This window comes from uncultured Methanobrevibacter sp. (assembly GCF_934746965.1).
In the GTDB taxonomy this organism is placed as follows: Archaea; Methanobacteriota; Methanobacteria; order Methanobacteriales; family Methanobacteriaceae; genus Methanocatella.
Window position 1 is genome coordinate 115,057 of the sequence record NZ_CAKVFS010000003.1, and the last position, 115,343, is coordinate 230,399.

100 protein-coding genes and 3 pseudogenes (2 of these 103 only partly in view) are annotated in these 115,343 nt (G+C 25.0%); 46 read left to right on the forward strand and 57 right to left on the reverse strand.

From position 1 onward, the window contains the following. The 12 genes from Q0984_RS03295 to Q0984_RS03350 all read left to right on the forward strand — a co-directional run. Positions 1-2,870, forward strand: partial view of an ATP-dependent DNA helicase gene (locus Q0984_RS03295; RefSeq protein ID WP_299523521.1) — the 3' portion only. The gene continues 115 nt to the left of window position 1, outside the view; only the last 2,870 of its 2,985 coding nucleotides appear in the window; its start codon lies beyond the left edge, outside the window; it ends in the stop codon at positions 2,868-2,870. 193 nt (positions 2,871-3,063) lie between these two features. After that, positions 3,064-3,858, forward strand: coding sequence for a 2-amino-3,7-dideoxy-D-threo-hept-6-ulosonate synthase (locus Q0984_RS03300; protein WP_299523524.1), 795 nt, complete (start codon positions 3,064-3,066; stop codon positions 3,856-3,858). Positions 3,859-3,867: 9 nt separating this feature from the next. After that, positions 3,868-4,998, forward strand: a complete 1,131-nt coding sequence (locus Q0984_RS03305; RefSeq protein WP_299523527.1) for a 3-dehydroquinate synthase II — start codon at positions 3,868-3,870, stop codon at positions 4,996-4,998. A gap of 10 nt (positions 4,999-5,008) precedes the next feature. Continuing rightward, positions 5,009-5,566, forward strand: coding sequence for an RNA 2',3'-cyclic phosphodiesterase (gene thpR / locus Q0984_RS03310; protein WP_299523530.1), 558 nt, complete (start codon positions 5,009-5,011; stop codon positions 5,564-5,566). A gap of 4 nt (positions 5,567-5,570) precedes the next feature. Beyond that, the gene (cca, locus tag Q0984_RS03315) at positions 5,571-6,941 is read left to right on the forward strand and encodes a CCA tRNA nucleotidyltransferase (RefSeq protein WP_299523533.1); all 1,371 of its coding nucleotides are present in this window, start codon (positions 5,571-5,573) and stop codon (positions 6,939-6,941) included. A 505-nt stretch (positions 6,942-7,446) separates the two neighbouring features. Then, positions 7,447-8,346, forward strand: coding sequence for a hypothetical protein (locus Q0984_RS03320; RefSeq protein ID WP_299523536.1), 900 nt, complete (start codon positions 7,447-7,449; stop codon positions 8,344-8,346). Continuing rightward, positions 8,336-8,809, forward strand: a complete 474-nt coding sequence (locus Q0984_RS03325) for an Ig-like domain-containing protein (protein ID WP_299523539.1) — start codon at positions 8,336-8,338, stop codon at positions 8,807-8,809. Before Q0984_RS03320 ends, Q0984_RS03325 begins: the two co-directional genes overlap by 11 nt. 212 nt (positions 8,810-9,021) lie before the next feature. After that, positions 9,022-16,650 carry a hypothetical protein gene (locus Q0984_RS03330; protein ID WP_299523813.1) on the forward strand — a complete coding sequence of 2,543 codons (7,629 nt, stop codon included), beginning with the start codon at positions 9,022-9,024 and terminating at the stop codon, positions 16,648-16,650. 219 nt (positions 16,651-16,869) lie between these two features. Beyond that, positions 16,870-19,614: an Ig-like domain-containing protein gene (locus Q0984_RS03335; RefSeq protein ID WP_299523542.1), complete on the forward strand. Its 2,745-nt coding sequence runs from the start codon at positions 16,870-16,872 to the stop codon at positions 19,612-19,614. 73 nt (positions 19,615-19,687) lie between these two features. Further along, positions 19,688-20,236 (forward strand): DUF2284 domain-containing protein, encoded by a 549-nt coding sequence (locus tag Q0984_RS03340; RefSeq protein WP_299523545.1) that lies wholly within the window; start codon positions 19,688-19,690, stop codon positions 20,234-20,236. Between the two features lie 12 nt (positions 20,237-20,248). After that, on the forward strand, positions 20,249-20,929 hold the full coding sequence (npdG, locus tag Q0984_RS03345) for an NADPH-dependent F420 reductase (protein ID WP_299523548.1): 681 nt from the start codon (positions 20,249-20,251) through the stop codon (positions 20,927-20,929). 106 nt (positions 20,930-21,035) lie between these two features. Beyond that, positions 21,036-21,281: a TIGR04076 family protein gene (locus Q0984_RS03350; protein WP_299523551.1), complete on the forward strand. Its 246-nt coding sequence runs from the start codon at positions 21,036-21,038 to the stop codon at positions 21,279-21,281. Here Q0984_RS03350 and Q0984_RS03355 read toward each other — a convergent pair. Continuing rightward, positions 21,265-21,891: a CatA-like O-acetyltransferase gene (locus Q0984_RS03355; protein WP_299523554.1), complete on the reverse strand. Its 627-nt coding sequence runs from the start codon at positions 21,889-21,891 to the stop codon at positions 21,265-21,267. The two genes, Q0984_RS03350 and Q0984_RS03355, sit on opposite strands and share 17 nt — an antisense overlap. A gap of 122 nt (positions 21,892-22,013) precedes the next feature. Here Q0984_RS03355 and Q0984_RS03360 point away from each other — a divergent pair, with 122 nt between their 5' ends. From Q0984_RS03360 to Q0984_RS03375, 4 genes are all read left to right on the forward strand, one after another. Next, entirely contained in the window at positions 22,014-23,348 is a 1,335-nt protein-coding gene (locus tag Q0984_RS03360) for an FAD-dependent oxidoreductase (RefSeq protein ID WP_299523557.1), read from the forward strand. 72 nt (positions 23,349-23,420) lie between these two features. Continuing rightward, positions 23,421-24,293 carry an Mrp/NBP35 family ATP-binding protein gene (locus tag Q0984_RS03365; protein ID WP_299523560.1) on the forward strand — a complete coding sequence of 291 codons (873 nt, stop codon included), beginning with the start codon at positions 23,421-23,423 and terminating at the stop codon, positions 24,291-24,293. Positions 24,294-24,348: 55 nt separating this feature from the next. Next, positions 24,349-24,924 carry a sugar O-acetyltransferase gene (locus tag Q0984_RS03370; RefSeq protein ID WP_299523563.1) on the forward strand — a complete coding sequence of 192 codons (576 nt, stop codon included), beginning with the start codon at positions 24,349-24,351 and terminating at the stop codon, positions 24,922-24,924. After that, entirely contained in the window at positions 24,905-26,062 is a 1,158-nt protein-coding gene (locus tag Q0984_RS03375) for a MalY/PatB family protein (RefSeq protein WP_299523566.1), read from the forward strand. The genes Q0984_RS03370 and Q0984_RS03375 overlap by 20 nt, the downstream gene beginning before the upstream one ends. Positions 26,063-26,337: 275 nt before the next feature. Here the strand turns inward: Q0984_RS03375 and Q0984_RS03380 are convergent, their stop codons facing one another. The 3 genes from Q0984_RS03380 to Q0984_RS03390 all read right to left on the reverse strand — a co-directional run bounded on the left by Q0984_RS03380 (position 26,338) and on the right by Q0984_RS03390 (position 27,355). Further along, entirely contained in the window at positions 26,338-26,433 is a 96-nt protein-coding gene (locus Q0984_RS03380) for a zinc ribbon domain-containing protein (RefSeq protein ID WP_299523570.1), read from the reverse strand. Positions 26,434-26,560: 127 nt separating this feature from the next. Next, on the reverse strand, positions 26,561-27,118 hold the full coding sequence (locus tag Q0984_RS08865) for a peptide-methionine (R)-S-oxide reductase (RefSeq protein WP_365906981.1): 558 nt from the start codon (positions 27,116-27,118) through the stop codon (positions 26,561-26,563). 9 nt (positions 27,119-27,127) lie between these two features. After that, positions 27,128-27,355 (reverse strand): peptide-methionine (S)-S-oxide reductase, encoded by a 228-nt coding sequence (locus tag Q0984_RS03390; protein WP_299523572.1) that lies wholly within the window; start codon positions 27,353-27,355, stop codon positions 27,128-27,130. Between the two features lie 85 nt (positions 27,356-27,440). Here Q0984_RS03390 and Q0984_RS03395 point away from each other — a divergent pair, with 85 nt between their 5' ends. Further along, a complete protein-coding gene (locus tag Q0984_RS03395) occupies positions 27,441-27,620 on the forward strand; it encodes a hypothetical protein (protein ID WP_299523575.1) in 180 nt (59 codons plus the stop codon). Between the two features lie 9 nt (positions 27,621-27,629). Further along, a complete protein-coding gene (locus tag Q0984_RS03400) occupies positions 27,630-27,905 on the forward strand; it encodes a hypothetical protein (RefSeq protein WP_299523578.1) in 276 nt (91 codons plus the stop codon). On the opposite strand, the gene Q0984_RS03405 is transcribed toward Q0984_RS03400, so the two are convergent. The 3 genes from Q0984_RS03405 to Q0984_RS03415 are packed head-to-tail and all read right to left on the reverse strand — an operon-like array spanning position 27,900 to position 29,051. After that, the gene (locus Q0984_RS03405; RefSeq protein ID WP_299523581.1) at positions 27,900-28,172 is read right to left on the reverse strand and encodes a hypothetical protein; all 273 of its coding nucleotides are present in this window, start codon (positions 28,170-28,172) and stop codon (positions 27,900-27,902) included. The genes Q0984_RS03400 and Q0984_RS03405 overlap by 6 nt on opposite strands. A gap of 1 nt (position 28,173) precedes the next feature. Then, positions 28,174-28,617, reverse strand: a complete 444-nt coding sequence (locus Q0984_RS03410) for a hypothetical protein (protein WP_299523584.1) — start codon at positions 28,615-28,617, stop codon at positions 28,174-28,176. Positions 28,618-28,622: 5 nt separating this feature from the next. After that, on the reverse strand, positions 28,623-29,051 hold the full coding sequence (locus Q0984_RS03415) for a hypothetical protein (protein ID WP_299523586.1): 429 nt from the start codon (positions 29,049-29,051) through the stop codon (positions 28,623-28,625). A 61-nt stretch (positions 29,052-29,112) separates the two neighbouring features. Here Q0984_RS03415 and Q0984_RS03420 point away from each other — a divergent pair, with 61 nt between their 5' ends. Further along, positions 29,113-29,817: a hypothetical protein gene (locus Q0984_RS03420; protein WP_299523589.1), complete on the forward strand. Its 705-nt coding sequence runs from the start codon at positions 29,113-29,115 to the stop codon at positions 29,815-29,817. Positions 29,818-30,029: 212 nt separating this feature from the next. Continuing rightward, a complete protein-coding gene (locus Q0984_RS03425) occupies positions 30,030-30,629 on the forward strand; it encodes a hypothetical protein (protein ID WP_299523592.1) in 600 nt (199 codons plus the stop codon). Between the two features lie 31 nt (positions 30,630-30,660). Here Q0984_RS03425 and Q0984_RS03430 read toward each other — a convergent pair whose 3' ends face one another. Further along, positions 30,661-31,611 carry a ketopantoate reductase family protein gene (locus Q0984_RS03430; RefSeq protein ID WP_299523595.1) on the reverse strand — a complete coding sequence of 317 codons (951 nt, stop codon included), beginning with the start codon at positions 31,609-31,611 and terminating at the stop codon, positions 30,661-30,663. A 175-nt stretch (positions 31,612-31,786) separates the two neighbouring features. Here Q0984_RS03430 and Q0984_RS03435 point away from each other — a divergent pair, with 175 nt between their 5' ends. Both Q0984_RS03435 and Q0984_RS03440 read left to right on the forward strand, forming a co-directional pair. Beyond that, positions 31,787-32,569, forward strand: a complete 783-nt coding sequence (locus Q0984_RS03435) for an Ig-like domain-containing protein (protein ID WP_299523597.1) — start codon at positions 31,787-31,789, stop codon at positions 32,567-32,569. A gap of 90 nt (positions 32,570-32,659) precedes the next feature. Continuing rightward, positions 32,660-33,214 carry a manganese efflux pump MntP family protein gene (locus Q0984_RS03440; RefSeq protein ID WP_299523600.1) on the forward strand — a complete coding sequence of 185 codons (555 nt, stop codon included), beginning with the start codon at positions 32,660-32,662 and terminating at the stop codon, positions 33,212-33,214. A 103-nt stretch (positions 33,215-33,317) separates the two neighbouring features. Here the strand turns inward: Q0984_RS03440 and Q0984_RS03445 are convergent, their stop codons facing one another. Beyond that, a complete protein-coding gene (locus Q0984_RS03445) occupies positions 33,318-33,821 on the reverse strand; it encodes a class I SAM-dependent methyltransferase (RefSeq protein ID WP_299523818.1) in 504 nt (167 codons plus the stop codon). 112 nt (positions 33,822-33,933) lie between these two features. Continuing rightward, positions 33,934-34,392, reverse strand: coding sequence for a hypothetical protein (locus Q0984_RS03450; RefSeq protein ID WP_299523603.1), 459 nt, complete (start codon positions 34,390-34,392; stop codon positions 33,934-33,936). Positions 34,393-34,517: 125 nt separating this feature from the next. Here Q0984_RS03450 and Q0984_RS03455 point away from each other — a divergent pair, with 125 nt between their 5' ends. The 9 genes and pseudogenes from Q0984_RS03455 to Q0984_RS03495 all read left to right on the forward strand — a co-directional run bounded on the left by Q0984_RS03455 (position 34,518) and on the right by Q0984_RS03495 (position 42,599). Continuing rightward, complete coding sequence (locus Q0984_RS03455) at positions 34,518-35,099, forward strand: helix-turn-helix domain-containing protein (RefSeq protein ID WP_299523606.1); 582 nt, start codon at positions 34,518-34,520, stop codon at positions 35,097-35,099. A gap of 28 nt (positions 35,100-35,127) precedes the next feature. Further along, positions 35,128-36,774 carry an AMP-binding protein gene (locus tag Q0984_RS03460; protein ID WP_299523608.1) on the forward strand — a complete coding sequence of 549 codons (1,647 nt, stop codon included), beginning with the start codon at positions 35,128-35,130 and terminating at the stop codon, positions 36,772-36,774. A gap of 35 nt (positions 36,775-36,809) precedes the next feature. Beyond that, the gene (cas2, locus tag Q0984_RS03465) at positions 36,810-37,094 is read left to right on the forward strand and encodes a CRISPR-associated endonuclease Cas2 (protein WP_299523610.1); all 285 of its coding nucleotides are present in this window, start codon (positions 36,810-36,812) and stop codon (positions 37,092-37,094) included. Beyond that, positions 37,091-38,095, forward strand: a complete 1,005-nt coding sequence (gene cas1, locus Q0984_RS03470; protein ID WP_299523612.1) for a CRISPR-associated endonuclease Cas1 — start codon at positions 37,091-37,093, stop codon at positions 38,093-38,095. Before cas2 ends, cas1 begins: the two co-directional genes overlap by 4 nt. 512 nt (positions 38,096-38,607) lie before the next feature. Next, positions 38,608-38,817, forward strand: a pseudogene (locus Q0984_RS03475) (signal recognition particle protein Srp19); the annotation flags it as partial. A gap of 80 nt (positions 38,818-38,897) precedes the next feature. Next, positions 38,898-39,482 (forward strand): hypothetical protein, encoded by a 585-nt coding sequence (locus Q0984_RS03480; protein ID WP_299523615.1) that lies wholly within the window; start codon positions 38,898-38,900, stop codon positions 39,480-39,482. Between the two features lie 71 nt (positions 39,483-39,553). After that, on the forward strand, positions 39,554-39,853 hold the full coding sequence (locus Q0984_RS03485; RefSeq protein WP_299523618.1) for a hypothetical protein: 300 nt from the start codon (positions 39,554-39,556) through the stop codon (positions 39,851-39,853). Positions 39,854-40,065: 212 nt separating this feature from the next. Then, on the forward strand, positions 40,066-42,024 hold the full coding sequence (locus tag Q0984_RS03490; RefSeq protein WP_299523621.1) for an Ig-like domain-containing protein: 1,959 nt from the start codon (positions 40,066-40,068) through the stop codon (positions 42,022-42,024). A 239-nt stretch (positions 42,025-42,263) separates the two neighbouring features. Further along, positions 42,264-42,599: an EF-hand domain-containing protein gene (locus tag Q0984_RS03495; RefSeq protein ID WP_299523624.1), complete on the forward strand. Its 336-nt coding sequence runs from the start codon at positions 42,264-42,266 to the stop codon at positions 42,597-42,599. A 96-nt stretch (positions 42,600-42,695) separates the two neighbouring features. Here the strand turns inward: Q0984_RS03495 and Q0984_RS03500 are convergent, their stop codons facing one another. Then, positions 42,696-42,968, reverse strand: coding sequence for a hypothetical protein (locus tag Q0984_RS03500; RefSeq protein WP_299523627.1), 273 nt, complete (start codon positions 42,966-42,968; stop codon positions 42,696-42,698). A gap of 955 nt (positions 42,969-43,923) precedes the next feature. Continuing rightward, positions 43,924-45,003: a tyrosine-type recombinase/integrase gene (locus tag Q0984_RS03505; RefSeq protein ID WP_299523630.1), complete on the reverse strand. Its 1,080-nt coding sequence runs from the start codon at positions 45,001-45,003 to the stop codon at positions 43,924-43,926. 552 nt (positions 45,004-45,555) lie between these two features. On the opposite strand from Q0984_RS03505, the gene Q0984_RS03510 reads away from it, so the two are divergent. From Q0984_RS03510 to Q0984_RS03525, 4 genes are all read left to right on the forward strand, one after another. Further along, positions 45,556-46,089 (forward strand): exodeoxyribonuclease VII large subunit, encoded by a 534-nt coding sequence (locus Q0984_RS03510; RefSeq protein WP_299523821.1) that lies wholly within the window; start codon positions 45,556-45,558, stop codon positions 46,087-46,089. 366 nt (positions 46,090-46,455) lie between these two features. Continuing rightward, positions 46,456-46,623, forward strand: coding sequence for an exodeoxyribonuclease VII small subunit (xseB, locus tag Q0984_RS03515; protein ID WP_299523633.1), 168 nt, complete (start codon positions 46,456-46,458; stop codon positions 46,621-46,623). Positions 46,624-46,816: 193 nt separating this feature from the next. After that, positions 46,817-48,028: an ATP-binding protein gene (locus Q0984_RS03520; protein WP_299523636.1), complete on the forward strand. Its 1,212-nt coding sequence runs from the start codon at positions 46,817-46,819 to the stop codon at positions 48,026-48,028. Between the two features lie 124 nt (positions 48,029-48,152). Then, the gene (locus Q0984_RS03525; protein ID WP_299523639.1) at positions 48,153-48,452 is read left to right on the forward strand and encodes a hypothetical protein; all 300 of its coding nucleotides are present in this window, start codon (positions 48,153-48,155) and stop codon (positions 48,450-48,452) included. A gap of 108 nt (positions 48,453-48,560) precedes the next feature. On the opposite strand, the pseudogene Q0984_RS03530 reads toward Q0984_RS03525, so the two are convergent. From Q0984_RS03530 to Q0984_RS03560, 7 genes and pseudogenes are all read right to left on the reverse strand, one after another. Then, positions 48,561-48,694, reverse strand: a pseudogene (locus Q0984_RS03530) (transcription initiation factor IIB). Positions 48,695-48,714: 20 nt separating this feature from the next. Further along, positions 48,715-49,638 (reverse strand): ARPP-1 family domain-containing protein, encoded by a 924-nt coding sequence (locus Q0984_RS03535; protein WP_299523642.1) that lies wholly within the window; start codon positions 49,636-49,638, stop codon positions 48,715-48,717. Between the two features lie 9 nt (positions 49,639-49,647). Further along, a complete protein-coding gene (locus tag Q0984_RS03540; RefSeq protein ID WP_299523645.1) occupies positions 49,648-49,998 on the reverse strand; it encodes an HIRAN domain-containing protein in 351 nt (116 codons plus the stop codon). A 1-nt stretch (position 49,999) separates the two neighbouring features. Next, positions 50,000-51,412 carry a nicotinate phosphoribosyltransferase gene (locus tag Q0984_RS03545; protein ID WP_299523648.1) on the reverse strand — a complete coding sequence of 471 codons (1,413 nt, stop codon included), beginning with the start codon at positions 51,410-51,412 and terminating at the stop codon, positions 50,000-50,002. Between the two features lie 408 nt (positions 51,413-51,820). Beyond that, complete coding sequence (locus Q0984_RS03550; RefSeq protein WP_299523651.1) at positions 51,821-52,474, reverse strand: tetratricopeptide repeat protein; 654 nt, start codon at positions 52,472-52,474, stop codon at positions 51,821-51,823. 70 nt (positions 52,475-52,544) lie between these two features. Further along, positions 52,545-53,792 (reverse strand): lipopolysaccharide assembly protein LapB, encoded by a 1,248-nt coding sequence (locus Q0984_RS03555; RefSeq protein WP_299523654.1) that lies wholly within the window; start codon positions 53,790-53,792, stop codon positions 52,545-52,547. A 13-nt stretch (positions 53,793-53,805) separates the two neighbouring features. Further along, positions 53,806-54,336, reverse strand: coding sequence for a tetratricopeptide repeat protein (locus tag Q0984_RS03560; RefSeq protein WP_299523657.1), 531 nt, complete (start codon positions 54,334-54,336; stop codon positions 53,806-53,808). A gap of 227 nt (positions 54,337-54,563) precedes the next feature. Here Q0984_RS03560 and Q0984_RS03565 point away from each other — a divergent pair, with 227 nt between their 5' ends. Further along, positions 54,564-55,439, forward strand: coding sequence for a hypothetical protein (locus tag Q0984_RS03565; RefSeq protein ID WP_299523660.1), 876 nt, complete (start codon positions 54,564-54,566; stop codon positions 55,437-55,439). A 25-nt stretch (positions 55,440-55,464) separates the two neighbouring features. Beyond that, positions 55,465-56,403 (forward strand): zinc ribbon domain-containing protein, encoded by a 939-nt coding sequence (locus tag Q0984_RS03570; RefSeq protein WP_299523663.1) that lies wholly within the window; start codon positions 55,465-55,467, stop codon positions 56,401-56,403. On the opposite strand, the gene Q0984_RS03575 is transcribed toward Q0984_RS03570, so the two are convergent. Next, complete coding sequence (locus Q0984_RS03575) at positions 56,397-56,786, reverse strand: hypothetical protein (protein ID WP_299523666.1); 390 nt, start codon at positions 56,784-56,786, stop codon at positions 56,397-56,399. The two genes, Q0984_RS03570 and Q0984_RS03575, sit on opposite strands and share 7 nt — an antisense overlap. Next, positions 56,773-57,723, reverse strand: a complete 951-nt coding sequence (locus tag Q0984_RS03580) for an SAP domain-containing protein (RefSeq protein WP_299523669.1) — start codon at positions 57,721-57,723, stop codon at positions 56,773-56,775. The genes Q0984_RS03575 and Q0984_RS03580 overlap by 14 nt, the downstream gene beginning before the upstream one ends. A gap of 610 nt (positions 57,724-58,333) precedes the next feature. Here Q0984_RS03580 and Q0984_RS03585 point away from each other — a divergent pair. Further along, on the forward strand, positions 58,334-58,615 hold the full coding sequence (locus Q0984_RS03585; protein ID WP_299523672.1) for a winged helix-turn-helix domain-containing protein: 282 nt from the start codon (positions 58,334-58,336) through the stop codon (positions 58,613-58,615). A 179-nt stretch (positions 58,616-58,794) separates the two neighbouring features. On the opposite strand, the gene Q0984_RS03590 is transcribed toward Q0984_RS03585, so the two are convergent. The 6 genes from Q0984_RS03590 to Q0984_RS03615 all read right to left on the reverse strand — a co-directional run bounded on the left by Q0984_RS03590 (position 58,795) and on the right by Q0984_RS03615 (position 60,906). Continuing rightward, the gene (locus Q0984_RS03590; RefSeq protein ID WP_299523675.1) at positions 58,795-58,986 is read right to left on the reverse strand and encodes a hypothetical protein; all 192 of its coding nucleotides are present in this window, start codon (positions 58,984-58,986) and stop codon (positions 58,795-58,797) included. Between the two features lie 46 nt (positions 58,987-59,032). Further along, complete coding sequence (locus Q0984_RS03595) at positions 59,033-59,278, reverse strand: hypothetical protein (protein WP_299523678.1); 246 nt, start codon at positions 59,276-59,278, stop codon at positions 59,033-59,035. Between the two features lie 20 nt (positions 59,279-59,298). Then, complete coding sequence (locus tag Q0984_RS03600) at positions 59,299-59,394, reverse strand: zinc-ribbon domain-containing protein (protein WP_299523680.1); 96 nt, start codon at positions 59,392-59,394, stop codon at positions 59,299-59,301. Positions 59,395-59,469: 75 nt separating this feature from the next. Further along, positions 59,470-59,613 carry a hypothetical protein gene (locus tag Q0984_RS03605; protein WP_299523683.1) on the reverse strand — a complete coding sequence of 48 codons (144 nt, stop codon included), beginning with the start codon at positions 59,611-59,613 and terminating at the stop codon, positions 59,470-59,472. Positions 59,614-59,797: 184 nt separating this feature from the next. Next, on the reverse strand, positions 59,798-60,175 hold the full coding sequence (locus Q0984_RS03610; protein ID WP_299523686.1) for a zinc-ribbon domain-containing protein: 378 nt from the start codon (positions 60,173-60,175) through the stop codon (positions 59,798-59,800). 2 nt (positions 60,176-60,177) lie between these two features. After that, entirely contained in the window at positions 60,178-60,906 is a 729-nt protein-coding gene (locus Q0984_RS03615; protein ID WP_299523689.1) for a zinc ribbon domain-containing protein, read from the reverse strand. Between the two features lie 132 nt (positions 60,907-61,038). Here Q0984_RS03615 and Q0984_RS03620 point away from each other — a divergent pair, with 132 nt between their 5' ends. Next, on the forward strand, positions 61,039-62,844 hold the full coding sequence (locus tag Q0984_RS03620; RefSeq protein WP_299523694.1) for a UvrD-helicase domain-containing protein: 1,806 nt from the start codon (positions 61,039-61,041) through the stop codon (positions 62,842-62,844). Here the strand turns inward: Q0984_RS03620 and Q0984_RS03625 are convergent. The 3 genes from Q0984_RS03625 to Q0984_RS03635 form a co-directional block, all read right to left on the reverse strand. Continuing rightward, positions 62,821-63,135 (reverse strand): DUF2085 domain-containing protein, encoded by a 315-nt coding sequence (locus tag Q0984_RS03625; protein ID WP_299523697.1) that lies wholly within the window; start codon positions 63,133-63,135, stop codon positions 62,821-62,823. The genes Q0984_RS03620 and Q0984_RS03625 overlap by 24 nt on opposite strands. Before the next feature lie 14 nt (positions 63,136-63,149). Next, positions 63,150-63,473, reverse strand: a complete 324-nt coding sequence (locus tag Q0984_RS03630) for a zinc ribbon domain-containing protein (RefSeq protein WP_299523700.1) — start codon at positions 63,471-63,473, stop codon at positions 63,150-63,152. A 68-nt stretch (positions 63,474-63,541) separates the two neighbouring features. Beyond that, positions 63,542-63,955, reverse strand: a complete 414-nt coding sequence (locus Q0984_RS03635) for a hypothetical protein (RefSeq protein ID WP_299523703.1) — start codon at positions 63,953-63,955, stop codon at positions 63,542-63,544. A gap of 465 nt (positions 63,956-64,420) precedes the next feature. On the opposite strand from Q0984_RS03635, the gene Q0984_RS03640 reads away from it, so the two are divergent. Continuing rightward, positions 64,421-65,311, forward strand: a complete 891-nt coding sequence (locus tag Q0984_RS03640; protein WP_299523706.1) for a hypothetical protein — start codon at positions 64,421-64,423, stop codon at positions 65,309-65,311. Between the two features lie 34 nt (positions 65,312-65,345). On the opposite strand, the gene Q0984_RS03645 is transcribed toward Q0984_RS03640, so the two are convergent. From Q0984_RS03645 to Q0984_RS03690, 10 genes are all read right to left on the reverse strand, one after another. Continuing rightward, the gene (locus Q0984_RS03645; protein ID WP_299523709.1) at positions 65,346-67,907 is read right to left on the reverse strand and encodes a DNA repair ATPase; all 2,562 of its coding nucleotides are present in this window, start codon (positions 67,905-67,907) and stop codon (positions 65,346-65,348) included. A gap of 284 nt (positions 67,908-68,191) precedes the next feature. Next, positions 68,192-68,596, reverse strand: coding sequence for a hypothetical protein (locus Q0984_RS03650; protein ID WP_299523712.1), 405 nt, complete (start codon positions 68,594-68,596; stop codon positions 68,192-68,194). Between the two features lie 142 nt (positions 68,597-68,738). Continuing rightward, on the reverse strand, positions 68,739-69,995 hold the full coding sequence (locus tag Q0984_RS03655; protein WP_299523715.1) for a TIGR02710 family CRISPR-associated CARF protein: 1,257 nt from the start codon (positions 69,993-69,995) through the stop codon (positions 68,739-68,741). A gap of 280 nt (positions 69,996-70,275) precedes the next feature. Further along, positions 70,276-73,239 (reverse strand): type III restriction-modification system endonuclease, encoded by a 2,964-nt coding sequence (locus Q0984_RS03660; protein ID WP_299523718.1) that lies wholly within the window; start codon positions 73,237-73,239, stop codon positions 70,276-70,278. Positions 73,240-73,256: 17 nt separating this feature from the next. Beyond that, positions 73,257-74,573, reverse strand: a complete 1,317-nt coding sequence (locus tag Q0984_RS03665; protein ID WP_299523721.1) for a site-specific DNA-methyltransferase — start codon at positions 74,571-74,573, stop codon at positions 73,257-73,259. A gap of 17 nt (positions 74,574-74,590) precedes the next feature. Then, positions 74,591-75,073, reverse strand: coding sequence for a DNA methyltransferase (locus tag Q0984_RS03670; RefSeq protein WP_299523724.1), 483 nt, complete (start codon positions 75,071-75,073; stop codon positions 74,591-74,593). A 9-nt stretch (positions 75,074-75,082) separates the two neighbouring features. After that, entirely contained in the window at positions 75,083-76,975 is a 1,893-nt protein-coding gene (locus tag Q0984_RS03675; RefSeq protein ID WP_299523727.1) for a site-specific DNA-methyltransferase, read from the reverse strand. A 10-nt stretch (positions 76,976-76,985) separates the two neighbouring features. Then, on the reverse strand, positions 76,986-80,222 hold the full coding sequence (locus tag Q0984_RS03680; protein ID WP_299523730.1) for a hypothetical protein: 3,237 nt from the start codon (positions 80,220-80,222) through the stop codon (positions 76,986-76,988). Between the two features lie 42 nt (positions 80,223-80,264). Then, on the reverse strand, positions 80,265-81,008 hold the full coding sequence (locus Q0984_RS03685; RefSeq protein ID WP_299523733.1) for a DUF4391 domain-containing protein: 744 nt from the start codon (positions 81,006-81,008) through the stop codon (positions 80,265-80,267). Positions 81,009-81,013: 5 nt separating this feature from the next. Beyond that, on the reverse strand, positions 81,014-84,238 hold the full coding sequence (locus Q0984_RS03690) for a helicase-related protein (RefSeq protein WP_299523736.1): 3,225 nt from the start codon (positions 84,236-84,238) through the stop codon (positions 81,014-81,016). A gap of 351 nt (positions 84,239-84,589) precedes the next feature. Between Q0984_RS03690 and Q0984_RS03695 the strand changes: the two genes are divergently transcribed. Together Q0984_RS03695 and Q0984_RS03700 are read left to right on the forward strand one after the other, a co-directional pair. Then, positions 84,590-84,820, forward strand: a complete 231-nt coding sequence (locus Q0984_RS03695) for a hypothetical protein (RefSeq protein ID WP_299523739.1) — start codon at positions 84,590-84,592, stop codon at positions 84,818-84,820. Positions 84,821-85,318: 498 nt separating this feature from the next. Next, positions 85,319-87,136 carry a DUF262 domain-containing protein gene (locus Q0984_RS03700; RefSeq protein ID WP_299523742.1) on the forward strand — a complete coding sequence of 606 codons (1,818 nt, stop codon included), beginning with the start codon at positions 85,319-85,321 and terminating at the stop codon, positions 87,134-87,136. A 240-nt stretch (positions 87,137-87,376) separates the two neighbouring features. Here the strand turns inward: Q0984_RS03700 and Q0984_RS03705 are convergent, their stop codons facing one another. Together Q0984_RS03705 and Q0984_RS03710 are read right to left on the reverse strand one after the other, a co-directional pair. Beyond that, complete coding sequence (locus Q0984_RS03705) at positions 87,377-90,526, reverse strand: Ig-like domain repeat protein (protein WP_299523744.1); 3,150 nt, start codon at positions 90,524-90,526, stop codon at positions 87,377-87,379. Between the two features lie 90 nt (positions 90,527-90,616). Continuing rightward, positions 90,617-90,895, reverse strand: a complete 279-nt coding sequence (locus Q0984_RS03710; RefSeq protein ID WP_299523747.1) for a winged helix-turn-helix domain-containing protein — start codon at positions 90,893-90,895, stop codon at positions 90,617-90,619. A gap of 588 nt (positions 90,896-91,483) precedes the next feature. Here Q0984_RS03710 and Q0984_RS03715 point away from each other — a divergent pair. Then, positions 91,484-92,884, forward strand: a complete 1,401-nt coding sequence (locus Q0984_RS03715) for an NCS2 family permease (RefSeq protein ID WP_299523750.1) — start codon at positions 91,484-91,486, stop codon at positions 92,882-92,884. A gap of 428 nt (positions 92,885-93,312) precedes the next feature. On the opposite strand, the gene Q0984_RS03720 is transcribed toward Q0984_RS03715, so the two are convergent. The 4 genes from Q0984_RS03720 to Q0984_RS03735 all read right to left on the reverse strand — a co-directional run bounded on the left by Q0984_RS03720 (position 93,313) and on the right by Q0984_RS03735 (position 102,667). Beyond that, positions 93,313-94,269 (reverse strand): DUF11 domain-containing protein, encoded by a 957-nt coding sequence (locus tag Q0984_RS03720; protein WP_299523753.1) that lies wholly within the window; start codon positions 94,267-94,269, stop codon positions 93,313-93,315. Positions 94,270-94,290: 21 nt separating this feature from the next. Next, a complete protein-coding gene (locus tag Q0984_RS03725) occupies positions 94,291-96,531 on the reverse strand; it encodes a right-handed parallel beta-helix repeat-containing protein (protein WP_299523757.1) in 2,241 nt (746 codons plus the stop codon). A gap of 547 nt (positions 96,532-97,078) precedes the next feature. Further along, positions 97,079-97,825 (reverse strand): hypothetical protein, encoded by a 747-nt coding sequence (locus Q0984_RS03730; RefSeq protein WP_299523760.1) that lies wholly within the window; start codon positions 97,823-97,825, stop codon positions 97,079-97,081. 456 nt (positions 97,826-98,281) lie between these two features. Beyond that, entirely contained in the window at positions 98,282-102,667 is a 4,386-nt protein-coding gene (locus tag Q0984_RS03735; RefSeq protein ID WP_299523763.1) for an Ig-like domain repeat protein, read from the reverse strand. Positions 102,668-102,995: 328 nt separating this feature from the next. Here Q0984_RS03735 and Q0984_RS03740 point away from each other — a divergent pair, with 328 nt between their 5' ends. Beyond that, positions 102,996-103,694 carry a thymidylate synthase gene (locus Q0984_RS03740; protein ID WP_299523766.1) on the forward strand — a complete coding sequence of 233 codons (699 nt, stop codon included), beginning with the start codon at positions 102,996-102,998 and terminating at the stop codon, positions 103,692-103,694. A gap of 72 nt (positions 103,695-103,766) precedes the next feature. Here Q0984_RS03740 and rbr read toward each other — a convergent pair whose 3' ends face one another. Continuing rightward, positions 103,767-104,312, reverse strand: a complete 546-nt coding sequence (gene rbr, locus Q0984_RS03745; protein ID WP_299523769.1) for a rubrerythrin — start codon at positions 104,310-104,312, stop codon at positions 103,767-103,769. Between the two features lie 127 nt (positions 104,313-104,439). On the opposite strand from rbr, the gene Q0984_RS03750 reads away from it, so the two are divergent. Beyond that, positions 104,440-105,186, forward strand: a complete 747-nt coding sequence (locus Q0984_RS03750; RefSeq protein WP_299523771.1) for a zinc-ribbon domain-containing protein — start codon at positions 104,440-104,442, stop codon at positions 105,184-105,186. Between the two features lie 282 nt (positions 105,187-105,468). Here the strand turns inward: Q0984_RS03750 and Q0984_RS03755 are convergent, their stop codons facing one another. Beyond that, positions 105,469-106,830, reverse strand: a complete 1,362-nt coding sequence (locus Q0984_RS03755; protein WP_299523774.1) for an MATE family efflux transporter — start codon at positions 106,828-106,830, stop codon at positions 105,469-105,471. Positions 106,831-107,454: 624 nt separating this feature from the next. Between Q0984_RS03755 and Q0984_RS03760 the strand changes: the two genes are divergently transcribed. Then, positions 107,455-108,264 (forward strand): DUF4013 domain-containing protein, encoded by an 810-nt coding sequence (locus Q0984_RS03760; protein WP_299523777.1) that lies wholly within the window; start codon positions 107,455-107,457, stop codon positions 108,262-108,264. 26 nt (positions 108,265-108,290) lie between these two features. On the opposite strand, the gene Q0984_RS03765 is transcribed toward Q0984_RS03760, so the two are convergent. The 9 genes and pseudogenes from Q0984_RS03765 to Q0984_RS03805 all read right to left on the reverse strand — a co-directional run. Continuing rightward, complete coding sequence (locus Q0984_RS03765) at positions 108,291-109,043, reverse strand: hypothetical protein (protein ID WP_299523780.1); 753 nt, start codon at positions 109,041-109,043, stop codon at positions 108,291-108,293. Between the two features lie 58 nt (positions 109,044-109,101). Then, the gene (locus Q0984_RS03770; protein WP_299523783.1) at positions 109,102-109,458 is read right to left on the reverse strand and encodes a cyclophilin-like fold protein; all 357 of its coding nucleotides are present in this window, start codon (positions 109,456-109,458) and stop codon (positions 109,102-109,104) included. A gap of 79 nt (positions 109,459-109,537) precedes the next feature. Beyond that, positions 109,538-110,077: a flavodoxin family protein gene (locus Q0984_RS03775; RefSeq protein ID WP_299523786.1), complete on the reverse strand. Its 540-nt coding sequence runs from the start codon at positions 110,075-110,077 to the stop codon at positions 109,538-109,540. A 32-nt stretch (positions 110,078-110,109) separates the two neighbouring features. Next, positions 110,110-110,418 carry a hypothetical protein gene (locus tag Q0984_RS03780; RefSeq protein ID WP_299523789.1) on the reverse strand — a complete coding sequence of 103 codons (309 nt, stop codon included), beginning with the start codon at positions 110,416-110,418 and terminating at the stop codon, positions 110,110-110,112. 607 nt (positions 110,419-111,025) lie between these two features. Then, positions 111,026-111,115: pseudogene (locus Q0984_RS08870) on the reverse strand (zinc ribbon domain-containing protein); the annotation flags it as partial. A 342-nt stretch (positions 111,116-111,457) separates the two neighbouring features. Continuing rightward, entirely contained in the window at positions 111,458-112,228 is a 771-nt protein-coding gene (locus Q0984_RS03790) for a DUF4013 domain-containing protein (protein ID WP_299523795.1), read from the reverse strand. Between the two features lie 187 nt (positions 112,229-112,415). Beyond that, positions 112,416-113,387 (reverse strand): methenyltetrahydromethanopterin cyclohydrolase, encoded by a 972-nt coding sequence (gene mch / locus Q0984_RS03795; RefSeq protein ID WP_299523798.1) that lies wholly within the window; start codon positions 113,385-113,387, stop codon positions 112,416-112,418. Between the two features lie 46 nt (positions 113,388-113,433). Then, positions 113,434-113,937 (reverse strand): nitroreductase family protein, encoded by a 504-nt coding sequence (locus Q0984_RS03800; RefSeq protein ID WP_299523823.1) that lies wholly within the window; start codon positions 113,935-113,937, stop codon positions 113,434-113,436. Further along, positions 113,937-115,343: the 3' portion of a ClC family H(+)/Cl(-) exchange transporter gene (locus Q0984_RS03805; RefSeq protein ID WP_299523801.1), read on the reverse strand. The gene runs 156 nt beyond the window's last position; only the last 1,407 of its 1,563 coding nucleotides appear in the window; the start codon falls outside the window, past its right edge; it ends in the stop codon at positions 113,937-113,939. The genes Q0984_RS03800 and Q0984_RS03805 overlap by 1 nt, the downstream gene beginning before the upstream one ends.

Below are 115,343 nucleotides of genomic sequence, written 5' to 3' on the forward strand. Positions count from 1 at the left end.
TGATTAATGAGTTAAAAATTAATCCAGATAGTCTGCTTGTTATTACATTTACAAAAAAAGCAGCAAATGAACTTAAAGAAAGATTATCCAAAGATATTTCAAAAAATATAATTAATCAAATGCATATTTCTACTATTCATTCTTTTTGTTTTGATTTTCTTAAAAATAGAGGAACTGTAACTAACTTATTTGATGATGATTCTGGTGAAAAAAAGAGACTATTTATTCAAAAATATAAATATGAGCTAGGCTTTAAAAATGAATTTTATCTGGCTGATTATCAGATACCCTCAGTTATAGATAAATTTGATGAATATACTACTTTTCAAGTTGATATTAAATTGTTAATCAAATATATTGCTGAAACAAGACCAATTAACCGGGAATATATTGATTTTGTTAATTCTTTTAAGTTTTTTCCACTAAGAAAAGTAAAAGATAATGAAGAATTTAAAAAATCTTGGTATAATGCTAGATATTTGCAAACAGCAAGAGCATATCCTAAATACTTAAACTTACTTGACAAGTACAATGCTGTTGATTATAGTACAGTTCAAATAAAAGCTCTTGAAAGTTTAAGAGAAAATCCAATAACACAATTTAAAAATATTTTAATAGATGAATTTCAAGACACAGATTCCATTCAAGCAGAATTATTTAAAGTTTTACTTCAAAATACAGATTCTTTCACTGCTGTAGGTGATGTTGATCAAAGTATTTATTCTTTTAGAGGTTCTTTTAAGGATTATTTTGAAGAATTTTATAATATTTATGATGCTAAGTTAATTAGTTTAAATTATAATTACAGGTCAACAAATAACATTATTCAAGCTAGTGAAGCATTTATTAAACCTCAAAGAAAGCAATATTCTAAAAAACATCTTTTAGGGGTTAGAAATGAAGATAATAATTCCTATATTTTAGAAAGTAGTAGTTATGAAGAAGAAGCAATTAAAATATTTAATTTAATTAAAGATTTAAAGGAAACTGGAAAAATTAAACAATATGATGATGTAGCTATTTTGTATCGTTCTATTAGTTCAAATAAAAATATTCCTATTTTAATTGAAGAATTTAAAAGAAATAACATTCCTTATTCTATTTCTGGAACTGATGATTTAATAGAAAGTGATGAAGTTAAATCTGTGTTAACTTTATTTTATTATATTACTCGTAAAATTGATCATTCATATGGGATGTCTAGATTAGAAAGAGAATGGATGAATTTTAGAGCTTTTTGTGGCTATGATTTCAAGCCTAAGTTTTTGAATTTATCTAATGATACTAAAGAATATTTGGCTGAATTACAAGACAATTATGAAGAAACTATTTTAGAAAAAGAAAAAGAAATTTATGAAAAATTCACAGGTAAAAAAAGTAGAATTAAGAAATTAAACGGTGTTTTTAATAGAGATGAAGATATATTAATTGAAATTTTTAAAAATATCAATAAACCTGTTGTTGATTTAAATTTAATTAAAAATAAACGGGATAAAGAATTTTTCGATAAATTAGAAAATTTAAGAGAAAATATTTTCAAGGAAGATGATGAGAATAAATTAACAATTTTAGAGGTCTATTATGAATTATTAGATTTATGTGGTTATTTGGATGAATCAATTATTGATGATGATTGTCATGATTTTGAACTTGAAAATTTAGCTAAAATTTCAAGAATTATATTTAATTATGAATCAATAATATCTAATAGTGATGTTAGGGGATTATTTTTCTTTTTAACTAATATTATTGAAAATTACGGTGCTTATAATAATAAAACGGATGGAGTTCAATTTATGACTGTTCATAAGTCTAAAGGTTTAGAATTTCCAGTAACAATTGTTTCATCATTAAATAAAGATAAATTTCCATTATCTCCAAAAGATTCTGAACGTAAAAAAGATAATATTAATATGAAGGATACATTTTATACTCCTAATAAATTTCTTGAATATAAAGATTACACAGAACATAATGAAATAAAATTAAGTTTGGCTGAAGAAAATAGGGTTATTTATGTTGCTATGACTCGTGCTCAAGATGTTTTGGTGTTGTCTGTTGTTGATGAAATGCCAGAGGATATTAAAAGAATATCTTCTTATTTTGATAATTATTTGGATTTAAATAGTGTTTCTATAAGTAGTATAGGTTCTAAAGTAGAAAAAAATAAACTTAAACTAAGTTATTCTAGTTTTGCGGATTATAATAATTGTCCGTTTAGGTATAATCTATTAAATAAATTACAGTTTAAACTTTCACAAAAATATGTTACAAAAAGTGGTTCAATTATTCATGAAGCATTAGATAATATAAATCAGGAAATTAAACATAATGGTAAAATATCTGAGGAAAATATCTGTAAAATAGCTAGTAAAGTTTACTATTTACATGGTGGTAGAGATGAAGAATTTGATGAATATATTGATTCAATAGTAGATTATTATAATGAATTTGGATTTAAAATAACTGTTGTTGATTCGGAAGTTCCATTTTCAATTGATAAAGAGGATTACTGTTTTGATGGAGTTATTGATTTAATTTATAAAACTAAAAATGGGAAATATGGTATTTTGGATTATAAAAATACTTATTTTAATGAATATAATAAGAAAAAATACACTCAACAATTATTAACTTATGCTTTAGCTTTAAAAAATGATTCTAAATATGAAAATATTGATATTGTTGAATCAAAAATATATGCAATTAAATCAAGAAGTCTTATTAATTTAGATATAAATGAAGTTAACTTAAATAAACAAAAAGAAGAGATTGAAAATACAGTTAATTTAATTAATAATCATAAATTTAATAAATGTAAAAGCAGTTATTGTAATATTTGCGAATTTTTAAAATATTGTAGTAAATAATCTAATTAATATTTATTGGGAATAAATATATTATGTGTATAAAAATGTGTATTTTATAAAATGAATGAATATTCGTTAAATTAGATGATAATTGTGATTTTAATAAAAATTCTTGATGATTTTTTAATTTCTTTAATATTTATATACTTTATTGAAGAAAATATTACTCATAAGTAAAAATGAGGTATTGAATATGATGATTGGTAAAAAGATTCGTTTAGAAAGAATCATTAACAGACATACCGGTAGAACTGTAATAGCTCCAATGGACCATGGAGTTTCTGATGGTCCAATGAAAGGTATTATAGATATAGACAAAACTGTTGAAAGCATTTCTCAAGGTGGAGCAGATGCAATACTTATGCATAAAGGTATTGTAGAACAAGGTCACAGGGGATATGGTAAGGATATTGGTCTTATTGTTCATTTATCTGCAAGTACTTCATTAGCACCAAATCCAAATAACAAAGTAATAGTTACTTCTGTTGAAAAAGCTATTCAATTAGGTGCAGATGCAGTATCTGTTCATGTTAACTTAGGTAGTGAAACAGAAAGTGATATGTTACAAGAATTAGGTGAAATTTCTGAAACTTGTAGTTACTGGGGAATCCCTCTTTTAGCTATGATGTACCCAAGAGGTCAAAAAGTAGAAAATGAACATGATGTAGAATTAGTTAAACATGCTGCACGTGTAGGTTCTGAACTTGGTGTTGACATTGTTAAAACTAATTATACTGGAGATCCTGATTCATTTAAAGAAGTAGTTGAAGGAGCATTAGTACCTGTTGTAATTGCTGGTGGACCAAAAGTAGATACTGATGAAGAATTATTACAGATGGTTAAAGATTCCATTGAAGTTGGTGGAGCAGGAGTTGCATTTGGACGTAACCTTTTCCAAGCTGAAAACCCAGGTAAAATAACTAAAGCTATTTCAGAAGTAGTACATAATGATTTAGAAGTAAATGAAGCTTTAAAATTCTTAAAATAAGGTGATTTTGTGGAAAATAAATTCGCTTGGATAATGACTCCTAATAAACCATGGGATGATAAAAAAGAAATGATTACAACTGCATTGGAATCAGGTATTGATTATGTTTTTGATTTGGATGACTGTGATAAAATCCAAAAATTAGGTAATGTAAATATAATCTCTAATAGTGATGATGCAGATATTTATCTTGTTGGAATTAATGGTGAAGGTGATGGATCTTTAATCCTTAGTGAAGATTTGAATCAATCACAAGATTTAAAAGAAGCAAAAAAAGCTAAAAGTGAAGGTAAAACTGTTTGTGCTTATGTAAAAATCACTGATAAAAATCATGAACAATTGGCCGTTAATTTAGGTCCAATTGTAGATTATATTATATTAGTTAGTACTGATTGGACAGTAATTCCTTTAGAAAATATTATTGCTGATTTACAAAAAGTAGATGTAGAAATAATAGCTGCTGTAGCTGATGAAGACGGTGCTAAATTAGCTATTGAAACTTTAGAACATGGTACTGATGGAGTAATATTTGAAGCTAATGATTTTAATCAAATTAAAAAAATAGCACAATTAGTTGATGAAGCTTCTAAAATAAAATATGAATTGAAAGTAGCTACTGTTACTAATGTTAAACCATTAGGTTCTGGAGATAGGGTATGTATTGATACTACAGATATGATGAAACCTGGTGAAGGTATGTTAATTGGATCTTATTCCAAATCATTATTTTTAGTACATAGTGAATCTCTTGAAAGTGAGTATGTTGCATCAAGACCATTTAGGGTGAATGCTGGTCCTGTACAAGCATATGTAATGGTTCCAGGTAATAAAACAAGATATTTATCAGAACTTGTTGCTGGAGATGAAGTTTTAATTGTTAATAATGAAGGTGAAACAAGAACTGCATATGTTGGAAGGAGTAAAATTGAAAGAAGACCTTTATTATTAATTGAAGCTGAATATGAAGGTAAAACAATAAGAACTCTTCTTCAAAATGCAGAAACAATTAGAATAGTGGATGCTAAAAACAACCCATTATCAGTAGCAGATATTAAAATAGGGGATAAAGTTAAAGTATATGTTGAATCAAATGCTAGACATTTTGGGATAGCTATTGATGAAACAATTATTGAACAATGAGGTTTTTTTAATGTCTCAAATTAGGTCATTTTTAGCTATTGATTTAGATGATGATTTTAAACCTAAAATAAATAAAATCATGAAAGAATTTAAGAAAATAGATGCAAATATTAAATATGTTGATTTAAATAATTTGCATTTTACCTTAAAATTTTTTGGAGATATTGATACAGAAGGTATTGATTTGATTTCTAAAAAAATTGAGGAGGTAATTAAAGATTTTGAACCTTTTGATATTAAAATAAATGGTTGTGGAGCGTTTCCAAATAATAATCATATAAAAGTTATTTGGCTAGGTGTTGAAAGTAATAAACTTTTAGCCCAGTTACATGATAAATTAGATGAAGAATTTGCAGCTATTGGTTTTGATAAAGATAAAAAATTCTCAACACATCTTACTATTGGTCGTATGAAATCAGCAAAGAATAAAAATCAAGTTAAAGATGTTATTGAAAAATTTGAAAATATTGAAATTGGAACTATGAATGTTTCAAATATTGCTTTAAAGAAAAGTACTTTAAAACCTTCTGGTCCAATTTATGAAAACTTAAAAACTTACAATTTGTGATTTAATGGATTATAAACAAATTTTAAATGAAATTAAACCTTCTAAAGAGGAAAGTCATGAAATTCTTAAGATTTCAAAAGAATTAATTAATTATTTAAATGAAATCTGCAGGAATGAAAATATTGATGCTGAGGCATCACTTGTAGGTTCTGTAGCTAAAAAAACCTATTTAAGTGGAAAATCAGATATTGATATTTTTATTTCATTTCCTTTAGATGTTGATGTTTCAACTCTTAAAAAAACAGGTTTATATTTGGGATATAAATGTAGTGATAAATTTTGTGGAAAACCTAGTGAACATTATGCATCTCATCCATATGTAACTAGTGAAATTTGTGGTTTTGAAGTAGATTTTGTTCCATGTTATAAAATTGAAAATGGGAGTCAATTAAAATCTGCAGTTGATAGAACAATTTTACATACAAAATATATTAAATCTCATTTAGGTGTAAATCAAAATGAAGAAGTTCTTCTTTTAAAAAGATTCATGGACATGACTGGAACATATGGATCTGAATTTAAAGTTGGTGGATTTGCAGGATATCTATGTGAATTACTTATTTTAAAATATGGTACTTTTGAAAATACATTAAAAGAAGCTTCAAATTGGAAATATGGTCAAACTATTGATTTAGAAGGTTATAATACTGCAAAATTATTCAATGATCCATTAATTGTAATTGATCCAACTGATATGAATCGTAATGTTGGTGCAGCTTTAAGATTGGATAAAATGGCTGAATTTATTCAATCTGCAAGAAATTATTTAAATAGTAATAATAAAAAAGAATATTTTTATCCAGCATCTAATAAATTCACTAAAAAAGAAATTTTAGAAGAATTTAAAAAAAGAGGCACAGATTTAATAGCTATTAAATTTAATATTCCAGATATTCCATTAGATACTCTTCATCCTCAACTTAGAAAGACCACTATGTCTCTTGTTGAAAAATTAAATGATGAAGATTTTTCTGTTTACCAATCTGATTATTGGAGTGATGAAGAAAATATAGCTATTTTACTTTTTGAAATGAGTGTTTCTAAATTAAATAATACAAAAATTCATCATGGTCCTAAGGTTTTTGTTAAAAAAGGAACTCAAAATTTCATTGAAAAACATGGGATTGAAAATTGTTATGTTTTAAATGATTTTATCGTTTCTAAAATTTCTAGAGAATTTATTACACCTTATGATTTTATTTCTTATGTTTTAACTTCAGAAAATATATCTTTAATAAAAGTAGGTAAAAATCTTTTAAATAACATGATTACTAGTTATGATTTGCTTTCATTAGATGATTTGGACTTGGATAATGAAAATTTCATAACTTTTCTAGATGATTTTTTGAATCCGAATAAATATCTATATAGATAATTTATTTTTGTTTATTTTTTTCTTATTTATCTGTTTATTTTAACCGTTTTATTCTATTTTTATAACACTAGTTAAAAGAAATAGTTATATATTTTACACGACATAAATGTTAATCGTTATGAATTTAATTCATTTCAACATAATCTTTATTTGATTTTAGATTATTTGTATAAAAAATGGGAGATGAAAAATGTCAATAGGTTAAATAAACATTTTTTGTTAGTCTTAACATTATTTTTAGTGTTTATTTTAATCCCTTCATCATTTGCATTGGATTTAAATGATATTCAAGTATTTTCAAGTAGTAATTTAAATGATGCTGTAATTACAGATAATGGTAATGTAGACAACAATATACATGTTTCAACTGATGGGATGATGATAAAGGTGACGGATCTGAATTTAATCCATATGCATCTATCTCTAAGGCTGTTGATAAATTTAATTCATTGTTAAATTCACAATAAACGGTGTAACATATGAAAGAACTACTAATGCAACTGGTATGGCTGCTTTAAATATAACTTTAATTGATGGATTATATGATATCTCTTCTGTATTTGAAGGAAATAGATACTATTTACCATCTAAAACAATAAATAATACAATTTTAGTCAAACCAGTAGATACTTTATTGACTTTAACAGCACAAAACATTTTTGTTGGTGGTGAAGAAGTTATTATTGCAAAAATTAATGCAACTGAAGGTGTTGTATTATTTACAATAAATGGTGCTACTCAATATGTGGATGTCATTGATGGTATGGCTATTTTAAGATTAAATAATTTAGCTGAAGGTACTTATACTGTTACAGCTAAATATGACAAATTCAAGGGATATTTAGAATCAGAGAATACTACTTCATTTTCCGTATTTAAAGTAGATAAATATACTTTTGATGTTAGTGCAAATGATATTAATGTAGGGGAAAATGCTGTTATTGATGTTGTTTTACCTGAAGATGCTACTAGTGATGTTGTAGCTATTGTTAATGGTGTTAATTATACTGGAAAAGCAAATAATGGTGGTGCAAAAATCATAATATCCGATTTATCAAAAGGTAATTATGAAGTTAATGTTATTTACATGGGAGATGACAAATATACTTCAACTAATATGACTACCACTTTAAATATTGATAGAACATCTGTTAATTTAACTGTAGTTGATTTGGTAAAATATTTCCATGGTTCTGATAGATTAGTAGCAATTTTATTAGATGGAAACGGAAATCCAATAGCTAATATGGATGTAACATTTGTTGTTAATGGTGTGAAATATAGATTAAATATTAATTTATTACCAGGTACTTATATTATTACTAATTATGATCTTGTAACTGGTGAGGAAAACTCTAATAATGTTACTGTCAAATCATTATTTGTAAATGATCATGATTTATAAAAATGATTCTCAATACTCTTTTACTGTTTATGGTAAAGATGGTAAACTTGCAGCTAATCAGGAAGTAACATTTAATATTAATGGTGTTTTCTATAAACGTATTAGTGATGATAATGGAATAGTTACATTAAAAATTAACTTAAACCCAGGATCATATATTATCACAGCTGAATACGAAGGTTGCAGAGTATCAAACAATATTACAGTTAAATCAACATTATTGACTCAAGATTTAACTATGAATCATAAAGATGGATCAACATTTAATGCGACAGCTTTAGATGAACAAGGAAATCCTCTTGCTGGCCAAACAATAACTTTCAATGTAAATGGAGTATTCTATAATAAAGTAACTGATGAAAATGGTATTGCTAGTTTAAACATAAATTTAAACAAAGGTGAATATATCATTACTTCCATATGGAATGATTACCAAGTGGGAAACAAAATTACTATAGTTTAGAGGTTTAATAACCTCTTATTTATTTTATTTTAAGTTAAATTTTCTTTTTTTTTAATTCTTATTTTTTGTTTTAATTAATTGGAAAGTATTATTAATAATTAAATTATAATTAATAAATATTAAAGTATTTTTTATTTTTATATAATTAATTGAAAAAAGTGATGACTTTGAATAAATTGAAATGGACTTTGATAATCGTCTTATTAATATTAATGATTTTTAGTATTAATATAGTAAGTGCAATGGATTATGGGGAGGTAAATAATGTATCTACTACAGTTATGGATTCTTCTCAAGAAATCACTGCTTTTAATGATAATTTTGTTTTAGATGATTCTAATTCAAACACTATTTATGTTTCAAAAGAGGGTAGTGATTCAAATGATGGTTTAACAAAAGATAAATCATTAGCTAGTTTAACTCATGCATTAAATATAGTTCCAAATAATGGAAGTATTATACTGCTTGATGGATCATATTCTTATTCTTCTATTTCTATTCTCTCTTCAAAAATTGTTACAATTGAAGGGGGAGGCAATGTTAATTTAACAGGTGGGAATTCATATAATTCATTTATTACAAATGATGGTATATTAACACTTAAAAATATTAATGTTGTAAATTGTAAAGGGGAATATACTGATGCTGCTATTGTTAATAAAAACGTATTATATGTATTAAATTCTACTTTTAATAATAATAAACTTGTATTTTATAATCTTGGTGACTTAATTATTAATAATTCTAATTTTTTAAATAGTTTAAATACTGTTGTATATGCTGATGAAAATACAAAAACAACAACAGTAATTAATTCAAGGTTTATTAATGGTAAATCTGCTGGAAGTATTTTATCATTTAGTGATTCTAAATATTCTACATTAATTGAAAATTGTACTTTTGAAAATATTTATTCTACTACTAATGCTGGGGGAATCATTGGCGTAAGCAATAGTGGTGCAGATTTTAGAATTAACAATTGTCGTTTTATTAATAATACTTTAGATGCTAAAGGTATGTTTACACAAACATCTGATAAATATGGTGTAGTTATTCGTGTGGGTCTTACAACTGATGTTTTATTTGAAATTACCAAATCTGTATTTGTAAATAATAAAGGTATTAATGGAGCAATAGGTGTTATTCAACAAGTTAATTCTTATATTAATGTAACTCATTCTATTTTTTTAAATAACACAGATTATAATGGAAATACTATTGTTAATGGTGCTTCAAGAGGAACTAGTATTTATGATTATAATTGGTGGGGTATTGATAATCCAGATTTTGGTGTTTTAGTTAATGATGCAAAAAATAAAATAAATAATTGGGTTATATTAAATATGAATTATGTTCCTTCAACTAATATTGTTGCTGGAAGTAATATTAAAGTAATTTCTGGTTTAACTAAATATAAGGATGTTAATGGAAATATTGGTAGTTTAATTGAAAAGCTTCCAGATTATGGAAATATTACTTTTGAATTCCAAGATGGATTTAAAAAAATTGTAGCTATTGAAAATGGATTGGCTAAACTTGATTATGTTGTTAAATCTGGGGAAAATATTGTTTATTCTATATTAGATAATCAAAAAGCCAATATTACAATTGTAGCTAAAGAACTGGATATTATATATGTTTCTGAAAATGGAGATGATTCTAATGAAGGTTCTGAACTTAGTCCTGTTAAAACAATTGCTGTCGCGATTAAATTAACAACTACTGGTAAAATAATTATTCTTCCAGGTAAGTATATGGAAAATAATTTAAATATAGATAAAAACTTGAATATAACTGGTCGTGGAAATGTTATTATTGATGGTAAGACTTCTGGGACAATATTTACTTTTAACTCAGGGATAATGGTTTATTTAAATAATTTAAATATTAATAATGCATTTAAAAATGGTTATGGTGGAGTTATTTATAATAATGGAGCTAATTTATATTTAAATTCCATTAATTTCTATGGAAATTCTGCAACAAATGGGGGAGCAGCTATTTATAATACAAATAAAGGTTCTATTACAATTTTTAATTCTAAATTTTATAATAATACTAATACTGTAAGTTCTGGGTGGAATAAAGGAGGGTCAGCTATTTATAATACTGATTCTTCAAAAGTCATAATTGAAAATTCTGAATTTTATTTGAATAATGCAGCAGGTGATGGAACTATACAATCATATGGTGGAGATTTGACAATTAAAAGTTCTAAATTTTTCAATAATACTGCAAAATGTGGATCTGTGATTTACACTGAAAATTCAAAGGTTCTTGTTGATAATTGTGAATTTTATGATAATATTGCAAATAATGCCGTAATCTATGCAAGAACTTCTACTTTAAATATTACTAATTCCATAATTCGTGAAAATTATGCGAAAAATTGTCCTGCAGTAATTCAAAATTTAGGGAGTAATATAATAATTGACAATAATACAATTGTTAATAATAAAGGTACTCGTGCAATTATAATTAATCAGGACTTAAGTAGCTCTAGTGCTGTTTTAAATATAATTAATTCAAGAATCTATAATAATACAGTTTTAGTGGATTCAACTGTTTATGGAATTATTTATAATGATAAGTCTTCTTCAAATAATAATATTACATTAAACATTAATAATTGTGCTATTTTTAATAATAACGTTCCAAATAATATGATTATTCAACATGGAGATTTAACTAGTAATATTTATGTAAATGCAAATTTTAATTGGTGGGGTTCTAATAAAGATCCATTAAGTCTTGTTTGCAGTGGGGTTATTTTAGATAGTTGGATTATTCTCCAAGTAAATTATGAAGATAAAGGAATTCCAGTTCTTTATGATGTTATAGATATTGAAGCTAATTTAAATCATTATATAACTCGTAATGGTAAAAATGGTACAATTGCAAATAATCATGCATTTGATGGTTTAACTGTTAATTTTAGCACAGTTACAGGTTATTTAACTAAAAATAATCCAATAATTAATAATGGAGTAGCTACTTCAAAATACAGTGTTTTAACATCTTCCAATAATATTATATTTATTAAATTTGATAATGAAACAATTACATTAAATTTAAATTCAAATTATTACAATGGAACAACTTATGTTTCTGTAGATGGTAAAGATACAAATGATGGATCTATAAATTCTCCAGTAGCTTCTCTTGAAAAAGCAATAGCTATTAATAAAAACGGTAATATCATAATTATTAAAGGAACTTATATAGTTATGGATGTAAAAATTGATGGAACATATAATATTACTGGTAATGGTGATGTAACTTTAAGTGGTGGAGATGTTAGTCGTGTTTTATACATTCTTGGAGGAAAAGTAATTATTAAAAATATTAATTTTTCAAATGGTAGAACATTAAGTGAAAGTGGAGCTTTAATTGGAAATGCTGGTGATTTAACATTAATCAATACTACATTTACTAATTCAAAATCTAATAAGAATGGTGGGGCAATTTATAGTGTTGGTAATTTAACAATAATTAATTCAACAATAGCTAATAATAAAGCAACAATTGGTGGAGCGATTTTTATTGATAAATTCAATGATGACTATGTAAATATTAAGTTCCAGAATGTTATATTTGAAAATAATGTGGCTACTGGAGAAAATAAACATGGTGGTGGAGCTATTTATGCTCAAGCTATTGGTGGAACTGTATTAATTGATAATTGTTCATTTATTTCTAATTCAGTTTCTGGAAATTTTGCAGGAGGAGCTATTTATTCTCTTCAACTTGTTAATAGAATGAAAATTATTAATTCAAAATTTATTAATAATTCTGCTAATTCTCCTGAAAATTATGGTGGAGGAGCAATTTGTTTTATTGGTGGAAATTTAGAAACAATAGGTAAATTAGATATAATTAACTCACTATTTGAAGATAATATAGATTCTATTGCTGGTGGAATTTATATTAGGGCTTCAACTTTAGATATTTCTAATTCAATTTTAATTAACAATTCTAAATTTTCTATTTATAAAGGAATTACTAGTTATGCAACTACTAAAATAACTGCTGATAATAATTGGTGGGGAACTAATGAAGGAGCAGTCAATTTTGTTTCTGGTGTAGATGTAACTAAATGGATAATAATGACTTTTATTAATAACACTCCAATTATTCAAGGAAATACTGTTATATTAACTGTAGCATTGGATACTTTAAATGATGGATCTAAATTAAATAATCCATTACTATTTTCACGTCCTGTATCAATTATAACTCCAACTAAAACATATAATAATCAATATACTATAGAATATCTTGTAGTTGATAAGATAACCATTATTTCAGCTATTATTGATAATCAGATTATTTATTTATCATCTGATAAATTAAATACTACATTGGAAATTTCAGATGTTATTGTTAATTTAGGTAGGGATATTGATTTAATAGCTAATGTAAAAGATATCAATAAAGTTAATGTAAATATTGGGTTTGTTGAATTTTATGTTAATGGTAAATTAGTTGGCACTAGTGAAGTTAAAAACGGTTTAGCTACTTTAACATTATCTAATAATTATTCTAAAGGGAATTATACGATACTTGCAAAATATGTAGATGTTAATAATGTTTATTATCAAAGTATGAATAAATCTGTTCTTAAGGTTATATCAACTAGTTTAATAGTAACAAATTCAACATTTTTCGACTTCTTTGATGTAAATGGTTTACTTAAAGAAGAAATCACTGCTAATGAATTGATATTTTCAGGTTCATTTATTAATCTTGGATTAAATACTATTACAATTGATCGTTCTATGACTATTAAAGGTGTTAATTCAGCTACTTTAAATAATATTTATTTAGAATTATTAGGAAATAATATATCTGTAGATAATTTCACAATAAATATAAATAAACAGGATTATGGAATTTATGTTGTTAATTGTGGAAATATAATAATTAAAAATTCATTAATTAATTTTAATGATTCAGGTATTTCTGATACTATAGCTATTTATTGTGATAAAGTAAATGAATTACAATTGATTAACAATAGTATTAATTATTTAGGTCAAAGTAAGGGTAAAACTATAAATCATCCAGTTCATATTTCTAATTGTGATAATGCAATAATTGATAATAATATTATCAATGCTAAAATGCCTTCTCTTGCAATTGATTATGATAGGGTAACATATGAAGCTATAACTTACAGTGTTGCATTATTTGTAGATAAATCTGATAATATTAAAATATTAAATAATAAAATCACAAATTCATATAATGCATTTAGTGGAATGTATGATACTATAGAAGGAATTATAATAAAAGCATCTAAAAATCCTGTTATTAAATTTAACGTGATTGATGTAACTGGACATAATTATACTTATGCTTTAAAATTTGTAAGTGTAATGGACAGTGAATTTAATGTTTATGGATGTTTGAATATTGATTGTGCAAATAATATTATTACTTCTAAATGTGATTCTTATTATGCGAATGCTATTGAGTTAGATGGTCCTATATCTGGAAGAGTATATAATAACTCAATAGTTGTTGAAGCTTTAAGTGTTGTTTACGGAATATATTCTCAAGCAATAAATGGTGCAGTTAATTTAGATTATATAAACAATACTATAATAGCTAATTCTCATACTGTATATGGTATGGAGCTTATGGGAACTGATGAGTTTGTTAGTGGAAATAATATAACTGCTAAAGGTAATATAACTATGGGTATTATTTCATCTTCTAAAAATCTTGAAGTGACAAATAACATAATTAATTCTTTAGGAAGTGGAATTGGAACTATTACTGGTGGAGATATTCTTGGAGGAGAAAATACAGGTATTTTAATAACTGCTGATAAAAATTCTGCAAAATATTCTAAATTAAATGCTTATAAAAATAAAATAATTACTACTGGTGATTATACTATAATGATTGATAAACGTAATATTATGGTTAATATTGTTGAAGATAATTATTTGGTATCTTCTAAACTTTTAGGTGATAAATCTGTTTATACTACTTCAAAATTAAATAAAATATTTAATAATACTCCTAGTGAGTATATGACTGTAATTACAGTTAAAAATAATGAATTAATCATTGGTGATAATTATACAATTACATTAACTGACTTTAATGGAACTGGATTAGATGGTATGGAAGTAATAATTAAATGTGGTGGATATGTTTGGAAAAAAATCACTGATAAATTTGGTAAAATTAACATTCCAGCATCTAAGTTAGGTATTGGAAATCATCTTGTTGAGGTGATTTTTGAAGGTAATGGTTATTATGCAGCATCAAAAATATCAAACAATGTAACAATTAATAAAATACCTGTTGATATTGATTTAATCTGTGATGATGTATTTGTTGGATCTGATTTGATTATTAGTGCAGAAATTACTGGTGGTGCAAATGGTGATATAATATTTGTTATTAATAATAAAGAATATATAGTTCCAATTATTAATAATAAAGCCAAATTATCTTTAAATAATTTAGTTACTGGTAAATATGAGGTTATAGCTAAATATGAAGGTAATGAATTATATGAATCTACGACAGTTAGTGCTACATTTAATATAAATAAATATTCTTCAGATATTAAAACAAATATTACTGTTGAAGATAATACAGTAATAATTGAGGTTATTTTACCAAAAGATGCTACTGGTAATGTAACTGCTGTTATTGGGGATAAACATTATAGTATTGATATAAAAGATGGTGTTGGTAAGTTGCTTATTTCTAATTTAGCTGGAGGAAATTATACTGTAACAATTTATTATTCTGGAGATAATAAATATAATTCCTTTAAATTGGATCAAGATATAATAATAATTCCTTTAGAATTTAAGTTAGATGTTAATGAACTTATTAAATTTTATGGTAATAGTGATAAACTCACTGCTATTTTATTAGACAGTCAAGGAAATCCAATCATCAATGTATCTATTGTATTTACTGTTAACAATATTAAATATACAAGACTTACAAATGGTGACGGTATTGCCTCAATGAATATTAATTTAAATCCGGGTGTTTATAAGGTATCAGCTAGTTATAATAACACAATTGTAAATTCTACTGTAACAGTTAAATCTGTTGTTGTTGGTGATGATATTGTTAAAATGTTTAGAAACGGTACTCAGTATTATGCTTTATTCCTGGATTCAAATGGTAATCCATTAATAAACACTGCTGTTAAATTTAATATTAATGGTGTGTTCTACTATAGAAATACTACTAATGAGGGTGTTGCTAGGTTAAATATTAATTTAAGACCTGGGGAGTATATTATTACTAATTATAATCTTGTGACTGGTGAGGAAAACTCTAATAAAGTGGTTGTAAAACCATTAATTGCTGAAAATTATGATTTAGTAAAATATTTCCAAAATGAATCACAATTCAGCGTAAAAATCATTGGAAAAGACGGTAAAATAGTAACAGGTGAAGAAGTAAACTTCAACATCAACGGAGTATTCTACAAACGTGTAACTGACGAAAACGGAATAGCTACATTAAAAATCAACCTAAGACCAGGAAACTACATAATAACCTCAGAATACGAAGGATACGCAATAGCTAACAACATAACAGTCCTACCAACACTAAAAACAACAGACCTCTCTATGAATTACAAAGACGGATCAACATTCAATGCAATTGCATTGGATAAACAAGGAAACCCACTAGCTAACCAAAAAATAACATTCAACGTCAACGGAGTATTCTACAACAAAATAACTGATGAAAACGGTGTAGCTAAACTAAACATAAACTTAAACAAAGGCCAATACATCATAACATCAATATGGGATGATTACATGGTAGGAAACAAAATTACAATTGCTTAAGAGATTTTTTTTTAAATTCTTTTTTACTTTTTTCTTTTTAATTTTATCAAATCTTGTTTTTCATGTAATTTAATAACGATATAATCATTTATTCTATTCAAAAAGATTATATTCTATTTTTTGTAAATATATATTACATACATTCATAATATGATACTATTTTAGAATAATGTTAAATTATGGATGTGGATAATATATTTATAAATGGAGAGATTAACTATGAATAAAAAGATATTTGTTTTGCTTCTTGTTGCAATAGTTGCTCTTTCACTTTCAGCAGTTTCTGCTAATGAAAACACGACAGATGATGTTGTTGTATCTTCTGAAAGCATAAATACTGTAGCAACATATAATGATGTTGTTAGTGATTCAGCAATAAATAATGCTTCTATAACTGTATCTGCTGAAAATATTAGTTATGGTGAAAATGCAATTGTTGAAGCTAATATAATTCCAAATACTACTGCAGGTAATATTAGTTTTATCTTAGATGGTAAAATTAATCAGTCTGGAATTATTATTAATGGTAGTGCAAGTACAATCTTTGAAAATTTAGAAATAGGCAAACATAATGTAACTGCAATTTATAATGGAATTAGTTCTACTACTTCATTTAATGTAGTTGGAAATACAGTTACAAATGATACATTTTTTGATTATTTTGATGAAGAAGGTTGTTTAAGAGATTATATTACATTTTCTGATTTGATTTTTGAAGGTAATTTTACAAATCTTAATATAGATGGTGTAAAAATTACTAGAAAAATTAATTTAATTGGTAAAAATGCTAGTTTAATTAATACTCCTATTTTCATTACTGGGGATGATGTTTCAGTAGATAATTTTACTTTTATTGTAAATGATGGTTCTGTAGAAGCACCTATTGTAATGGAAAATTGTGAGAATATTAACATAAGTAATAATATTATTTTATTTAATAAAAATTCTGATGGTAATTCATTTGCAATTTTAGGTGGTCATTTAGTTAATTTAACTATTAATAATAATACTATTAACTTTACTAGTGAAAATACTAAAGATTTGACTTATGCTATTTGCATATTTGCGTCTAATAATGTAAATATTTTAAATAATAATATGTTAATTAGTATTCCATCTGTTCCTGTAAGTTATGATCCAATTACTTATGATGCTACTGTAAAATCTACAGGTATGTTCATTGAAGAATCTAATAATTTGAATATAAATTCAAATAATATTATTGTAAACTATAATAATTTTAATGGAACTTATGATACTATTTATGCTTTAAATATTGCTTCTGGAAATAATGTATCTATAAAAAATAATAATATAACTACTAAAGGTCATAGTTATACTTATGGAATTAATATTGGTTCTAAAAATATAACAATCGATTCTAATGGTATTTATACTATTTCTGATAATAATTATGCTGCAGGTATTCAAATAAATGGTGGTTCTACTGGCATTATTAAAAATAATGAAATTTTAGTAGATTCTCCTAATTTTGCATATGGTATTTACTCAAGTAGTTTCCCTAAAACTAATAATATTACTTATGATGGTAACGATGTTGTAGGTAATTCTAGTTATATCTATGGTATCTATTTAAGTGGATATAATGAAACTTTATTAAATAACAATGTATCTCTTGTAGGTAACTTTACTGTAGGTATTGCATCTAGTGCAAATTTATTAACATTAATTAAAAATGAAATAATTACTAATGGTAATAATATTGGTAATGCAAGTAAATGTGGAGATTCTATTATTGCTGAAACTGTTGGTATTAAAATAGCTTCTGGTAATGTAACTATAACTAATTGTACTGTTAAAACCAATGGTGATTATGCAATTAATACTACTGGTGCTGGAGTAATAACATATAATTATTTAATTGCTAATGTTGGTTTAGGTGATGATGCTGTTAAATTTAGCAATAAGGACACTATTGTAGAAAATAATGGTCCTAAATTTATCTTAACTGTTCCAGAACTTGTTAAAATGTATGGCACTGATGGTAAACTTCAAGCTATTTTAACTGATGCTAAAAACAATCCTATTGTTAATGCTACCATTACATTTATTGTTAATGGTGTAACTTATACTAGAAATACTAATGAAAGTGGTATAGCATCTATGAATATTAATTTATATCCTGGATTCTTTGAAGTATCAGCTAATTACAATAAAACTACTGTAAATTCAAGTATTAATATTACTTCATCTATATTTGGTAATAATATTGTTAAAATTTATCAAAATGGAACTCAATTCTTTGCAACATTCTATGGTAAAGATGGTAAAACATTAGCTAATGGTACTAATGTAACATTTAATATTAATGGTGTGATATATACACGTCAAACTAATGAAAATGGTACTGCAAGATTAGCTATTAACTTAAGACATGGAGAATACATTTTAACTGCAACCAATCTTGAAAATAATGAACAAAAAGGATTTAATATTACTGTTTTGTCAAATGTTGAAACTAATGATTTAGTAAAATACTTTAAAAACGAATCTCAATTTATTGTTAAAGTATTTAATAAAGATGGAACTTTAGCTAATGGTACTAATGTAACATTTAATATTAATGGTGTATTTTATGTTAGAGAAGTCACTAATGGTACAGCTAAATTAAATATTAACTTAAACCCAGGTAAATATATAATTACTACTATTTATGAAGGATATGCAGTTGGAAATAATGTTACTGTAAATTCAACTTTAATTACTAAAGATTTATCTATGAATTATAAAGATGGATCTACATTTAATGCTACTGTTTTAGATGGACAAGGTAATCCATTAGCTAATCAAACTGTAACATTTAATGTAAATGGAGTAGTTTATAATAAAACCTCTGATGAAAATGGTATTGCTAAATTAAATATTAATTTAATTGCTGGTAAGTATATCATTACTTCAACATGGAATGGTTATCAAGTTGGAAGAACTTTAACTATTGCTTAAGAGATTTAATTAATCTCTTAACTTTTTTCTTTTTTTGGAAACTTTTATTTATTGTTTTATTTAAAATAATAATATGGTTAACATAACTAAACTCACTGCAGATGTTGATGTATCTGATTATTGTAACAAATATGTTGACGTTGATAAATTTTTAGAAATCTGTAAAGAGTGCGATCAATACGGTAACAACTGGAGTTGTCCACCTTTTGATTTTAATCCTAAAGAAATATGGAATTCATTTAACAAACTTAAAATAATTGCTTTTAAATTTGATTTTTCTTTGGAAGAGTTAAATAGAACATACACTCCTAATGAGTTGAATTTTATCATAAAAAAACTTGAGAGGATGAAAGTTAAATTAATGAATGAAATTTATGCATTGGAAGATGATGATTCTTTAGGATTATTTATAGGAAGCTGTAATTTATGTATGAGATGCACTCGAACAATTGGTATGAGATGTAAAATGCCATTTAAATTAAGATATTCTATTGAATCACTAGGTGGGAATGTTGACGAAACAATCAAAGATATTTTTGGTTATGAAATCATCTATGCAAAAGATGGAAAATTACCAGAATACATGATTTTTGTTGGAGGATTACTCTACGACAAAAAATAAGGAGAATAAAAAATGAAAATAGGTATTATTGGTGGAACCGGTGCACAAGGTCTTGGAATCGCAAAACGTTTAGCTATTGCAGGTGAAGATGTAATTGTAGGATCACGTAAAGAAGAAAAAGCTTTAAAAATAGTTGAAGAAACAAATGAAGAAATCAAAGAATATAATCCTAAAAAATTAACAGGTATGGCTAATGAGGATGCAGCAGCTAATGCAGATGTATTAATTTTAACAGTGCCTTTAGAAGCTCAAAGTGCAACTTTAAAAACAATTAAAGAAAATGCAAAAGGAAAAATACTTTTAGATGCAACTGTACCTTTAGAAACAGCTATTGGCGGACCTGTCAGCAATGTTTTACACATAAATCCAGGTTCTGCTGCTGAACGTGCAGCAAAAATATTAAAAGATGTTAATGTTAAAGTTATTGCAGCATTTAATAATATTAGTAATTCCCATTTAGCAAACCTTTCAGAGCCAATTGATTGTGATTGTTTAATTTGTGGTGATGATGAGGAAGCTAAACAAGTTGCTACTGAAATAATTGAAAAAATTCCTGATTTAAAAGCTATTGATATTGGACCATTAAATAAAGCTCATTTAATTGAATCTATTACTCCATTATTAATTGGTATGAATATTAAATATAAATCACATTATGGTGGATTTAGAATAACCGGTATTGATTTTGATTAAATCTTTACCTTTTTTTGATTCTCATGAAAAAAGTTAAAATAACTGTTTTAAAAACAACATTTCAGGAAGATTTAGCTAATAAATATGGTGTTGATGGTTTAGGTTGTTGTCCAATGTTAAAAGAGGGGGAAGTTTATTAGGTGATTGGGCAAAACCTGAAGGTTTTTGTGATGAAGCATGGAAAGCCATATATCAGTATGTATTTGCTTTAGCTCATAGTGCAAATGACTTATTTTATTATAAAGATTGGATTAAGAAACCAGGTGTAGCTATTGTAAGTTGTAATGATGGTTTAAGACCCGTAATTTTTAAATTAGAAGCTACAAATATTGAATCTAAGGCAATTGATTAAAATTTTCCTGAACTTTTTTATAGAATTCCCCTAATTCTAGACCATTAACAAATATATGACTTACTGTAATAGCAATTGTCATTTCATAGTTTTCATTCACTTTTCCCCAGGTGATTAATGGTTGAATTTGTGTAGGTGATGCTGTACAGGTTGTTATGGAATCAAAATCTACCCAGGGGATACATGATAAGTTGACTATGTTTTCAATATCTCTTTTTTCCATTTCAATCATAAATGCTTCTTTTTTGTTATTTAATGTGTCTTGAATTAATTGTTTCACATAATCATGCCATGATAAAGTGTCTTTAAATTGTTCTGGAGGTTTAACTCTCATTTCTTTGTAGTTATCTTCTTGTTTATTCATAATTGGAGATACTCCATCTAAATAATCATATTCAATAACTTTATTATCAATTATTCTTCTTTTAAGTTGAGGTATTGAATTTACAGCTTTTAATAAGCAACCTAATGATAAAATAAAAAAAGAATAATCATTTTCTTTTGAATATTTCCACATTTTTTCAACATTTATTCTTGATGACATGGAATATCTTGATGATTGAAAATTTATAAAAGGATTTTCTTTTAAATTAAATTTAATTTCTTTCATTTATTTTCACCTTTCAAATTAAATTTTTTTCAATAGTTACTTTTTTATACTTATATTTTAATAAATATTAGTGTTAAAATTCACAAATATTTGTTAATTTGTTTAAAAAAGGTTTTGTTAGAATGAAAGTAGTTATTGTTGGTGGTGGAGCAGGTGGTATGTCCACAGCTTCCAATATTAGACGATTAGATAAAAATGCTGAAATTATTGTTATAACTCGTGATAAAAATGTAGCATATTCTCCATGTGCTATTCCTTATGTATTATCTGGAAAAATTGCTTCTTTTGATGATATTATTATGAAAACACCTCAAGATTATAAAGAAGATAATATTGATGTTTTAGTAAACTCTGAGGTAACTAACATAGATAGTAATAAAAAATCTGTCACTTATGAAAATGATGATGGTGAAAAAACTATTTCTTATGATAAATTAGTTTTAGCTACTGGTGGAAATCCTTTTGTACCACCAATGGAAGGAGTTGACTTAGATGGTGTTTTCCAAATAAGAAACATTGATGATGGTAGAAAAGTTCAAAAATGGGCTAAAAACTCTAAAAGTGCTGTTGTAACTGGTGCTGGATTGATTGGTATTGAAATTGTTTATGCTTTAAAAGAATTAGGTTTAAATGTAACATTAAGTGAAATGATGCCACAAATTGTTCCAAGATCTCTTGATAGTGATATGGCAGATATTTTAACTAACTACTTAAAAATGGAAAATATCCATGTTATGTTAGGTGAACCTATTACTAAATTAGAAGGGGAAAATGGAAAAGTTAAAAAGGCATATTTCGGTGATGGAAGTTGTATTGATGCAGACATGGTTATTTTAGCTACAGGTGTAAGACCTGAATTAAAACTAGCTAAAATGGCTGATTGTGACATTGGAAGATGGGCTATTTTAGTTAATGAAAAAATGGAAACTTCAGTTGAAGATGTTTATGCAGTTGGGGACTGTGTTGAATCTCAAGATTTAATTCTTCAAGCTAATACAATTAGTCATTTAGGAACTACTGCTGTTCGTGAATCTAAAACATTAGCTAGAACAATAACTGGTAAAAAAGCTAATTTCAATCCTGTGTTAAATGCTATGGTGTCTAAGGTTGGTAAATTAGAATTTGGTGCTGTTGGTTTAACTTCCAGTTTTGCTCAACAAAACAATATTAAACCAATTGTTGAAAAAGTAGAAGCTCTTACAAGAGCTCGTTATTATCCAAATGCTAAACCTATGGATATTAAGATTATTTGTGACTGTAAAGGTAGAATTATTGGTTGTCAAATAATCGCTGAAGAAAGAGTTGCTGAAAGAATTGATACAATGACATTAGCTATTACTCAAGGTTTAAGTTGTTTTGAATTAAGTAATGTTGAATTTGCTTATGCACCTCCAGTATCTATGGTTACTGACCCATTAGTTCTTGCTGTAGAAGAAGTTAGTAAGAAATTTAATTAAAATTATTGTAAACTTTTAAATACTTTTAGTTATTATAATAATATTATATATAAAATTTAGAGAGTGATATTTATGCCAGAACATGGACATCATGGTCATGGAGGACAGATGACTCCTGAACAACAAAAACAAATGATTGAACAACAACTTAATCTTTCAAAGAATTTAGGGCAAATTAAATATAAAATTGCTGTTATGAGTGGTAAAGGAGGAGTAGGAAAATCAACAGTAGCTGCAAATATTGCAGAAGCTTTCCAAAAAGAAGGATTTACCACTGGGATATTAGATGCAGATATTCATGGTCCAAATATACCAAAAATGTTAGGTGTAGAAGATCAAGACATCATGATTAATGAAGAACGTCATATGATGCCTGTTGAAGCACCAAGTGGTCTTAAAGTAATGTCAATGGCTTTTATGTTAGATAGTATTGACACTCCAATTATTTGGAGAGGACCACAAAAAACAGGCAGTATTAAACAGTTAATATCTGATGTAGCATGGGGACCTCTTGATGTTCTTATTATTGATAACCCACCGGGCACTGGAGATGAACCATTAACTGTTTTACAAACAATTACAGATATTGATGCAGTAGTCATGGTAACTACTCCAAATGTAGTATCTCAGGAAGATGTTTTAAAATGTGTAAAAATGGTTGAAATGTTAAATGTGGAAAATATTGGTTTAGTTGAAAATATGGCTTACTATGAATGTCCACATTGTAGTGAAAAACTCCATATCTTTGGTAAAGGTGATGGAAAAGATTTCGCAGATGAAATGGAAATTAGTTATCTTGGAGATTTACCATTAACTGAAAAAGTATCAAATTCACCAAATAAAGGTGGAGTAATGGTTACTATTGAACCTAAATCTGAAGTAGCTAAAAGATTTACTGAAATAGTTAATGATATTCAAAAAGATTTCTTTAAAAAAGAAGATTAAATATCTTTTTTTTACATTTACTTTTTTTTAAAAAAAATTAATTAAGGTTTTTTAATTGCAAAGTGAACTTGAAAAATTAAAAGCAGGATTGGATTATTGTTATGATGATCCTGAAGTAGAAGCACTAAAAAATAATGCAATAATAAACTGTAGAAAATATAATTCAATTGATGATTTAGATAAACAAAAACAGTATAAATTTTTAAAATTCATGTTAGGCTCTGTTGGAGAAGATGTTTGTATTGAAAAGAGATTTAACTGTGATAATGGAAAAAATATTTATATTGGATCTCATTTTTTAGCTAATTATAATTTAACAATTCTTGATGTTGTTGATGTTAAAATTGGAAATTATGTTTTAATAGGACCAAATACATTAATAACTACTGTAGGTCACCCTATATCTCCTAAAGGTAGGAGAAATAAAATTGGAACAACTGCTCCAATTACTATTGGGGATGATGTATGGATTGGAGGTAATGTAACAATTTTACCTGGAGTAACAATAGGTAATAATGTTGTTATTGGTGCTGGAGCTGTAGTCAGTAAAGATATTCCAGATAATTCATTAGCTGTAGGTGTTCCAGCAAGAGTTATAAAAGAAATTAAAAATGATTTATATGGCATATGATTTTAATAAGGTAATTAATCGTGAAAATACTAATTCCTTAAAATGGGATTTGTTTAATACTAAAATCCCAATGTGGGTAGCAGATATGGATTTTAAAGTTGCTCCAGAAATATCTGATGAAATTATAAAAAAAGCTAACAGTAATTTATATGGTTATACTATAATTCCAAATGACTGGTATGATGCATATATCAATTGGTGGAAATATTATGGATTAAATATAGATAAAAATAATTTAAAATTTGCTAATGGTGTAATGCCAGCAATAGCTACTATTATTCGTAAATTAACTAAAGAAAATGATAAAATATTAATCCAAACACCAGTGTACCATGTATTTTTTCATGTGATTGAGGATAATAATAGGGAAGTTGTAGAAAATCATTTAATCTATAAATATGGAAATTATGAAATTGATTTTAAAGATTTGGAAGAAAAATTAGCTGATGAAAATGTAACTTTAATGATGTTATGTAATCCACACAATCCTATTGGTAAAATCTGGTCCAAAAATGATTTGGAAAAAATAGCTAATTTATGTGCCAAATATGGTGTACATATAATTTCTGATGAAATTCATTGTGATTTAACTGATCCAGATAAAAAATATGTTCCTTTTAGCAGTGTAAGTAAACATGATTCAATTACAACTTTATCTCCTACTAAATCATTTAATATTGCTGGTTTAAATACTGCTGCAGTTTATGTTACTAGTGAAAAATTAAAAGAAGATGTTTTCAATGCTTTAGATGTTGAATGGGTTAGCAGAGCTAATACTTTTGCTATTGTTGGAGCAATTGCTGCATATACTAAAGGTAGATTGTGGCTTAATGAGTTGAGACAATATATTTATGATAATAAAAGATATGTAGCTAACTTTTTAAAAAAAGAAATTCCTGAAATTAAATTAGTTGATTGTGAAGCTACATATTTATTGTGGTTAGATTGTTCTAAGTTAAATATATCCTCAAAAAATTTTGTTGAGTTTTTAAATGAAAAAACAGGAGTATTATTATCTCCAGGTATTGATTTTAGTAATAGTTGTGATGAATTTTTAAGATTAAATATTGCTTGTCCAAAAAAATTATTAATAGAAGGTTTAAAATCTATTAAACAAGGAGTAACTATTTATAAATAAATTTTAATAGTTCTATTATTTTATACAACTTTATTTAATATTGGTATTTTTTTAATGAAAAATACAATCATTACCGAGAGAAGATATAAACAAAATGTTCCTAAAATTCTATAAATAAAACTAGTTTCTGGAAATGGGAATATTTCATTGAAAATTGTATATTTGATTTGTATATGGATTAAATAAACTCCCATAGTACAACTAGCTAATGTTGTCACTATTTATTTCTACAAATTCATATCTATAATTGTCATGTAAAGTAATGAATAGTAAAATTAGGGAATGAATAATCCACAGTGGGGACAAATCATATCATCTTTATCTATGTGATGACCACAAAAAGGGCAATGTTTGTGTTTTTTATTGGACATTTTTAAACCTCCGTGAATTATTTTTGTTTTTTAATTTAGATTTAATTATTAAAAATATTTTTCATTGGTTTTAAATAAGAATTACTATTTTAAAAACAATGAAACTATTCATGAGAGTAAGTTAAATTTATTTATGGATAAATTTTAATGCTGCTGAATTTATTTCATAATAATTTCTTCTTTTATATCCTAAATGGATTCCACTTTTTGATGCTCTGATTTCTAATCTAACCATTCCATATGAAAAATCTCTTAGGCTATCAATTGCATTTTCATGAATGGGTTTACTAAAACAAGCAAATCCAGAATTAGTTTTTATTTTATCTTTTGATGAAAATAATTCTTCATTATTTGTAATATCTAAATATATGCCTTCTTCATCAAAATCAACATATTTTCCGGTAAATGCATCTTCATTCATAGCTAGTGATGTTACCTGATATGATTCTAAACTTAAGTTTTTGGTGGGATTTAAAGTTATATCAATTTTTGGGTGGATTTCAGGATGTTTATCTAAATATTTTTGATATTTTTCTTCAGCAAGGTAAAAACCTCTTAAAATATTTGCTTCAATAGGTAGTTTGGGTTTTGTTTGTTTTAAAAATTTTAAAACTGTTTTAGCATCTTTATTTTCATGCCAATAAATTCCTAATTTATGTTGTGGTTTAGTGGGTTTTTTGATTATTTTTAGAAATTATTTAAGTATTTCTTCTAATTCTGTTTCATATGTATTGTAATTTACTTTTACACATTCTACATGTTTTGTTTTATTAGTAGCTACTTTTTCATATGTTGGATCATGTGTTATTCCATTTGCATAACCTACCTCCGTTTGTATAATTCCTTTTAATCTGGAAATATATGCTTCCACTTCCCAAAAAGGTCCACCTGCTAAGTAGATTGTTTTAATGTTGTATTTCATAATCTTTGTTTTAATATGATAAGATTTATAAATTATTCTAAATAAAAATGTAATATAATTAATGATAATATTTTGGAGGAGAAATATGTTTTATAGTACAATAATGAAAATTGATTCAATTGATAGATTAAGGGATATTAGAGATGCATTATTAGTTGAGCAAGGTATTAATCCTACTCGTCAAGGTGAACAAGCTATTAAAGTAGTTGTTGATAGAATTGATGAAATTCAAGCTACTTTAGATAAATCTGCTTCAAGAAAATAGAGTGATTTTGTGTTAAGATTTGTAACAACTAGAAGACGTTTATTAAGAAAAGGTGTGTATAAGTATAATCGTGTTAGGACTAGACAGCAACAGTATGTAAGAGAAAATAAAAATTTAGTTAAATCACACCAGAATCCTAAAAAAGAAATTTCCGCTACTAAAAGACGTAAGTTAAGACCAAAAAGAGAAGCAGAAAAAGGGTTTAAAATGTCTTATAAATATAAGTATTATAGTAATTTTTATATTGTTGATGATGAAGAAATTGAAGAAGAAGATGATTTATAATTTTTCTAATTCTTCTTTATTTATAATCTTTTTTTCATCGTGAATATTCACAATGATCCCTGAGAATTCATCATCTTTTTTAGCAAGGTCTTTGAATAATTGACTGGAAACTTTAATTGGTTCATAACCAATTACATTTAAATATTTGCAACCTTCATGATACATAGTCATGTCACTAAAAACAGCTATTTTAAAATTTTTTATAGTTCCAATAGCTATGAAATCTCTTTCATCACCTTGACCTAAAACAGGACAAATGTACTCCATATTAAAAACCACCATTTCTATCCATCATGAAATTTTGTGAGTGTGGATTAATAACTAATCCCTGAAAGTTTTCATCATTACTAGCTAATTTTTCAATATCCTCAATAGATAAAATTTTACAACTTAACTTATCTAAAAACAATGTGGATATTTTAGATTTACCTTCTTTGTATTCTGTAATATCTGTAAATATTGGAATTATATAATTTTTAGAACCCTGAGTAATATTAAATTTTACAAATTTTTCCGCCTCATCAATTAAAGTTAAATAAACTTCCTGAGGATATGTTTCTTTAATATTAATTTTAATAGAATTAAGCTCTACTGAATTCTCATTTTTAAGTTCTTTAGCTATTGTAGCATATAAATTAATAAATTCTTTCAGTTGACTTTTAGATGATTTTGTTCCATCTTTTTTATAAGTTTCTAAGTCTTCAATTTTCATAAGACTCAACAGCAGTCTTCGTGATCTTCAACAACATTTTGACTAAATACTACAAAATCATATTTAGGTGGATTAATAGCTATTCCAAGGAATGCATCATCATCTAAGTATGTTTCTAATATTTCTGTAGATGATACGATTTCTGTTTCAAATGTAGCTTTTTCATCTTCTGTTTTGAATATTTCAATAGCTTCTTTTACTTCTTCATCATCCGTATATAATGGTATGAAATATTCATCATCATCACCTATAATTAATGAAACAATTTCTTTTTCATCTCCATCGTTATGAGTTACAAGATAAAAGTTGTTATCAAATATTACATGGTCGATTTCATGTCCTAGTTGATGTAACTCTTCATGATTTTCCTGTGTGTCTTCAATATTCATGTATTTTTCAATTAATTCCTTAAGGTTATTTTCTTTTATTTCCATTTAAATCACCTATAGTTTATAAATAGGTTTAATTCATATATATAGAAGTAAGGTTTTAATAATGTCAATTAATTTAAAAGAAAAATTAGCTAAATTAATTTTTGAATATGATGAATTAAAATTCCATATCTGTCCAGAAATTGAAGAAATATATTTGCTTAGTTTTGGTTTTATTGAATGTGAAGCTTATAATTTAGATATTGAATTAGAAATGATTAAAAAATATATTGAATTATTTAAAAAGGGTGTAGATACTTCAAATATTGATTCATGTATTGACTGTGAGTTTAAAAATTCAATTGACATGTTAAAAAAATATATGGATGAATTAGACTTAGCTATTGAACAAAAAGAAAATCAGACTAAATTGTCTGATGATGAGTTAAACAGTTTAAATAGTCTTTATCAGGATTTAATTTATAAATTACATCCTTCTTTTAATCCTATTCAAAGTACTTATGAAGCAGATTTGTTTGAAGAGATTGTTGAAGCTTTTGAAACTTATGATTTAACTACTATGAGATCTTTAGCTATTTTACTTCCTGAAGACAAAAGTATTTTTGAAGATGATGATTTTTTTATAAATGAGATTAATAAGATTAATCAGAAAATTTATAATATTAAAAACTCTTATCCATATAACAAAAAGGAAATACTTGATGATGAAACATTGTTTAATGATTATAAGATGCAATTGTTAGATGTTGTAGCTAATAATTATTTGTTGATTGAAGAGTATACTAAAAAATTAGAAAATTTAATTTAAATATATTATGAGTATTCATCCTCCTAAACACCACTAAAGGAGTAATAGCGAATACTCATATTTTAACCATCACCATTGTTCGTATTCGTAAAAAATAAGTTATAGTATACGAACACTATTATATTTAGTCTTAAAGTATATAAAGTTTTATAATTAATTTTCTAAAAAATGTTAATAAAATGTTATATGTGAGTTAATACAAATATATTTATATGATTTCAAAGAAGATTTTAATATCTTTACTTTTTATTAGTTTAATAATTTCAATTAATTGTGTAAATGCAGTAGATAACTCTGATTGGAAAACAGTAAAAGTAAATAACGTTGATTTTAAAGTACCTCCAAAATATCAAGGAGGTGAACTTAGTAATAGTGATAATTGTTATATGATTACTAATATTTTTACATTTGGTATTAGATGTGTTGATGATTATCTTGATTCTTCATATGGGGATGATTATAATTTTAAGGCTAAAAATTCAACTATTGGAACACATGATGTGTCATATATTACTGAATATGTGAATGTTATAAAACATAATGTGTCTTATGTATATTTTTCTTCAGGAGATTCAATTTATTGTATATCATGGAATGGTCAAATGAATGAAGAAATTGAAGAAATGATAATTAACACTCCAGATTCTTCTTATGATGCAGATACATTTTATGGAATATTAGATGAAGCAAGACATAAATATGATGATGATCAAGCTGCTGAAAAACAATCTATTGAGTATGAAGATATACTTAGAGCAAATAATAAGCATCATCATTATTATTATTCCTATCCTTATTGGTATAGAATGTAAGTTTATTAGAAAAAATAACTAATAAACTTTTTTAAAATTCTGATTCAATTGATTTGATTAAGTTATAAATAGTTTTATTTGTACTTACATCCACATCATATTTTTTAGCTAATTTAATAACTGTCCCATTTAAGGTGTCAATTTCTGTTTTAATCTTTTTTTGAATATCCTGATAAGTAGAAGAATAATGATTGTAGGTATCAGGAACTAATTTTGAGTAGAATAATTTTTTATATTCCTCAGGTGAATCCCATAATGTTGAGTATTCACTTTTTTTAATAACTTCAAATATTTCTTCTATAATATTATTCATGATATTTTTAGAATATTCATTTTCAGTTAATTTACCATATGTACAATTAAGGATTACTCCAAGAGGATTTAATGCACAATTATAAAGCATTTTAGCCCATAAATATTTGTCTATTTCATGGCTTATTTCACAGTTAATTCCAGAAGCACTAATCATTTGAGCTATTTCGGTTAGAGGTTCTGGATCTACATTTTGAAGTGATCCTAAAAGAATAGGTTCAGTGTATACAGTTATTTCACTAATATGTCTTTGAGGCCTTGAAAATCCTGTAATTACTCTTGCACAATATACTTCTTTTTTTGAAAAATATCTTAAAAATGGTTCATCATTACCAAATCCATTTTGGAATATTATTATTTTACAGTTATTTTTTAGAATATTTTTATGATTAGCTAATTTTTTACTTATGTCATTATTAGCTACTGTTTTACTGCATATAAAAACATAATCAAAACTTTCACTTGGAATATCATCATAATTTGTATATACCTGATATTCATCAGGAGTAAATGAGTAATGTTTGAATAATCCTGTTCTTTTAAGTCCATTTTCTTTAATTGCAGTAGCCGTTTTTCCTGTTGCATAAAAAGACACTTGTGCTTTTTGGGAAAGCATAGATGCACCTAAACCTAACCCTACTGCACCTGATCCATCAATTAAAATATTCATATTTTTAATTCCTTTTGTTATTAATATTATTTTGTTTTTATTTTTATAAATTAATTTCTCAAGAAAACAAAATAAAATGTTTATAATTGTTTTTAATTTTTTTTAAGTAAATTTTTAATATCATAATAAACATATCATTTTTTAGTACTATTTGATTATAGTGGAGGTTAAAAAAATGGATAAACTAAAATATTCTATTTTTCTATTCATTCTACTTTTATTAATTACTCCTGTAATTTCTGCTGTAAATAATGATGTTGAAGTGGATAATACAAAAGCTGAATCTATGATTATTATTAATGTGGATAATATCACTACTGGAGATATAATTGTTCAGGTTAATGAGGATGCTACTGGTGTTATTAATGTAAATGTTGATGGGAAAGTGTTTTCTGCTCCTATTGATAAAGGTGTGGCTACTTTTAATGTGGATAATTTAGATGAAGGTTCTTATGATGTTTTAGCTACCTATGATGGTGATGAAAACTATTTATCATCTACAAATACTTCTACTTTTGAAGTAAGAAAAAATCCTGAAGTGGAAAAATATGCTACACATATTTCTGTTTCTGCTAAAGATATAAAAGAAGGAGAAAATGCTATCGTTAATGTTATGTTACCTTCTGATGCTACAGGAACTGTAACTGTAAGTGTTCATGATAAAAGTTATACTAACCAATTAATTGACGGTAAAACTAGTGTAAGTATTCCAGGATTAACAAAAGGATCATATTTGGTTAATGTTAATTATAGTGGAGATAATAAATATCTTCCTAATTCAACACACGTATATCTGGATGTAGATAAAAAAGCTGCAGATTTACCTGTAATTAACAATGCTCCTAAAGATAATAATGCTGATAGTGTAGGTATTAATGCTACAACAGGTCTTCCAATACTTATATTGGCAATAGCTTTAGTTATAATTGTTTCTATTGTCATTCTAAAAAGAAAATAATTATTTTCTTATTTTTTCTATTTTTAATAATCTATATTAACTATTAAAAACAATATTGTATACTAGAGAGTATAACTTACGAAGAATAATATGGATACGGCATTAATTTCAATTATTATAATAGCTATTGCATTGGCAATGGATGCATTTAGTGTTTCACTTACAAAGGGATTCACTCAAAAAAATTTAACAAATTCACAAATTCTATATTATGGATTATTTTTTGGTATTTTTCAATTTATCATGCCAGTATTAGGATATTTATGTGGAACTACAATAAGTTCATTTGTATCAACAGTAGCTCCCTGGATTGCATTTTTCTTACTTTTAGCTATTGGATTAAACATGATTCGTGAAAGTTTAAGTGATGATGATGAAGATATTTTAGATACTTTTAGCTTTAAAGAATTAACTTTACTTGCTATTGCAACAAGTATTGATGCATTTGCAGTTGGAATTACCTTTGCATTGTTAAATACTGCATTATTACTTCCATGTACTATTATAGGTATTGTAGCATTTATATTTACTATTATTGGTATTTTCATTGGAAAAAAACTTGGAAATTATTTTGGGGACAAGTTCGAAATTGTTGGTGGAATTGTCCTTATTTTAATTGGTATTAAAATTTTACTTGGATATTAAATATCCAATATCCTTTTTTATATTATTAAATTAATTACACCTTTAATTATTTTAATAAAAAGTTTATTGTATACAATTAAATGACTGGGGTATTTTAATTTAGTTATTTCATGTTTTTAATAATAGCTACACATAACGGTTGACCTACCATAAAAACTTTATAATTAATAATTTTCAAATCATGTTTTTCTAAAAACGATAAATAATCATTTTTAGACCATTCCTGACTCTTAAATACAAACAACTTTAAACTTTTAAGCATTAAACGCTGAAATAAATTTCCTTTAATATAAGTTGGAAGTATTAAAATTCCATTATTTTTTACAACACGTTTAAGCTCATTAATAGCTATTTCAGGATTATCTAATAAATGTAAAACATTAGCTGCTAAACACACATCAAAATAATCATCTTCATAATCTATTTTATTTAAATCTCCTGTAAAATAATTGATATTTTCTAAATTTTCAGATTTATCTTTAGCTTTTTTAATCATTTCAGCAGAATAATCAAATGCAGTAATTTTATTCACATGTGGTGAAAGTAAAGTTGTGAAAGCTCCAGTTCCACAAGCAGCTTCAAGTAATTCATCACTTTTTTTTAATATATTTTAGAATAAAATCAATTAATTCTTTGTTATTAATTTTATTTCCAATTATTTTATCATAAACTATAGCATATCTATTCCAAAAAGATTCATTATTCATAATATCTCAAACTTAATAATATAATCCTGTTTTACATATAGGACATTTCTTTCTTTTTCCAATAAATGTTTCTCCACAGTTACTGCATCTATACATATTTTTGTCACAATCAAGTTGTGATCCACAGTTTTCACAATAAGGTTTAGGACCTGTAAACACGTGATTACAATGGATACAGTAATATTTTGTTTTATTAGTTAATTTATTTTGAATACTTCTTTTGATTCCATAATAATAAACAATTACAAGTACTAATGCAAATAATGTAAGTATTAAACTTCCAATACCGGCAATTAATGCCATAATTAAACTTATAATAATTAAAGTTACAATCCATTTTCCAGCTTTATAACTATAATTTTCAATTTTTGCTTTATATATTAAATTATTTGACGTTTGATTTGACAATCTTCGTTGACTTTCTTTTTTCCCATAATATGTTAATAAAATATCTTCTTTTGAAGGAGGCATGTTATCACCACTTGTTATATATTATTTTTTAATAACTTTTACTATTTAATATGTATTATTTAAAATAAATTTATTAATAATAACAAATAAAATTATTAGTATATTAAAATGGTTATGGTGGGAAAATGCCTAATAAAAACAAGATTGGAGAAAAAATTAAAACATTAATGAATGTTAGAAATGTGTCACTTGAAGATTTAGCTAATGACAGTGATGTTAATATAGAATTGATTGAAAAAATATTAAATGGTGAAATTATACCATCACTTACTCCTTTAACAAAAATAGCAAGAGTCCTTGGTGTTAGAATAGGCACTTTTATTGATGATGATGAACAAACAGGACCATTAGTAGTTAGAAAAGGAAAAAGTGACAAGGTAGTTTATTTCTCAGGTGATGAAAACAAAACTGATGACAGTAATTTGGAATTCTACTCATTGGCTGCTGGAAAAAGTGACAGAAATATGGAACCTTTCATCATAGATTTAAAAGAAGATAAAGAAAAAATCCATGAACTTAGTTCCCATGAAGGTGAAGAATTTATTTACGTTCTTGAAGGTTCTATTGAAGTTATTTACGGTAAAAATAATTATGTTTTAGAAACAGGTGACAGTATATACTATGACTCAATTGTATCACACCATTTACATAGTTATAATGATGAAACAGCAAAAATATTAGCTGTAATTTACACTCCATATGATTAATTTTTATTATTTTTAGAGGGTTTTTTAGATGTTATTTACTGAAGAAACATTAGCTGACTTTTTCGAAAAACAAGTAGAGAAACTTCCTGATCATGAATTTTTAGTTTATCCAGATAGAAACTTAAGATTTACTTATTCTGAATTCAATGAAAGAGCAAATAATTTAGCAAAAGGATTAATGGCTATAGGAGTTGGAAAAGGTGATCATGTTGGAATATGGGCAAAAAATGTTCCTGAATGGTTAACATTCATGTTTGCAACAGCAAAAATTGGTGCAGTTTTAGTAACTGTTAATACTGCTTACAAAAGCCATGAATTAGAATATATCCTTCAACAATCAGACATGAAAGCATTAGCATTAACTGACAGATTTAGAGATAATGACTATATAGATATAATCTATGAACTTGTACCTGAACTTAAAACTTGCCAAAGAGGAAAATTAACTTCTGAAAAATTCCCGTTTTTAAAATATGTTATTCATGTAGGTCAAGATAAACATCGTGGAATGTATAATACTAATGAATTATTATTATTAGGTCAAAATCAAGATGATGAAATTCTTAAAGAAATCAAAAAAGAATTTGATAATAATGATGTAGTAAATATGCAATATACTAGTGGTACAGAAGGTTTCCCAAAAGGAGTAATGCTTACCAGTAGAAATATCTTAAATGACGGATATTATATTGGAGAAAACATGAACTTCTCCAAAGAAGACAGATTATGTATCCAGGTACCATTATTCCATTGTTTCGGTTCAGTTTTAGGAGTTATGGCAGTAATTACTCATGGTTCAACAATTGTTATGTTAGAAGAATTTGATCCACTTTTAGCTCTTTCAGCTATTCAAAAAGAAAAATGTACTGCAATACATGGTGTTCCAACAATGTTCATTGCAAAATTAACACATCCAATGTTTGACATGTTTGATATGTCATCACTTAGAACAGGAATCATGGCAGGTTCAACATGCCCTATAGAAACTATGAAAGAAGTAATAGACAAAATGAACATGACTGAAATCACAAGTGTATATGGGCTGACAGAAGCATCACCGGGAATGACACAGACAAATGCAAAAGACACTTTTGAGAAGAAAGTAAATACGGTAGGAACTCCTTTCCCAAATGTGGAAGTTAAACTTATAGATCCAGACACAGGTGAAGATATAACCGAAGTAGGTAAAAAAGGAGAAATAGTCTGTAGAGGATTTAATGTAATGAAAGGATACTATAAAAATCCTGAAAAAACAAGAGAAGTAATAGAAGAAGATGGATTTTTACACTCTGGAGACTTAGCTACAATAGATGAAGATGGATATTACTCAATTGTTGGAAGAATTAAAGACATGATAATACGTGGAGGAGAAAACATATACCCACGTGAAATAGAAGAATTCATATATACAATAGATGGAGTCCAAGATGTTCAAGTAGCAGGAATACCTGATAAAAAATATGGAGAAATCGTAGGAGCATTCATAATAAAAGAAAAAGGCTCAGATTTAACTGAAGAAGATGTAAGGGACTATGCAATCAGTAAAATAGCTAGATACAAAGTTCCAAAACATGTATTCTTTGTTGATGAATTCCCATTAACAACCAGTGGAAAAATCCAAAAATATAAATTAGGAGACATAGGTTTAGAATTACTTAAAAAACGTGAAAATTAAATTAAATTTTCATTCCACTTTTTTTTTTTTAAAATGTGATAAAATTGAAAACACTAGTTTTATTTAATTTAAAATTCAAAAAAGATATTTTAAAACTTAAAAGAATCTTAAACTATAACGCATTTAAACAAATAAATGAAAAAACATATATTGGAAATTTAGATAATACTGAAATACTTATTTTAAAAGAAAAAATATCTAAAATAACTGATGAAAACGGATTTATAATAATAATCCCAATATGTGGGGCATGTTATAATAAAATCACATATTTTGGAAAAGAAATAAAACTAGAAGAAGAAAAATATAAGATATTATGAAATTAATAATTGACGGTTACAATAAAACACTAAGAAAAAAAGACAATCAAATAGTAGTTATGGAAAAAGACTATGAAATATACAGAATTTCTGCAAATAAAGTATCAGATATAACTATAATGGCTAAAGGCCATATAACATTCGATGCATTAAATTTAATAGCAAAAAACAATATTAAATTAATCAGTATCAACTACTTTGGTCAAATTAACTATACCTTAGAATCCCCAAATCAAAACAATGTTATTTTAAAAAAATTACAATACCAAGCTAGTGAAAACCATAAAGGACTCCTAATTTCAAAAGAATTCATAACATCTAAAATGAAAAACCAGAAATCAACAATTAAAACACTAAATAAGAATAAAAAAATTAAAGAAGTTAAAATAATTGAAAATAAAATTAAACAAAACATAAAAGATTTCAAAAACTTCAAAATAATCCCTACTGATGATGTATTCACCTCTAAAAATAAAATAATGGGATTTGAAGGAATAACCTCTGTTAATTATTGGGAAGCAGTAAGTTTACTACTACCTGATGAAATTAATTTCAAAAACAGAAACCAAAAACCAGAAAATGATATTGTAAATTCCATGCTAAATTATGGATATGCAATACTTGCTTCCGAAATTGCAAAAAATATTGTAACCTCAGGACTTGATCCATACTGTGGATTACTACATGCAGATTTAAAAAGAAGACAAAGCTTAATTTTTGATTTAATAGAAGAATTTAGACAACAAATAGTCGATAAAACTGTGTTTAAATTAATAAACACTAACCAAATTAACGAAACAGACATAGATAAAAGAAACAATTCATTAAAACTAGAATCTAGAAAATTATTAGCTAGTGAAATAATGGCAAAAATTCATAGTGATTTAACTTTTGAAAATGAAAAAGTAACATATGCAAAAATCATTGAAAACCAAACAAAAAAATTAGTAAATTCATTACTTAATAATAATGTTTATACAGGATTTTATTTAAACTGGTAACTGATTTTAGGAAACCCCCCTTATTTTAGTAATACTTTTATACCTTCCTAATAATACTTTTCAAAGAAGAATCCAGATGTGTTTAAATAGTATAAAAAAGAAAATAAAAATAGAGTTTGTTTCTTATAGAAAGATACGAATAAAATTTAACATCATCAAAAACATAACGATTAAAAGGATAATAATTGCACTGTTTTACAATGTTTGTAGGGTTACGGAATAATCTCTCTGAAGCACTCATCGTATCTCCTCCTTATTCCGTACCTGGGGCTGTCTCTGAGATGGCTCAGGAACACGATAAACTTCATCACATCTAAACAATCCACATAACCACCCCCATAACCTTTTAATCATCATTTATTCCACCTACTACAAACAACACCCGTATCACCTTGATATTTTCCATCATAAGGACACTCACAAGGGCTTGATAGTGTTTCAAAGACTATTTGACATAAACAGTCACCATAATTTAGTTTGTTTCTTATAGAAAGATACGAATAAAATTTAACTTATGTAGATATTTACAAAAAAAAGGTTTCAATCCTGCTGTTGTATGTACTGATACATGGAGACCTGCAGCTTATGAACAATTAAGACAACTAACTGAAGAAATGCAGGTTCCACTTTATGGGGATCCAGATAATAAAGATGCGCTTGATTTAGCTCAAAAAGGTTTGAAAGAGTTTAAAAATAGGAAAGTTATAATTTTTGATACTGCTGTTTGTTTCTTATAGAAAGATACGAATAAAATTTAACTGAAGAAGTAATAACTCGTGCAGATAATCTAAAATATAAAACTTTGATTAAAAAATGTTTAAATAATGAATTATCTAATCCATCAGATGAATTTGTTAAAGTTATTGGAAAACAAGTTTATGATGGTGTTTTAACTCAATCTGTGAAAGAAAGATTTTCCACAATCATCTCTAAGGTATCTACAGAAATCATTAATGAAAAAGTTGAAAAAAGATTATCTGATGCAGTTTCTAATAATGATGAATATCATTTAGATGATCAAGTAGAAGAAACTGAAGTTAAAAATAATGATGGGGTAGTGACAACTGAAGAAGAATTAGAAGGGTATTATATTGTTAAATCTATTGCTAGTGAACTTATTGATGGAGATAGAGTTACAATGAGAGATAGAAAAAGTTATTGTAATATCTTGTTAGACAATCATCAATTTTACACTATTCTTAGATTACATTTTAACAATACTGATAATTTAAGAATTGAATTATTTGATAATGTGGATATTGGGCATAATGGAATGAAAATTGGTGAGAAAATAAGTGTGGAAAAAGTTTCGGAGTTATATAATTATAAACAAAGAATATTAAGTACAATTAAGGAGTATGTTGAAGTTAAAGATAAAAAAGTATAATTATGTATTGTTGAGGTTTATGTTTGTTTCTTATAGAAAGATATGAATAAAATTTAACTTATTTTGCAAGTGTGGAAGTAGATGGAAAAGTATACTACTTTGATGATGCAACATGTGATAAAATGTGTGAATATGATTCTAACTTTGCAACTGGATTCATGAGCCAATTTGGTGGAGAAAGTAATAGTGCAGATATTAAAAATGCTATTGGATTAAAAGTTGGATCAATCAGTTCTGAAGAAACAACTGATCCTTTTTATCAAAGTGTTGGAAAATCATTTAGTTTTGATTTTGAAAAAGGAGAAGTAGGGTTAAATAGTGATGCTAATATAATAACCGCAGTTTATGATGATAATGGGGATAAATTATAAAAATTTATTTCTATTATTTTTACTTTTTTTTATTTGAAATTTAATTTTACTCTCAAAAATAGTATTATTTTAAATTAGATTTAATTAATTTTCAAATCATTATTTAATTCTAAAATTAGATAAATATTTTATAGAATAAACATTAGATATACTAATAAGAGCTTTTTTTATTAGCTCTACTTTTAGTTAAATAAAATGGAGGTGAAAGAGACATGAATTTTAAATATGCAAGTTATACAGTATTAATATTTTTAATTACATTATTATGTTTATCAACTGTATCTGCTGTTGAGGACACTAATGTGACTGATAATTATCAATTACCTATAAATGATACTAATCCTGTAACTGGAGAAACTTCTGGAAGATATTTGATAAATATTAGTGAAGAAGTTGAGTACAGTGATAATGTGATTATAACCGTTAATATTAATGATACTAGATTTCCTGATTATCCTGTAGATTATCCTAATGATTATTTAGACTTTGTTTTGACAGATTCTCAAGGAAATGAGTGGTATAATAGGATCAAAGATATTACAAATGGTACTGGTATTGTACCAATATACAATAATCCTAATTTAACTGTTGGTACTTACGGAGTTTATTGTTACTACTTTGATGGTTATGACTGGATTGGAGAGCTTACTACAAATATTACTATCTTGAAAGGAAATCCTGTATTGAATATTGATGTAAATGATATTTGGTATGGTGAAATAGCTAATATAAAAGTTAATATTAATCAATTTAATGCAACTGGTAACATAACAATTACAATTAATGGTAAAAATTATACGTCAAATATTATAAATAGAACATCATCTTTTTCTATTTCTGATTTAGATGCTGGAAAATATACTATTGATGCAATATACAATGGTAATGAAAAGTATAATGTTGCTAAAGCTAATACTACATTTAATGTAAATAAATTTGATTCTAGTGTAATTGTTAGTGCTGGTGATATTTTTGTTGGTGATGATGCGATTATTATTGTTAATGTATCTGATGGTGCAACAGGTATTGTAGCTATTACTGTAAATAGTAAGCAGTATAATGTAACTCTTGATGATGGAACTGGAATTTTAAAACTTAATAATTTAACTTCAGGTGAATATAATGTATCTGCTAACTATTTAGGGGATAATAAATATTTACCTAGTGAAAACACAACTACATTTAATGTAAGTAAGTTGGATTCTAGTATGGTTGTTAGTGTTGATGATATTTTTGTTGGTGATGATGCTGTTATTGTTGCTGATTTTGGTGTTGATATTAGTGGTAATGTTACTTTTGTAGTTGATGGTGTTAGTTATGTTGCTGTTATTGAGGATGGTGTTGCTAAAATTAGTATTCCTGGTTTAAGCAGTGGCAGTTATGTTGTTTCTGTTATTTTCCAAGGAAATGAAAAATACAACTCATGTAATGGTACAAGTGTTTTCAATGTAGCTAAACTTAATTCTAGTGTGATTGTTAGTGCTGATGATATTTTCGTTGATGAAAATGCAACTATCATTATCAAAGTATCTGATGGTGCAACAGGTATTGTAGCTATTACTGTAAATAGTAAGCAGTATAATGTAACTCTTGATGATGGAACTGGAATTTTAAAACTTAGTAATTTAACTTCAGGTGAATATAATGTATCTGCTAACTATGTAGGAGATGATAAATATTTACCTAGTAAAAACACAACTACATTTAAAGTAAATAAATTAAATACTCCAATTTCAGTTGTCATTGATAATAAAACTGATGTTGTTATTATTAAAGTTATAGTCCCTAATGATGCAACAGGTAACATAACAATTACTGTTGATGGTAAAAACTATACTTCAGAGATTATAAATGGAACTGCAAATATCAAAATTAGTGGATTAAATGAAGGAAACTATAATATCACAATATATTATGATGGTGATGATAAATATCTAGCTAATTCTACTAATTCATCATTTGTTATCCAATTTAATCATGATGATAATAAAACTGATGTTGATGACAATACATCTATCGATTTAAATAATGATAATGTAATTGATTCTGAAGAAAATAGTATCGCAACGGATAATAATAAATCAACTAATTTAAATTTAAATACTGGTAATCCATTATTAATTTTATTAATGGCTTTAATCATGTTAATTCCATTAAGAAAACGTAAATAATAATGGAATTATCTTTTTTTCTTTTTTTTTACTTTTATTATTTTTCAAGAAATTTATTATATTTCAGATGAAAAATTAAAAATCAATTTTTAGAAAAAATACTTTTGAAATAGTTTCAGTTAATTTTTTTCAGTTAAATAGTATTATATCTTGATAATAAATAGTTATAAATATATAATATTAAGTATATATGAAAATATATGAAAAAATATATGAGTTTGTTCTTTATTTTATTATTTTTGATATCTATTTCATTAGTGTGTGCTGGTGAATTATCGAATTATGAAACTTCAGTATCAAATAGTAATGATGATTTGATGTTTATTTTATTAGTGTGTGTCAATGAATTATCTAATCGTAAAATTCCAGTATCTTTGCAGACTTTTAATGATTTAGATACTGATCATGATGGAAAACTTGATATGCATGAATTTGATGAATATGGTTGGTTTTTCATGACAGATTCAATGTGGAATGGTTACCCTGTAGAAACAGCAATTGAATGTGAATGGGATAATCTTGAATCTGACGGTGATGGATTTATATCTTATAATGAGTTTAAAGAAATGTTTTAATTAGAATATATTGAAATATTTAATATTTGATTAGAGTGTATAATGAATGAATATAATTATTCACTCTTTTATAAACTCATATCTTTTTATTTTTTTTTAATGATTTAGTTGCCAGGGTCGTCTTCTTCTGTGATCTTCTTTTTTAATATGTTGTTGATAGTTATCTGTTTTAAAATATTGATATTCAAAATTTTGTGTTGTTTGTTGGTTGTTGTTTGTATAATCCATATTAGATAAATTGTAATTAGCCGAACAAATACTGTTTTGAGTGTCGATAGATGTATTGTTATCTTCAGGAATTGCATATCCTGTTGAGATTAAGCATATGTTTATTAATGAGATTATTAAAGTTTCCATAATTTTTTTCATAATTTTTCACCATTACCTGTATTTTTTAATTAAAATACTTTATTGCTTGCTAATATGGATATTATAATATATAAATATATTTGTTTTAATTTTAAAACTATTAACGACCTTTGTTTAATATTTTAGGCTTTTTATGATGAGATATTGTTTGGTTGTTCATCCCCAGTTTATCATTTTGAGCAGTTTAAATTAATTTCGTTAAATATTTTTTAATTGGTAATTTATTTTAAATATTAATATAATATTTAATATTAGATATTAATTTTATTAATTTTCATAATTTTTATTAAATTTAATATACCTATTTAAATTATTGATTGAATGTATCTATTTAATGAAAGTATTAATTAAAATTATCTATTTTGAATATATACATATATATGAATTTGTTAATTTAGTGCATTTTTTAGTTAAAATTTCAGTTAAAAATTATTAAAATATGATTTGAGTAGAATATGTAATATGTATTATTTATATATTTTACAGAAAATAGTTATTATATAAAAATAAGCATTATATTAATAATATATATTAATTATATAATAAGTATAATATATAATTATATATTTATATATATTTAATTATCTTACTAATTTTACAGAATATAGATATATACGGAAGTATTCGGCATACTAATGCCGACTAAAGTAATATTTAAAATTTAATAAATTTTATGGAAAACTTATGGATAAGGGGATATTTTCTTATTTAAATGGTTATTAGAAGTTATTTTTACTATTATGTAAATATTAACTAAAATAGATATTTTTAATAGATGATTTAGCGTTATTTATCAATAAAACTCTGTATAATTTATTTTTATCTTAATATTTATAAAAATTAAAAATTTTAATGAAAATAAAATTTAACAAATCTATCTAAATATATGTGCATGATATAGGTCAAGCTGTTTAAATTAGATGATTTTATTAAAAAAGTTTAAAAGAAAGCTAAATTACATAGCTTTCATATTATTTAGCTTTAATTTTTGTTTAATATGTTCACGATCAACATGAATATATTTATCTGTAGTTTGGCTATTACTGTGTCCTGCTATGCTTTGAACTTCAGCTACTGTTAGGATTTCAGCATAATAGCTTAATGCAGTGTGTCTAAGAATATGAACACTAACATTTTTACTATAATTAACAGGACAATCTATGTTTTCATTAACTATTCGTTCATCACTTAACTTAGCATACTTTTTTATGACTTCTTGGACTGCACGTTTACCAATACGTTTTCCTTTCTGATTTATGAAAAGTTCTTCGCGAGTTTTTTCAATTTCAGCTTTCTTTCGCTGAATAACAGGCCTATAAATATTATGAGTATTTTTTCTAAGTTTTGTTATACGTTCACGAATCATATCATTAAGACTAGCTAATGTATCATAAGTTATAAATGTAGTACGATCTTTTGATTGTCCTTTTGTCGTTTCTGCACGTAAATGAACTTCTATATAGCTATTCCTATCTTTTGGTAAAATATAAAAACCATTTTCATCTAATGGAACTTGAACATCAGTTTTATTAAGACCAACTAATTCTTTTAACCTAACTCCTGAATCAAGAAACATAGCACAAATTGCATAATCTCTTAAATTACCGTTTAATTCGATTGTTTCTAGTAAAAAATTGCTTTGTTGTTTATTTAAGCTTATTTTTTCAATTCTTTTTTTAGCAGTTTCAGGATCTTCGACTTTAACTTCGATAATATCCTTCATTTTAATGGGATCATGTTGTATTTCTTCTTGTATTTCTTCAGAGTTGATGAATTCTAAAATATTCATCATGTATGTTTTTACTGTTGTTCTTTTGTTTCCTCTACTTCTAAGGCAATGTCTTCTATAGTGTCTTAGTTGTTTTTTAACATTTTCACTGTCTAATTCTTCAATTCCTTCATTTTCAAGGTAATTTATGAATTGATTTATATTAAATGTTTGTTTTTTGATTGTTTCGGATGTTAGGTTTTTTATTTCTTGTTTTTCTTCAAGATATTCATCTAAATAGCTTGAAAGTTCTTTTGTAGCAATCATAATCTTTTTTCACCTAGTTTATGATTTTCTAATCCCAATTTTTGCTACATTTTATTCTTTGTTTTTTTAATATATAAAACATTCGTATCTTTCTTTTAGTTACGTATATTATTACATAAAATATACGTTCTCTTTATATATAAAATTAGGTGAAAAATCTGTTTCTTGAGAATATGTCAAAAAGTCACCAGCACATATAGGTTAGCTAATACAAAAAGACCATTTTCTTTAAAAATTAGATTTGTAATAAAAATTTAATATTAATTGGTGTATTAATTGAGTGAAAATTACAGTTATTTTATTACTTCAATAAATATTGCAAATAATATTATTAAAAAAAGATGACCTATAAAAATAGTTATCTGAGATACTACAGTACAAGGAGCTGATTTTACCAGAAGCATCACTAGAAATATATTATTAGTTAATAAAGCAGATGTTAATATGATAATTGTAGGTCGTGGAGGAAAGAGTACTCAGAATTTATAGAATTTTAACAAAGAAGAAGTTGTACGCTCAATAGCTAATTCTGAAAAATCAGTTATAATAGCTATTGGTCACTCAATAGATATAACACTTTCAGATTTGGCATCTGGTAAAGTTGCAGCAACACCAACAAAAGCGGCTGAATTAGTAGTTCCAAATAAAATTGAAATTAATGAAAAGCTAAAAAATATTGAAACAAGATTAAATGACCTGATAAATTCAAAATTAGATAATCTAACACATAGAATCAACATTTCCAAAAACAATAAAACATTTAAAGATCTTATATCTAAGTATAAAAATCATCATACAAATTTGTTTTTATTAAAAACAACTGTTGATAAATCTTTAAATCAGCTGATTCAGTCTAATAAACTGCAATTTGACGGATTTAATAATTCTTATGTTCTTAATAATCCTGAATATATCTTGGATAAAAAAGTCGGTAAAATTAATTTATTTAAAAATGAATTATACAATAACATTACCAGTTATATATGGGCATGTGAAAATAAAGTTAATTTATGCTCTGAAAACCTGAAATCTTTAAATTTATCTGAATCTTTTGAATTAAAAAACAATTTTTTTAGATTTAATTGAAAATAATTTAAATAATTCAATTAACAATAAATTAAATTTCTATACTCATAATTTTGAAATAATTAAAAATAAATATGTTTTCTATCCATGTCATATATTAGATGATAAATCTGACAGGATAACTGAATAAATATAAGTTTAGATGCAGAAATTACCAAGACATTAAACAGCAACGAGAATGAATTAAAGATTCTTGAAGAAAAATTAAAGATTTTAAATCCCGAAGAATTATTGGAAAAATGATATGTTGTAAAAGGTCCAGAGGAAATAAGAAAATCAAAGGCTAAAAATGTACTTATAATCATATTTTTTAGCTGTTGTTATAGTACTGTTAATTTTACTTAGTTTGAAATAAAAGGTGATAACATGACTAAAAGTTTTGAAGAAAAGTTAGAAGAATTGGAAAAATTAGTTAAACAATTAGAATCAGACAATGTTCCGTTAAAAAAAGCTGTTGAGTTGTATACTTGGGCAAATATATTACTTAAAGAGTGTACTGAATTAGTTTTAATCATTTTCTGTTTATTTTTATAAAATTACTGCCTTTTTGATGCTTAAGATAATTTCATTTTTAAATTATATATTGATGATTTTTTTAATTATTTGTATTTTTAAATTATATAATGAATAAAAATCATGATTTTATTAATTTTGTTCATTATACAATTTAAAATTAGAAAAATTTATTATCAATTAAAAATATAAATAATATCACGAGATGATTTTTATGATAAAAAGAGAATTATATTTGTCAAAAATACGTAAATTCATTGATAAAGAAGAAATTAAAGCTATAACTGGAGTTAGAAGATGTGGTAAAACTTGTTTACTTAAACAAATTATTGATGAACTTGAAAAACGTGGGGTAAATAATGAAAACATTCTATACGTATCATTAGAATCATCTAAATACGACAACATTAAAGATTATGTGGATTTAAATGAATATATATTTAAACAAACTGAAAATCTCAAAGGAAAAATATATTTACTTTTTGATGAAATCCAATTAGTTTCCAATTGGGAAAAAAGTATTAATGCATATAGAATTGATTTAAATTGTGATATTTACATTACAGGTTCAAATTCCAAATTATTATCTGGAGAATTAGCTACTTTAATTTCTGGCAGATATATCAAAATAGACTTATATCCATTTTCATTTAATGAAATATTGGAATATTACAAAGTATCTACTGGAAATTTAACAAAAGATAATGAAAAATCAATATTTAATAAATATCTTAAATATGGAGGACTTCCAAGAGTTCTTGATTTTGATGATGATGAAAAAATAGATTATTTAACAGATATCTATAGTACTATTGTTCTTAAAGATATAATTTATAGAAATAATATGCGAAATATTGGTTTTTTAGAAAGGCTAATAAAATTTTTAATAACAAACACAGGTCAGATATTTTCTGTTAACTCTATTAAAAAGTATTTGAAACATGAAAATATAAATGTCTCAACAAATACAATCAGTACATACTTAAAACATATTACTGAAGCTTATATTTTATTAAAAGCACAAAGAGAAGAAATAAAAACAAAAAAACTTCTTAGTGTTAATGAAAAATATTATTGTATTGATCCAGGATTTTATCAATTACAGGCTGGAGTTAATAAGTCAAGAGGACAAATATTGGAAAATGTAGTATTTTTAGAGTTAATCAGAAGAAAATATAGGGTTAGTGTTGGAAATATTGGAAAACAAGAAATTGATTTTATATGTAGAAAACATGATAAAACTATTTATATTCAAGTATCAGAGTCAATTTTAGATGAAAATACACGTGAAAGAGAATTTAATCCTTTAGAGAAAATATCTGACAATTATCCTAAATATGTATTAACATTAGATGACTGGGACTACTCTAAAAATGGAATAACTCATTTAAATGTAATTGATTTTTTAAAAAATGAAAATATATGAAAATTGAATCTTTTGTATTTCTAATGTATTAAAAATAAACTTGAATCTCAGGTGCTTGTTGAAAATGGAACGAGTGTTTATTATAATCAAAATACAGGAACTTATACAATATTTATAGGTAATAATGAATCATGATAATATTTTAATTACAACACATGATAAAGATTTATTACTAACTATTGTAAATAGTGTTATCTATTCCAATGCTAATAAAACTAATAATACTCCCAATAGTGATTTAAGCACCTCACATACTGTTAATATAAAAAAAGACACTTCTTCAAATGATACCTCCATTGATGATGATTACTATGATTACAGTTCAGGAAGTTTTAGTTCTTCTGGATCTGATTCAGGTTCTTTTGATTATGGTTCATCATATGAAAGCTCTTCAGAACATGTAGAATTTACTAATATCGATTAGCAACAATTTAGAAATAAGTTTTTAAGGCAATAGAATTTATCTCTCACCTTTTTCCCATTACATATTTTTTTAAGGACCATATTGTATGAATTTATCATCTATAACTAATCAGCATCTTCTGCAGACTAATTCACACCTGTAATTATCCATTACAAAATCAACTGATCCTCAATTTGGGCAGTGCCTTTCCTCTTAGTACTGTTTGTTTTATAGTTTAATCCATTACATTCATAATTAGTCATTTTTATTCCTCCCAATTAAATTAACATACTGTCTGTTTAGTATCTTGTATATTTTTTACAAATCTGTTATTTACTGCTGGTTTTTCAATTTTTTTAAAGAAGCTGGCGTGTACCATATTATTTTTATAAACTAATATATTTCCATTACCATAGCTATTGGAAATTTTATAATATTTTCCTAAACCTACAGCTTCTTGTTTAATAAATGAATTAGGATTTATGCTGGCTAATATATTTTCAAGCTCTTTGTTGGAAATATTTATTTTTTCTTTGTTGGAATTATCAATAATGTAACTTCTAAGTAACATTTCATTATACTTTTCATATAATGAATGATTATTAAATATTTCAATTCCTACTTTGTTTTCTACAATGTATATTGCTCCAATCTGATTATTTTCCATTGTGAAGTGTTTTAAATAGCTGTCAATATTGTATTTGTTTTTTTTATAGCTGTCTCTAAGTGCATTTGTTTTTGAGCAGGTGTTTTTATCCTTTTCCAAATCATCAATAGAACTCCATACAACATCTTGACGAAGTTTATTTTTATTGTATACTTTTTTTCTTCGGGTATTTGAGTTAGCTATGTAATTTGAATAATAAAACTCTGATTTATACGTGATTCTTCCTTTTTCAGAACAGTTTACAGGTATTTTCATTTCACTTTTAGAAGGTATTATCATTGTTTGTGAAATAATTCTGTTCTGGATAGATCCTGCAATTTCTTCACCATCAAGTAAAATTAATGGAGATATGGAGTTATTTTTTAATTTTACTTGTTCTATATCTGATTTACTATATTCTTCAATCTTTACAAGCCCCATTTTCAGTCCTTCTTTTAAATCTAAAACATCAAATGGAGTATTGGTATCACTCAAAATAGGAACTACTGTCATGTTTTCGTAATCTTGCCTTTCAGCCAAACTCAAATGCTTTAAATTCATTTTAATCACTTATATAAAGTTCAAATCATTTTCAGGGTCTTTTTTTAATTCATCTATTTCATCAGGAGTTAATATTTTAGCTATTGTTATTTCATTGTTGTAGAATTTAATTTGTGCATAATCTTCATCTAATATCTTATCATAAATTCTACCAGCACTCATTGTTCCTCTAATTACAGTATTTGTACTGTTTGATACATATGCTACTTGTCCAGCATGTCTCATTTCAACTTTAATAGCTTCATAATCATAGTTATTGTCTTTTTCTTTTATTAATTTAATGATTCCATCTTTTTTAAAAGGTTTTATTCCAAAATAATGTTTCATACCTATTAAAGTAATATACATATCATCTTTCACTTTATCTCTTCCTTGTGTAAGTTAGTGTCCTGTTTTTAATATCTTGGAAATTTTCTTGTCTGATTAATTCACCATTTTTAAATACAGTCTTTAAGTAATCTTTATTTTCATTAGCTATTGTAACTGTTTTAAAATGATTACTTTCTTTTATTAATTTAAATCTTCCAGTTTTTGATTTTTTACTACTATCTAAGGGGTTTTTAAAGATATCATACCAGGTTCCATTTCTTAGTTGGGCTGAACATTTAAATGCATTTCTTTGAGTGTCTCTAGTTATTGATGAATGTAATCCTCCACCCATTCCAAAGATAATATTCTGTGCTGCCCATCCATTTGATTTCATTCCGAATAATATATCTCTTATTTTATGATAGTTTAAACCATCTCCCCATAGTAACCCAATGTTTTTTGCAAAAATTTTATAACCATTAGAAGTTTCAGTAGTTCCAAAACCTTCCCCAAGTATATTTAAACAATCAAGAGTTGTTGAAACTGGTTCTCCACTATCTGGTCTAAATACTACTTTATTCCCTTTGGTTTTTTCTAGAAATTCATTAACTTTATCATTTAATTCATTTCCTTTTTTGCTGGCTTGTTTTAAGAATTCTCTGTAGTTGTAACTATCAATTACTATAGATAATACTCCATCTTTCGCATTTTCAATAACATTAATAGTCTGTTTTATTTCACCTTTTTCACCTAAAGAGGTCATTACACTGTGTTCTGTTGCTTGTACAGAAAAACCATAAATATTATTATCATTGTAGTAATTTTCAGGTATTGTTAATGCTGGAATTGTATCAGTTCCTTTAAAACTTAGAAGATGCGCACTTCCACACAGTTTTGCAGATTCTGTTGAAGTAGCTCCCCTATATCCAAAATCATGCAACATAAAGTCTAAGTTTTCTTTACTTGATTCAGTTACCTGTAAATAGAAATTACAAAGTTTTCTTACTTCTGCTGACAATGTGGCTACTGTTGATGGATACCATACCTGTAATAATAATGATTCTAAGTAATTTGGTAACCAATAACATTGTTTGTCTGTGTTTTCAACAGTCATTAAAACATTTCCCACTTCTATTGGTGTTCCTTCATTTACTGCTTTTATTTCTATTGGTAATTTTCCATCAAGTTCATTAGCTATATACATCCAGTCATCATAGTTGAATATATCTTTACCAATATGTGCTTCAATTAGATTATTTGCTTGATTTACTTTCTCTTGAGTTACAACTTCCCCTTTTAAATACTTTTTTATTATGTATTGGAGGCCGTAAAAGATAGTTTTGTTAAACTCTGATCCTACTCTACTCTCCAAATATGAATATATTTTTTCAGTATTTTTTGGGTAAAATGAGTGGTGTGTAACTTTGTAACTATCTGTTAGTAAACAAATATTGTTTTCAATCATTTTTAGTACCTCTTTATAATATGATGTATATATGTTGTGATTTTATACTATATAAATATGTCTAATTTGTATTTAAAAAAAGTAATTGTGATAATTTTATGATATATGATTGTAATTTTTAAATATGTAATATTGATAGAAGTAGTGTTTATTATTTATATTTTTATATCATAAAGAAATTAGCATGTATCAAATTATTTTTATAAATCAATGATGTTTCAAATCAGTTATCTGTTTTAATGGAATGATTGACCCAAACTAACAGTATTCATTTTAATAAAATATTTTTTATTTATATTATATTGCTATTTGTAAATATTTCATAGGGTATTTAATTTATATACTTTAAAAAAGCATTGATTAAAAAGTATTTTATTGATTATATTAAAATATAAAAAAATAAAATAGCTATCTTTGAGCTATTTTATATTTAATTAATTGTTTTAATCCATTTGCATCAGAATTTTCAGGTTGTAATTTTAATAAATTATTACAACACTTTAAGGCTTCTTCATATTTACTTAATATTAATAAAGATGCGGTTTTAAAAAATAATGCATCAAAATTATTTGTTACATTTAATATTTTATCATAACACTCAATAGCTTCATTATAAATATTTAGTTTATATAATGTAGTAGCTTTTGCATATATGACTATTATGTCATCTGGATCTAATTCTAAGAGTTTATCACATGTTGTTAATGCTTCATTATATTGGGTGAGTTCAAATTGGGCTGAGAATTTAATAGCTAATACGCTAAAATTGTTTTTGTTTTGTTTTAACAATTCATCACATTTTTTCAGTGTTTTTTTATATTTTCCATGTTCATATAACTCTACAAGTTTAAGATAATTATCTAATGCTTCTTCATATTTGGTTATTAATTCATGGTTTCCAATTAAATTTAGATGATATATACAGATTGTTTTTCCAAGTGTGGCTAAATTGTTGGTAGGATTTATATTTAATACACATTCAAAACAATCAAGTGCTTTATAATAATCTTTTATATTTAATAATTTGTTTGCTTCAATTAATGTGGATATTATTAAATTCATACAACACACCTTTATCTAATTATTAAATAAAGTAATATTAAACCTTATTGTTGTATTCTAATGCAATATTTTAATTTTTAGTCAATATTTCACCCCCATTACAATTAATTGCTCTCAATAAAACTTTTGGAACTTCATCAATATCTCCTAACAAATAAACAACATCGATCATCATAGCTGCTGCTTCTTGATTATTTTTATCAATATCTAAAATATCATAACAAAGATTTAAACATTCTCTATAATCTTTTGAATAATATAGATTAATTGCTTTTTTAAGTGAACCTTCAACTTTATCTTCAGCTATTTCTAAATCAAAAATCAAATCTTGAACTTCTTTTGCTTCAATTACTCTATTTAATTCTATTAATGCAAAAAACTTGTTTTCCCATAATTGAATATTTGTATTATCAATTTTTAATCCTATATCTACGTTTTTTAATACTTCTTCATATTGTTTTAACTTAAGTAAACAATCTGTTTTTGAGATATATGTAACAATATTATGATCATCTCCTTTTAAAGAGCTATTTAATACATTTAAAGCTTCTTCAAATTTTTCAAGTTTCATATACATTTTAGCTTTAGCATTTTTTGTGATACTATCTGCATCATCATTAATTTTATCTAAATACTCAATACAACCATTAATATCATCTAAATTGTATAAAAAAGTAGCTATTGAAATAAGAACAATATTATCATTGGGATTTCTTTTTAAATCATCAAAACACAATTTTAATTCTTTTTCATATGCTTCTTTTGGAATTACTTCATCAATTTCATCTTTTGGAATATAAACTGCAAATTTATTATATGGTTTTATTTTTAAGATTAAATCTTCAACTTCTTTGGCTTCTTTTTTGCGATTAAGTTCAATTAATCCTAATTTTTTTGTATTTAAAATATCTATATTATTACCAAAAATTTCCAAATAGGTATTTGCTGCTTTGATTACTTCTTCAAATCTTTTTAAATAATATAAACAGTCAATTTTTAAATCTAAAACACTTTTATTATAATAATCAACATCCAATATTTCATTAAATATTTTTAAAGCCTCATTATAATAAGATAAATCCATATAAACTATGGCTTTCATTTCTTTTAATCTGATATTATTATCATTTGGAGCTTTTTTTAATAATTTCAATGACTTTTCTTTTTCATCAGTGAAATATAATAAAGATGCAGTGATAATCCTTAATCTATCGTCTTCTGGAGACTCTTTTAAAAGATTACACCAAATGGGTATTTCTTCTTTTAATTCATTTATATCCATATTCTCCCATTTTATTTGATTTAATTCATGTTTCATAATAGTAAACCTCTTATTTTACACTTATAACATCATCAATTCCTAATTTCAAAATTTTTTCTTTAATTTTTAAAGCTTCTTTTGTACGATTAAGTTCTACTAAAGAACAGAATTTATTTATTAAAATAGATTGATGATTTTTATCAAATTTCAAAGCGACATCTGCAGTATCTATAACTTCATTAAAACATTTTAATTGAAAAAGACACTCAGTTTTATAATATAATGCACTAATATTTGATTTGTCTAGTTTCAAGACTTCGTTTAATAAATCAAGTGCTTGTTTATAATCATTTAATCCCATTAAAATTATTGCTTTTAGTTCTATAACTGATGTATTTTTAATACTTTTAATTTTATTTAAACAATTTAAAGATTCATTAAACTTCCCTAATTTATATAATAAAACAGATTTTCCAACAATTATTGCTTCATCGTTAGGATGTTTTTTTAAATCTTCATCAAATTTCATAATGGCACATTCAATGTCATTTTTATTTTCTAAATTTTTTCCATTTATTCTAATATTCACATATGAGTCCATATCTAGAACACCTCTATTCTAATCTTAGTAATAAGAAATATAAAAGCTTATTGTAATTTTTAAAGACAATTTAACACTTAAAAAACAATTTAACATGATATAAACAATATTTAATTTAAAATAATTATAAGTATCCAAATTATTGATTTAAAGCTTTAAAATTGTTATTTTTTACAACATCCTATTTTAAATATAATTAAAACATAAAACACAAAATAGGTGATGATATGTCCTCGAAAGAAGAAGATAAATTATTTAAGTATGCGACAAAAGAAGATGGATTTGCTCTTATAAATTTAATTAACAAACAAAATTTAAACATAAAAGAAAATAATTTTAAATCTGAAAATTTAACATTTAACCCAACTGAATTAATAGAACTGGACCCTAAAATCTACAAATCTGATATGATAATGGAATTAGATAATATAATTATAATAACTGAATTTCAATCAACAATTGTAAAAGAATTTGATGAAAAAAGATATAGATTATATACAGCTATTGTTGACTATGCAAAGAAAAATAAAAAACCTATATTGTTAATAGTATTTAGCACAGCTGAAAAAACAAAAATTAAAAAATACAATTTAAATAAAGACTGTGTGTTCACAATTCCGATAATATCTTTAAAAGACTTTAATGGTGATGAAATTATAAATAATATTGAATATAAAATAAGAAATAATATAAAAATAACCAGACAGGAATTAATACATCTATCTTTAACACCATTTATGAGTTCAAAAAATCCTCTTGAAAAACAAATAGAAAAAACTGTGCAAACACTAGATAAAATAAAAAATTCAACTACCAGTACTAAAAACTTTGCTTTTGGTATTGAATTTTTAATTGTGGATAAATTTATAAAAGAAACATCAAAAAGAAAAAGATTAAGAAATATATTAAGTGATAACATGAGATTAATGGAAGAATATGGTCAAGAAAGATATGAAGAAGGATTAGAAAAAGGTTATAATGAAGGCGCTAAAAATGAAAAACGTAAAATAGCAAAAACATTACTAACAAAACACATGCCTCTAGAAGAAATAGCTACTTTAACAAAACTAAGTATAAATGAATTAAATCAACTAAAAAAATAAAATTATTAATTAATTGTGATTAAAAATGACTGAAATATATTGCTCAAAATGTGGACAAAAAAATGCATTTACTGAAAACTACTGTGTTAAATGTGGAAAAATACTTAGAAAACCTAATGATTATAAAATAGGTGCTAAAATAACCTCATTTGAAGACATGTTTACACAAAAACGCAAAGAGCAATTAGAAGAAATACCATTAACCGATGACATATATGAACTTATTTTAACTAACATATATGAAATAGGTAAAAAATCTATTAAAAAAGATGGAACAACTGCACTAGAAAAAGTAACTGATGTTGTTGAAGCATATGCAAAATGGTCCTACAAATCCAAAGGTGGTGAACTTGGATTTTACACAGCAAATAATATAAAACTTGATGACAGATTAAATGAATCCTCACAAATAGCTACATTAATTCATGAACTATCACACCACTTACTTGCTGAAATCTTTGAACAAATACTTATGTATTACTGGAAAGTTAAAAAAACATATGAATTGGAAGTATTCGTCCAATATGTCCTTGGATCTGGAACTATACGTTTAATGAATGAATACTGTGCACATACAGTTGAAGGAAGATTCATACCACATGGTTACCAAAATTACGGATCATTTAATTCAATACTCGAAGATAAAAAAGATGAATTTGACCATGATATAGTTTTTGTATCTTTAGTTTTAGGAAACACAATAGCTGAAGATTTAATTCATTTACTAGAACATTTTATTGATGAAAAATTAAGACAAGAAATAAAACAACAATATAATAAAGATCAATTACCACCTAGCTACTCTCAAATAGGAATGGAAACTACAGACATGTTAGATAGTAAAAGTAGAAATACATTAATAATGGATACATGTATAGCTACATTTGATAAAGCAATGGAAAGTCCGGACTTTAAAAACATGTTAAATGAATTTTTAGAAACTTTTAAAGCATATAATCAGTGAATATTATTTAAATCTTCACCATTAAATGCTAAAATTAATTTTTTAAACATACTATTCTTTGAAACAGCAAAAGAAGGTATTTTAACATCATTTAATGCTTCATTAAATATTTCTTGAAGTTCATCTAATTCTAATTTTAAACTAGCTATTAATTCATTTCTACTTTTATTAAAATCAGGATTAAAACTAGTATTAAAATAATCATTATATCCATCGGAAATCCAATTATTAATTTCTAAAATAAAATATTGTAAATGCAGTTTAAGTAATTTTAAATCACTAATATTTCCAACAGATGCATTAATAAGATGACCTATAACAGTTTTATATTGATGCCATTGTTTATTTTCAATATATTCATTAATAAGGCTAATAATATCCATATAAAACATCATAAATTGAATCTGTTATTTTAGCTTTCTTAAATAATGATTCATATTTTTTAAGAAGGAAAAATTTTTCTAAATTATGTTCATTATAATAAACAAGATAATTATTTTCTTTTAAAAAATCATTAGCTTCCTGTGTTAATATATAAGTATTATTTTTAAATTCCTTACTAATTTCATCATCTGATAAATTTTCAGATATTCTTTTAATTAATTCTTCTTTCTTACCAGAAACTTTTAAATTATATTTTTTTAAAACATTTTTAATATCTGAAACTTTATAATTAACAATACTATAAGCAGGATTGCCAGGCATTATAAAATTATCTTTAATAGCTTGTTCTTTTAATTTAAAACCATCAACATCATTAAATATTTGAAGACTAATTTCTCCAGGATGTTTTTCTAAATATTTTAAAAAACAAACATAAGCATATTTAAAATCAAGAGAATACTTTTCATATAATTTAGCACAATATATTTCATCTAAATTTAAATCATCTTCCTCTTTTGATTGTTTAATAGTAATTGTCTGATTATTTTTAGATCCACATTTATAACAAAAATCATCAGTTACAAAAAGTTGACTTTGACAATTAGGACAATTAGTTCTATTATTGGCCTGATTTAAAAGAAAAACAACTTCTTTTTTAGCCAATAACTCCTTAGATAATAATACTGGCTTTTTCATCTTTGAAGCTACTTGTTTTAAAAGATAATTTAATCTAATTGGAATGGCCTCTAAACAACACTCTCCAGTACTTATTTCAGTTTTAATTTGACTAATAACAATATTAGCTTCCTTAACTGTTAAATTTAATGATTTTAATTTATCCATAAATTCCTGGGAAAAATAATCTCCACCAGTAAGTTCACGTAATTTATTTTCTTCAGGAGTATAATTAGAAGTCATTGAAATCAATTTTGTCATTAATATTAATTAAATATTTAGAAAAGATAACCATTATAAATAAGAAATATGAAAACAGCTATTAAAATTATAAAGTTTAAATAAGTACTTGTATCTTTAACTTTCTTTTTTAATAAGATAGCACAATATAAGATTATTGTTAAAATGTAAATTATCCCAATAATTAACTTAAACATAATCTCTCCTAAAATAATTTTAGTATTTGAAAATATTTAAGTGTATTTATATTAAATTACTTTCTATTATATGCAATAGCTAACAACCAATATTGGAGGTACAAAAAACATAAATAATAACTGTAATTACAGTAATTGAAATACTATTAATAAAAATTTTTTCTGACTTAAATCCAAGAAGAAAACCTGCTATAAATAAACAAAAAATTAATAAAATTCCACTTGAAGAGCATATTGCGAACTAACATTTCAAAAAATTCTTCTTTTTTAATTGAAAATGTATTATATTAATATTGTTATTAAAACTGTATATAAATTAATATTTTATTAATAATATAATATTTAAATATTTATTTTAAACTAATAATAATCTTATTATATCTTTTCAATAATATATACAAACTTATAACCTAATAAATAATTAAATAATACATATGAAGAAAAAAGAACTTTATTCAGCTATTGGATTTATAAAAATATCAACAACACGTCAAAAAATATTAAAATGTTTGGAAGATAATTATATGTTACCTTCTGAAATTGCATCAAAAACAGATTTAGGAACTACACAAGTATCTAATGCACTTTCAGATTTAAAAAATAAAAAACTAGTTGAATGTATTAATGAAGAAGACAAAAAAGGAAGAATTTACGAAGTAACAAAACTCGGAAAAGAAGTTTTAACTCATTTAAAAAATGATAAAATCATAATTTAGATTAATTATCTAATACTGCACTATAATATTAAATTATAAAAAATAATGCTGCTGAATTTACCAAGTTCTATTTTTCCAAAAAATCTAAACTTAATTTGATTTTTATTATCATATCTTTAAATAATAATTAATTGTAAAAAAAAGTTAAGAGAGAGTTATAAAAAAATAAAAATATTAATTTAAGTCTCATAAACCAATGCCGCAACAAAGTATAGTATAGCTGTAATTATTAATCCTATTACTATGCCAAATAAATAAATTGATGCAAATAAATTGAAAGAATTAGCAAGTTCATTAGCATAATTTGTAGTTGTAGAGCTTATTAATGTAGGTATTAATGGAACAGCTAATATTACTATTAACGCACACATCCAATTAATGTATACTTAGCAGTTTTAAGTTTTTTATAGATTAATATTAATGAATTGCTAATATTGCTACAATAACAAGAATAATAACTTCTATTAATCCTATTGTATATATTTGGTTTAATGAGTTTAAAGTCATTTGTGAAATACTATCATATGATCCAGAAAAATCATAATTGCTTAAATAATTATTATAAGTAGTTATAGTGTCTGTATAACTGCTTATTTGGCTTTGTATATAATTTAATGATTCTATTCCCTTAATTACAAATATACTAGTAGAAAATAGTCCCAAAATAGTTAAAATTATTGATGCTATATTACTCTTTTAGTAACATCAAATTGATGTCCACAGTTAATACAAAAAATACTATCATTATCATTTTCATGTTGGCATTTAGGACATATCATAATATACATCTCTTTATATACTCTTTTTTCATTTTAAAAAATGTAGTAAAATTTTATTTATTTAAATTATAAATTTCACCCCATAGGTGCTAAAATCATGTTTGAAACTTGCCAAAGAATAATTAAAGTTATAACAGTTAATAAAAACCATTTAATCCATTCTTCGAGTTTATTTAATTCATCAACAAAGTACTTGGTTTTATCTTTGAATTGTTTCATTTTACTAAACATTCCTTTTATAATATCAAGTTTTTTATTTACAATTTTATAAAAAAATTTACTTTTGTTCTATCTTTAAAAAAAGTTTCTTATTATAATTATTATTTTGTAAAACATACTATATAAAGATTGTGTATAAAAAGATTTTACTATATTCAAAAAAAGTTAAATGATGGTAATAAATTTATAAAACATTAGCAAAATATAAATAGCTAATAAATACCACTACAATAGATATAATAAATATAATTACTCCATGTTTATGAACATCTTCGTTTTTTTGGGTTACTAAGTAAAAACCAGCAACAATAGCTGCTAAAGGAACTAAAAAAGAAAAAATATATCCAATTACAATAGCTACACTGTGGTTATCATTTGCTTCTTCATCTAAATATTTACCACATTTTGGACATTTTGTAACTCCTGGTGGAGTGTTTGAACCACAATAGCTACAATAACCTACTGTTGGATAACTATTAGTTTCAGGGAATTTAGCTCCACATTTTTGGCAAAATTTTGTATTGTTTTTTACTTCACTACCACATTTTGGACAATATTTCATTTTTAATCTTTAAGTTTATTTCCACATTCTGGACAGAATTTTGAATCATTACTAATTTTATGAGTACAATTAGGACAATAAAATGTCTTTTTATCATCAGATTCAGTTTCATTGTTTTTTTCTTCATTAGTTTTTGAAGTGTCTTTTTTAGAATCTTCTTTCATTTTATGGCCACATTCTAAACAAAACTCATCATCTTCATCTAACTTCGTACCACATTCTGGACAATATATAAAATTAAATTTGTGATTACATTCAGGACAAAGTACACTTTCAGAATTTACTTCAACACCACATTCTGGACATACAACTGTAGGTAATTTACTTAATTTAAAATTTAATGAACCTAATGGGTTAATATGTAAATAATTGTCACGAATATAATTAACAACAATAGTTACAGCAATACATATTCCTGCAAATTGGTATGTTAAAAAGCTTGAATCCATAGCTATTTTTAATGTACTTGTAAATAATAAATGCATAGATACATATGAACCAAAAAATGCAAAAACAGCATTTGTAATAATTAAATCTAAGTTATTTTCAAAAATATCTACTTTTGTAAATAAAAACCCATAAATCACTCCTAAAATAATGAAACCACTATATATTTCAATACCATTAATTGAATACATTGTAACATATAATGTGCTAGTTATAATAATTCCTATTATTAGTGCTACTACAGCATTTTTAACAATATTTCCTATATATTCATCTTGATTCAATAAAACACTCCCATTTTTATATTCACTTATTATTTTTATTTAAACTAGTATTTAAAATATGTATAAAATAGAATTACTTTTCAACTACTCTTGGTGTAACTATTTAACAGTATTAACAATAAATATATATTTATGGATTTTTGTAGTGAATGTGGAGCAATGATATTAAAGGGCAATAAATGTCTGATGTGTGGATATATAAATACTTCTAAAAGAGAGTATAAAAAACCACATTCATCTAAAATTAATAAAACATTCACAAAAAATATAACTATAGAACCTAAAAAAATAGCTAGTATAAATGGGAAATACTTAAAAGAAGATTTTAAAAGTATTGATGATTTAGATTTAAAAACCAAAACTGAATTATTTAATAATGAGGATTTTTTTAAAACAGTTAACAGTGAACCATTAGACATGCAGCAAAAAATAGCTTGTGTTTTAGATTCAAAAAATGTTCAAATTATTGCTGGAGCAGGAACTGGTAAAACATTTACATTAATAGCTAAAATAAAATATTTAATAGCTAAAAAGAATGTTAAACCTAGAGATATTTTATGCTTATCATTTTCAAATACTGCAGTGAAAGATTTAAAATCAAAACTTCCAGAAAACGTAGAAGTAAGAACATTTCACAGTTTAGGTAGATTTATTATAAAACAACATCATAATGTTTCTGTTATTGAAAATAATGAAATATTAACTATAATTGATGATTATCTAAATCAGGCTGATTTATCCATATTAAAAGATATACTTGATTTTTGTGATTCTTATTTTTTAAATATTGATAGTTATATTGTAAGAAAAAATGATAGAAAAGAGCTTTTAAATGAATTAAAAGAAGCTTTCAGTAAAGTAGGTTTTAAAGCATTACTTGGAGAATTTGTTAACTTATTTAAAGGAAACAATTATACAAAAGATCATTTTAATTATTTTAAAAGTATTAATGATGATTGGAATCATGATATATTTCTTAAAATTGCTGATGATTTTTACAGTTATTATCAAGAATATTTAGACATGCACAACCAAATAGATTTTAATGATATGATAAATGAATCTAGTAAATTAATTAAAAAACATGGAATTAAAAAATCTTATAAGTATATACTAGTTGATGAATATCAAGATACTTCTTATACAAATTATAGTTTAATTAAAGCCCTTCAAGAAAAAACAAATGCTCATTTAACTGTAGTAGGTGATGACTGGCAATCAATATATGGATTTAGAGGAACCAATATAAACTTTTTTACAGATTTTGAAGAGTATTTCGAAAATCCAAAAAGAATATTCATTGAAGAAACTTACAGAAACCCACAAGAGTTAATTGATATAGCTGGTAAATTTATCATGAAAAATTCTAAACAAATTAAAAAATCTCTTAAATCTACAAAAAACTTAAAACATCCAGTTAAAATAATTTATCCTCATAAAAATCCAAATCAAAAAAGAGAAATGATTTATAAATTAATTAAAGATTTATCTAAAAAATCTGAAGATGTACTGATATTAGGTAGAGCAAATAAAAACATAGATCAGTTTATTAAACATAAAAACCTAACTAAAAAAGGTAATTTAAGAAAAGATAAATTTTTACGTATTTTAGATAAAACAGATTCATCAATGAATAATGTGTTTTATAGAACTCTACATTCATCTAAAGGTCTTGAAGCAGATAATGTAATTATAATTAACATGGTTGATGATTATTTGGGTTTTCCAAGTAAAATAAAGACGCATAGCGTGTTAAACTATGTAAATAAAAGAAATCATGATTATAAATATTCCGAAGAACGCAGGTTATTTTATGTTGGATTAACAAGATCAAAAAATAATGTTTATTTAATAAGTGATAAGGATAGTCCTTCAGAATTTATTGAAGAACTAATAGATGATAATCCTGAAAACTTAGAAATAATTGAATATAATTAATTCTACTTTAAAAACAACAAAAGGCATTGAAAATCCACATAATAAACCAGTAACTAATCTTAAAGTGTTATTACTTACTCTTAAACCATAATATTGTGTAGTTCCATCAATAATCAAAGGAATGAAACCTATAACAAACAATAAATTTGGTTGAGTTAACATAGCTATTATAAATCCAAAAATAGCCCCAATAGTAATTCCCGTACATCTACTACAAACTGGGAACTGTTTTTGTTTATAAAAAAATGATCTTTCTGGTTTTTGATGGCACAAATATTTACATATATTCATAACATACTTATAAATCAAAATATCAATCCTATAATATATAATATTATTACAATAAGTACAAGTAAACCACAACAACTCCAACAACTACTATCATCTGAACTATTACCGCTTGTTTGTGAATTTGATGTATAAGTTGAAACTGAATGAGGATTACAACCACAATATGGACAAATTTTTAAATTACTATCTATTGATTTTCCACAACTATTACATGTTATTTTTGGACTATCTTGAACTATTGTGGCTTTTTTAACTTCAATTTCTAATTTAGTACCACATTTTCTGCAAAATTTTTCATTATCTGTTTGAGATTCTGCTCCATAGTTTGGACATTTCATTTAAAAAACCTCATTTATAAATTATAAATTAATATTTTTATTAGAAGTTATATTTTTTATCATAACTCTTAACCAGTTGGTAATACTTGACTTCTACCATCACCATAATAAACTCTTGCATTTCCATCACTTAAATATTCATGAGCTACAATATTATCATCATCAGAATAATGATTATGTGTATTTTTATAATGTCTTGCTTGTGCTTGAACATCTTCACTGTATGTACTAAATGGATCATCTTCTTGATTTGATGATGTGGATTCTTTATTTTTATCTCCAGCATTAGTAATTTTATCAACATTATCATTAACTGTAGTTTTAGCACTTTCATTAATTGTATCATTAATATTTGCAGTATTATTTACAGTAATAGATTCATTTCCACTATTATTACTTAATGCTATACTAAATCCATAAATCACTACAGAACTAGCTATTATTATTAAAACAACTAATATTAAATATATTTTTTTAACCATTTTATCATTACTATCATTATGTGTTTAATTTTAAAAATTTTCTTTTATTGCCATACAATTAATAAATAAAGTAATTTATTATTTTTATATGATAATCATTTAATGAATAATACTCATATTTTTGTTTTTAATAGATATTTAGTATAATTGATATTAAATTTATAATTATTAAAATTAAAATCACAATATTCAATTTGAATGCTAATTCAGCTCTTTTTTTATAGTTTCTTATTAAAATCAAATTTATTAAAAGTAATATAGTAATTATAATATCTAATATTAACATTATAAAACCACCACATAATCTATTTATACATATCATATAATATAAATATTATCATGTTATTTTAAAAATTCACTTAACTTTAAACTATTTATTTTACTTAAAAATAATTATTTACAATTTAATAATTGTTTTAATAAATAACTGTCAGTTATATATAATTTAAAGAATAATTAATTAGTATGAAACATGATAAAACTTATAACTATTACCAACATGAAGATCAACTCCTAAAATCTTTAAAGGAAAATTCGATTAAATACCTTACAAAAATCACTAATGTTGATTGTCTTGAAGAAATAAAAGAAGAACTAATAACATTAAACCCAAAAGTCCTTAGAATAGATTATGGTATTAAAAATAAAGACATGATAATTCTTTATGAATTTTTATCTACAAAGAATAATCTTGCAAAAATACTAAGGAGAATATTTTTATATGTAGCTAGAGTAGGTTATGAATATCAATTAAAAGTAAAAATAAACTTAGTAATGACACCAGAAATAGATAAAAATACGATAATTTTAGAATATTCACCAGGACAATTTTTCAAACCAGATATAATATCTTTTAAAGATTACAATAGAGATAAACTATTAAATAACATAACCTACAAAATTAAAAATAACATGAAACTAACTTATAATGAAATCCTTATATTAGGCATATTACCATTAATGAAAACCAAACACGAAACAGGAAAACAAGTACTTAATGTATTGGAAGTTATTCGAAATATAACTGATGTTGATGCAGATTTAAAAGATTCTGTATTGGGTATGTTAACTTTACTTGTAGATAAATTTATTGAAGACCAAGATTTAAAAAATAGTATATTGGATGTGATAAAAATGGAAATAACGATATTTCGTGATTATATAAATTCTCACAAAGACCAATGGCTAGAAGAAGGAAAAATAGAAGGAAAAGAAGAAGGATTAGAAAAAGGAAAAAAACAAGCAAACATAGAAACTGCAAAAAGAATGCTACAAAAAAATTACCCTATCCATGAAATAGCAAACCTAACAAAATTAAACCAACAAACAATAAAACAAATAAATAGAGGAAAATAAAATCCTCTATTTTATATATTCTTCAAATTATCTATTAATAATTCATTATACTTAATCCAGAAAATGTTTTTTCAACTTTTTGTCTAAAACCACTATTTTCTACTTTTTCTTTAATCTCATCATAAGAATATAATTTAGCTTCAACGTTCTTATTAACTAAAAAACCTTCTTTTTTCCAGAATTCATAATCTTCTTTTGTTATATCTCCTTTCATAATTTTTAAGATAGTTTTTGGAGATTTACCTTTATCCAAAAAGTTTTGAAATATTTCACATCCAGGTTCAATATAATACTCATAATATTCTCGCATAAACTCTTTAAATTGTTTATTACCATTTTTACCTTCTAAATACCAATTATAAACCTCTTCAATTTTAACATTAGCTTTTTTTGCTGCTTGTTTTGTTGTTTTATCATTTATAATTTCATTAATCACAATATTCATTTGTTTTTCTAAGATTTTCTCATTAACTTGAGTTAAATTATCTTCAAGCTCTTTTTTTGTTAAGTTAGAATTTTTAAGGCCAATTGAAGATGATTTTCCTTTAATAATCTGATTAATATAACAATTTATTTTAAAATTTAAATAATCATTATAAAAATCATTGAAACGTTTATCACCATTTTTACCTAAATCATAAGCATTATCCAGTTCTGTTTTTTCAATCCCAGATATTTTTAGTGCTTTTTGTAAGTTTTTATTTTTAATTTCCTCTAAAAAGATTTCTAAATGTTTTGAAAGATAATTTGACTCATATTCTTCGTATACTTTTCCATAAATCTTATGTCCATTTGATCCTAAATTTAATATTTTATTTAATTCATGTAATGTTATATCTGAACTTTTAGCTAGTTTATCTTTAGATTTACCGTTTTTAATTGCATCAATTACTAAATTAGCAATGATTTTCGCATTGTTTTGTTTGAAATCTATAAATAATCCACTTTCATTCCATTTACACCATCTTTTAACTTCATTTAAATCCATATTTATTTTTTTAGAAGCTTCCATTTTTGTTTTGCCCTCACTTCTTAATCTTAAATATTTATCCATTAATACATGAGTTACATTAATGTAGAAGTTTAAAGTAAATGTGTCATCCTCTTTTTTAAGCAAACATTGTTTTTTGCCTTTAATATACCACATATCATAGTCATTTTTAGTAATATTAGCTTTCTCAAGAGCTTTATTGAAACTCATTGTTTTTAAATATTTCAAAAGATTATTTACACGATTTTCATAATATTCTCTTTTATATTCATTTTCAAAATTATTATCTTTAAGTAATTCTTTGAAATCAGTTATTTCAGCTAATTTAAGTGATTCTTCTTTTGATTTACCTTCTTTTAGATTATTTAAAAAAATATCCATTTTAATTTTCTGGAGGTTCTTTTTAAAGATACTTGACTCCATATTAAATGAATTTAACCAGAATTGAATAATTTCATCATTTATCTGTAATTTAGTTTTAATCTCATCACTAAGATATTGTTTTCTTTTTAAAGTTAAATACTGATCCATTAAAAGTTTATTATATATTATGAATTCCTGATTATGCTCTCCTTTTATGAATTCTTCTTTATTTTTTCTATACCAGTTATTTGCTTGACTTTTATTCACTTGTGTTTTTTCAAAAATTTCATCAATTGGCATTTTCATACTGATTTGATCCAGGAAATCCTTGAAGATTTGATTTTCAACAATTTTATAAAACTCCACAAATGGTTTGATACTTTTTTGACCACATTTATAATAACTAGTTTGTTTAATTTGTTTTGATGTGTATTTGCCTTCTAAAAATTCAATTAATGTTTTTTCCATATCATAACAGTTATAAGTAAATTTAATTAGCTTTTCATATTCAGTTTGGTTTAGTTTATAGTATCTGTTTGTTTTTTTAATGAGGTTTTTAGTTGATAGTTCAATTAACAATTGATTAGTATACATACTGGAATGAATTTGATTAACATCTTCTTTAGTAAAATGATTTATGTTTAAATTGTTTTTTAAATTGATAATTTCATTTTGATATTCAAGTTCATTATTGCAACTTCTGCAAAAATTAGAATTTTTGGAATCATTTATTTTACCACAGATAATACAGTGCTTGAAATTTCTATTATTTGAGGGTTCAGGTGTAATTTTAGTTGTTTTCGAGTTTAAATTATAAATTGGTGTGTATTTGGGTTTTCCGGGATAATAATAATTTTCATTACACAATTCAAAGTATTTCCATGCAATGTCAAAAAGACTTCTATGTAGTTGAAAGGGTATTTTATTGTCCTGTTTTAGAAAATCTTCAATAGACTTATGAGTAATTGCATTTCTCATTTGATATGCTTCAAGTAACATACATTTAAATTTAAAGTCAATAATTTTTAATTGATATAATTTATCAACTCTTTTAGAAAATCCAACATAAGGATTATCAATTCCATTATTATTTCTTTGAAGTATATCATTCACTACTTTTTCTAGAAAAGGAGTGACATATGACTCAGTTGTTTTTGGATTTTTCATAATCTCTTTTTCAAACTCACTAAGTAAAATATACATATCTTTATCAAAATCTTTTAAAAATTCAAAATTTTTCATAATTTCCACCTAGTCAATATATTTTTTAAACAAAATATACACAACTAAGTATTATTATGTTGGGGTTGATATATAAATGTTGTCATGATGTATATAAAAAGTTAGATAAATTTTATAGAAATATTTTAATACATGTTTTTAAAGCAATATTAAGATTACTAACAGTTGTGTAAAAAGAAACATAGCTATAAATTTTAATATTACTTTTGTCATTTTCTATTTTTAAATGATTATTGTACTTTTTTTAATTGTATCTATTTCTATGATAAAAAAATGGTTAGGGATTAGCCATAACCATAAGTTACAACATAACCATGATCATCACAAATTCTATAATAACCATCATCATAATTAATTCTATGATATCCATCTCCCGCATCACTACGGGAAACTTCATGCTGACTTGGATCCCACCCACTATCTAAAACATCAGATTCATGAGCAGTTAAGTGTTCTTCACCACCATAAATTCTTGTAGGTCTTTCATAATCATCCTCTACAGATTCAGATGATGAATCAGAAGAATATGATATATTATCAACAGATTCTGTAGTATTATTAATATTATTTATTGTCATGTTATCAGATGTTTCTGGAGTGTTTCCAAATAAAAACAATCCTCCACAAATTACAACAGTAAAACAAATAATAACTAATACAATGATTACAGTATTTTTATCAAAATTCATATTATCATTCTTATTCAAGTTAAATTATTAGTCCTATATTTTCCAAATAAGATGTGCACAACTAAGTATTAATATGTTAAAATTGATATATGAATGTTACTATTATACATACAAAGAAAGTTTTTCCTTTAATCTAAAGAACCTATGAAAGAATAGGAAACATAGTCTCTTCAATAAATTTCCCCATATCTTCATGTAGTAAATTAGCAGCTTCTAAAACAATACCTCTAAATTCATCATACTCTTTTTTAGAACAAGACTCAAAACCATGAGCTAAAATAGAATTATTCCTAAATTTAAGAACATTCCTAATTTGTTCTCGATTATTCAAATAAAACTCACCTAAACTATCATTTAATTTAGCAAGTAACTCATAATCAGCAGTTAAACCAAATTTAATATCCTTTGAACTATCCAGATTACCTAAATAATCCTCATCAACATTATTTTCACGTAAAATATCAATATCAATACAAGAACTATTAATACCATAAACCTTAGAAAGTCTGATTTGAGCAATTAACTCCAATGAACGATACAACCTAGCAACAGCATCATCAAACTTATTCTCATTTCTCCTACGCCTAGCATTATTCAAAATAGACGCCAACATATAATACTTCTTCAACTCATGCTCAACAGGACCTTTACTTGAATTTTGATTAAAAGTATTCATAATATTTAAAGCCTTAATATTTAATTGAAACTGCTTAGCTAACTCAGGCCAAACCTTCTGAAACTCACCAACATCAAAAGTCTCAAAAGCTTTCTCATGATTAACACTATCAAAATAATAATAAGTATCAAACAACTTAGAATAAACATCCTTATCCCTATTAGTATCAACAAGCACATCAACAAGCAACTTTCCAGACTCAAAACGATTACTATTAAACAAATCCTTAAGAGTACTTATTAACAACTCATCATAAACCTGATAAAGATTCTGTGACTTACACTCCTCAGTACCCTTAACAACAACACCACCACTTCTCTCACCCACAACAACAAACAACTCCTTCCTAAAAATCATAGAAGCAAAAGCAGCAGACATAGTCATAGTCTTAGTACCAGAAGTATAATCAATCAATATCCTATACTCATCCTCCAACTCAGCAATTTTAAACTTAAACTCATTAAAATAATTCTTAAAACTATCAATATTCTCATTTTCTACAAACTCATAATCATAACACTCATCAAAATCCTCCTCAAACTCATCATAGAAAACCTCCTTAAGAGCATCAACAGTAGATTTAGAATCCCTAGAACCAAAAAAACAAATAAAATCAGGATCCTTAGAATCAATAGAACACATCAAACCATGAGCCAAACTATACTTCTTACTATCAGTTCCAGTTCCCACAGTCATAAATAAAGCACGTTTCTTCCTTGCCATGTTATCAACTTAATTATTTTTAATAGATTTAAATTATCTAATTATTAAAATATTTAGAATTTATTGATAGTTTTTAATTTTTTTATTATTAAATTTAATAATTCCGTTATATTCTTTTTATCTTCATCTAATTCATAATCGATATTAATATATATTTCAATAAATTTTAAATTTTTTTTCTGAAAACATTAATAATAATGCCATTTAATTACTTGAAAATAGTTATATTCTAATCAAACATAGCCAATCCTATGATTAGTATAAAAAGTATTAAATAAAATTATAAAATACTTGATTTTAAATCTTCGTAACTATTAGTAACTTCTAATTCAACATCATTACCTAAAGCTTTAAAGTGTTTTTTACCACATTTAATTTTAGCTTGCTCAGATGGTCTTAATTGAGTAATATCTTTTGTACCTTTTGTTTCAACTACAAAATACATTTTACGTTCTCCATCTTTGTTAAATAAGATAGCCCAATCAGGATTATATCCTCCAATTGGAGTAGTTATTTTAAACCATCCAGGTAATTTAGTGTATAATTCAACTTCATCATCATTTTCTAATCTTTCTGCAAAGTTCTTTTCAATTTCACTATCATATATAATGTGATCATAGACAGAACGATGACTTTTTATAATATTTTTATTAAGATATCCCCATAACTCTTCATTTTCAAATAATTGTTGACTGTAATAATCATCTAATTCTGAATATTTTACTCCATCAACAATTAAACTACTCATTACACGTTTAATAATCTTTGAAGATTCATTCATGTATTCTGTAGGATTTTTCTTAAATTGGTCTAATGTTTCACTTTCAACTAAAATCTTAATAATTGTTTTTCTAGTTAAACTTGTAGTATTTTGTAAGAATTTTAATATATTAGGCAGGGCTATTTCATCTTCATCTGAATAAACTGTTTTTACAGTTCCTTCTTTATAATTTACACCTGATGCATCAATTGTTAATCCGCTTTTTGTATAAATTAATTTAGGTGGTTTAATATTTAATTCATCTTTTAAAGCATTACAACACTTTTCTATTAATTCATCTGTGTCAAATTCAACGGAATAAGTTGTTTTATGTTTAATTTTATCCCAAAATTCTTTAAAATCATCACTTAAGAAAACTTGTTTATTAATTTTAACTTTTTGTTTTTTACTTGCATTTTTAATTTCATAATGTTTTGTTTGTCTTTTAGCTACTGAAACTATATCTTCTTTAATAGATTCATACTTTTCAGGCACTTCTACAGTATTATTGGTTATAGCTTGCTTTAAAGTATCTTGAACTTTACCTTTTCCATTAATATACTTCATTTTTTTAAAATGATTAAATAGTTCTAATGATTTTTGAGAACCAATTGCCTCTTTTTTACCATTTTTATTTTCCATAATAATATGTGCAAAACTTGTTTTTTTAATAGTTCCAAATTTAATTCCAGTATCATTTTCCATTTCACTTTGTAATTTTTTAGCAAAATCACTATAACTTTCATTAGCCATTACAGTTAAAATATTAATATTATTATCTTTAATACGCTCTCCATCTTGATTAACACATAAACGTAGCCCTCTACCAATTTCTTGACGTTTTTTCATTGTAGAAGATGTTTCATTTAAAGTACAAATTTGAAAAACATTAGGATTATCCCAACCTTCTTTAAGTGCAGAATGTGAAAATATAAATTTTAAATTAGAATCAAAACTTAAAAGTTTTTCTTTATCTCTCATGATTAAATTAAATGTAGATTCATCATCTTTATTTGCTCTAAGTTTACCTTTTTTAGTTTCCCTTGAGTCTTTAACTTTACCTTTTTTATCTACAGAAAAATAACCATTATGAACCTCTTCAACAGGAACATGCTCAATTTTTTCTATTAACGTATTATATTTAGGTTTTCTAATGACTTTTTCATATTCTTCTTCAAATATTTTAGCATATGGACCTTTAATAGGATTTCCATCTTCATCATATTGTCTATAATTAGCTACTTTGTCAATGAAAAATAAACTTAAAACCTTAATTCCTTTTTCATTTAAAGATAACTCTTTATCAAAATGCTCTTCAATTGTTTTTCTAATTTGAGCTCTTTTAATTACTAAATCATCCATATCTCCAAATATTTTTCCAATTCTTAAAATTTCATCCTTTTGAGTAAACGAAACATATTCATTACCTTCCTCACAATATATTTCATCTACAATATAATTTTCATAAACATCCCGCCTACCAGAAATATCAAATAAGTCATCACCTTGTTTTACAGTTACTGTTTTTCTTTTAATTGAACCATTCATTAATTTATCTATTTCAATTTTAGCAGTTATAGGAGATTTTTTATTATTAGTTTCAATTAATTTCATATAGGATTTATTATGAAAATCTTGAGATTCAAATCCTGCAACTTCAATTTGTTTAACTAAATTCATTTCATAAGCATCAACAGCATCTAATTTATAAATTAAATTTTGAATTTCCTTATGAGTTGCTGAATATCTTAAGGTACATAATGGATTTAGAGATTTAACTGCTTTTTCACCTTTACCACCCATAACAGATTGAGGTTCATCAATAATAACAATAGGATTAGTTTCTTGAATTAATTCAATAGGTTTATATCCACTTAACCTATCATTTTCCCTATGGATAATATTAGCTTTTGTTTCTTTACTTGGATCTGTAAAACTTTTATTAAATGCATCAATATTAATAATCATTATTTCAATATTGGAATCAGTAGCAAAATTTCTAATTTGTTCTAATTTAGAAGAATCATAAACAAAAGAATTATAAATTACATTATCATACAAACCTTTAAAATGATCTTTAGTAATTTCAATTGTTTTATAAACTCCCTCTTTAATAGCAACTGAAGGAACAACAATAATAAACTTAGTAAAACCATATATTTTATTTAATTCAAAAATAGTTTTTAAATAAACATAAGTCTTACCAGTTCCGGTTTCCATTTCAATATTAAAATCCAAATGATTTTCATTTAATGATTCACTTGGAGCTATTTTATGATACTTTTGAACTTTTCTTAAATTTTCTAAAATATCCGAAGCACTAATATCAATCTTATTTCCTACACCCTGTCCAGTACTATTAATAGTCTGTTGACCAGACACAGTAAAATAAGATAACATTGAATTTTGACCTTCAAATAAATCAATAACTGATTTTACTGCTTCATCCTGGTACTTAAGGTTAGGATTAAACTTAAGTTTCATAATTTTAAAATCTCCTATTAAATTGTTATAAACTCATCAATATTATTTATTCTTAAAGTTTCTTTTATATTTGTTTTATCTGCATCAGACTTAAAACCAGAATCTTTGAAAACAACTCTAGTAATATTATCTGATTTTAGTTTAATAATTTTATCTGCAATTTCTTTTGTAATACTGTCTTCTAAACAAATTAGCAATGCACCATAACCAATTGAATAAATATTATTTATTTTTTCTATTGGCAATGTTAAATCAATACCATATTTAAGCATAATTTCATAAATTAAATCTAATTCTGTTCTATCTGGTTTGACATTTTCTTTATTAGTAAGTAATGTTTGCTCTAAATTATTATAATCTGGATCCCACTTTTCTAAGTTTGAAGAATCTAATTTAAAAACTTTAAAACCAATATCCAAATCTTTGTTATCTGATTCTTCAATAATCTTGTCTCCAGCTCTTCTAATTCTTTCCTTACCAATTTCACAAATATTCCTATATCCTGATTTATAAGCTTTTGACTTAATATTAATCATTTCAGGTATTTGAATCAATAAAAATTTATGATTTGTTTTTTCATCATTATTAAACTCAATAATACTTTGAGCAGTAGTAGAAGAACCTGAAAAAAAATCTAAAATAATACTGTCCTTTTCATTAATTGATTTCATGAAATATTTAACTAATTCTACAGGTTTTGCATAACTAAACACTTCTCTTCCCAAAAATTCATTTACTGATTTAGTACCTTGTTCATTTGTAAAATCATTAATAATACTTCTCATAATTTGACCATTAGCATTTATTCTTTGTTTAACTTGAACAGACCATTTGTTTTTTAATTTCTTAAACCTAACTTCCCCATCATTTAATAATTTTAGAAATTTATCTTTTTTATAAATCCAAGCATCAGTTAACTCAGTACCATCCGGAGCGGTGATAGTATATGAATTAGAACTTCCTTGTCTATTCCTAGCAAATGTATCCCAATAATATTTTCCATTAGAATCATTTTCACAATATCTTTCAACATATTTTTTATCATAAGGAATATAAAATTTATTTGTTTTAGAAATATTTTTAGAAAATAATAAAACATAATCATGGTCAGAAGATAAATATTTAGACATACTCCCTCCACCTTTTCTAGTTCTGCGAACTATTGTTCCTATAAAATTTTTTTCCCCAAAAATTTCATCACATATCTTTTTTAAGTTAACCAATTCATTATCATCAATACTAATAGCAATAAAACCATCATTATCCAACAAGTTTTTAGCTAGTTTTAATCTTGGATACATCATATTGATCCAATTTGAATGATATCTCCCCATAGTTTCTGTATTTGTGCTTAATTTAATTCCAATGCTCTCTCTCTCTCTCCTTTAACTACCTGATCACTTAATTCTAAATAATTTTCTAAGTTATCTTTATAGTTATCTGAATAAATAAAATCTTTTCCCGTGTTATATGGCGGATCAATATAAATCATTTTAATTTTATTATTATAACTTTTTTGGAGTAATTTAAGAACTTCTAAATTATCCCCTTCAATATATAAATTTTCAGTTGAATCCCAATTCTTAGACTCTTCTTTACATGGCCTTAAAGTTCCATAACTAGTTTTTTGAGATTCTTTAATAGATTGAATTTTACCTGGCCAAGTGAAATTGTATTTTTCAGGATTTTCATCAATATTATTACCTAAAATTAATTTTAATTTATCAAAATCAATTTTATCTTCAGTTACAATTTCCGGAAAAATTTCCTTAAGCTTAGAAACATTTTCTTGAATTATATCTTTACTTTCCCCATTTAATTTTATTTCATTCATTTTAACCACTTATATTGTTATAAATTCATCAATATTGTTTATTCTTAAAGTTTCTTTTATATTTGTCTTATCCTCATCCGATTTAAAACCAGATTCCTTGAAAACAACCCTACTCACATCATCAGATTTTAATTTGACAATATTATTTGTAACTTCTTTTGTGATATTATCCTCTAAACAAACCAATAATGCACCACAACCCATTGAATAAATGTTCTCTGATTTTTCTATAGGTAATGTTAAATCAATACCATATTTAAGCATAATTTCATAAATTAAATCTAATTCTGTCCTATTTAATTTAATATTTTCTTCATTTGTAAGTAATGTTTGTTCTAAATTACTATAATCAGGATCCCATTTCTCTAAGTTTGAAGAATCTAATTTAAAAACTTTAAAACCAATGTCTAGATCTTTGTTATCTGATTCTTCTAAAATTTTATCTCCTGCTCTTCTAATTCTTTCTTTACCAATTTCACAAATATTTTTATAACCCTCATTATATGCATCAGATTTTTCATTACATGAAACAGGAAGTTGAATTAAAATAAAATTATTATTCAAATTTTCATCATTATTTAATTTCATCACAGAGTGTGCGGTAGTTCCGGATCCTGAAAAAAAATCAAGAATTATTCCTTCTGAAGCTAAAGATATTAAATCTTTAACTGTAATGAAACTTTTAGGATAATCAAATATTTTTTTATTATCAAACAATTGTTTTAGAAAATTAGTCCCATATGAAACATTACTATATTCTTTATTTATCCAAAGAGATGTTGGAGTTATATATTTGCTTTTTGGAGTTTTAATTGTATTATTGTCATAAATATATGAGGAACATTCTTTAGCTGCTCTTTCATAAACGCGTTGCCATACTTTTTCTTCACCATTTTTAGCTATAGGAAATATAACTTTAAAACCTAATTTAGAATATTTATCTTTCAAAAATTGGATATGGTTTTCATTAAATTTCCCATCATATATTTTTTCATACTCTTCCCGAGTAATAACAGAAACTGAATTACCTTTTACTAACATAGGATAAAATCTATTTGGTCTTTCGAATTTTCTTGAGTTTGTTCCACTTCTCATGAATGTTTGATATTCTTTAACTTCTGATTTTTTCTTAAGTTTTAATTCATTAATCTCTTCAATATTTTTTGCATAAATCAAATGATATTCATGTACAGGATCTAAATTTTTCTTTCCTCTTCCTTGAGGATTACATTTTGTAACAATAGATCCTATAAAGTTTATCTCACCAAAAATTTCATCACAAATTAATTTTAATCTTGAATATTCATATTCATCAATAGCAATGAAAAATAAACCATCATTTTTAAGTAAATTTTTCCCAATTTTTAATAAAGGATACATCATATTCAACCAATTTGAATGAAATCTACCATCAGTTTCAGTATTTGTACTTAATTTACTCCCAATGCTCTCTCTCCCTATTTGTCCTGTAAATTCTAAATAATTTCTTAAATTATCTGAATAATCATTTTGATAAATTAAATCGTTTCCTGTATTATATGGCGGATCTATATAAATTGCACTTATTTTATTGCGGTAACTTTTTTGAAGTAATTTAAGAACTTCTAAATTATCTCCTTCAATATATAAATTCTGAGTTGAATCCCAATTTTTAGATTCTTCTTTACATGGTCTTAAAGTTCCAGAACTAGTTTTTTGAGATTCTTTAATAGCTTGAATCTTACCTGGCCAAGTGAAATTGTATTTTTCAGGATTTTCATCAATATTATTACCTAAAATTAATTTTAATTTATCAAAATCAATTTTATCTTCAGTTACAATTTCTGGAAAATTTTCCTTAAGCTTAGAAATATTATCTTGAACCATATCTTTACTTTCCCCATTTAATTTACTATTAATCATATAATCACATTTATTCTAATTTCATTCTTTTTTTAATAATTCTTCGGGACAAACCTGGAGGATTTGGTTTGAAGTTATTATTATCATCAAATTCATCATTTTTAATTGCATGTTCCCTTAACTTTTTAATATTCAAATCATAACTAACAACATAATCATTTAATCCCCCTTTTAAATTAATTAAATAATTATTTTTAGATGAAGTAGGTTGTAATATCATACTTCCACCATACTCAGAAGTATTTGATTTAATACAATAACAAAGTAAATCTCTTGAAAGTGATTCTGCTATGTTATTAAAATAAATTGTATCTTTATTAAATTCGGAAACAGTTACAATATCACAACAATTTTTAAAGATACTTCTATCTTTAATATCTGCAATTTCATAACAATAATATGGAGCTATATAAATATCATTCCAAATAATTAAATGATATTCTTTGTTAAGTAAATTATTACATTTATTTCTTAATTCAATAGGTTTTTTATCATGTGTTTTAAACAATGTTAATTCATGTGGTGAATAATGATTTTTTAACCTATAAACTAAAATTGATTCAAAATATTTTTCACTAACTATGAACGGTAATGTTGCAAAAATATAATTACCCACGTAATCTCCATTTACTATAGGTTCTACACCAAATATTATTGCCATTTGATGGTCTTTTGAAATTTTCACAATTTCATTTACCCATTCATAAGGAATATATGCCTCAGGCATTACTAATAATTCAATTCTTTGATTTATAGCTTTATTAATTAAATTTTTTAAAGAATCAAATCTATCTTGACTTAAATTTGGAATTTTTAATCTATTCTCAATATTATTCTCATTTAATTTAGTATTTAGAATACCTACTTTAACTGATTCTTTATTAGTATTACCCACTTTAATTATTTTTAAATGATTATCTTGGTCATAAAAACATTTATTTTCAGAAGAATTACAATTTAAATCACATTCAAAGTTTATATATTTAAACAATGAATTCTGATTTTTATTTGGATTAAAATTAAAATTATAATTATAATAATTCTCAATAGCATTATTTATATATGTAATTTCTTTTGATTCATTGTTATTCTCAATGTTATTATTTTGAGTTGAAAATAATTCATTATTAATTTCATGATAAATCAACTCATTGAGTTTTATAAATCTAGGATAAACTCCTTCAAATAATTCATTTTCTTTATTTGTAGACTTGATTAAATTATATTTAAACTTATTTTTATCCATATTTAATTTAGAACAAATTTTTAATGTGTTTTGAAGAGGATATTTCATTAAACTATTATTTTGCATTGAAGAAAAAAGACACTTACAAATATCATTATTAATATCAATTTCGGAAAAATTATCTATATTACATTTAATATATTCATTTAAATCATCTATTTTATCATCTGATTTCAAAGATAAAACTCTAACTATAGAATAATATAAAAATTTAATCAAAGAATTCTTCAAAATTACTTTATCCTCATTCAAATTAAAAACATAATTCTCATTATTAGAAATTGTACATTTAATAGAATTAATAACATTGATTATTTCACCAATTAAGTTAAATATCATTTTTTGTTCATTATTAATATATAAAAATGAAAAAATTTTTTCCCAAAGTGACATAAATTCTAATAAATTACCTTTAAACGCATTGAAAATTTCATTTACCACATTTTCATCTATTTTTTCATCCATATATTTTAATGTATGATTTAAACGAGACAAAATTTTTGATATTTCAAATTTGTTAATTTTAATATCATTAATACTATTTAATTTATTTATAGAATCATTGTAATCAATTTTATAAATTTTATCCTCCAGTTCATTTCTTATCGATTCAGAATCATGCATTAACTTAAATTCACTTGAATTTTTATATATTTCCTTCTTAAAATTCTTTATAATTGCATCAGAGTTATTATGTGAAAATTTATACATTTTTAACTTGTCTTCCTGAATTTCTAAATTTTCATAGTGATAATAGGTATCATCATCTTTTTCAAAAAGTGGAACATTATAAACTCTATAATAAGTATTTTTCTTATTTTCTACTTTAAAAATACAATTATGAGGATATCTTGAATTAGGTGTGAAATATTTATTTAAAAAATCATTTAAATTGATTTCTTCAATATGTTGAATTCCATTAGATTCACTTTTCTCATGAGATCCAAAAACCATCAATATATCATCAACATACCTACCATAATATGATGGATTAACATCTTCTAAAATAATTTGATCAATACCCTGTAAATTCCAATTAGCAATTATTAATGATGGTAGAAACCCTAAAGGAATCATAGGTAATTTTTTATATTCTAAATCATGTTTTTTATTATCTAAATTTTCATTAGGATATAAAGCTTCATTAGTTATTTTTCTATTAAATTTTGAAGAATATGTTTTAAATACTGTTTCAATAAATTTATTTAAATTATTATTAAAGTTTTCTTCTTTTCTATTATACTGAATATTCAATTTTTTTTGAGTATATTTAATATCTTCAAACAAATCCTCAAAATCAATTAATGAACGATAATAATAATCTTTAAAATCTAATGATAATATTATTGCATTTTTCTCATTTTTCAAAATAGTATCTGCAATATTTAAACCATCATCTCGCCAAGATTGATATTTTTTGTAATATGGTTGGAATAAAAAAGGTGAAAAATCATATTCTTCAGAATTATCAGTTTCTTTTAAATTTTCTAATAGATATTCATTAAGACGATTCCCGTAGCAATGTTTGTATAATTTATCATCTAAAACATAACCCAACCTAAGAATCCATAAAACTCCTAGAATATGTCCTTCAACAGGTAAATCAATGAAATAATGTATTTTGGAAACATCAGATGATGATTTTTTAAAGTTAGTTATCATATTATTTTCTTCTTTATTATTAATATCAACATTTTTTGGAAAAGAAATAACCTTAATATCACTAATAATATCATTAATTTTATTATCCCAATTATTATTTAATTCATTAGCTAAATTTGAAAAATAATCATCAAATGCCGTCTTAAAATTATTATTAACATCACTTTCTTTTTCATCAATAATTTTTGTTTTAAAATTTTCTACTTCAAAATTAGCTAAATCAAATCTTTGTATTGCACTATAATTATCATAATAAACATGATTTTTATATTTACGATATGCACCTTTTAATTGATTTTCCAACTTTTCAATATCAATTATGTCTTCATTATTTTCCACGACACAACACCTTCAATATAAATATTTAATTAATAATATTAATTAAATTAATTTCTCCTTCAATTTATCAATTTCACATTCCAATCCTTTAATCTCAATATTTAATTCAACTTTTCTATTAAATTGAGTTTCTTTTTTAATAGCTACTTTTTTAGTTTTAATTTCACTTTCTAAACTAACTATTTTATCATTAATTCTTTTAATTTCTTCAACACTTAAGTTAACCTCATGACCAACTGATTTTGATCCATTATATTTAATTATTTTTTGAACTATACTATCATAAAATTTATAAAAATTTGAATAATCTAGTTTATTTAGTTTTAAATTTTCAAATAAAATGTTATCTATTTCATCCATATCATCAAATAAAATCCAATCTGTTGAAATAATTTCATCTAAAGTTATTTTATTTGAATCTACTAAACTTTCACTTTGATGTGACACAAATAACTGAATTTTACCTCTAAATTCAAAAACAAGAATCATTGGATAAGGTATTACTCTCATTACAATATTTGCAATCCTATTTAATTTTTTATCTTCTTTTAAAACAATGTTAATTATTTCAACTTCAATATAATCTTTAACCTCATCCTTATAAGAATCAATACCTATATTTTCTTTGTTAAGTGAATACATCCATCTAATTTGTTTAACATAGTTAGTAAATATCTTTTTATCACTAGATTTCAATTTACCTTCACTAAAAATAACTTCTTTAGCAATAATATCATTTACTTTACATTCATCTGGAATTGTTAATAATTCTTCAATTAAAACCATGGAAATCACTTTAAAATTAAAAAGGTTATTAATTCAAATTCTTCTAGCCCATCAATATTATTCTTAACTGGAGATGTTCCACCTTTTGTAAATAAGCTTTTAACTCCAGTTTCTTGCTTTTTACCAATTATATTTTCAATACTTTCCTTAAGAAGTTGAGAATATTTATCCATTTGTTTACCATTATCCGTTTCCATGTCAAACGATTCAACTAGGTTTTTAAATACATCTTTTTTACCAGAACATAATTTTTGATAGCAATCTAATATTTTTTTAGATTGTATGTAATTTAATTTAACTTCTTCATCTTCAGTAATGTAGACTAAATAATATGGGGTTAATGCATTTTTATCTTTTGATTCTTTAACTCCTTTAACTTGTCTTAATAAAAATATTACTCCAGGTTCAAATTCTTCTGCTGGAACTATTGAGTATATTCCAGATGGTGAATTAGCTAATTCTTTTTTATGTTCTTTCATATACTCCATTAATTCTATTTTAAAATCATTGAATGTTAAATCTGTAATGGATATTGCATCTGAAATATCTTCTAAATCAATAACTTGGTCTTGAAGTTTTTCTAATTGATTTTTACGATATTCTAAATCATTCATAACTTTATTAGTATTTGCTATGATATTTTCTTCACCTGTTGCACTTACATCAACCATTACCATTCTGTTTTCCACACGTCCTTTAAGGTCAATGTATTCATCTAATTCCATATTTGGCCAGAAATTAACTAGTTGAATATCTTTATTTTTAGATCCAATTCTATCTATACGCCCAAATCTTTGTATGATTCTTACAGGATTCCAATGAATATCATAATTAATTAAATAATCACAGTCTTGTAAGTTTTGACCTTCTGAAATACAGTCTGTTCCTATCAAAATATCTATTTCTTCAGCCATTTCAGGATTTATAATATTTCTGTTTTTAGATATTGGTGAAAAACTAGTTAATATTTCATCAATATTTGTATTTTTAACTGTTTTTAAGTTAGTTTTATTATCTCCTGAACCTGTAACTAATGCTGTGTATAATCCATAATTATCAAAAGTCCATTGTGAAATATTTTCATATAAATATTTTGCAGTATCTGCAAATGCTGTAAAAATCAATATTTTGTTATTATCATCATTTATAGGATTTTCTATTTTATTTGAAATAACTTTCTTTAAATCAGAGAGTTTTTCATCTCTAATATAATCTACTTGTTTTGCTTGTGTAAATAAAAATTCTAATTTTTCTTTATCTAATTCCAAGTCTTGTTTCCATTTAATTAAATCCATATCTTGAAGTAAAACTTTTGTTTTTTTACCAAACATTAATTCATCATATTCATCTTCTTCAGGATCAATTAAACTAATATCAATATCTTCATTATATTCTGAGATATTATCTATTTTTTCAAGTGTTTTATTAATTTTAAAAAGTAATTTTTCTATTGTTAATTTAAATGAATGAATTGAACTTTCCATACGTTTTAAGAGATTTATTCTCATTAATTGAATAAGACTTTTTTCCCTGTCCGTCTGTTTAAAAATAGATTTACCTTCTCCAATTTCAATATCATATTTTCTCGCATAATCTTCTCTTTTTTGAGGTAAAATATATAAAAATGGGGAAAATACACTTAAATTAAGTCTTTCAATTTCACTATTAATTTCATTTAAAGTTGGGAATTCTTTTTTAATATCAATATCTGAACTTTCATTAATTGGATTTAATCTATTTGGGAATTCTCCAATTTCTGCTAAATCATAATATTTTTCAATGTGTTTCCTACTTCTTGCAATTGTTAATGTATCTAGTAATTTAAAGTAGTCTAAATCCATCATATCAACGAATTTTTCACCAGTACGAATATTATCATCTAATTTTGACCATTGGTTAAAAATTGTTTGTGCATTTCTGAGAGTATGATTAATACTAGATATTCCTATTTCTTCTAGTGCATTATCTTTATCTTCTGTAATGAATGCAATTTGATTTTTAATATCATTCATCTTATTATTTACTGGAGTTGCAGATAACATTAAAAGTTTTGTTTTATGTCCTTGTTTAATAACATCATTCATTAAACGTTGATATCTTGTAACTCTATCTTTAACTGCAGGATTATTTCTAAAGTTATGTGATTCATCAATAACTACTAAATCATAATTTTCCCAGTTTATTGTTTTTAAATCTATATTTCCTGAAAATCCTCGTTCACGACTTAAATCTGTATGATTTAAAACATCATATCTAAATCTGTCTTCTGCAAAAATATTTCTTTTATCATTAAGTGTATAAATAGTCCAATTTTCTCTTAATTTTTTAGGTACTAATACTAAAACTCTATCGTTTCTTAACTCATAATATTGAATAATTGCAAGGGCTGTGAATGTTTTACCTAGACCAACACTATCAGCAAGTATACAACCATTATATTTTTCAATTTTATCAATTGCACCAATAACTGCATCTTGCTGGAATTGATATAAAGTATTCCAAATTTTAGTTTCTTTAAGTTTATTTCCTTTTTTAACAATATTATCTTCATTTAATTCATCGAGATAATCATGAAAAATATGATATAATGATTTAAAATAAATAAATTCTCCTGAATTTTCTTCGTACATTACTTCCATTTGTTTTAGCACTTTATCTTTAACATCTTTTAAAAGCATTTCATTATTCCACAAATTATCAAAAGATAAAAGTTGAGGATCAGTAAATTCTTCACCAGCCATGAAATTATTAAAATCAGCCCTATTCGATCCAGTTATCCCTAAACCATCAGTTGTAAAATCAACACTACCATTAATAACAATATCTTCATTTGATTTATTATTAACATGAATCATTCTCGGTTGTGCAGCATTAGACTGTATAAATGATTTTATCTTAACTTTATCTTTTAACCATTTAGCACAATCTTTAGCAACAGCACTTTGAGTCATTTCATTTCTTAACTTTAACTCAAATTCATTACCAAAAATATTATTATTAATTATTTCATACTCCATAGCTTCAATATCTTTATTTTTAGAAAAACTAGGAGTTGTAAAAATAAAACGCATTTCATCAATATTATCTAACTCTTTTTTAAGAGCATTATATGCATACATTGTAAAATAAGCAGAAATAGTAGAAACTTTAGAACCTTTTTTAACATGTTTTTTAAGTTCTTTATAAACTGTTTCACCTAATTGATTATTAAGAGTTTTGAATTCTGGCAAACAAAAATTCCCCTTTTATTTATTACTCATATGTTTATAACAATTCTTAAATATAATTTGTTATTTATTTTATTTAACAATAATTTCATTGAATTTTTTAATTTTTTTTACAATGATATATATTGAGTATAAAATAATATTCCAATTACAACCTATAAAACTAAGAATTTTTTTAAAAATTTTAGTAAATTAGAAATATAAAATAGGAAAAAACTTTTTAAAACATTCATCACCAAAGTTCATGACAGATGAAAAAATGACATCATAACAATTTATATCAATACAAATGGACATAAATTGTATTAAATATTTAATAAATTATATATTAACTAATTTAAATTAAGTGAAATAATGTCTAGTTTTTTATTTATAACAAATCCAACAATAATTTCTGCAATTATTGGAGCATTAATAGGTTCAATTTCAGCATGGAGTCTTAGTTATTTTATAGAAAAAAGAAAATTTAATAGAAAAAAGAAATGTGCATATGCACTTATAAAATCTGAAATTGATATAAATGTTTCTAATTTAAAGTTATATAAAAAAAATTTACTTAACAAAAAATACAAAAGAATTATATGATACGGGAAATTTAAATGATATAAGTGATTTTTATTATTCTTTAAGCGAATTTCCTATTCTAAATCATGATAATTGGGATAAACTAATAAATTTCATTCCTTACATTTTTGATGAAAATCAAATAAATCAAATAATAAGATTTAATGTTAAGTTAGAATTATTAAATAAACAGTCCCAAAAACTTGCTAAAAGTGGTATGCCTCAAAGAACATATAGTGCATTTAATTTATATGAATTAGATGAAGTAGACTACAGAGTTACATTAGGCATTTATAGTTTTTTCGAGAAGAATATAAATATTATTATTAAATGATGGAAAAACTATTTTAAATTCATTTAAAGAAAGTATGAAATAAAATTCTATCAAATTAGAAAAATATCAGTAAAATGTTTATATATGCTATTATTAAATAATCAAAGAACATATGCGTATTATCAGTTGAAGTATAAACCAATAAATATTAATTCTATAATATTAATTTATTAATTAGTGATACAATGAAAAAGATAGAAGGATCTCCCAAAAATTTAAAGCAACTATTACAGAATACAAAATATTCTATTCATTATTATCAACGGGAATATATGTGGCAAAGAAAACATGTTGAAGAATTAATTGATGATTTAACTACTGAATTTCTTGAATCTTATAAAGAAGGAGATGAACGTCAAGACGTGCAAGATTACGGAGCTTATTTTATGGGCTCTATTGTTTTGGCAGGAAGGGAAAATGCTATTATTGATGGACAACAACGTTTTTCAACATTAACATTACTTTTGATTTATCTTAATAATCGTGTTAAAAAACTTGGAGAATCCTATAGACTCATTGAAGAAATGATTTATTCTGAATCATATGGTAAAGAATCATTTAATATTAGCGTAGATGACAGGCAGGAGTGTATGAAAGCTATCTTCCATAATGAACCATTTGATGTAACAAAATCTAATGAATCAGATAAAAATTTATATGGGAGATTCAATGATATAAAAGAAATTTTTCCTGAAGATAGTATCTCAGATAATATGATTTTACATTTTTGTGATTGGTTAGTTAACAAAGTATTTTTCATAGAAATTGTTGCAACAACAGAACAGGATGCTCATAAAATATTTGTAACAATGAATGATCGGGGTTTAAGTTTAACATCTACAGAGATGTTAAAAGGATATTTGCTCTCAGAAATAGATGATGATAAAAAACGTGAAGAATTAAATAATATCTGGAAAGATAAAATTTTACTATTAAAAAAGGATAATGATGATGGTGATGAGACTTTCATTAAATCTTGGCTTCGTGCACAATATGCTGAAACAATAAGAGATAGTAAAGCTGGTGCTATTAATAAAGATTTTGATAGTATTGGTGGTGCTTTTCATAAATGGGTTAGAGATGAACGTTCTAGAATAGGATTAAATACTTCAGAAGATTATGAATTGTTTATAAAAAAATTTGAAGTATATGTGGATGTTTATCTTAAAATTAAAGAAGCTGAAAAAATATTCATGAAAGACACAGAATATATTTATTATAATGCTCAAGTTGATTTCACTTTACAATCTCAATTATTATTAGCACCTATTTGTTATGATGATGATTCAGACACAATTACAGAAAAAATGAACCTTGTAGCTAGATATATTGATTTATTATCCAGGTTCACATATCACAAAAGACTTGGATATAATTATATTAAAAATTATATTTTTAGAATTACAAAAGATATTAGGTGTTGTTCATTAGATAAATTAAAAGAAATATTGAATAATTATTATAACAATTTAGAATACAATCCTGCAGATGCACTTCCAGGTTTACATTTAACTTCTTCAACTAGAAGATATATAAAACACATGTTAGCTCGTATAACTAGTTTTATTGAAGAAAAAACAAATGTTGCTCCAAATTATATTAATTATATGGATACAAATACTAAAAATCCATTTGAAATTGAGCATATTATTTCAGACCATTATGAATGGTTTACTGAAGAATATGACAATCAAGATGAATTTAAATATTACAGGAATAATATTGGTGCTTTACTATTATTACATAAAAGTATAAATGCAAGTTTAAATGACTCTAATTATCTTGATAAACTCAAAAAATACTGTTCTAATGAAGGAAACATCTACAGTGAATCTCTTGGAGAAGAAGCTTATAAAAACAATCCTGGATTTATAAGATTTAAAAATAAATATGGATTATCATTTAAATCATACGACACTTTTGGAAAAGATGAAATTATGGAAAGAAATAAATTATTAGTTCAATTAGTGAAATTGATATGGAATCCTGATTTATTTAGATAACTTCTATTTTTAGAATATATAACTTTCATATATTATTGAACTATCAACTACTTTTTTTAAGTTCAATACATTTTTCTTTAAATTTTAATTGGATATTTTATAGGAGATATATTTTATAAGATAAAAAACCTTTTTGTGCAGATTATTTTTAAAGGTCTACGTAATAATATTGTGTTTAAGCAGTATTTAAATTTTGTTAAAAAAAGAAAAAGTAAAAAGAGATTATGAAAATCTCTTTTTTTAAGCAATTGTAATATTATTTCCAACTTGGTATCCATTCCATTCAGAAGTAATAATGTAATTACCTTTTACTAAATTAATGTTTAAACTAGTTACACCATCAAGATTAGTAGTTTTGTAATAGAATACACCATTTACATTGAAGATTACTTCTTGGTTAACTAATGGACTTCCACGACCGTCTAAAACAGTAGCATTAAATTGAGAACCGTCTTTATATGTCATGTTTAAATTAGAAGTAACTAAAGTAGATAATACTTCAATATTATTTCCAGTAGCTAATCCATCATACATAGTAGTTATAACATATTTTCCAGGTCTTAAATTAATATTTAATTTAGCAATACCATTTTCGTCAGTTGTACGAGTGTAGAATACACCATTAATATTAAATGTCACGTTTGTATTAGCTAATGGTTTACCATCAATATCTGTAAAGTTTGCAAAGAACTGAGTTCCATTTTGGAACATTTTAACAATGTCTTCTGCATAAATAGTTGATATAATAGTTACATTTACGTTTTTAGTAATGTTATTGTATTTATCAGAACCTTTGAAGTAAATAGTTGCATTGTAATCTCCAAGTATTAAGTTAATTGCCATGGAAGCAGTTCCATTTTCATCAGTAGTTCTGTTATATGTTACACCATTTATTACAAAGAAGATAGTTGCATTTGCAATTGGATTACCAATACAGTCAGTTAATTTAGCTATTAATCTTGTACCATCTTTGTAAAACATTATAATATTAGATACATCTAAATTAACAAATTTATTTAAGATAACTGATACAGTAGCGTTGAAACTAGATTTAGCATATATATCATCACCTTCAAAGATACCTGTAATATTGTGTTGACCAAGTATTAAATCAGAGATAGTGATTTTACCATTTTCATCGGTAGTAAATCTGTATGATGTTGAATCGACTATTAATGTAATGGTTTTGTTAACTAATGGATTTCCACCAATGTCTGTTAATCTAGCTGTGTAATCATCACCAAGATAGATTGTTGCATCTTCTCCAATAAAGATAGATTTTATTAATTTGTATGTTACAATCATACCATCTTTAACTTCATAATCTCCTTCATCAGATCCAGTATAATAACCGGAAATTGTGTAATTACCTTCAGCTGGAATAGTATAATTATATGATGCTTTTCCTTCAATAACTTCTAAAATTGCATTTTCTTCACCATTAATTGTGAATTTAATGTTTTTACCTGAAATTGGGTTTCCCATATCATCACAAACAGTTGCAGTTATTAAAACAACTTTAGAATCTGGGAAGTCTACTAAAACAGTTTCATTATTTAAATATGTAATGTATGAAGTTTTTATATTTCCCATATTGTAGATGTAATCAGCTTTTATAGCACTAGCATTTTTCATTATATTGCCAGATAAGTCTAAGAATCCGCCATTATATATAACTCCACCGAGTCCAGTAGAATTAGCATTTATAAATGTTGAATTGATTAATTCCATGTTGGATAAATAGTTAGAATTAAAGATAACTCCACCATTATTACCTGAAGTGTTTTCAAATAAACATCCGTCAATTACCATATTTGCTGTGTATTCTTTTCCTTGATCTTCATTGTAGTATCCTTCGTTGTAGATAGCTCCACCGTCAAGTTTGGAAGATGAATTTATAAAGTTAGAGTTAGTTATAGTTACATTACCCATATAGTTAATTATTGCTCCACCTTTATCTTCTGCAGTACTGTTAATAAATGTACAGTTATCAATAAATCCTGTAGCAAGTGTATCATATCCTATAAAGATAACTCCACCTTGACCACTCATTTCATAGTCGTTATCCATCCATGCTTTATTATTAACAAATGTAGAATTACGTATGTAAAAAGTATCATGCCCTGGATAAACTACTCCATCAATCCAGCTAGTTCCACTATTTTGTTGTAAGAATAATGCTCCACCATATTTAGCAGAGGAATTTTCAATGTAAATATTGTTTAATGTTAAATCTTTTTTAACTGAATATATTGTTCCTCCACTGTTAAGTGCAGTGTTGTTTATAAATATTGTATCTTCAACTGTTAAGTTTGCATAAGTAAAGATAGCTCCACCTGCAGATCCATGATTATCAATAAAGGTACAGTTTAATATTTTGTAATAATCTCCAAATCCTGAAAGATAAACAGCACCTGCTTCTGCACCTGCATTGTCATTAATAAAAGTAGTATTTTTAATTAAAACACTTTGTTTACTGTCTAATACTTCAGTGAAAATAGCTCCACCAACATATGCATGGTTGTCTTCAAAAATAGAGTCATATATTTTTAAATCACCCCATCCCATAATAGCTCCACCATGCCATTTAGATGAATCTACAGCAGTAGAAGTGTTATTTACAAGATAACAGTTCCTTAAAGTTAAATAACCATCATTATAAATAGCTCCACCATATTCATCGGAAGAATCTCTAATTACAATATTTATTAAAATTAAACTTGAATCTTTAGATGTTCTGTTATTTGCATTTTTACTAGCTATGTTAAATAATCTACTGTTTACACCAGTTAAGATGAGGTCTCCAAGGTTTTCTGCTTTAATAGTTATATTTTTATAAATTGAACTAATTCTATCTCCAACATATATTTGTTCATAGAAGTAAGCACCACTTAAACCAGTTATTACATCACCTTCACTTGATGCATCAATTGCATCTTGTAGTGTGAAGTATCCTTTATCTCCAATAAACCAATAATATTTAGCTACTTCTAAAATACCTTCCTGAATAGTAGAATTTTTATCTCCACTGAAAGCACCGGAAATAGTGTATGTACCTAAAGTATTATTTGTAGTATAACTAAAAGATGCTTTTCCATTATTATCAGTTCTACTGTCACCTACAGCAACATTATTAATCATGAAATTAACTAAACCGTTAGCAATTGGATTACCTAAATCATCAGTTAATAAAGCAGATAATACTACTTTATCACCAGCATTAACCATGAAACTATCAAATGATAATTTTGTATTAGTTATAATACCTTGTTTGTAATAAATAACACTACCTTTATTATCTTTCATAATATTGTTAGATAATTTAACAGTAGCTCCATCTACATATAATGCAGAACCATTACCTGCAGTGTTATTATAATATAAAAACACGTATCATTTAAATTCTAAAAAAATAATGAGAATATTATAAGAATATATGTGTCTTTAAATAAAAAAAGTTATTAATGGACAATAATTGATTTACCAGTCCATTTTTGTAATCATAGATAAAACTTCTTGACCTTCATCAGTCAAACGGTATAATCTTCCTTTATGAGCATCTTCATTAATACATACAATAAGATTATGTTCTTTTAAATCTGTTAAAACATTACTTACATGTTTTATTCCTACCCCAGATTCAATACTTATTTTAGTCGGTATTTTTACATCTTTTTCTAAGGTTTCAAGCACCTTACGTCTATAACTAGAAATTACTACATAACTGCATTTTTTTAATAATTCATCCTCTTTATTCACGATTACCACATTTTAGATTTAATACTTAAAAAAGACCTATTTTCTAAGAATTTTTTAAATAATCTGCACTAGTTAATATTTTTTATTAGCATGTAATATATACTTTGTGGTAATATTGTCTTATATTATTCTGTAAATTGTCCATGATTTAGTTATTATTTATATAAATAAATCTAATTATTCATAAAAATATTATGATTATCATATAAATAATTAAGAAAAATCTAAAAAATATAAAACTAAACAAATAACCACTATTTTTAATAACATTTAGAAAATAATTAGAATATTACAAGAATATCGCTACATTAACACAATATATTCTATTAATTTAAACATAATTGTCTAGATGATATCTCATTATATTACCTCATTAATCAAATTGTTTAAAAAAATAAAAAATACTTTAATAAATACACAAATAAACTTAACAAATTATACAAATACAAAATATATTCTCAAAAATAACTAAAATATGAATAAAATTGATAAAAATACATTACATCATGAATATAACCAACACAAATACCAAAATTTAGTGAACTTAAATATAAATACTTATATGACATTACTTAAAAAATATATAGTATGTCTAAGTTAGATGCTTTTTTTAAAATTAAAGAGAATAATACAGACGTGAAAACTGAAATCATTGCAGGTATTACAATTTTCTTAGCAATGGCTTACATTTTAATTGTAAACCCGGCAATGTTAAGTGAAACTGGAATGGACATACAAGGAGTATTTATTGCAACTGCATTATCAGCTGGAATAGCTACTATATTAATGGGATACATAGCAAACTACCCATATGCATTAGCTGCAGGAATGGGTCTTAATGCATTCTTTACATATACCGTAGTATTAGGTATGGGATATAGTTGGGAATATGCACTTTTAGCTATTTTTGTCTCAGGTATAATCTTTTTGGTTATCTCACTTACCTCACTTCGTGAAAAACTATTTTACTCAATCCCTGATTCCTTAAGATTTGGTATATCCATAGGTATTGGTTTATTTATTCTTGGATTAGGATTAAGTAACCTCGGAATTTTATCTTACACCTCTCATGTAATCAATATAGGAGATGGAAACTGGGCCACACAAGTAATCGGACTTGGAAGTGCTTCAACAATATTTACTGTTGGAAACCTTTTAGCATTAATTTGTTTCATTATAATTATGGTTTTAATGAAGAAAAATGTAAAAGGAAACATTTTAATAGGTATTATTGCAACTTACATTATTGGAGTTATCTTAGAATTAGCAGGATTCCCTGTTTTACCAGACCAATCATTAATACCATCAGCTATTATTAACAGTAACCTAGGAGGATCACTTGGAGCAGTAGCATTTAAATTTGGTGATGCTGCAAGTGGATTTAACAGTATAAATGCAATTCTTGATTTTATAATCATTGCTGTTACTTTCCTCGTAATTTCATTATTTGATACAATGGGAACTTTAACTGCACTTACAACTAAAGTTGATGGATATGATGAAAATGGAAAATTACCAAGACTCAGAAAAGTTTTAAGTGTAGATGCACTTGGACCAATGATAGGATCTGCTTTAGGTACTTCCCCAGTAGTTACTTATATTGAAAGTTCAACTGGTATTATGGAAGGTGGAAGAACAGGTTTAACCGCAATTGTTGTTGGTATCTTATTCTTACTTGCAATTCCATTTGCTCCATTATTTACCATAATTCCAACATTTGCAGTAGCTCCTGCACTTATTGTTGTAGGTATTTTAATGTGTGGATTATACAAAAATCTTGATACAAGTAATCTCTCTGATTTAATCCCTGCATTAGCCGCTATTATTGTAACTCCAGTATGCCAAAGTATTACAACAGGTATAATTGCTGGAGTATTTGCATATGTGATTGTTAAAGTTTTATTTGGTAAAGCTAAAGAAATTTCAAAAGCAATGTGGATTTTATTCGTATTATTATTTATTTACATGGTTTTAGAGTTCATAATGTAGAACTCTAACTATTTTTATTTTTTACTAAATTTTTTTAATTAATCAACTTAAAAAATTAGTTGATTAAATAACAAGTTATTAAAAAACTACTTAGTTTTATTAAGGTTATTATGTAAAATTTTATAATAATAATAGAAATTATAAAAAAAATATGCTTTCATCATCATTTAATATCGAAGAATTTTAATAATTTAACTAACTTTTATAATAAATATATACTACATTACAACATCAATATTATTATCTATGGAAATTCATCAAATTATAAAAAACAGTTATAGACTTTTTTAAGAAAAAATTAATTATTATATCCACTTGGGAAAAAACATACATATAAACTTCAAACATTTCATTTTAAAATATAAATTTAAAGATAATAATTAAAAAGTTAATAATTTAAATTAAAAAAAAATAAAAAAGGTAAAAACCTATTTCTTACCTTTTAATGGTCTTAAACCAAGTAAAGCTAAAACCATTAATAAAATTAAAATAGGATTACCTGTAGCATTTTTTACATTAATTGATTTAGAATCAATTGGAACATCTTTACCATGATCTTCTATAGATAAATGAACAATATTATTTGTAATATTTGTATTATTATCTGTGTTGTTTTCTGGAATGTTTGGCTTATCAATAACTTCAGTTGTATTATTAGCAGTCTTATTACCAGTCAAATCAGAACCTGCAACAACAACATTAGTAAAATTACCAGATCTAGTAGAATTGAAAACAACAGTGAAATTAGCTGACTTACCAACAGCTAAAGAACCAGTGTAGACGAATTTATTTCCGTTTTTAATCCATTTATCACCAGTAAAGCTAGAATAAACTAAGCCCTCAGGAATATTTTCAATCACATAAACATTATTAAGATCACAATCCCCAGTATTCTTAACAACAATAGTAAAACTAGTTTGATTACCTAAATAAATAACAGGATCATTAGCAAACTTAATAACACTTAAACTAGGACTATAAACAACAGTAGTATTATTAGCAGTCTTATTACCAGTCAAATCAGAACCTGCAACAACAACATTAGTAAAATTACCAGACATAACAGTATCAAAAATGATGTCAAAACTAGTGGATTCACCAGCTTTTAATGTAGTATTATATGTAAATTTACCATTGTTATAATACCAATTTTTACCTTTAAATGAATTGTAAACAAGACCTTCAGGAACTTTTTCAACAACAAAAATATCATTCAAATCACAATCTCCAGTATTTTTAACAATAATAGTAAATACAGTCTGATTACCAATACAAATAGTCTTATTCAAAGAAATTTTTTCAATAACCATATTAGGTTTGATTACTTTAACAGTATCATTATCCACATTATTTGTATAATTAGTTTCTAGTGTACTTGTAATCACTTTTACAATATTTGTCCAATTTCATACTTTAATAGCAATTGTCTCTAAAGTAAAAGAAATTTTATCACCTGCAAGTAAAGTTCCAATATTCCAAATAAAAGTATTGGAATTATTTTTTAATATGAACCCTTCAGGTAATGTATCATTTACAATAACATCCAATGCATCAACAGTACTATTATTCCAAACAGTAATATTCCAATACACTAAAGAACCATTAATAACGCAAGACACATTAGCAAATTTACTAATTATAACATCAGTAGGAGTAACATATGTATAATTATATGTTAAAATAGATTGACCTACTGGAGTTAATGCAATGAAAAAATTAAAGATTTTATGTGTTCCATTTTCTAAAATTCTAGTATTATTTACATCACTAACTCTAAATCCATTATCATATTTATCTAAAATAAAGTCAATTTCATCTTTTACAGGAGAATCATCAGAACAATTCCTATAATCTGAATCAGTTAAAGCCCAAATTAAAGCTTGTAAATCATTTCTAGGACTATCATAGAAATAAATCGCTAATTTAACTAATTCTGAAACATCAGTATGACTAATAGAATTATATACATAAAATTCATTTATGAAATATAAATAATCTAATGGAGCTCCTTCATATTTTTCAATACAATAATTAGGAGTAAATAAACTAATATCAAGTGGAGAAGAAATATTATAAACAGCAGATTCCTCAAACAAATTACTATTAGAATCAAATTCCGTTAATGCAATAATATCTTTAGCTAAATGTCCATGATTATCCGTGAAATTAGAATCAGAAATATAAGCATTTATTGAAAGAACAGCACCTACAAAATTTCCACTATTGTTTGTAAAAGTAGAATCCGAAATCCATATATAATTAGCATTTACTCCTGCACTTTTTCCAGCAATATTATTTTTGAAATCTGAATTTAAAATATCTCCCGAATTAGTATACAAAATACCATATCTTCCATAATTATTGGATATAGATGAATTTATAATTGTAGCAGAAGTTGATTTGATTATTGTACGATAATATGCAATATTATCACTAATAAAAGAGTTTGATATATTTACTACAGCAGATGTTATAATTGATGAAGCACCACTATTATTTACTAAAGTTGAATTATTTAAATTTAAAGTATCACACCAAACAACACCTGCATAAGCAGTGTTTGTTTTAGATTTTACAGAATTATTAATGAAATTGGAATTTACAATATCAACATCCGTTCCATAAATACAACCACCAAAACACTCCATATCACTTATTGCAGAATTATTAGTAAAATTAGTGTTTGCAATATTAATAGGAGCTTTTTTGGCATAAATACAACCACCATCAATTAAGCTTTCTCCTATTGCATAATTGTTATTAAATTCTGAGTTTGAAATATTAATAGCATTTTTAGTAATAGTATAAATAACTCCTCCTTGTTTTGCAAAGTTATCACTGAAAACAGAATCAAATATATTAATTGATCCTCCAAAGAAAATATTTCCACATTCTTTTGCAGAATTATTAATAAAAGTACTATTACTAATAATCAACTTACCTCCAGACATACTATAAATAACTCCACCATCACGGTTTGCAAAATTATTGCTAAACAAACAATTATCAACTTTTAAATTATTATTTGCAACAATAACTCCACCATAACCTCCAACGCGTGAAGGATTAACTGAATTATTATTAAAATATGAATTAATAAGAGTCACATTTGTACATACTTGTGCATTGATAGCTCCAGCACCTAATTTAGCGAAATTATTTGAAAAATTTACATTATTAAAAATAATGCTAGTACTTATTTTATTTAAATTACATGCTCCTCCCCATGAACTAGAATTAGCATTAATTAAAGATACATTATTAATAATTAGATATTTAATGGATACTGAATTTTTAAATATTGTACTTTCATGATTACCATCAATAATAAAATTATTACCATTGATAATCAAATTCTTATTAATTTCAATTCCATTACTCAAACTACTATCTTTATTTTTATCAAATTTATAATTTCTATCTAAATCGATAGTACCATTAGTATTTTGTTTAATTAAATTATTTAAATCTGTAAAACTATTACCACTTATTTCATCACCAATAACAACATCATCACTATTTGAATTAGCAATAACTATATTATCAGAAACATCAGTTATATTATCTTGTGCACAAACTGCAGATAAACAGGTACACATCAATAATATTATTACCATATTGCCAATGAATAATTTTTTAAAATTCATAATAAACACATTTTTTTATAAAAACCCCTAAAAAAAGATTTCTTTTTTAGAATCATATTTCAAGTAATTAATAAAAAAATTTATTAATTTTTATTAGTTTGAGATTATATCAAAATATAATATATTCACAAACTAAACCTATCTAAATAAACACAATATTATTCTCCAAAAAATACATTATCATTACAAAAATGATAAAAAATTTACAAATAATTATTATTTTTAAAAAATAGGCATATAATATATATTTTATAACAAATATTTAAATATTTTGTTTAATATGCAAATCAAGTTAAAATTTTTTAATTTTTTGCTGTGTATGTTACACACTAACCATTCATTTTGAAAAATTTTTGTTATTATACTCATAAAATACCATTTTAATTGTTAAAACAAATATAATTTTAAAGAATTGTTAATATTTAAAAATAGTTTTTAATAAGCAATATATAATTTAAATTAAGTTATAATTACATACAAATAAAAAAAATAATGAAGTTTAAAGATTTAGATTAATCATCAATTATCAAAGTACTCATTTTATGTTTTATCTAAACATTAAATTAATTGGTGGATTAAATAATTCAAGAATCATTAAATCAGAAGATTCAAATGTATTTTTATTATTCAAATAAGAAAAAACAGCTAAATTGACGAAAGAATGATAAATTTTTGAAAAAACACTCAAATAAAAATTTTGAGATAGCAATTGATTACAAAAAATTATTAAAGAAAACTCAAATGTTAAACTGATAGACACAATATTAAATTTTATTACAGAGAGATTATAAAAATTACATATTGAATTTTCATGATTATTTATAAAGTTATAAATAACTAACTTATTAACATTCATATAACTATCATTATTAATCTTATTTAAACTAAAAACATAGTTAAAAATAGGATTATAGCTACAGATATTCTCTAAATAATTTTCTTTATTAAATAAAAATTTTACATTCCTATTATTGAAATTAACTTTACTAAAATGATAAATAACAAAATTAATGCTTTTATTATTAGTAAAATTACAATTATTTAACCTAGAAGATAAAATTTTATAATTGATAAATAAATTATAATATTTCATGTTAACATTACCTAAATAATCAATTCTATTAAAATTTTCATAGTCACTATTAAAACTACTTTCTTCCAAACTTAAATAACAATCAATATCTAAATCATTATTTTGCAATGTTTTATAATTAATATTAATTATTTCTTCAACTGATACAAAACCAATAGCAAGAAATACAATAGTTAATAAAATATTAATTTTTTTAAACATTACACTAAACTCCATTAAATTTTCTAAATTTTTTTAGGAATACAATGCTTTCGATTATATTAAAAAATCCATAATTGTGGCATATCTATTTAAACAATAATCTAATCGCAATATCATGCTAAAACTATCAAATATTTTTAAATATTAGTAAACACCTAATAGATAAATTTAATTAAATTTAATAATTTTTCAACATGATATATAAAAATTATTTTTAAATATATTTAAACTTTTGTTTAAATTATATACACTTTAATTATCAATAACTTTATTATATGAACAAAAAATAATTTTTAAGTATTATTCAATATTATAAATTAACATAAACTTAGCAAAAAATAAATTAAATAAACAAAATATTATTTTAATCATATTTTTTAAAAAAAAATTAAAACTTAAATATATAAATTTTATAATAAAATAAAAAAAGAAAAGATTTTATTAAAAACCTTTTAATTATTGAATTTTAATTGTATTACCAGTTTCAAATCCATCATACATAGAAGTAATAATGTATTCCCCTTTAATTAAATTAATACTTAAAGCAGCAATACCATTTTCATCAGTATCTCTATGATAAAATACACCATTTACATTGAAAGTAACAGTTTTGTTAGCTAATGGATTACCATTACCATCTACAACTTTTGCATTGAATTTAGAACCATCATGATATTTCATTTCTAAATCACTAGTTTCTAATGTAGGTAACACAGTAACATTGTTTCCAAGTGCATATTGACCATACATTGTAGTGATTATATAATTTCCTGGTCTTAAATTAATAGCTAAACTTGCAATACCATTTTCATCAGTTTCTCTGTAATAAAATACACCATTAATATTAAAAGTAACTAATGTTCCACTAATAGGATATCCTTGATTATCTAAAATTTTAACAGAGAATTTTGAATCATTTTTATAATATTTAACTAAATCATGAGCTTCAGTAATCTTAGATAATACAGTAACATTATTACCTATTTGCTCACCAGTGATTGGGTTAAATGTAGTTATAATATATGATCCTGAATGTAAGTTAATATTTAATTTAGCAGTACCATTTTCATTGGTAGTTCTATTGTAGAATACACCATTAATATTAAATGTAACAGTTACATTAGCTAATGGATTACCATTTTCATCTAAAACAGTTGCATAGAATTGTGTACCATTTCTATAATATTTAATTATATTTTTAGTAATTATAGTTGATAATACATCAACAGTACTGTTTATAGAAGTTCCAAAGTATTTTGAAGTTCCATTAAATGTAGTAGTTACATTATATTTTCCATGAACTAAATTAATAGCCATTGAAGCACTACCATTTTCATCAGTTACCCTAATATAATTCATACCATTAATAGATATAATTACACTCATGTTAGCTAATGGATTACCATAAATATCTTTTAGAACAACAACAAATTTTGTACCATCATGATAATACATTATAATACTATCTGCATTAAAAATTGTTTTAATGGAATTGATTTCAATATTTTGAGATATATTCATTGGTTCATAGTTGTCTTTTGTGAAAATTACATTAATTGTGTAATTTCCATAAGTTAAGTTTTTAAATGTATATGAACCAGTACCATTAACATAAGTTAATGTGTAACGAGTATTATTTAAAAGAATTGTTAAATTTCCAGAGATATTTTCAGACAAGTTTACATTTACAGTAACATCCCTATAATCTTTATCAATAGTAACATTCATTCCAATTTCTTTTTTATCTACTGTAAAATTGGTAATTATATTACTTGGATTATATTGATTAGTACCAAGATAACTTGCAATAATTTGATATTGACCAACAGTCAATAAATCAGGAACTACAAAGGTAGTTGAACCATTAATAACCTCAACATAATAATCTTTGTTATTAATTCTTAGAATAACAGTGTCAGTTATACCATTGCCATTTGCAGAAATTAAATTAATATTAACTATTACATTTTCACCATAAATAATATCAGCAACATCAATAGTTAAATTTACATCATTTTTTGTTACACTAACAATACTTTGAGTGGTAGATTCATTATATAATGAATTATTTTTATAAATAGCAGAAACTACATAATCTTCTATTTTATCAAAGGTTACATTAATTTTTGCAACACCATTAACAACATTAGCAGTGTAATTTTTACCATCAATAGTGAATATAACTTCACCTAATTTAGCTAATTTACCTCTATCATCAAGAACAGTAGCTATAATTTCAGTTATTTCATTAACTTTAGTAGTAATATTATTTAAAGTAATTGTTGTATTTTGTTTATCATTAATTGTAAATGCTTTAATACATGCTACTTGGGAAGAATATTGATGATCATAACCTGAGAAAGTATAATCATACAAATCAATCCATTTTACACCATCATGACTAAAGTATGAAATTCCTGGTGAATAATAACATCTAGTTGTTGAAGATTGTTCTGAAATAGGAACAAGAGCATATCCTTCTCTTGGATTAGTAAGTTTAATAACAACTTTAAATATATCACCAATACTTACAGGAACCACTTCTTTTAATGGAATTGTATAATATCCCATGTTTTCATGAGTACCACTTTGAGTAAGTTGTAATTTATCATTTACATAAATAGAAATTTCATAATCAACAGTTGAGTTGAAATAAGTTGAAATAGCTGCAATTGCTTCATTACCAGTAGCATTGAAAATATTTTGATACCAAATAGTGTTTTTACCAGTAACTAAGTAATCAGTCATACCAGCAATATCATATTGATAATTTTTATTATATCTTACAGTGTCATTTAAAATATATGTAAATGCTTGATTAGTTGCTCCTACCCTATATGCTGATTTATCATAATAAGATATGTAGAAATAACCTTTATCTCCCCAAGAAGAACCCCAACTATTTTTAACAATAAACGCTCCGTCTCCTGCAGGAGTAGTAGCAAAGTTATATCTAGAATAATTATCATCCCAACCAACTACAGTAACTGCATGGTTTCCACCAGAAACATAAGGATAATAATAACTAGAACCTCTTAAATAAGAAGCACTATGATAATATGAAATATATACTGCACCATATTTTAAAATAGCTTCTTTTATAGCATTATTATCAGTGTAGCTAGTACGTGCAGATAAAACATGAATATTTTGAACATGTATTTCACTTTCTAAAACCGGAGAAAGAGTTCCCATATCATCAAATGGATCTAAAGTTGCATTAACTGGACCTAACCAACTAGTTAAATAACCCATAGGCATTGTATTATATCCACCATTATTAGTTTCCATAGTCCAACCATAAGAAGAATACATTTCAATTAAATTTTTCATATTTTCTACAGAAAATACAAATGTTTTATTACTTGCTTTTAAAACACAAGATTCTAAAGAAGCAAGAGCTGCAAAAGCCCAACAATTACCAGAAGATTGTTGATCTTCAATAGGTGTTACATAACCTTCTTCAGCTAAATTATATCTAGCAGGTAAAGTTCCATTAAATTCAGATTTATAAACAAATAATGGATAATCATTACTACTTGATACAATAGGAGAGAAATTAGATTGATTTAATATATTACTATTATAACTAGCTTTATTATCACTAAATATCACATTATCAATTGATAATTTAAGATTAGCATTGGAAAATATTGCTCCACCAAATCCAGTTGCTGCATTTGATTCAAATTCAGAATCTCTAATATTGAATTTAGTACAATTATCCGTGAATAATGCACCACCATTTAAAGCAACATTTTTAGTAAAATTAGATTTTGTAATAGTTCCAGAACCATACATTTTATATACTGCTCCACCTTCATATCTAGCAAGGTTATTCATAAAATTAGAGTTTGAAATAATTAAATCAGAATTTAAGCTACAGATTGCTCCTGCAAAGTTTGCAGAACAATTAACAATATTGGAATTTTTTATTTCTAAATCTGTAGATTTAGCATAAATAGCTCCACCAGCATCATCAATAGAACGACAATTTTCAAAAGTTGAATCTGTAATGGAAATTGAAGATTCATCTTCAGCAGCTATTGCACCACCAAACCAATGTGCAGAGTTATTAATAAACTTACAATTAGATATTGTAGCTTCACCATATGGTAAATAAATAGCACCACCATACATTGCACTATTATTCATGAAAGTACAATTATATAATGTACATTTTGGTGAATTTGTATAATAAGTACCAGCATAATCTAAAGCTGCATAATTATATATAGCACCACCATAAGCATTATTATAACCATATGTTCCAGTTTCATCATCTGCAGCTACTCCATTTTTAAATATTACATTAGTAGCTCCAACAGTACCATAATTTTTAACAGTAGCATGATTCAAAGTTATATCTTTTAAGGTTAAAGTATAACTACTACCAACAGTAAATGCAATACCATTAAATTTAATTATAGTATTTTGTGCACTTTCACCAACAATAGTCATTGAAGAATATACTCCTTTTTTATCATCTAGCTCATAGACTCCATCTGCAAAATGAGCTGTACATCCAGCGGATAACCTATTATAATACAAATATTTATAAGGGTTAGACTGGGTTCCTTTACCATCACTAGCAGCAGATGCATTAAAGTAAATATCATTAGATCCAGTTAAAATATCTCCTGGATTATTAGAAGTATAAACAGCATAATTATTACTATCATCAATGACATCGTCATTACCAATATTTGAGAATTGAATTCCTTCATTACTAATAATTGTCTGATTATCAACAGAATCACTAGCAAATGTAGATGGAACAATTAGTAATAATAACAAAAATACTAAAAAAAGTATAATTGACTTATTAACACATTTAACCAATTTTTGTTCCTCCAAAATTTAATTTCATAATAACGTATAAATGTATATAAAATATTATTTTATACACTAATACATTAGATTTTATAATATAAAAATACATACAACATTAATTTTAAAAAATAATAAAAATATAACCTAATTACAATTACATAGAACTAATTTTATTCAAAAAAAAGATCGATGTATCAAATATTTCAATTAGAAATAATTTGAAAGCAAATTTAAAGTTTAAAATAAATTAAAACTGAATTATGAAAATCAATATTTAAATTTATATTCTAAAAAATACTAAAATTATAATTAAATAAACTAAAGGAATATATTTATTATGTTATCTATTAATCAATGTTATTTGGATTTTGTTAAAAAAATCTTAAATGAAGGAAAAGAAACATATAAAGACAGTAATCATCATTTAAAAGAAAGTTTAGGTAATTTTTATATAATTGATGACCCATTAAACCTTAAATTTGCTGCAAAATACCAGCACATGACTACAGACATGATGCTTAATGATATCAAAACAGGAAAATATGATATTGAAGGTTGTCCTATAAAAAGTGATGCACTTTATGAATATGTTAAATCATTTGAAAACAGTGATGATCAAGGATTTGTATACACTTACCCAAATCGTATATTAGCACATTTCAATACAGACCAATTTGAAGTTATGAAAAAAAGAATGTTGCATGCAATTGGAAGTAATCGTGCAGTAGCTGTTACCTACGACCCCAAATTAGACCAAGACAGAGAGGACATCCCATGTTTACAATTCATACAGTGCATTGTAAGAGATAATAATCTAACTATACACTGTCTATTTAGATCGAATGACATTTACGGAGCATTCTACAGCAACATGTTTTTCATAGCATACATGGGAATTAAAATGAAAGAAGAATTAAATAAAGAACTAATCGGAGAAAAAGTTAACTTCGCAGGAATACATTACCATTCCACAAGTGGACATATTTACAATAATGATATGAAAGCTGCTAAAAAATTAATAGCTATTAATAAATAGCTACTTCAACTTTTTTTTAATTATAATTAATAATTGTTTTAAAAAAAGAAAAAAAACTCTAGATTTAAAAATCTAGAGATAATTATCTGCTCTTTTCTCAAAATATGCTTTTGGATGAGCGCAAACTGGACATTTTTCAGGAGCTTCTTTTCCTTTAAAAACATAACCACAATTTCCACAAATCCAAACAATTTCTTCTTCTTTTACAAATATACTACCTTCTTCAACTTTTTTAAGTAATATATCATAACGTTCATTATGTTCTTTTTCAATAGCTCCTACTGCATCAAATAAGTGAGCTATTTCATCAAATCCTTCTTCTCTAGCTTCTTTTGCAAATGTTGGATACATACTAGTCCATTCATGGTTTTCACCTGATGCAGCATCTTTAAGATTTGAAGCTGTGTCTTTAACACTACCCCCACTTAACAATTTAAACCATATTTTAGCATGTTCTTTCTCATTATGAGATGTTTCTGAAAATATATTAGAAATTTGAACATAACCATCCTTTTTTGCTTGACTTGCATAGTATTCATATTTTGTATGTGCCTGTGACTCTCCAGCAAAAGCTGCTTTTAAGTTTTCTTCTGTTTTTGTTCCTTTTAAATTTACCATATAAATAACCTCTTAAATAGGATATAAAATATTTTAATAAATAAATTTTTCGAAATGAAATTAAAAACAAATATCAATAACAAATTATATACATATTATTATAAATTGAAATAGAGGTGAAAAATAAATGAGCAAATACTGCCCAAAATGTGGTAATGAACTATCTGATGAAGCAAAGTTTTGTAATGAATGTGGTTATTCTGTTTTAGTTGAAGATAAAAAAGAAGAAATTTCTAAAACCGAAGAAACTAACAAAAGTGAAGTTGAAGTTTCTGAAACTAAAAAAGAAAAAAATGCTGAATCTCTTAAAGAAGAACAAGTTGAAGTTTCTAAAACAAATACTGATGAATTTTTGTTTAATGAAGTTCCCAGTAAATCTAAATCTAATGATAAAATATTTAGTAATAAATCTTCACTTAATCTTTCTAAAAATAAATTATTAATTCCTGTTGCATTTGTGATTATTTTAATAATATGTGTTTTCATGTTTAGCAGTAATTTATTTTACAATCCTGAGAATATGTCTATAACTATTATAGACATTAGTGGATCTAGTGATGATGACGGTACTTGTTATTATAATGTTAACGCTATTTTTAGCAATCTTCCACCAAATACTGAAGGATATCTCATTAAAACAAATTACTGTGACAGTAATGGTAAAACATTAGCTACTACTACTGAAGGATTAAATTCTGTTGATGCAAACGAATATGGATCATACTTTGGATTTTATAGTAGCCCCAAATATTTAGCTGTAGATCATGTTAATGTAGAAATAATTCATGAGGGTAAAGTTATAAAAGAAGCTAAAGGGGACTTTGATAGTAATAAAGCAGATTTTTATAAAGATACTAATACAACAGAGTCATAAAAAATCTTTAATTTATTTTTTTTATAAAAATTTATTAATATTATTAATATTGGTAGTTAATTTATTATTTCAAAAACAATTAAAAGACTATAATAATTATTTAATTATCATAGTTATTATTTTATCTAATAAATCTTATTCATGGACTAATATAAATTATTTATCCGTTTTAATTCTTTTTTTATTAATGGTCAAAAAAGTTAATTAAGGGACACTCCCAATTATATATTAAATAAACAATTCTCTGAGAATGTCACTTATTTGAAATGAAAAAATATTTTACTATTTTAAGTTATTTAAAAAGTTATAGGCATAGATTACTGTGATAATACCTCCAATCGTATATCCAATCATTATTCCAAACCACACACCATTGATTCCCCATCCAATAACTATTCCAAAAAGAATTGAAAAAACAATTGCACAAACTGCTTCTCTGATAATGGAAAAAATTAATGAATACATTCCTTTTCCAAGTCCTTGAAAAACATAGGTTGATATGATCCCTGCTGGAAATACCAAAAAGAACCATGAAAATATGTAGAAAAACTCAATTGTTGGTTTTAAAAGCCTGATACTATTTTCACCATATGAAAAGAGATATGAAAGCTGAGGTGCCAGCACTAAAAATATCATCAATGCAACAATTCCAATAAGAGTTCCCAATTTCATCGAGTAAGTGTAAGCTGTTTTTATACTCTTAAATTTCCCTGCTCCATGATTGATAGCGACAATTGATATAAGTGCTGTTGATATTGCCATTATAGGTTCTGTAGCAAGTGTCACCAGTCTCCATCCATTTTCAAAAACCGCAACGGAATCTGTAGTTGAAACTGCCAGTATTATAAAGTGCATTATTGCTGTGATGAATGTTATAAAAACCATTTCAACAATGTTGGGAACAGCGACTTTTAAAATATCTTTGACAATCAGAGGTTTATAATCAAAGTTGGACAATGTCGGGTTTAGGTATGTATCCTTTTTGACATAAATCCAGTAGATGATTATTGCTGAAACTATCATTAAAGATATTACTGTTGAAAGTGCTGCTCCAAACATCTGCAGATTTAAAAGATAGATAAATACAGGATCCAATATCATATTTAATATTGCACATGTCACCATCACATACATTGCCCTTTTACTATCCCCTTCAGAACGCAACAAACCATATAATACATTTGGCATTATAGCAAATATGCTTAGACTAAAATAGATTTTACCATAATCCATTGCATAATTTAAACTGACACCTCTAGCACCCATCAATGTCAGAAATTCTTTCATAAATACTGTGAAAATCAACGTTACAGCAAAGGAAACTATAATGGACAATATTATAGAATGTGCTGCTGCATTGTCTGCCATTTTGTCGTTTTTTTCTCCAATAAATCTAGAAACTGTTGATGTTATTCCTGCTCCCAAACAACTTCCGATACTGATTATTAAAAATTCAAGTGGAATCACAAAACTGATTCCTGCAAGCTGGTCTGCTCCAAGACCTGCAACCCAAAATGAATCGATGATATTATAAAGTGAAATAATCATCATGGATATCATTAATGGAACTGATAATTTTATAACTGCTTCTTTTGGGTTTCCCCTGAGTACATTAATACCATGTGTTTCATCTTTTTTGTTCATTAAATAAACTCCTAACTAAATTAATTTAAATTCGTAAAAAAAACAATTTAAGTCAGATTTTGAAGATAGTTTACACTAATATAATCAAAATCTACCATTTTCATTTTTAAAAAGGTTTTTTTATAATCTAGTTAGTCCAGATGCCATTACACATATACACATAATTATCACTTCAAAAAAGATATAAATACACTTTAAATTCTATATATCATTATTAATAAATATATTGCATTACACGAAAAGTTTTTTCTTCGATTGTGTTTTGTTTGAGTTTGATAGTGTTAAATTGGATGTACATTTCTAGTTTTTGATTTGGTGATGTTTTCGTGATTACACCGTTAATTAAAATATTATTATATTACTACTTTTACCGTTAAGCAAATTTTAAACATATATTTCTACAAGAAACATACAAGTTTTGTTTACATTTTTGGTATTAATTGTTTTAGTGTTTCGTTTATTGTTTTGTAGTTGTTTTATATTTTTTATTAATTTTAATTTTTCATTTAATTTTTCCAATAACCAAAAATGTAACATAAACCATATATTTATATATCATGTAAACTTAATTTTACATAAGTAACATATATTTTACAAGTTACATAAATATTGGAGAAAAAAACAATGATACTCGACATATACAATGATAGTATTAAATATTCAATAAAAAATTCAAAATCAATATTTTACTTGGGATTAACATTATTTTCAACTTTTATAATCTGGATGGTTTATTTATTAATGTTCATTAACTACCAAGATGTAAATTTAAATATAAGATTAGGAAGTTCAATTATACCATTTATACTCCTATTTATTCCATTATTTTTATTTTTAGGATATGAATATAAAATATTAAAAATATCAACACATGGAATGATAAATGGAACAGATAAAGTTCCAGAATTTAATAATCTAAAAGAAATGTTAATAAATGGAGCAAAAATATTTTGTGTTAAATTTATATATTTCATAATTCCAACAGCAATATTAGCAATTACAAATATAAACTATTTAAATCACATATCTGGAGGAGTAATAGGAACAATAGGTGCAATTATTGCATTAATACTAGGAATAATATTATATTTTATAAGTTCTTTAAGTACAGCAAATATGGCTAATTATGATAATTTTAAAAAAGCTTTTGATATGAAAGAAATAAAAGAAATAATTCAAAACATAGGAATAATAAGATATATATTATTTTACATAGGATTATTAATAATAGAATTCTTAATCGTATTTATATTATCTACAATAGTTATGATAGCTATGATGCTTATTGGAACTACTATAAGTAGTATTGCAGCACAACCATTTTGGTGGGCAGTATTCATTATAACAAATTTTATATTTTGTGTAATAATTGCAATAGCTGAAATATTTAGAACACGTGGAATTGGTTTAATTTATGAACCAATAGAAGAATAAAAAAAAGTGTTATCATTAGATAACACTTAATTTATATTTACATTTTGAGTATAAATTGGATCTCCTTGAATATCATCATAAACTTCCACAACTGCTCTTGTAGGCATTTCATTACCATAATAAAAACCATCAAATGAATAGTTACCTGGATGAACATTATTTCCATTATATGCAATAGAATCATACAATGTTATATTATTTGAATTATAATAAACCACTTTAACTTCAACATAATCAAAATCTTTATCAATATTTAATGTTCCTGTTAAATCACCAGAAGTAGTCCCATATTCATTAGATATAGATGCACTTAATCCACTTAAAGAAACTGAATCAGAAGCAGTCATACTATCTAAAACACCAAGACCAGCAGTAATAAGTAAAAATAATATAATGATAATAACAGTTAAAACAGGAATTAAAGTAATTTTTTTATCATTATCTATAACTTCAGGTTTGGTTTGCATATATTCTACAATTGCCAAAACACCAGCAACAATAAACATAACACAACCAATTACTCCATAGTTTCCAATAATTATAAAAAGACCAATACCAAGAATCATATATTGAATTGCAGCTATTTTAATATTCATTTTAGAAATATAAATTCCTAAAATTCCTAAAATAGCTATAATTATTGCTAATGAACCATAAAATACAAAATCTGGAACTATTCCAGATAAACTAACTACATTCAACCCTTCAATTACACCAATAATTACAGCTATAATAGCTACAATTCCAGAAATTGTTCTCAAATTTATAGTAATCTCCATAAAATCACCACATTATACATAGTTTATATCTAATATATAATATAGTTTTTCATAGAGTTTACTCTACATTTACTTCAACAAAAATATTTCTTCCTTTATCTTGAAGATATTCACTAACATCCTCTTCAAATTCTCCAATACAAGTTAATTCATAAGGACTAATATTAGCATCTTCAAAAACAATAACAAATGAATTCCATTTTTGATAATAGTATATATTATTTTTTAAAATAGAAGTAGTCAATTGACAACCTTCATCATTAGCCTGATTTGGTAATTTAGTAAAATATTCATGATCATTATGTTTTTTATAAGTACCCTCAAAAGGACACATATTAGCTATCTGATTTACTAAATCACAATCTACCATATCAGCATGATACTCATTATCATTTATGGTTATTTTAAATTTCATATGCTTCACCTTACTACATAATATGTTTTTAACAATATTTAATACTATTCCTTAAAAAAATATTATGAAAAGATATAAATTAAATATTTTTTCCAAATTCAAAAGCTTGATTTAAAGCGTCCTTATTATGGTTAATTTCACCTTCACTTTCAGAATTTAAACCAAAAACCATACCTTTTTCACTTTCAACACCAATACAATTTAAAAATCCTCTCAATTCATGAACTGCAGGATTTAAAAGTTCTTGGTTATCACATGCTGCTGAAAATAAGAAATAATAATCTTTATCATTTAATTGTTTAGCTTTAGGAGTTAATCTGTCAATTATTGTTTTCATTTGTCCAGTGATTGTATTAAAATAAATAGGACTTGAAAATACAATAACATCTGCATTTACCAAGTCCTCTAAAATTTTAGACATATCATCATGAATAACACATTCTCCAGATGACATGCAACCTAAACAACCTTTACAATAATTAATAAACTTCATTGGGAATGAAATTTTTTTAGCTTCATTACCTGCTTCTTCCACTCCTTTTTTAAATTCATTAGCTAAGATATCACTATTCCCACTTACACGTGGACTACCATGTAATATAACTACTTTTTTACTCATCACTATCACTACACACAATCATCAATTTATATTCAACTTTTAGTTTCACTAACAACAATTTCATCTTGAATCTCTTTTTTATTAATAATATGAGCATCACGGTATAATAAACCTAACGAATAAGAGTTAAATAATCTCATAAAACTAAATACTAAAAATGCTGCTACAATAATTCCAATATATGGAATGAGCATTAATCCAAATGCAATAATTAAAAATATTACATTTAAAATATTTAAAATAACGAACCATCCAACAGTTTTAAACCATCCTATTTTTCCAACATCATGAAAAACTTCAATCATATCTAACCCATCAGATAAACTGTCATTAACAATCATCCTTGCAGTTCCTATTTTAACAAAAATGTCTGTAATAATTAATACAACAATAGAAACAACAATTGTTACAATAATTCCCTGTAAAAAACTAGATTATTGCTGGAGGAATATTTGCACTATTCTGTTGAATATATGGCCATAACTTAGTCCAAGCTCCAATTATTCCTGATGCAAAAATAGTAATAAGAATAATAATTGAAGGAATAATTCCATAAACAAATGTTAAAATATAAAATTTAAAGAAATTTAAAATATCAGTTTTTATATTAAAATCCGGAATAAACTGTTTATTATATGTTCCATATTTAATTATAGAAATATTATATCCAGTAAGATATATTGAAATTAAAATTCCAACTAAGAAGGATATAAGTATTACAATAGGATTATTTAATCCAAGAAAAGCACAAATAGTTCCTAAACATGAGAAAACAGATAACACACCAATCATAGCAAATTTATTATGATCTAATAATGGATATGATAATGATTTTTTAATATTATCTCCTAAATCCATAGAAGATTCAACATTTTCTTCATTTTTAGTTTCAGAAACTTCAACTTCACTTTCATTACTTTCTTCAGTTTTAAGATTATCTTCTTTTTTATCTTCAACTAAAACTGAATAACCACATTCATTACAAAACTTTGCCTCATCAGGTAGTTCATTACCACATTTTGGACAATATTTACTCATTTATTTTCACCCATATCTCAACTTATAATAATAAGTATACAATTTGTTATTGATATTTGTTTTTAATTTCATTCCAACTCTATTGAACTCTTCTAATTTTTTTACAAACTGTCAAATCAAAATATTACTCCAACCCAACATCCAACATGAACAGAATAATTAAATTAATACAAAAAAATATTCAACAAAAAAATCTCACAAAAAATATAATTTCCATAATAAAAAGAAAATTAAATGAAAATAATAAAATTAAAGCACAATCCTACAAAACAACAAATTAATATCCTTTAAGCAATCAAATAGAAAAATAGAAGTCTTAAAAAAAGAAAAAAATAAGTTGATTTAAATATCTGCGTATAATAAACCAACTGATCTATATATCATGAAAGATATGTATGTTGAAATTAAGAATCCACTAATTAAAACTCCAACATATGGAATTAAACCAATAAATCCACCAATCAAGTTAAAGATAAATATAAGAATAACTAATAATACTGCCCATCCTATAACTCTACCAATACCAACTTTTTTTAAGTCACGAGCTGCTTCAGGAATATCAGCACCAGCAGATAAACTATTATACTTAGCAAGTCTACAAACTCCCATATAATATAAAAATGAGAATATAACCATTAAAATGAAAGCTACAAGCATAGTTATTGCTGCAGAACTCATCATAGATAATATTAAATCATCCGGAATCATATTTGCAAATTCAGGACCATATTGATTAAGATAACCTAAAATTTCTACTACGTAATCAAATAAACCTGTTGCAAAAGCTAAGATAATTACAATTATTGTTGGAATTATATAATATACAATAGACAATACTACCATCTTTAAACCATCAACAATAGTTGTTTCCAAGTTCAAATCAGGAATTTCATCAGATTTTTCAATAGCAGACCTAGTAATAGCTATTCCATATCCTAAAGATATAATTAATGCTACAAAACTTATAATTACAAGTATACCATCAATTGCAGCATTTCCAAAACTTAAACTACCTAATGCAGATAATAACATGACAATTCCAAAAATACTGAATTTAGTCATGTCAGAAATTGGGTATTTTAAAGAATCTTTAAAAATATCTGTTAAATTCATGTTAATTTCCTCCATTCAAATTTTAGTATATAAAAACACTCAATTAAGAGATATTATAATATTTATTAATTAAAAGTATTTAAAAATATTGTATAATCATTAAAAAAAACTTTATAGAGAATTATAAAACAAATTACACACAAAGAATTAAAAAAAGAAAAAATTATCTAATTAAAGATAATTAAATTTAGTTATCTACACCAAAGGATTTTTTAAGTAAATCTACGTTTACATATCCTTCTTTATAGACTTTACCAGTTGTTAAATCATTGATAACTACTTCTGCAGGGGCAAACATTCCTTTATCAATTTTGTAGAAATCAAATTCAGCTTCTTTAAATACATCGAAGAATGGTTTTCCATATCCATCAGCTGCAGAGGAAGGTAATTTAGCTGCAACATCTGCAATATCATCATTTTCATCAGATTCAACATAGTAGTAAGTTCTTCCACCAAATAAAACAGCATCATTAGTTTTACCCATAGCTTTTAATCCATCTGGGTCAACTGGAGCAATAGGAGCAATACCTGCAGCATGTTTTACTTTAGTTACATCAAATTTAATAGCTTCTAACATTTTGTAAGTTCCGTTTTCAACTACTCTTCCAGCAATTTGAATAGATCCAACAAGAGAAGAAGTAGGAGCTACAAGTAAATATACATCTTTAACATCCACATTACATTCATCAGCAATATATTGTGCAACGTCTTCACCAGGTAATACATCAGCTTCTAAAGTTAAAATAGCTAAATTAGCTTCTGAATCTTCATATCCAATTTCTTCATAAGTTTCAGCTGGTTTTTTACATATTGCCCTAGCTGGACCAGAACCAAGTGCAAAGAAATCTCCTACAGATACAGACCAACCTGCTTTTTGAGATCCTAATGTAGAAATAGATGGAGAATCAGTTTTAATTTTTACTGAAGGAAGAGCGAATTTTTCAGATAAATCACCTGGAATAGATATTCCAACATCTGCAAGACCACCAAGACAAACTTTTGTATAAAGTTCACCTGCTTTAAAACTTCCAACAACATTTACTCCACAATCAATGATTGTAGCACCATTTGATAATTGACTAACAACAATGTTTAATTCATCTTGTTTTTCAATCATTACATCTACGGTTTTTTTAGCTTCTAAGTTTACACTTACCATTATTTAACCTCATAGTTTACTAAAATAAATTATATTTTTAGTAGTATTAATATTTACCTAAATGAATTTTAGATTCATCATATCTGCTTTTAGGTTCTTTATCTTCTTTAGGATAACCAATAGCTATTACTGAAAATGGAATAATATGATTAGGAATATGAAAATATTCTCTTAATGCATTTACCCTATCTTCTTTTGGATAAAATCCTAACCATACTGCTCCAAGCCCATCAATAACAGCTTGAAGTAAAATATTTTGTGTACATGCAGATAAATCCTGTTGAATCATGGGTTTAACTACTTTAAACTTTTTAGTATTGCCTAAAACAATGATTAATTTTTGAGCTTTTTTAGCAGGTTTTGCATATCTACTCATTTTCGAAACAGCATTTAAATCCTTTTTATCAGATACAATTATAAATTCCCAAGGTTGAGAATTAAAAGCTGAAGGAGCTTGCATACCTGCTTCAATTAAATGTTTTACCTGATTCATGCTAACTTCTTTATCATTAAATTTTCTCACACTTCTTCTTTTAAAAATTGGATTCATCATACCACTTCATCCATTAATTTGTTCATCTCATCATTTTCAAAAGGATAATTATTACTATCCATTAATATGTGAATTTGATCTGCATAATTTATTATAACATTTTCATTAGATAATATATATTTTCCATTTCTTGTAATTGAAATCACGATACAATTTTTTGGAAATGGAATATCTTTAATTTGTTTACCTATATATTTCCAAGTTGATGGAACAACATATTCTGATAAAATATGTTTTGAATGATCGTTTATTAAATCTTGATTATTTTTAGATATTAATCTTTCAAACAAGGATTCATAAATAGGTCTATTATTTAATAACATTGGCACAGAATATGCAATAATAGATACTATTAACATAGCTACTAAAGATTCAGTTGATCCACACATTTCCGAGAGTAAAACAACCCCCGTAATTGGAGATCTTATAGTAGCTGCAAAAAAACCTGCCATTGAAATAACAATGAACTTATATATTAAATAACTTTTAAGTCCAAAAATAGGAATCGCAACAGAACCAAAAATAGCTCCAATAAATGCTCCTAAAACTAAAATAGGTAAAAATATTCCTCCAGGAGATCCCGTTGCAAAAGATGCTACAGAAAATAAATATTTCATTACCAATAAAAATATTAAAATAGTTATCGATGGAATAGCTACATCCAACATGTTTAACATGAAATGTCCGCCATCAAGAATTTCCGGAATAAACAATGATACAACACCAGATATTAAAAATACACTTATAATTTTAATTTCAATAGAAACATTGAAATTATTTATAATATCATTTGCTTTAATCATCCCTACATTATAAACATAACCGAAAATACCTAAAATTATACCTAAAATAATTAAAAGCCAATAATAAGATAATGGAAGATTATATAATGGAAAACTAAGTAATGTTGCTTGTCCAAAAATTGATTTAGATATAACATCTGCAACAACAGATGAAATTAAAGCTATAAAAATCAATGTTTTATCAAAACTATGATTAATTTCTTCAATTATAAATATCACACCAGCTAATGGTGCATTAAAAGCAGCAGTAATTCCAACAGTTGAACCCGCCAATATAAGTCGTAATTCATCTGTTTTAGAACCTCTTAAAATTTTTGAAACACCTTTTCCAATCATCCCTCCAATTTGAACAGAAGGACCTTCAGGACCTAAAGATAAACCCCCAATAGCAGTTAAAATACCCCCACTAATTTTAGTTATTACAACTTTCCACCAATTAACATTTAAAAACCCTTTAACTTCAGCATTGATTTGAGGAATTCCACTACCTATACTATTTGGTTCCCACTTTATTAAAAACGAAGTAAATAATCCCAAAATAATTAATATAAAAAACCAAAGAACAATCAAAACTATATTTCCATGAATAAAATTTAAGAT

Bases quoted from the DNA above. Each gene is read 5' to 3' on its own strand.
- Q0984_RS03590 (WP_299523675.1), bottom strand. From the start codon at position 58,986: ATGTGTGCGTTAATAGTAATATTAGCTGTTCCATTAATACCTACATTA.
- Q0984_RS03635 (WP_299523703.1), bottom strand. From the start codon at position 63,955: ATGGTTAAAAAAATATATTTAATATTAGTTGTTTTAATAATAATAGCT.
- Q0984_RS03685 (WP_299523733.1), bottom strand. From the start codon at position 81,008: ATGGTTTTAATTGAAGAATTATTAACAATTCCAGATGAATGTAAAGTA.
- Q0984_RS03660 (WP_299523718.1), bottom strand. From the start codon at position 73,239: ATGAAACTTAAGTTTAATCCTAACCTTAAGTACCAGGATGAAGCAGTA.
- Q0984_RS03405 (WP_299523581.1), bottom strand. From the start codon at position 28,172: ATGGAGTACATTTGTCCTGTTTTAGGTCAAGGTGATGAAAGAGATTTC.
- Q0984_RS03555 (WP_299523654.1), bottom strand. From the start codon at position 53,792: ATGAAACATGAATTAAATCAAATAAAATGGGAGAATATGGATATAAAT.
- Q0984_RS03630 (WP_299523700.1), bottom strand. From the start codon at position 63,473: ATGAAATGTCCAAACTATGGAGCAGAATCTCAAACAGATAATGAAAAA.
- Q0984_RS03525 (WP_299523639.1), top strand. From the start codon at position 48,153: ATGAATCATGATAATATTTTAATTACAACACATGATAAAGATTTATTA.
- Q0984_RS03640 (WP_299523706.1), top strand. From the start codon at position 64,421: ATGAAACATGATAAAACTTATAACTATTACCAACATGAAGATCAACTC.
- Q0984_RS03545 (WP_299523648.1), bottom strand. From the start codon at position 51,412: ATGATTGAAAACAATATTTGTTTACTAACAGATAGTTACAAAGTTACA.
- Q0984_RS03500 (WP_299523627.1), bottom strand. From the start codon at position 42,968: ATGAAAAAAATTATGGAAACTTTAATAATCTCATTAATAAACATATGC.
- Q0984_RS03375 (WP_299523566.1), top strand. From the start codon at position 24,905: ATGATTTATATGGCATATGATTTTAATAAGGTAATTAATCGTGAAAAT.
- Q0984_RS03605 (WP_299523683.1), bottom strand. From the start codon at position 59,613: ATGAAACAATTCAAAGATAAAACCAAGTACTTTGTTGATGAATTAAAT.
- Q0984_RS03490 (WP_299523621.1), top strand. From the start codon at position 40,066: ATGAATTTTAAATATGCAAGTTATACAGTATTAATATTTTTAATTACA.
- Q0984_RS03505 (WP_299523630.1), bottom strand. From the start codon at position 45,003: ATGATTGCTACAAAAGAACTTTCAAGCTATTTAGATGAATATCTTGAA.
- Q0984_RS03730 (WP_299523760.1), bottom strand. From the start codon at position 97,825: ATGTTTAAAAAAATTAATATTTTATTAACTATTGTATTTCTTGCTATT.
- Q0984_RS03715 (WP_299523750.1), top strand. From the start codon at position 91,484: ATGTCTAAGTTAGATGCTTTTTTTAAAATTAAAGAGAATAATACAGAC.
- Q0984_RS03800 (WP_299523823.1), bottom strand. From the start codon at position 113,937: ATGAATCCAATTTTTAAAAGAAGAAGTGTGAGAAAATTTAATGATAAA.
- Q0984_RS03395 (WP_299523575.1), top strand. From the start codon at position 27,441: ATGTTTTATAGTACAATAATGAAAATTGATTCAATTGATAGATTAAGG.
- Q0984_RS03570 (WP_299523663.1), top strand. From the start codon at position 55,465: ATGACTGAAATATATTGCTCAAAATGTGGACAAAAAAATGCATTTACT.
- cas1 (WP_299523612.1), top strand. From the start codon at position 37,091: ATGAAATTAATAATTGACGGTTACAATAAAACACTAAGAAAAAAAGAC.
- Q0984_RS03700 (WP_299523742.1), top strand. From the start codon at position 85,319: ATGAAAAAGATAGAAGGATCTCCCAAAAATTTAAAGCAACTATTACAG.
- xseB (WP_299523633.1), top strand. From the start codon at position 46,456: ATGACTAAAAGTTTTGAAGAAAAGTTAGAAGAATTGGAAAAATTAGTT.
- Q0984_RS03760 (WP_299523777.1), top strand. From the start codon at position 107,455: ATGATACTCGACATATACAATGATAGTATTAAATATTCAATAAAAAAT.
- Q0984_RS03565 (WP_299523660.1), top strand. From the start codon at position 54,564: ATGTCCTCGAAAGAAGAAGATAAATTATTTAAGTATGCGACAAAAGAA.
- Q0984_RS03695 (WP_299523739.1), top strand. From the start codon at position 84,590: ATGTCTAGTTTTTTATTTATAACAAATCCAACAATAATTTCTGCAATT.
- Q0984_RS03440 (WP_299523600.1), top strand. From the start codon at position 32,660: ATGGATACGGCATTAATTTCAATTATTATAATAGCTATTGCATTGGCA.
- Q0984_RS03455 (WP_299523606.1), top strand. From the start codon at position 34,518: ATGCCTAATAAAAACAAGATTGGAGAAAAAATTAAAACATTAATGAAT.
- Q0984_RS03770 (WP_299523783.1), bottom strand. From the start codon at position 109,458: ATGAAATTTAAAATAACCATAAATGATAATGAGTATCATGCTGATATG.
- Q0984_RS03550 (WP_299523651.1), bottom strand. From the start codon at position 52,474: ATGAATTTAATAATATCCACATTAATTGAAGCAAACAAATTATTAAAT.
- Q0984_RS03535 (WP_299523642.1), bottom strand. From the start codon at position 49,638: ATGAATTTAAAGCATTTGAGTTTGGCTGAAAGGCAAGATTACGAAAAC.
- Q0984_RS03450 (WP_299523603.1), bottom strand. From the start codon at position 34,392: ATGCCTCCTTCAAAAGAAGATATTTTATTAACATATTATGGGAAAAAA.
- Q0984_RS03645 (WP_299523709.1), bottom strand. From the start codon at position 67,907: ATGAAAAATTTTGAATTTTTAAAAGATTTTGATAAAGATATGTATATT.
- Q0984_RS03670 (WP_299523724.1), bottom strand. From the start codon at position 75,073: ATGAATGAAATAAAATTAAATGGGGAAAGTAAAGATATAATTCAAGAA.
- cca (WP_299523533.1), top strand. From the start codon at position 5,571: ATGGATTATAAACAAATTTTAAATGAAATTAAACCTTCTAAAGAGGAA.
- Q0984_RS03665 (WP_299523721.1), bottom strand. From the start codon at position 74,573: ATGGGGAGATATCATTCAAATTGGATCAATATGATGTATCCAAGATTA.
- Q0984_RS03725 (WP_299523757.1), bottom strand. From the start codon at position 96,531: ATGAATTTTAAAAAATTATTCATTGGCAATATGGTAATAATATTATTG.
- Q0984_RS03425 (WP_299523592.1), top strand. From the start codon at position 30,030: ATGATTTCAAAGAAGATTTTAATATCTTTACTTTTTATTAGTTTAATA.
- thpR (WP_299523530.1), top strand. From the start codon at position 5,009: ATGTCTCAAATTAGGTCATTTTTAGCTATTGATTTAGATGATGATTTT.
- Q0984_RS03390 (WP_299523572.1), bottom strand. From the start codon at position 27,355: ATGAAATACAACATTAAAACAATCTACTTAGCAGGTGGACCTTTTTGG.
- Q0984_RS03460 (WP_299523608.1), top strand. From the start codon at position 35,128: ATGTTATTTACTGAAGAAACATTAGCTGACTTTTTCGAAAAACAAGTA.
- Q0984_RS03740 (WP_299523766.1), top strand. From the start codon at position 102,996: ATGTTATCTATTAATCAATGTTATTTGGATTTTGTTAAAAAAATCTTA.
- mch (WP_299523798.1), bottom strand. From the start codon at position 113,387: ATGGTAAGTGTAAACTTAGAAGCTAAAAAAACCGTAGATGTAATGATT.
- Q0984_RS03755 (WP_299523774.1), bottom strand. From the start codon at position 106,830: ATGAACAAAAAAGATGAAACACATGGTATTAATGTACTCAGGGGAAAC.
- Q0984_RS03415 (WP_299523586.1), bottom strand. From the start codon at position 29,051: ATGGAAATAAAAGAAAATAACCTTAAGGAATTAATTGAAAAATACATG.
- Q0984_RS03300 (WP_299523524.1), top strand. From the start codon at position 3,064: ATGATGATTGGTAAAAAGATTCGTTTAGAAAGAATCATTAACAGACAT.
- Q0984_RS03675 (WP_299523727.1), bottom strand. From the start codon at position 76,975: ATGATTAATAGTAAATTAAATGGGGAAAGTAAAGATATGGTTCAAGAT.
- Q0984_RS03365 (WP_299523560.1), top strand. From the start codon at position 23,421: ATGCCAGAACATGGACATCATGGTCATGGAGGACAGATGACTCCTGAA.
- Q0984_RS03575 (WP_299523666.1), bottom strand. From the start codon at position 56,786: ATGGATATTATTAGCCTTATTAATGAATATATTGAAAATAAACAATGG.
- Q0984_RS03380 (WP_299523570.1), bottom strand. From the start codon at position 26,433: ATGTCCAATAAAAAACACAAACATTGCCCTTTTTGTGGTCATCACATA.
- Q0984_RS03790 (WP_299523795.1), bottom strand. From the start codon at position 112,228: ATGAATTTAACAGATATTTTTAAAGATTCTTTAAAATACCCAATTTCT.
- Q0984_RS03750 (WP_299523771.1), top strand. From the start codon at position 104,440: ATGAGCAAATACTGCCCAAAATGTGGTAATGAACTATCTGATGAAGCA.
- Q0984_RS03775 (WP_299523786.1), bottom strand. From the start codon at position 110,077: ATGAGTAAAAAAGTAGTTATATTACATGGTAGTCCACGTGTAAGTGGG.
- Q0984_RS03335 (WP_299523542.1), top strand. From the start codon at position 16,870: ATGAATAAAAAGATATTTGTTTTGCTTCTTGTTGCAATAGTTGCTCTT.
- Q0984_RS03430 (WP_299523595.1), bottom strand. From the start codon at position 31,611: ATGAATATTTTAATTGATGGATCAGGTGCAGTAGGGTTAGGTTTAGGT.
- Q0984_RS03580 (WP_299523669.1), bottom strand. From the start codon at position 57,723: ATGACAAAATTGATTTCAATGACTTCTAATTATACTCCTGAAGAAAAT.
- Q0984_RS03620 (WP_299523694.1), top strand. From the start codon at position 61,039: ATGGATTTTTGTAGTGAATGTGGAGCAATGATATTAAAGGGCAATAAA.
- Q0984_RS03610 (WP_299523686.1), bottom strand. From the start codon at position 60,175: ATGAAATATTGTCCAAAATGTGGTAGTGAAGTAAAAAACAATACAAAA.
- npdG (WP_299523548.1), top strand. From the start codon at position 20,249: ATGAAAATAGGTATTATTGGTGGAACCGGTGCACAAGGTCTTGGAATC.
- Q0984_RS03330 (WP_299523813.1), top strand. From the start codon at position 9,022: ATGATTTTTAGTATTAATATAGTAAGTGCAATGGATTATGGGGAGGTA.
- Q0984_RS03655 (WP_299523715.1), bottom strand. From the start codon at position 69,995: ATGGCAAGGAAGAAACGTGCTTTATTTATGACTGTGGGAACTGGAACT.
- Q0984_RS03435 (WP_299523597.1), top strand. From the start codon at position 31,787: ATGGATAAACTAAAATATTCTATTTTTCTATTCATTCTACTTTTATTA.
- Q0984_RS03320 (WP_299523536.1), top strand. From the start codon at position 7,447: ATGGCTGCTTTAAATATAACTTTAATTGATGGATTATATGATATCTCT.
- Q0984_RS03625 (WP_299523697.1), bottom strand. From the start codon at position 63,135: ATGAATATATGTAAATATTTGTGCCATCAAAAACCAGAAAGATCATTT.
- Q0984_RS03780 (WP_299523789.1), bottom strand. From the start codon at position 110,418: ATGATTGTTAATGACAGTTTATCTGATGGGTTAGATATGATTGAAGTT.
- Q0984_RS03325 (WP_299523539.1), top strand. From the start codon at position 8,336: ATGATTTATAAAAATGATTCTCAATACTCTTTTACTGTTTATGGTAAA.
- Q0984_RS03360 (WP_299523557.1), top strand. From the start codon at position 22,014: ATGAAAGTAGTTATTGTTGGTGGTGGAGCAGGTGGTATGTCCACAGCT.
- Q0984_RS03560 (WP_299523657.1), bottom strand. From the start codon at position 54,336: ATGGACTCATATGTGAATATTAGAATAAATGGAAAAAATTTAGAAAAT.
- Q0984_RS03650 (WP_299523712.1), bottom strand. From the start codon at position 68,596: ATGAATTTTGATAAAAATACTGTAATCATTGTATTAGTTATTATTTGT.
- Q0984_RS03600 (WP_299523680.1), bottom strand. From the start codon at position 59,394: ATGATATGTCCTAAATGCCAACATGAAAATGATAATGATAGTATTTTT.
- Q0984_RS03410 (WP_299523584.1), bottom strand. From the start codon at position 28,617: ATGAAAATTGAAGACTTAGAAACTTATAAAAAAGATGGAACAAAATCA.
- Q0984_RS03520 (WP_299523636.1), top strand. From the start codon at position 46,817: ATGATAAAAAGAGAATTATATTTGTCAAAAATACGTAAATTCATTGAT.
- rbr (WP_299523769.1), bottom strand. From the start codon at position 104,312: ATGGTAAATTTAAAAGGAACAAAAACAGAAGAAAACTTAAAAGCAGCT.
- Q0984_RS03765 (WP_299523780.1), bottom strand. From the start codon at position 109,043: ATGGAGATTACTATAAATTTGAGAACAATTTCTGGAATTGTAGCTATT.
- Q0984_RS03355 (WP_299523554.1), bottom strand. From the start codon at position 21,891: ATGAAAGAAATTAAATTTAATTTAAAAGAAAATCCTTTTATAAATTTT.
- Q0984_RS03585 (WP_299523672.1), top strand. From the start codon at position 58,334: ATGAAGAAAAAAGAACTTTATTCAGCTATTGGATTTATAAAAATATCA.
- Q0984_RS03420 (WP_299523589.1), top strand. From the start codon at position 29,113: ATGTCAATTAATTTAAAAGAAAAATTAGCTAAATTAATTTTTGAATAT.
- Q0984_RS03340 (WP_299523545.1), top strand. From the start codon at position 19,688: ATGGTTAACATAACTAAACTCACTGCAGATGTTGATGTATCTGATTAT.